The sequence below is a fragment of the Nocardia cyriacigeorgica genome (assembly GCF_005863245.1).
In the GTDB taxonomy this organism is placed as follows: domain Bacteria; phylum Actinomycetota; class Actinomycetes; order Mycobacteriales; family Mycobacteriaceae; genus Nocardia; species Nocardia cyriacigeorgica_C.
This window is the reverse complement of record NZ_VBUT01000009.1, coordinates 114,200-229,542: the sequence shown is the minus strand read 5'-3', so window position 1 is coordinate 229,542 and position 115,343 is coordinate 114,200. Positions and strand designations below refer to the sequence as shown.

75 protein-coding genes and 2 tRNA genes (2 of these 77 running past the window's edge) are annotated in these 115,343 nt (G+C 67.8%); 29 read left to right on the top strand and 48 right to left on the bottom strand.

Annotated elements, in window-relative coordinates; translation table 11 throughout:
* The 3 genes from mfd to FEK34_RS22770 form a co-directional block, all read right to left on the bottom strand.
* Positions 1–1,411 carry the beginning of a transcription-repair coupling factor gene (gene mfd, locus FEK34_RS22780; RefSeq protein WP_138450809.1) on the bottom strand. The gene continues 2,204 nt to the left of window position 1, outside the view, so 1,411 of the gene's 3,615 nt are visible here — the first part of the coding sequence; its start codon is at positions 1,409–1,411; its stop codon lies off the left edge, out of view.
* A gap of 116 nt (positions 1,412–1,527) precedes the next feature.
* A complete protein-coding gene (locus tag FEK34_RS22775) occupies positions 1,528–2,175 on the bottom strand; it encodes a TetR/AcrR family transcriptional regulator (RefSeq protein ID WP_130917783.1) in 648 nt (215 codons plus the stop codon).
* A 182-nt stretch (positions 2,176–2,357) separates the two neighbouring features.
* Entirely contained in the window at positions 2,358–2,972 is a 615-nt protein-coding gene (locus FEK34_RS22770; protein ID WP_085996260.1) for a TetR/AcrR family transcriptional regulator, read from the bottom strand.
* A 269-nt stretch (positions 2,973–3,241) separates the two neighbouring features.
* On the opposite strand from FEK34_RS22770, the gene FEK34_RS22765 reads away from it, so the two are divergent.
* The 5 genes from FEK34_RS22765 (at position 3,242) to FEK34_RS31200 (ending at position 7,147) form a co-directional block, all read left to right on the top strand.
* Positions 3,242–3,312: transfer RNA gene (locus FEK34_RS22765), tRNA-Gln, on the top strand.
* Positions 3,313–3,481: 169 nt separating this feature from the next.
* Complete coding sequence (glmU, locus tag FEK34_RS22760; RefSeq protein WP_138450807.1) at positions 3,482–4,972, top strand: bifunctional UDP-N-acetylglucosamine diphosphorylase/glucosamine-1-phosphate N-acetyltransferase GlmU; 1,491 nt, start codon at positions 3,482–3,484, stop codon at positions 4,970–4,972.
* Positions 4,969–5,949: a ribose-phosphate diphosphokinase gene (locus FEK34_RS22755; protein WP_036539892.1), complete on the top strand. Its 981-nt coding sequence runs from the start codon at positions 4,969–4,971 to the stop codon at positions 5,947–5,949. Before glmU ends, FEK34_RS22755 begins: the two co-directional genes overlap by 4 nt.
* A 101-nt stretch (positions 5,950–6,050) precedes the next feature.
* Positions 6,051–6,311, top strand: coding sequence for a hypothetical protein (locus tag FEK34_RS22750; RefSeq protein ID WP_138450805.1), 261 nt, complete (start codon positions 6,051–6,053; stop codon positions 6,309–6,311).
* 44 nt (positions 6,312–6,355) lie between these two features.
* Complete coding sequence (locus FEK34_RS31200; RefSeq protein ID WP_283206613.1) at positions 6,356–7,147, top strand: hypothetical protein; 792 nt, start codon at positions 6,356–6,358, stop codon at positions 7,145–7,147.
* An 8-nt stretch (positions 7,148–7,155) separates the two neighbouring features.
* Here FEK34_RS31200 and egtD read toward each other — a convergent pair whose 3' ends face one another.
* The 4 genes from egtD to FEK34_RS30960 form a co-directional block, all read right to left on the bottom strand.
* Entirely contained in the window at positions 7,156–8,127 is a 972-nt protein-coding gene (gene egtD / locus FEK34_RS22740) for an L-histidine N(alpha)-methyltransferase (protein WP_138450803.1), read from the bottom strand.
* A gap of 116 nt (positions 8,128–8,243) precedes the next feature.
* Positions 8,244–9,083, bottom strand: coding sequence for an ergothioneine biosynthesis protein EgtC (egtC, locus tag FEK34_RS22735; RefSeq protein ID WP_138450801.1), 840 nt, complete (start codon positions 9,081–9,083; stop codon positions 8,244–8,246).
* A gap of 399 nt (positions 9,084–9,482) precedes the next feature.
* Positions 9,483–10,820: an ergothioneine biosynthesis protein EgtB gene (egtB, locus tag FEK34_RS22730; protein ID WP_432760982.1), complete on the bottom strand. Its 1,338-nt coding sequence runs from the start codon at positions 10,818–10,820 to the stop codon at positions 9,483–9,485.
* A 223-nt stretch (positions 10,821–11,043) separates the two neighbouring features.
* Positions 11,044–12,510, bottom strand: a complete 1,467-nt coding sequence (locus FEK34_RS30960; RefSeq protein ID WP_249359515.1) for a glutamate-cysteine ligase family protein — start codon at positions 12,508–12,510, stop codon at positions 11,044–11,046.
* A 195-nt stretch (positions 12,511–12,705) separates the two neighbouring features.
* Between FEK34_RS30960 and FEK34_RS22720 the strand changes: the two genes are divergently transcribed.
* From FEK34_RS22720 to FEK34_RS22710, 3 genes are all read left to right on the top strand, one after another.
* On the top strand, positions 12,706–13,878 hold the full coding sequence (locus FEK34_RS22720; RefSeq protein WP_138450799.1) for an aminotransferase class V-fold PLP-dependent enzyme: 1,173 nt from the start codon (positions 12,706–12,708) through the stop codon (positions 13,876–13,878).
* A gap of 13 nt (positions 13,879–13,891) precedes the next feature.
* Complete coding sequence (locus FEK34_RS22715) at positions 13,892–14,809, top strand: ribonuclease Z (RefSeq protein ID WP_138450797.1); 918 nt, start codon at positions 13,892–13,894, stop codon at positions 14,807–14,809.
* Between the two features lie 376 nt (positions 14,810–15,185).
* Positions 15,186–16,832, top strand: a complete 1,647-nt coding sequence (locus FEK34_RS22710) for a fatty acyl-AMP ligase (protein WP_138450795.1) — start codon at positions 15,186–15,188, stop codon at positions 16,830–16,832.
* Here the strand turns inward: FEK34_RS22710 and pth are convergent.
* Together pth and FEK34_RS22700 are read right to left on the bottom strand one after the other, a co-directional pair.
* A complete protein-coding gene (gene pth / locus FEK34_RS22705; RefSeq protein ID WP_138450793.1) occupies positions 16,829–17,404 on the bottom strand; it encodes an aminoacyl-tRNA hydrolase in 576 nt (191 codons plus the stop codon). The genes FEK34_RS22710 and pth overlap by 4 nt on opposite strands.
* Before the next feature lie 22 nt (positions 17,405–17,426).
* Positions 17,427–18,032, bottom strand: coding sequence for a 50S ribosomal protein L25/general stress protein Ctc (locus FEK34_RS22700; RefSeq protein WP_138450791.1), 606 nt, complete (start codon positions 18,030–18,032; stop codon positions 17,427–17,429).
* 305 nt (positions 18,033–18,337) lie between these two features.
* Between FEK34_RS22700 and FEK34_RS22695 the strand changes: the two genes are divergently transcribed.
* Positions 18,338–19,984, top strand: coding sequence for a peptide chain release factor 3 (locus tag FEK34_RS22695; RefSeq protein WP_432760981.1), 1,647 nt, complete (start codon positions 18,338–18,340; stop codon positions 19,982–19,984).
* 89 nt (positions 19,985–20,073) lie between these two features.
* On the opposite strand, the gene FEK34_RS22690 is transcribed toward FEK34_RS22695, so the two are convergent.
* Complete coding sequence (locus FEK34_RS22690) at positions 20,074–20,610, bottom strand: nuclear transport factor 2 family protein (protein WP_138450955.1); 537 nt, start codon at positions 20,608–20,610, stop codon at positions 20,074–20,076.
* A gap of 173 nt (positions 20,611–20,783) precedes the next feature.
* Positions 20,784–21,662, bottom strand: coding sequence for an Abi-alpha family protein (locus tag FEK34_RS30955; RefSeq protein ID WP_138450787.1), 879 nt, complete (start codon positions 21,660–21,662; stop codon positions 20,784–20,786).
* A gap of 322 nt (positions 21,663–21,984) precedes the next feature.
* Here FEK34_RS30955 and FEK34_RS22680 point away from each other — a divergent pair, with 322 nt between their 5' ends.
* A complete protein-coding gene (locus tag FEK34_RS22680) occupies positions 21,985–23,259 on the top strand; it encodes a hypothetical protein (RefSeq protein WP_249359502.1) in 1,275 nt (424 codons plus the stop codon).
* Positions 23,250–24,158, top strand: a complete 909-nt coding sequence (locus tag FEK34_RS22675) for an Abi-alpha family protein (protein WP_138450783.1) — start codon at positions 23,250–23,252, stop codon at positions 24,156–24,158. Before FEK34_RS22680 ends, FEK34_RS22675 begins: the two co-directional genes overlap by 10 nt.
* A 127-nt stretch (positions 24,159–24,285) precedes the next feature.
* Here the strand turns inward: FEK34_RS22675 and FEK34_RS22670 are convergent, their stop codons facing one another.
* The 3 genes from FEK34_RS22670 to FEK34_RS22660 form a co-directional block, all read right to left on the bottom strand.
* Complete coding sequence (locus tag FEK34_RS22670) at positions 24,286–26,079, bottom strand: ABC-F family ATP-binding cassette domain-containing protein (RefSeq protein WP_138450781.1); 1,794 nt, start codon at positions 26,077–26,079, stop codon at positions 24,286–24,288.
* Positions 26,080–26,217: 138 nt separating this feature from the next.
* Positions 26,218–27,180: a 4-(cytidine 5'-diphospho)-2-C-methyl-D-erythritol kinase gene (locus FEK34_RS22665; protein ID WP_138450779.1), complete on the bottom strand. Its 963-nt coding sequence runs from the start codon at positions 27,178–27,180 to the stop codon at positions 26,218–26,220.
* 62 nt (positions 27,181–27,242) lie between these two features.
* Positions 27,243–27,995, bottom strand: a complete 753-nt coding sequence (locus tag FEK34_RS22660) for an SDR family oxidoreductase (RefSeq protein WP_138450777.1) — start codon at positions 27,993–27,995, stop codon at positions 27,243–27,245.
* On the opposite strand from FEK34_RS22660, the gene FEK34_RS22655 reads away from it, so the two are divergent.
* The 3 genes from FEK34_RS22655 (at position 27,994) to FEK34_RS22645 (ending at position 29,767) form a co-directional block, all read left to right on the top strand.
* A complete protein-coding gene (locus FEK34_RS22655; protein ID WP_138450774.1) occupies positions 27,994–28,587 on the top strand; it encodes a TetR/AcrR family transcriptional regulator in 594 nt (197 codons plus the stop codon). The two genes, FEK34_RS22660 and FEK34_RS22655, sit on opposite strands and share 2 nt — an antisense overlap.
* A gap of 89 nt (positions 28,588–28,676) precedes the next feature.
* Positions 28,677–28,883, top strand: coding sequence for a heavy-metal-associated domain-containing protein (locus tag FEK34_RS22650; protein ID WP_138450772.1), 207 nt, complete (start codon positions 28,677–28,679; stop codon positions 28,881–28,883).
* Positions 28,883–29,767, top strand: a complete 885-nt coding sequence (locus tag FEK34_RS22645) for a hypothetical protein (protein ID WP_138450770.1) — start codon at positions 28,883–28,885, stop codon at positions 29,765–29,767. The genes FEK34_RS22650 and FEK34_RS22645 overlap by 1 nt, the downstream gene beginning before the upstream one ends.
* Positions 29,768–29,968: 201 nt before the next feature.
* On the opposite strand, the gene rsmA is transcribed toward FEK34_RS22645, so the two are convergent.
* The 4 genes from rsmA to FEK34_RS22625 all read right to left on the bottom strand — a co-directional run bounded on the left by rsmA (position 29,969) and on the right by FEK34_RS22625 (position 34,498).
* Entirely contained in the window at positions 29,969–30,850 is an 882-nt protein-coding gene (gene rsmA / locus FEK34_RS22640) for a 16S rRNA (adenine(1518)-N(6)/adenine(1519)-N(6))-dimethyltransferase RsmA (RefSeq protein ID WP_138450768.1), read from the bottom strand.
* A gap of 225 nt (positions 30,851–31,075) precedes the next feature.
* Positions 31,076–32,227 (bottom strand): alpha/beta fold hydrolase, encoded by a 1,152-nt coding sequence (locus tag FEK34_RS22635; RefSeq protein WP_138450766.1) that lies wholly within the window; start codon positions 32,225–32,227, stop codon positions 31,076–31,078.
* Between the two features lie 158 nt (positions 32,228–32,385).
* Positions 32,386–33,513, bottom strand: a complete 1,128-nt coding sequence (locus FEK34_RS22630) for a resuscitation-promoting factor (protein WP_138450764.1) — start codon at positions 33,511–33,513, stop codon at positions 32,386–32,388.
* A gap of 157 nt (positions 33,514–33,670) precedes the next feature.
* Positions 33,671–34,498 carry a TatD family hydrolase gene (locus FEK34_RS22625; RefSeq protein WP_138450762.1) on the bottom strand — a complete coding sequence of 276 codons (828 nt, stop codon included), beginning with the start codon at positions 34,496–34,498 and terminating at the stop codon, positions 33,671–33,673.
* Positions 34,499–34,590: 92 nt separating this feature from the next.
* Between FEK34_RS22625 and metG the strand changes: the two genes are divergently transcribed.
* Positions 34,591–36,165, top strand: coding sequence for a methionine--tRNA ligase (gene metG / locus FEK34_RS22620; RefSeq protein WP_138450760.1), 1,575 nt, complete (start codon positions 34,591–34,593; stop codon positions 36,163–36,165).
* Positions 36,166–36,190: 25 nt separating this feature from the next.
* Here metG and FEK34_RS22615 read toward each other — a convergent pair whose 3' ends face one another.
* Both FEK34_RS22615 and rsmI read right to left on the bottom strand, forming a co-directional pair.
* Positions 36,191–36,943 (bottom strand): isocitrate lyase/PEP mutase family protein, encoded by a 753-nt coding sequence (locus FEK34_RS22615; protein ID WP_138450758.1) that lies wholly within the window; start codon positions 36,941–36,943, stop codon positions 36,191–36,193.
* 252 nt (positions 36,944–37,195) lie between these two features.
* Entirely contained in the window at positions 37,196–38,038 is an 843-nt protein-coding gene (gene rsmI / locus FEK34_RS22610; protein ID WP_138450756.1) for a 16S rRNA (cytidine(1402)-2'-O)-methyltransferase, read from the bottom strand.
* 276 nt (positions 38,039–38,314) lie between these two features.
* Here rsmI and FEK34_RS22605 point away from each other — a divergent pair, with 276 nt between their 5' ends.
* Complete coding sequence (locus tag FEK34_RS22605) at positions 38,315–39,919, top strand: dolichyl-phosphate-mannose--protein mannosyltransferase (protein WP_432760980.1); 1,605 nt, start codon at positions 38,315–38,317, stop codon at positions 39,917–39,919.
* Between the two features lie 3 nt (positions 39,920–39,922).
* Here the strand turns inward: FEK34_RS22605 and FEK34_RS22600 are convergent, their stop codons facing one another.
* Positions 39,923–40,282 (bottom strand): GntR family transcriptional regulator, encoded by a 360-nt coding sequence (locus FEK34_RS22600; RefSeq protein ID WP_138450755.1) that lies wholly within the window; start codon positions 40,280–40,282, stop codon positions 39,923–39,925.
* A gap of 10 nt (positions 40,283–40,292) precedes the next feature.
* Complete coding sequence (arcA, locus tag FEK34_RS22595; protein ID WP_249359500.1) at positions 40,293–41,600, bottom strand: arginine deiminase; 1,308 nt, start codon at positions 41,598–41,600, stop codon at positions 40,293–40,295.
* A 130-nt stretch (positions 41,601–41,730) separates the two neighbouring features.
* Here arcA and soxR point away from each other — a divergent pair, with 130 nt between their 5' ends.
* Positions 41,731–42,252 (top strand): redox-sensitive transcriptional activator SoxR, encoded by a 522-nt coding sequence (gene soxR / locus FEK34_RS22590; RefSeq protein WP_138450753.1) that lies wholly within the window; start codon positions 41,731–41,733, stop codon positions 42,250–42,252.
* Here soxR and FEK34_RS22585 read toward each other — a convergent pair.
* The 7 genes from FEK34_RS22585 to FEK34_RS22555 form a co-directional block, all read right to left on the bottom strand.
* Positions 42,209–43,093 (bottom strand): SDR family oxidoreductase, encoded by an 885-nt coding sequence (locus tag FEK34_RS22585; protein WP_138450951.1) that lies wholly within the window; start codon positions 43,091–43,093, stop codon positions 42,209–42,211. The genes soxR and FEK34_RS22585 overlap by 44 nt on opposite strands.
* Positions 43,094–43,175: 82 nt before the next feature.
* On the bottom strand, positions 43,176–44,303 hold the full coding sequence (locus FEK34_RS22580; RefSeq protein WP_138450751.1) for a glycosyltransferase: 1,128 nt from the start codon (positions 44,301–44,303) through the stop codon (positions 43,176–43,178).
* Between the two features lie 88 nt (positions 44,304–44,391).
* Positions 44,392–46,227: a putative bifunctional diguanylate cyclase/phosphodiesterase gene (locus FEK34_RS22575; protein WP_171048342.1), complete on the bottom strand. Its 1,836-nt coding sequence runs from the start codon at positions 46,225–46,227 to the stop codon at positions 44,392–44,394.
* 43 nt (positions 46,228–46,270) lie between these two features.
* Positions 46,271–48,430 (bottom strand): Rv1355c family protein, encoded by a 2,160-nt coding sequence (locus tag FEK34_RS22570; RefSeq protein ID WP_171048337.1) that lies wholly within the window; start codon positions 48,428–48,430, stop codon positions 46,271–46,273.
* Positions 48,420–49,193 (bottom strand): hypothetical protein, encoded by a 774-nt coding sequence (locus tag FEK34_RS22565; protein ID WP_138450749.1) that lies wholly within the window; start codon positions 49,191–49,193, stop codon positions 48,420–48,422. Before FEK34_RS22565 ends, FEK34_RS22570 begins: the two co-directional genes overlap by 11 nt.
* A gap of 254 nt (positions 49,194–49,447) precedes the next feature.
* Entirely contained in the window at positions 49,448–49,894 is a 447-nt protein-coding gene (locus FEK34_RS22560) for a GyrI-like domain-containing protein (RefSeq protein ID WP_138450747.1), read from the bottom strand.
* Complete coding sequence (locus tag FEK34_RS22555) at positions 49,891–50,334, bottom strand: GyrI-like domain-containing protein (RefSeq protein ID WP_036539971.1); 444 nt, start codon at positions 50,332–50,334, stop codon at positions 49,891–49,893. Before FEK34_RS22555 ends, FEK34_RS22560 begins: the two co-directional genes overlap by 4 nt.
* A 170-nt stretch (positions 50,335–50,504) precedes the next feature.
* On the opposite strand from FEK34_RS22555, the gene FEK34_RS22550 reads away from it, so the two are divergent.
* The 4 genes from FEK34_RS22550 (at position 50,505) to FEK34_RS22535 (ending at position 53,993) form a co-directional block, all read left to right on the top strand.
* Entirely contained in the window at positions 50,505–51,224 is a 720-nt protein-coding gene (locus FEK34_RS22550) for a uracil-DNA glycosylase (protein WP_138450745.1), read from the top strand.
* 42 nt (positions 51,225–51,266) lie between these two features.
* The gene (locus FEK34_RS22545; RefSeq protein ID WP_138450743.1) at positions 51,267–51,461 is read left to right on the top strand and encodes a hypothetical protein; all 195 of its coding nucleotides are present in this window, start codon (positions 51,267–51,269) and stop codon (positions 51,459–51,461) included.
* A gap of 179 nt (positions 51,462–51,640) precedes the next feature.
* Positions 51,641–52,144: a L,D-transpeptidase gene (locus FEK34_RS22540; protein WP_138450741.1), complete on the top strand. Its 504-nt coding sequence runs from the start codon at positions 51,641–51,643 to the stop codon at positions 52,142–52,144.
* Positions 52,145–52,247: 103 nt separating this feature from the next.
* A complete protein-coding gene (locus FEK34_RS22535) occupies positions 52,248–53,993 on the top strand; it encodes a hypothetical protein (RefSeq protein WP_138450739.1) in 1,746 nt (581 codons plus the stop codon).
* Positions 53,994–54,489: 496 nt separating this feature from the next.
* On the opposite strand, the gene FEK34_RS22530 is transcribed toward FEK34_RS22535, so the two are convergent.
* The gene (locus FEK34_RS22530; RefSeq protein ID WP_138450737.1) at positions 54,490–54,702 is read right to left on the bottom strand and encodes a hypothetical protein; all 213 of its coding nucleotides are present in this window, start codon (positions 54,700–54,702) and stop codon (positions 54,490–54,492) included.
* 1,330 nt (positions 54,703–56,032) lie between these two features.
* Between FEK34_RS22530 and FEK34_RS22525 the strand changes: the two genes are divergently transcribed.
* Genes FEK34_RS22525 through FEK34_RS22515 form a run of 3 tightly spaced genes read left to right on the top strand, consistent with a single transcriptional unit; the run spans position 56,033 to position 95,796 of the window.
* Complete coding sequence (locus FEK34_RS22525) at positions 56,033–87,469, top strand: MFS transporter (RefSeq protein ID WP_138450736.1); 31,437 nt, start codon at positions 56,033–56,035, stop codon at positions 87,467–87,469.
* Complete coding sequence (locus tag FEK34_RS22520; protein ID WP_138450733.1) at positions 87,430–94,365, top strand: GntR family transcriptional regulator; 6,936 nt, start codon at positions 87,430–87,432, stop codon at positions 94,363–94,365. Before FEK34_RS22525 ends, FEK34_RS22520 begins: the two co-directional genes overlap by 40 nt.
* Positions 94,366–94,401: 36 nt before the next feature.
* The gene (locus tag FEK34_RS22515; protein WP_138450731.1) at positions 94,402–95,796 is read left to right on the top strand and encodes a hypothetical protein; all 1,395 of its coding nucleotides are present in this window, start codon (positions 94,402–94,404) and stop codon (positions 95,794–95,796) included.
* A gap of 117 nt (positions 95,797–95,913) precedes the next feature.
* Here the strand turns inward: FEK34_RS22515 and FEK34_RS22510 are convergent, their stop codons facing one another.
* From FEK34_RS22510 to FEK34_RS22500, 3 genes are all read right to left on the bottom strand, one after another.
* Positions 95,914–96,609: a DUF998 domain-containing protein gene (locus FEK34_RS22510; RefSeq protein ID WP_171048336.1), complete on the bottom strand. Its 696-nt coding sequence runs from the start codon at positions 96,607–96,609 to the stop codon at positions 95,914–95,916.
* A gap of 90 nt (positions 96,610–96,699) precedes the next feature.
* Complete coding sequence (locus FEK34_RS22505; RefSeq protein ID WP_249359499.1) at positions 96,700–97,557, bottom strand: helix-turn-helix domain-containing protein; 858 nt, start codon at positions 97,555–97,557, stop codon at positions 96,700–96,702.
* 183 nt (positions 97,558–97,740) lie between these two features.
* On the bottom strand, positions 97,741–98,739 hold the full coding sequence (locus FEK34_RS22500; protein WP_138450728.1) for an AraC family transcriptional regulator: 999 nt from the start codon (positions 98,737–98,739) through the stop codon (positions 97,741–97,743).
* A 142-nt stretch (positions 98,740–98,881) separates the two neighbouring features.
* Between FEK34_RS22500 and FEK34_RS22495 the strand changes: the two genes are divergently transcribed.
* Positions 98,882–99,934: a saccharopine dehydrogenase family protein gene (locus FEK34_RS22495; protein ID WP_138450726.1), complete on the top strand. Its 1,053-nt coding sequence runs from the start codon at positions 98,882–98,884 to the stop codon at positions 99,932–99,934.
* Between the two features lie 647 nt (positions 99,935–100,581).
* Here the strand turns inward: FEK34_RS22495 and FEK34_RS22490 are convergent.
* The 5 genes from FEK34_RS22490 to FEK34_RS22470 form a co-directional block, all read right to left on the bottom strand.
* Positions 100,582–100,657, bottom strand: a tRNA-Ala gene (locus tag FEK34_RS22490).
* Positions 100,658–100,738: 81 nt separating this feature from the next.
* On the bottom strand, positions 100,739–101,854 hold the full coding sequence (gene sepX / locus FEK34_RS22485; protein WP_138450724.1) for a divisome protein SepX/GlpR: 1,116 nt from the start codon (positions 101,852–101,854) through the stop codon (positions 100,739–100,741).
* 258 nt (positions 101,855–102,112) lie between these two features.
* Positions 102,113–102,763 (bottom strand): GNAT family N-acetyltransferase, encoded by a 651-nt coding sequence (locus tag FEK34_RS22480; protein WP_036540101.1) that lies wholly within the window; start codon positions 102,761–102,763, stop codon positions 102,113–102,115.
* 12 nt (positions 102,764–102,775) lie between these two features.
* The gene (glp, locus tag FEK34_RS22475; protein ID WP_138450722.1) at positions 102,776–104,035 is read right to left on the bottom strand and encodes a molybdotransferase-like divisome protein Glp; all 1,260 of its coding nucleotides are present in this window, start codon (positions 104,033–104,035) and stop codon (positions 102,776–102,778) included.
* A gap of 42 nt (positions 104,036–104,077) precedes the next feature.
* A complete protein-coding gene (locus FEK34_RS22470) occupies positions 104,078–105,037 on the bottom strand; it encodes a UTP--glucose-1-phosphate uridylyltransferase (protein ID WP_212748806.1) in 960 nt (319 codons plus the stop codon).
* A 69-nt stretch (positions 105,038–105,106) separates the two neighbouring features.
* Between FEK34_RS22470 and FEK34_RS22465 the strand changes: the two genes are divergently transcribed.
* The 4 genes from FEK34_RS22465 (at position 105,107) to mscL (ending at position 107,434) form a co-directional block, all read left to right on the top strand.
* A complete protein-coding gene (locus FEK34_RS22465) occupies positions 105,107–105,703 on the top strand; it encodes a 5-formyltetrahydrofolate cyclo-ligase (protein WP_138450720.1) in 597 nt (198 codons plus the stop codon).
* Positions 105,704–105,794: 91 nt separating this feature from the next.
* Positions 105,795–106,085, top strand: a complete 291-nt coding sequence (locus FEK34_RS22460; RefSeq protein WP_138450718.1) for an FmdB family zinc ribbon protein — start codon at positions 105,795–105,797, stop codon at positions 106,083–106,085.
* A gap of 91 nt (positions 106,086–106,176) precedes the next feature.
* Positions 106,177–106,887: an SAF domain-containing protein gene (locus tag FEK34_RS22455; RefSeq protein ID WP_249359495.1), complete on the top strand. Its 711-nt coding sequence runs from the start codon at positions 106,177–106,179 to the stop codon at positions 106,885–106,887.
* A gap of 127 nt (positions 106,888–107,014) precedes the next feature.
* A complete protein-coding gene (mscL, locus tag FEK34_RS22450; RefSeq protein ID WP_138450716.1) occupies positions 107,015–107,434 on the top strand; it encodes a large conductance mechanosensitive channel protein MscL in 420 nt (139 codons plus the stop codon).
* Between the two features lie 57 nt (positions 107,435–107,491).
* Here mscL and FEK34_RS22445 read toward each other — a convergent pair whose 3' ends face one another.
* The 10 genes from FEK34_RS22445 to FEK34_RS22400 form a co-directional block, all read right to left on the bottom strand.
* A complete protein-coding gene (locus FEK34_RS22445) occupies positions 107,492–108,160 on the bottom strand; it encodes an MspA family porin (protein WP_138450714.1) in 669 nt (222 codons plus the stop codon).
* A 102-nt stretch (positions 108,161–108,262) separates the two neighbouring features.
* Complete coding sequence (locus tag FEK34_RS22440) at positions 108,263–108,925, bottom strand: MspA family porin (protein WP_036540020.1); 663 nt, start codon at positions 108,923–108,925, stop codon at positions 108,263–108,265.
* Between the two features lie 340 nt (positions 108,926–109,265).
* A complete protein-coding gene (locus FEK34_RS22435; protein ID WP_138450712.1) occupies positions 109,266–109,940 on the bottom strand; it encodes an MspA family porin in 675 nt (224 codons plus the stop codon).
* A gap of 102 nt (positions 109,941–110,042) precedes the next feature.
* A complete protein-coding gene (locus FEK34_RS22430; protein WP_036540020.1) occupies positions 110,043–110,705 on the bottom strand; it encodes an MspA family porin in 663 nt (220 codons plus the stop codon).
* Between the two features lie 340 nt (positions 110,706–111,045).
* Positions 111,046–111,720 (bottom strand): MspA family porin, encoded by a 675-nt coding sequence (locus FEK34_RS22425; protein ID WP_138450710.1) that lies wholly within the window; start codon positions 111,718–111,720, stop codon positions 111,046–111,048.
* Positions 111,721–111,784: 64 nt separating this feature from the next.
* Entirely contained in the window at positions 111,785–112,459 is a 675-nt protein-coding gene (locus tag FEK34_RS22420; protein ID WP_138450708.1) for an MspA family porin, read from the bottom strand.
* Between the two features lie 545 nt (positions 112,460–113,004).
* Positions 113,005–113,193 (bottom strand): hypothetical protein, encoded by a 189-nt coding sequence (locus FEK34_RS22415; protein ID WP_138450706.1) that lies wholly within the window; start codon positions 113,191–113,193, stop codon positions 113,005–113,007.
* Positions 113,190–113,684 (bottom strand): MogA/MoaB family molybdenum cofactor biosynthesis protein, encoded by a 495-nt coding sequence (locus FEK34_RS22410; protein WP_212748808.1) that lies wholly within the window; start codon positions 113,682–113,684, stop codon positions 113,190–113,192. The genes FEK34_RS22415 and FEK34_RS22410 overlap by 4 nt, the downstream gene beginning before the upstream one ends.
* A gap of 59 nt (positions 113,685–113,743) precedes the next feature.
* Complete coding sequence (locus tag FEK34_RS22405; RefSeq protein WP_138450703.1) at positions 113,744–115,012, bottom strand: S1C family serine protease; 1,269 nt, start codon at positions 115,010–115,012, stop codon at positions 113,744–113,746.
* Positions 115,013–115,114: 102 nt separating this feature from the next.
* Positions 115,115–115,343, bottom strand: the 3' portion of a protein-coding gene (locus FEK34_RS22400) for an ATP-binding protein (RefSeq protein ID WP_432760979.1). Its footprint extends 1,322 nt past the window's final position; 229 of the gene's 1,551 nt are visible here — the last part of the coding sequence; its start codon lies off the right edge, out of view — the gene reads right to left on this strand; the stop codon is at positions 115,115–115,117.

Genomic DNA, 115,343 nt, shown 5'->3' with positions numbered 1-115,343 from the left:
CATCATCGAAGATGACGCCGTCGTGCAGCGAACCACACAGCACCCCGACCACGCCGGTCTCCGGTTCCGCACCGCTGTCCAGCGCGGCGGCGGGCACATCGGCGTCGGCGAGCCGTTCGAGCACACGCTGGGCGGTACCGTGCCCGGCCACCACCACGACCGCGCGGCCACCGGTGGTGACGTGCGCGCGCAGCGAGGCGAAGATCGTCGCGACCAGCTCGTCCGAACCCCGCGCGGTGGGCCCTGCCTGCACCGGCAGCACCACTTCGGCGGAATCGCCCGAGGTCAGCGGGCTCAGCGTCCACCACGGCAGATCGTGTTCGGCGGCGCTGTCCTGGATCTGCGGCAGCGAACGGTAGGCCGAGGCGGCCAGGTCGAGGCCGTGCGCGCCCAGCGGGGCGTCACCACCGAAGGAGGCGGCGGTCCACGAGGCTTCGAGGAATTCGGCGCCGGTGCGCATCAGGTCGGCGGCGCGGGTGCGGATCTTCTCCGGATCACACAGCAGCAGATGGGTGCCCTCGGGCAGCTCCTCGGTGAGCAGGCTCAACGCACCCGGGCGCAGCACCGGCAGCAGCGCCTCCATGCCGTCCACCGGGATGCCCTGCGCCAGCTTCTCCAGCATCTCCACCAGGGCGGCGTCGGCGGAATTGGCGCTGGCGACCTCGGCGGCGCGGTCGCGGACCGCCTCGGTGAGCAGCAGCTCCCGGCACGGCGGCGCCACCACGACGTCGATGTTCAGCTCCGGCAGCGAACGCTGATCGGCGACCGAGAACGGGCGCAGTTCGCTGACCTCGTCGCCCCACATCTCCACGCGCACCGGATGATCGGCGGTCGGCGGGAACACATCGAGAATGCCGCCGCGCACGGCGAATTCACCGCGCTTGCCGACCATGTCGACCCGGGTGTAGGCGAATTCGACCAGGCGGGTGAGCAATTCGTCGAAATCGATCTCGGTGCCCACGCGCAGCACGATCGGCTCGATATCACCGAGCCCCGAGGCCATCGGCTGCATCAGCGAACGCACCGTCGTCACCACCACACGCAGCGGCTCCGGGAACACCGGGTCGTCCGGATGCGCCAACCGCCGCAGCACAGCCAGCCGCCGGCCGACGGTGTCCGCGCCGGGCGAGAGCCGCTCATGCGGCAGCGTCTCCCAGGACGGGAACTGCGCGACCGCCTCGCCGAGGATCTCGGTCAGCTCGACGGTCAGATCGTCGGCCTCGCGCCCGGTGGCGGTCACCACCACCACCGGCTTGCTCGCCGCCACCGTCCCCGCCACGAACGCCCGCGCCGCCGCCGGCGCGACCAACTCCACCCGCGACGTGCCGACCAGGTCGGATACGGTCCGCAGCGCGATATCGGCGCCGGCCGCGGCGGCCAGGCCCGCCAGAGGTGGACGTGGGGCAGACATGCTCAACTCCTGAAGCGAACGGGCGAATCGACCGGCTCTGCCATTCTGCCGCTCCTCCGTCGCGGCGTGTTCGCGGCCCCCTGATGGCCCACCTGGCTGCGCGCCAGCGCGCAAAGTTACGGCACGTAGCGGCGGAGGCGGCGGGCGGCGAACTCGCGGAAGTAGGAGAGTTTCTCCGGGGGGACGATCGCCGGGAGCAGGAAGTACCAGGCGCGTTCCATGCGGGTGGCCATCTGGTCGATGGCTTCGGTGCCGACCGCGACGATGTGCACGCCGGTGGTGACGCCCTGCAGCAGCAGGCCGATGGTTTCCGGGTCGAGGTCGGGCAGCAGGTCGCCCTGGGCGATGGCGCGCTCGGCCAGCAGGCGGTAGGTCTCACCCCAGGATTTGGCGATGTTGTCGCCGGCGGCGCCGCGGTAGTCGCCGATCTGGTGGGTGAGCTTGAGCATCGCCCCGACCATCGGATCGTTCATCGACAGATCGGCCACCACGTAGGTGATGCCGATGCAGGCCTCCAGCGCGGGCACCCGGGGATCGAAGAAGCCCTGGCAGGAACTCACCAGTCGCTCGTTGCCCTGGTCGACGACCGCGCGGGCCAGCTCCTCCTTGGAGCCGAAGTGAAAGTACAAGGCGCCCTTGGTCACGTTGGACTGCGCGATGATCTCGCTCAGGCTCGCGTTCGCATAGCCCAAGCGCAGAAAGACATCGGCCGCGCCCGCCAGGACGGAGTCGCGGGTGATCTCCGCGCGCGCTTGCCTAGCCATCAGATCCGCCTGTCATCCCAAAAACCAGCCATCCTGAAGTAGACCGACATCCCGAATTTGACCGACATACCGCCCGAACAGCACCCAAAGGATGGGTGAACCGTACCACCAGCGCGCCGCTCGGCAGACGATTCGAGTATGTGGTGCAAGCTCGTTCGCAATTCACCGGTTAACTCTCCCGGTCAGTTCTCGGTCCCGGCGGGCCACTCCGAACTGAGCTGTGGATCGGCCTCGAGGTGGCGCAGACCGTTCCAGCACAGGTTGACCAGATGCGCCGCGACCACCTCCTTCGAGGGGGTGCGCTCATCGAGCCACCAGGTGGCGGCGGTGGACACCATGCCGACGAGCGCCTGCGCGTACAGGGTGGCCAAGCTGGTGTCGAGATCGCGGCGTTCGAAGTCGCCGGCGAGGATGTGCGCGACCTGGTTCACGGCCTCGTTGAGCAGGCTCGAATAGCGCCCGTCGCCGGTTTGCGGCAGCTGATCGCGGACCAAGATGCGGAACCCGTCGGTCCGCTGCTCGATGTAGGTGAGCAGCGCCAGCGCCACCTGTTCGAGCCGGACCCGCGAGCGATTCTGGGTCAGCGAGGAGGTGATCATGTCCAGCAGCATCGACATCTCACGGTCCACGACGACGGCGTAGAGGCCCTCTTTACCGCCGAAATGTTCGTAGACGACCGGCTTGGAGACCTGCGCGCGCTGGGCGATCTCCTCGATGGAGGTGGCGTCGTAGCCGCGTTCGGCGAACAACGCGCGACCGATCTCGATCAGCTGCTGACGCCGCTGCGTGCCCGTCATCCGGGGGCGCGGCGGCTGGCCGCCGCGGCGGGCCTTGTCGCCGGGTGCGCCGACGCGCGGATTCTCGCCGGTCGTGGGTGTCTCGTGCATTGGCCTCCCTACCTACGCCGGCGAATGGTATGGGACAACTGTTCCAGACAGCTCGCGCGCGGGCGCAGCCGGGCGCGCGAATCACGCCCACGGTTCGACGGATCCGAGGTCGGCATGCGAGTATCGTTGCCGTGCCGAGGCGCACTGGCGGGCGCGTATGTGTCCCGTCGATGCGACAATCCGCCGTAGTGTAATGGCAGCACCTCTGATTTTGGTTCAGATAGTTCAGGTTCGAGTCCTGGCGGCGGAGCACGCGAGCACAGCGGATCGGCTCGCGGGTACGGTGTCCAGCGCACGGGTGCGGTGCCGGCCGTTGGCACAGTGGCCTGCCACGGACACGGTGCCGGCTCACGGGCAGTGTGAGCACTGCGTGGGCCGCAGGTTTGACCAGCACGATGACAGGCAGCCGAGGGAGATTCATGCCACAGCAGACCGCCGTCGTCGTTCTCGCAGCCGGTGCCGGGACACGAATGCGGTCGAAGACCCCCAAAGTTCTGCATTCGCTGGCCGGCCGCAGCATGCTCGCGCACGCGCTGCATGCGGCGAACGAGATCGACCCCGCGTATCTGATCACGGTGGTCGGGCACGACCGGGAGCAGGTCGGCGCCGCGGTCGCGGCGGTGGCCGCCGAACAGGCCCGCGAGATCATTCCGGCGGTGCAGGAGCAGCAGCTCGGCACCGGCCACGCCGTGCAGTGCGGGCTGACCGCGCTGCCGGACGACTTCACCGGTGACGTTCTCGTCACCTCCGCCGATGTACCGCTGCTGGACGGGCACACCCTGTCCGCCCTGCTCGACGAGCACCGCAGCTACGCCGACCGGCCCGCGGTCACCGTCCTGACCTTCGTACCGGACGACCCGAACGGCTACGGCCGGATCGTGCGCGACGCCGACGGCCAGGTCGTGGAGATCGTCGAGCATGCCGACGCCACCCCGGAGCAGGCCCAGATCAACGAGGTCAACTCCGGTGTGTACGCCTTCGACGTGACGGTGCTGCGCACCATGCTCGGGCGGCTGTCCACCGCGAACGCCCAGCACGAGCTCTACCTGACCGATGTGCTGCGGCTGGCGCACGAGGCCGGCCATCCCGTGCAGGGCGCGCGCCTGGTCGATTCGGCCAAGGTCACCGGCGTCAACGACCGGGTGCAGCTGGCCGCGGCCGCGCGCACGCTCAACCGCTACATCCTGGAACGGCATATGCGCGCCGGGGTGACCGTCATCGATCCGGCCACCACCTGGGTCGACGCCGGGGTGCGGATCGGGCGCGATGCGACCCTGCGGCCCGGTGTGCAGCTGCTCGGCAATACCGTCATCGGCGAGGACGCCGAGGTCGGGCCGGATTCCACGCTCACCGATGTGATCGTCGGCGACGGCGCGAAGGTGGTGCGCACGCACGGCGAGGGCGCGGTGATCGGGCCCGCCGCCACCGTCGGACCCTTCAGTTACCTGCGGCCGGGGACCGTGCTCGGCGAGTCCGGCAAACTCGGAGCGTTCGTGGAAACCAAGAACGCCTCCATCGGCGCGCACTCCAAGGTGCCGCATCTGACCTACGTCGGCGACGCCACCATCGGCGAGCACAGCAACATCGGCGCGTCCAGCGTTTTCGTGAACTACGACGGGGTGAACAAGCACCACACCACCGTCGGTTCGCATGTGCGCACGGGCAGCGACACGATGTTCGTCGCGCCGATCACCGTGGGTGACGGCGCCTATTCGGCGGCGGGTACTGTACTGCGCAGAAACGTTCCGCCGGGGGCGCTCGCCGTGTCGGGTGGACCACAGCGCAATATTGAGAACTGGGTGCAGCGGTATCGTCCCGGAACCGCTGCGGCGCGCGCGGCGGCGGAAGCCATCGCGGCAAACGAGATGTCGAGTCAGGCAATCGAGCTAAAGGATGGCAAACAGCAGTGACCGCGTCATGGATCGACAATCAGAAGAACCTGATGCTATTCGCCGGACGTTCGCATCCTGAGCTGGCCGAACAGGTCGCCAAGGAACTCGACGTCCACGTCACGCCCCAGACCGCGCGCGACTTCGCCAACGGTGAGATCTTCGTACGCTTCGAAGAGTCGGTCCGTGGTTCGGACGCCTTCGTGCTGCAGAGCTTCCCCGCGCCGCTCAACGAATGGCTGATGGAACAGCTCATCATGATCGACGCGCTCAAGCGTGGTTCGGCCAAGCGGATCACCGCGATCCTGCCGTTCTACCCGTACGCGCGCCAGGACAAGAAGCACCGCGGCCGCGAGCCCATCTCCGCTCGCCTGGTCGCCGATCTGCTCAAGACCGCGGGCGCGGACCGCATCATCACCGTCGACCTGCACACCGACCAGATCCAGGGCTTCTTCGACGGGCCGGTCGACCACATGCACGCCCAGCTGCAGCTGGCCGAGTACGTGCGGTCCAACTACAGCCTCGAGCACATCACCGTGGTCTCCCCCGACTCCGGCCGCGTGCGTGTCGCCGAGAAGTGGGCCGATTCGCTGGGTGGCTCGCCGCTGGCGTTCATCCACAAGACCCGCGACCCGCTGGTGCCCAACCAGGTCAAGTCCAACCGCGTGGTCGGTGAGGTCGAGGGCCGCACCTGCATCCTGATCGACGACATGATCGACACCGGTGGCACCATCGCCGGCGCGGTCAGCGTGCTGAAGGAAGCCGGCGCCGGTGACGTCGTCATCGCCGCGACCCACGGTGTGCTGAGCTCGCCCGCCGCCGAGCGGCTGGCCGCCTGCGGCGCCAAGGAGGTCGTGGTGACCAACACCCTGCCGATCACCGAGGACAAGAAGTTCCCGCAGCTGACCGTGCTGTCGATCGCGCCGCTGCTGGCCCGCACCATCCGCGAGGTGTTCGAGAACGGCTCGGTGACCGGGCTGTTCAACGGCAACGCCTGAGCTTCGACGCCCGTGACGGGCCCGGACCACACGGTCCGGGCCCGTCATTTTTGTGTCCGGGTTCCCGCGATCGGCGCGCCGATCGGCGCATACTGGCGAACATGGACCGTGACCCGCTGGACGAGGACATGGGCGACGACGAACAGGCGGACGAGATCCGCGCCTACGAGGACGTCATCGAGGATCCGCCCGCCGACCTGCACATCCGCAACCGCCCCGGCGACGACGACGGGCGCCTCGGCATCGAGGAAGAACTCGACCAGCAGTGGACTCCCCGCCGCCGCGCCGCCGAACTCGCCGACGATGACGATCGTCCCGCCGAACTCGCCGCCATGGAGATCGTGGAGGAACCCGACGAGTAGACCTGCTCCACCGCCGTACCCGATCGGACGATGAGGAGAGCCCTATGAGCACGCCGCAGCAACCGCAGGAACCCGGCAGCGGGGATCGGCCGGAGGGGGAACCGCGCGCGACGCCACCGGAGCGGGAACCGGAAGCTCCGGAGCCGTCGAGCGACGCGGGTGAGGTGACCGGGTCCGCGCCCGGCGAGGGGGCGGGCACTCAACCGCCGTCGCTGCACAAGCCGTCCGGCGGCGAGGGCGCTCCGGGCGGTGAGGTGCCCGAGCAGGCGTGGCGGGAGCAACCGCAGGAGAGCGGGCCGGGCCAGGCGTGGAGCGCGCAGCCGGGCGGGGTCGGGTCGGCGTCCGGGCAACCGTCCGGGGATCAGCCCTGGGGAACCGGGGCGCAGCCCTACGGCGAGCAATACCCGTCGGGACAGCAGGGGGAGCACTACCCGCCGGGACAGCAGGGCGGACAGTGGGGCGGCGAGCCAGGCGGGACGTCCGGATATCCCGGATATCCCGGAGGCGCCTATCCGCCCGCGTCCGGTGGTCCCGGTGGTGAGGCCGGCGGCGGGTTCCCGTCGTATCCGCAGCAGTCATTCCAGCCCTACGAGGCCCAGCCGCAGCGGTCGGGCACGCAGGTGTTCTCCATCATCGGGTTCGTCTGCGCGGGCATCTGCCTGCTGTTCTGCCCGATCCTGTTCGGGCCCGCGGGCATCATCCTCGGCATCATCGGCCACAACAAGGGCGAGCCGCTCGGCAAATGGGCCGCGGTCGCCGCGGGTGTGGCGATGGCGATCGGGTTGATCCTCACCTTCGCGTTCTTCAACGCCGACATCGTGCCCGAGCAGAACTGACCGCGAGCTCAGTTACGGGTCGCCAGCACCAGGGTGAAGCGGCTGTCCGGGTCGGTCCAGGCCTTGTCCAGGGTGAAGCCGGCGGCGGACAGTTCGGTATCGAGGCCTTCCAGGCGGAACTTGGCCGAGATCTCGGTGCGCAGCTGCTCGCCGCGGGCGAAGTCGAGCACGAGGTCCAGATCGGCAACGGTCACCCGCATGTCCTCGGTGGCTTCCAGCCGCATCTCGATCCACTCGTTCTCGGCGTCCCAGACGGCGACGTGGCGGAAATCGCCGGGCACGAAGTCGGCCGCGAGCCGGGCATTGAGCACGTGCAGGACGTTGCGGTTGAACTCGGCGGTCACCCCGGCGGCGTCGTCGTAGGCGGGCACCAGGATCGCCGGGTCGATCACCAGGCCCGCGCCGAGGAGCAGGTGTTCGCCGGGTTCGAGGACGTCGTAGATGTCGGTGAGGAATTCGGCGCGTTCGGCGGGCACCAGATTGCCGATGGTGCCGCCGAGGAAGGCGATCATCCGGCGGCCCCCGCGCGGCAGATTGTGCAGGGTATCGGTGAAATCGCTGACCACCCCGTGCACCGCGAGCCCGGGGAACTCGCGCGCGACCTCGGCGGCGGTGGCCCGCAGCGCGGCCGCCGAGACATCCTGGGGCACATAGGTTTTCAGCGGGCCTTCCGCGGTGAGCGCCGAGAGCAGCAGCCGGGTCTTGGCCGCCGATCCCGCGCCGAGCTCGACCAGCACCTCGGCCTGCGCCACGCGGGCGATCTCGCCGACCACGCGTTCGAGCAGGGCGCGTTCGGTGCGAGTCGGGTAGTACTCGGGCAGCTCGGTGATCTGCTCGAACAGTTCGCTGCCGCGGGCGTCGTAGAACCATTTGGGCGGCAGCCACTTCGGCTGGTCGGTGAGCCCGCGCCTGGCATCCGCGCGCAGCGCCGCCGTGAGGTCATCGTCGGTGAGGTGGACTTCCAGCGTCGGTGCGCTCATCGCGGAATCCTTTGCGTGTCGAGGTGAACTCGGTGTCATGTCGTCGACTGCTGTCGCTGGATCTACGAGCATCTCGCGCCGTCTCGGTGGCGCGTCGAGGTCGCCGGACGCGCCGCTCATGGGCTCGCGTTCTCGGCGTCGCGACGATCGAGTGGTTCGATGGTCAACCGGCCCGGTGCGGCGATCACCAGGCTGTGGTCGGGGATGGGGCGCCACCGCGGGTCGGCGTCGTAGGGTTCGGAGGCGACGATCGCGTAGTCGTCGGTGACCAGGGCCGAGAGCGCGTGCTCCCAGGCGGTGGCCCAGATGGTCGAGCCGTCACCGAGCAGGAAGTTCAGCCGGGCGGCCGGTGCGTGGGCGAGCACGGTGGTGAGCAGTAGTCGCAGCGCGTCGGCCGGGCTGGCCACAAGGTCCGGCGGCGCGCCGGGGGTGAGCAATCCGCGCAGCAGCACCCACAGCGCGGCCGAATCGGTGGCGGACTCGGCGTCGAGCAGGTCGGCGGTCTGGAACATCCGACCCGCGCCGGCGCGGGTCGCGGCGCTGTCCAGATCGGCCAGGGTGGCGGTGAGGGCCTTGCGCCAGTTCGGGACGACGCCGTTGTGACTGAAGGCCCAGCCGTCATCGGTGAACGGCGCGCAGGCGGCCCGCTCCACCGGCATGCCCACCGTCGCCGAGCGCACGGCGGCGAGTACAGCCGTGGATTCGATCTGCGGCAGCACCTCCTCCACCGCCGGGTCGGTCCAGATGGGCGCGGCATTGCGGTAGCGGCTGACGCGGGGCTTGCCGGGATGATCGGATGCGCGCCACCACGCGACCCCGAATCCGTCGGCGTTGATCGTGCCGCCACCACGCATGTCTCGTGGCGCCCACGCCTGGGTGCGCAGAGCGTGCACACCACGCGTGAGCAGCTCGCCGACCGGCGTCGGCGGGCCCACATACGCCAGATGCCTACACACCGGCGCCTCCGGGTCGTGCGCTGACCGGAATCGCGCGGCAGCCCTCGACGTGTGCGCGCCGGCCGCCGATCACGGTATAGGCGCGTGCCACGGATCGAGGACCGGGCACAAGCCTGAGACGATCCGGCGCACCCGGTGATCCAGCGTGCGAAGCCGGCCGCCCCAGACGGCCGGGTCGGTGCTCGACCAAGCGCGGCACGCACACACCGCGCGTGAGCGGGGTCCGTGCGCCGATCATGCTGCCTCCCCAGGCTTCAGATCGCGGGCCAGGCGGAAGCCCGCGAAGTTCTGGCGCCGGATCGGGTGATCCCAGTTGCGGGAGGTGCCGCGGCAGGCCACCGGATCGCCCCCGCCCGAACGACTGCGCGTGCCCATCGCGCGAAATCAGATCCCCTCCGATCATGCTGCTTCCCCCGGCTTCAGATCGCGGGCCAGGCGGAAACCGGCGAAAATCTGCCTGCGGATCGGGTGATCCCAGTTGCGGAAGGTGCCGCGGCAGGCCACCGGATCGGTGCCGAACGAGCCGCCGCGGAGCACGCGATAGTCGCCGCCGAAGAAGACCTCCGAATATTCGCGATACGGGAACGCCCGGAAGCCGGGATAGGGCTCGAAACCGGAGGCGGTCCATTCCCAGACATCGCCGATGAGCTGATGGACGCCGGTCGCCGACGCACCCGCGGGGTAGGCGCCGACATCGGCCGGTTCCAGATGACGCTGGCCGAGGTTGGCGTGCGATTCATCGGGTTCGGCCTCACCCCACGGGTAGCGGCGGGACCGGCCGGTAGCCGGGTCGTAGCGGGCGGCCTTCTCCCATTCGGTCTCGGTGGGCAGGCGCTTGCCCGCCCAGCGCGCGTAGGCCTCGGCCTCGAACCAGCAGACGTGCACCACCGGCTGATGCGGCCGCAGGGGCGTCAGCACACCGAATACCCGCCGCCACCACTGTCCGCCGGGATCGCGCTCCCAGAACTGCGGCGCCACCAGACCGGCCTCCAGGCGATGGTCCCAGCCACGCTTGGACCACAGTTCCGGACGGTCGTAGCCTCCGTCGGCGATGAAGGCCAGGTACTGCTCGTTGGTGACCGGTGCGGCATCGATGGCGAACCCGGGCACCGACGCCAGGTGGGCGGGCCGCTCATTGTCGAGGGCCCAGGGGTCGGTGGAGGTGCCCATGGTGAACTGGCCGGCCGGGATGATCAGCTCGCCGGTCACCGCGGCGGTACCGGTGGGCGCCGACGGCGCGGACAGCACCGGCGCGCCTGTCCGCAGCTGGTGGGTGGCCAGCATGGTTTCGTCGTGCTGCTGTTCGTGCTGGGCGATCATGCCGAAGGCGAACCCGCCCTCGACCAGTGGTGTGCCGCGCAAGGTGCTGCCATCCAGCACATCCCACACCTTCTCGCGGACCGTGGCGACGTACTCGCGGGCCTGGCCGGGGTTCAGCAACGGCAGCTTCGGACGGTTGGCGCGCGCGTGTTTGAACGCGTCGTAGAGCTCGTCGATATCGGCGCGCACCGGCTCCCGGCCGCCGACATCACGCACCAGCCACAGCTCTTCTTGATTGCCGACATGGGCCAGGTCCCACACCAGCGGGCTCATCAGGCGCGAATGTTGTGCGACGAGTTCGGCTTCGTCGAGGCAGTCGGTGAGTGCGGCGCTGCGCGCTCGGGCGCGGGTCAGCGTCTCGGCGATACGAGAGCGGAGTAGTTCGGTCTCGGATGTGTCATCGGCGGGCGAGTGGATGGTCACGATGGAACTCCGGGTACTGGTGGGTCGGTGATGGTCAGCGCACGCGGTGTGCGTAGCGGCCAGGGCCGAAGATCGGCCCGGGGTCGGTCGGCGCCGGGTGCACACAAGTGCTCGGCCCTTCGAGCCGGACCTCGGCCGCCGCGCGCCAGGTGAATCGAGGTGCGGGTGCCATGGCGGACCTGCGGCCGACGCCGTCGAGCTCGGACGATCGCCCTGCTCATGAGGCGCTCCCGGCCCCGGCCCTACCCGGCTGCCTGGCACTGCGACAGCGCCGTGCGGCCGCGTGGATCGCCGTTGCCGCTGCCGGCGTCGCGGCATGGGTGGCCGCGGCGTCGAGTAGTTCGACGGCTGCGGCGCGGATCTGGGGATCGGCCAGTCCGCAGCGGGCGGCGTCGAGCCAGCGTCCAGCCGTCGGGCTCGCGATCGCGGTGGCGTCGGCGACCGCGGCCGGGGTGGACATCAGGGCATCGATGACGTCGATCGGGACGGTCCAGCTCTCGTCCGGCTGCGCGTCCAGGTAGCGGACCTCGAGGTGCCCGGACGGCCGTACCGGCGGAAACATGGTGGTCAGGTGGTAATCGAGGTCGCTGCGGTCGGGGCGGCGGCCGATCTCGTCGTCCAGCGCGCCGGACAGCCAGTCGGCGAAGGTGGCGCCCGGCGGGGCGGCCCATGAGCAGTCGGCGTTGCCGCCGCCAGGACCGGTGTGTGAACCGTGCGCGACATCGCCGCCGACCGGCGCTGCCTCGCCTGCTGCCCGGTCACTGTTGGCCGGCGCACCGGCGGCTGCCGCGGGCCTGCGATCCCACGCACCGTCACTCGACGACGAACCGCCCGGCCTGGTCGATCCGGACCCAGGTTCGCAGGACCGCACGCACAGCAGCGGCGCGTCCAGCGCCCAGCGCGCGTAGCCGGCGATCGGGTCGGCCCAGTCCTCGACCGGTGGGCGGGTGCGGGAATGGTCGAGCCGGAGCCAGGTGCGCATCCGCTGCGAGGCCCACTCCCCCGCGGGCGCGCCGCGTAGCTCCGGTGAACAGGCGAAGGCGGCCAGCAGTGCGGGGCCGATGGTGTACAGCGCGGTCCAGCGCGAGGCGACCTCGGCGCGATCGGCGCCCGCGTCGACGCTGACCTGCGTGGCCGCGGTATTGCACATCATGAGTTTGCCGAAGGGGCCGAGACCGGCGAGGTAGCGCTCCATGGCCTGATAGCGGGGCAGCCGCAGTACCCGGCGGGCGCGACGCTCGGCGTCCGCTGCCGCGGAAACCATGCCGACGCACTGGGTTTCGAGGAGCTTGCGCAGCATCTCGGTGTCGGCGCGCAGCTGCTCGGTGAGCTGGGCGGCGGTGGCATACGGTGCGCTGGAGAGTTCGATCTGACCGCCGGGTTCGATGGTGACCCGGCTGCCGCCCGGTAGCGCGAGTGCGGGCGAATCGGGGGCGATGGACCGTGGCGCGTACGGTCCGAGGGCATCGGCGAGGACGTCGAGTGGCGGACGCGGGGCGGCCGTCGGGCCTGACGCCGGACACTCACCGTGGGTGGTGAGCCATTCGAGTTCGGCGCCGATCAATCCGGGTGGCCCGAGTTTGAAACAGACGCCGCCGATGTAGGCCTCCGCGGCCGCGCGAGACGACAGCTCCCGGTCGGCGGTTACCTGCCCCGCCTGCCTGCGCCCGAGGGTGACCGCCATGCTCGACCTCCAGGTGGTTCCGGTGCGCGGTGGATATGCGGCGCGTGGATCGTCGGGATATTCGGTGCTGCGATATGGCGTGGGATTCGGCGTGTGGGTGGTTCCGGCGTCGTCGTCGGTGGATTCCAGGGTAGCGACGGACACCGACAAGTACCGGGCAAGCGTTCGGTGCACCGAGCGGATATCGTCGTCGGCATGCTGAATGAGCAGCGGATACGCGAGGACACCCCCGGTGTCGGACACGGTCTGGTCTTCCTCGACAGCGCGGGATCATCGCTGCCGCCCCGGGTGGTCACCGAGACCGTCATCGCCCATCTGCGCCGTGAGGCCGAGGTCGGCGGCTACCGCGCGGCCAATGAGCGCCTCGACGATTTGGCGGCGGTCAAGCAGTCGATCGCCACGCTCATCAACGCCACCCCCGCGAGCATCGCGCTCAGCGACAGCGCCACCCGGTCCTGGGCCGATTTCTTCTACTCGGTCCCGCTCGGGCCCGGCGACCGCATCCTCATCTCCGGTTCCGACTACGCCAGCAATGCCATCGCCGCCCTTCAGCGGGCCCGTGCGAGCGGCGCCACGGTCGAGCACATTCCCAGCGACCCCACCGGTCAGCTCGACCTGGACGCCTTCGCCGCGCTGGTCGACGACCGGGTGAAGCTGGTGTCGCTGCTGCACGCCCCCACCAACGGTGGACTGGTCAATCCGGCCGCCGAGGCCACCCGGATCGCGCACCAGGCCGGTGCGCTGGTACTGCTCGACGCCTGCCAGTCCGCCGGGCAGATCCCGCTCGACGTCGCCGAACTCGGCGTCGATGCCCTCTCGGCCACCGGCCGCAAATGGCTGCGCGGCCCACGCGGCACCGGATTCCTGTACGTGCGTCCAGAATTGGCCTCGGCCATGGAGCCGGCCCGGCTGGATCTGCACAGCGCGGAATGGACCGCCCCCGACGACTACCGACTGGCCCCGGACGCGAGCCGGTTCGAATTCTGGGAACACGACGTGGCCGCCCGGCTCGGCCTCGGCGCCGCCGTCGACTACCTGCTCGCATTGGGACCGGACGAGGTCTACGCCGCGATCGCCGCCCGCGCGGAGTACCTGCGCAAGGGACTGGCCGAGCTCGCCGGTGTCACCGTGCGCGATCTGGGCATCCGCCACAGCGGCATCGTGTCGTTCACCGTCGACGCGGTCGCGCCGATCGAGGTGCGCGATCGGCTGGCCGCCCAGGACATCACCGTCACCGTCAGCCATCGCAGCTCCACGCTGCTGGACATGTCGGGGCGCGCGCTCGACGCGGTGGTCCGCGCATCGCCGCACTGTTTCGTCGGCTTCGAGGAACTGGACCGGTTCCTCGCCGCGGTAGCGGAACTCTGACGGGCCCGCGGCGATGTCGCAGCGCGAGCTGATCGTCCTCGGTACCGCCAGCCAGGTGCCGACCAAACAGCGCAACCACAACGGCTATCTGCTGCGCTGGGGCGCCGAGGGGATCCTGTTCGACCCGGGCGAGGGCACCCAGCGGCAGATGATCCACGCCGGTGTGTCGGTCACCGATCTGACCCGGATCGCCGTCACCCATTTCCACGGCGACCACTGTCTCGGACTGGCGGGCGTGGTGCAGCGGATCAATCTGGACCAGGTGCCGCATCCGATCGACGCCTACTACCCCGCCTCGGGTGAGCAGTACTTCGATCGGCTGTGCGAGGCCAGCGTCTATTACCGCACCGTCGAGTTGAACCGGCATCCGATCACCGACCCGGGCCCGCTGGACGCACCGGGCGCGCCGTTCCATCTCACCGCGGCCCGCCTGTCCCATCCGGTGGAGGCCTTCGGCTACCGGATCACCGAACCCGACGGCCACCGCATCCGGCCGGAGCGGCTGGAAGCGATCGGCCTGCACGGCCCCGCGGTGGGCCGCTTGCAGCGCGACGGCCGCATCGACTGGCACGGCCGCACCGTCACCCTCGACGAGATGAGCACTCGCCGTCCCGGACAGAGTTTCGCGTTCATCATGGACACCCGTTTGTGCCCGGCTGTATACGAACTCGCCGCCGGGGTGGACATGCTGGTCATCGAGGCGACGTTCCTGGACGCCGACGCGCACCTGGCCGAGGAGCACGGCCACCTCACCGCCGGCCAAGCGGCGCGGGTGGCTGCCGAGGCGGGCGTGCGCACCCTGGTGCTGACCCATTTCTCCCAGCGCTACCGCACCCTGGACGAACACTTCGCCGAGGCGGCAAAGGAATTCAGCGGCCCGATCGTCGTCGCCGCCGACCTCACCCGCATCCCGCTGCCGCCGCGGCGCTGAGATCACCGATCGCGCGTCAGTCGCATACCGGAACGACGCCAAGGGAATTCACGCAACACATCCCGTGCCGCCGACTCCTGCGGCGTGTTCGGTGCGCGCCACGCCGAGGCGGCGCGCGCCCGGCCCGCGGCAGCCCGGGCTACTATCCCTGAGCCGGTCGGCGGCGATGCCGCGCGACGGGCGCAGGCGGTGCGGCGGGGTTCGGGCACGCGGGTCAGGGGCGGCCATCGGACGACGTGCGGACGCGTCCGCCATTTCATGCGTGAATGTGGCGCTGACCAGCGCGCACACGGAGGGGGTTAACGCGGGGCTCGAACAGCGGGATAGTTGAGGCAGGTCGGTCGGCGGCCCCTGTGGCCGGTGAGGAGCGGGTGCGTTGAGCAGGTTCACCGAGGAGATGTACGCGACGGCGCGCGAGACCGCGCGCGGGCTGGTGACCGGGGAACCGGATGCACCACTGCGGCAGACATGGGGTGAGATCCATCGGATCGCGCGGCGCATGGCGGGCGGTCTGGCCGCGGCGGGCATCGGGCACGGCGACGCGGTCGGGGTGCTGGCCGGGATGCCGGTCGATATCGCGCCCGCCTGTCAGGGTGTGTGGATGCGCGGCGGCTCGATCACCATGCTGCATCAGCCGACCCCGCGCACCGATCTCGCGGTGTGGGCGCGCGATACCGAAACCGTGCTCGGCATGATCGAGGCGCGGGCGGTGATCCTGGGCGCACCGTTCGAGGCGGCCGAGCCGCTGCTGCGCGAACGCGGCATCGCCGTGGTGCTGGTCGACCAATTACGCGAGGGCCCGGACACCGATCCGGTGCCCACCGATGAAGCCGATATCGCGTTGCAGCAACTGACTTCGGGTTCCACCGGCTCACCCAAGGCCGTGCGGATCACCCACGAGAACTTCTTCGTCAACGCGCACGCGATGTTCAACCGGGTGAAGTTCCAGCTCGACAATGATGTGATGGTCAGCTGGCTGCCGCTGTTCCACGATATGGGCATGGTCGGATTCCTCAGCGTCCCGATGCAATTCGGCGCCGAGGTGGTGTGTGTGACCCCGATGGACTTCCTCCAGCGGCCGATCCTGTGGGCCGAGCTGATCGACAAATATCGCGGCACCGTCACCGCGGCACCGAATTTCGCCTACTCGCTGCTGGCTCGCCGGCTCGACCAGGCCGAGGGCTCGAACCTGGATCTGAGCTGCGTGCGCTATATGTGGAACGGCGCCGAGCCGGTCGATCCGGACACTATGGAGAAACTCGCCGCGGCCGGACAACGCTTCGGGCTCAACCCGATGGCGCTCACCCCGGTCTACGGCATGGCCGAGACCACGCTCGCGGTCTCCATCCCCGATCCCGGGCACGGCCAGGTGCTCGATGTGGTCGACGCCGATCTGCTCGAAGCCCTCGGCAAGGCGGTTCCGGTCCATGACCAGCACTCGCACCACGGCAATATCCGCCGGTTGCCGACGTTGGGCTACCTGGTCGACGATCTGGAGGGCCGCATCGTCGACGACGAACGCCAGCCCTTGCCCACCCGTTCGGTGGGCGTGATCGAATTGCGCGGTCCCGCCGTCACTTCCGGCTATGTGACCGTCGAAGGTTTCCGGCCGGCCCAGGACGCCGACGGCTGGCTCGACACCGGTGATATCGGCTACTTCACCGAAGAAGGGCTGATCGTGGTGTGCGGCCGGATCAAGGACGTCATCATCATGGCCGGGCGCAATATCTTCCCCACCGATATCGAACGGGCGGCGATGCGTGTCAAGGGCGTGCGGCCCGGCAATGCGGTGGCCGTGCGGTTGGACGCGGGCCAGAAGCGGGAGAGCTTCGCGGTGGTGGTGGAAAGCAACGACCACCACAATCCGGACGAGGTCAAACGGATCGAGCGCGAGATCGTGCACGCGGTGTTCTCCGAGGTGGGCGTGCGACCACGCACGGTCGCGGTGCTCGGCCCCGGCGCCCTGCCGAAGACGTCATCGGGCAAGCTGCGCCGTGCCGCCACCGCGGTGCATCTGCACTAATGCAGCTGGTTCTGCGCGGTCTCCAACCCGACCCGCAGCAATAGCTCCACGGCGTCGGCGGCCTGCTCGACGAGCACCGGCACTTCCTTGCGCTCGGGCGCGGAGAACGGTTTGAGCACGTAGTCGGCCGGGTCCTGCCTGCCGGGCGGGCGGCCGATGCCGATGCGGGTACGCAGATAGTCCTTGGTGGTCAGCGCCTGCGACACCGAGCGCAGGCCGTTGTGCCCGCCTTCGCCGCCGCCGCGCTTGAGCCTGATCGCGCCGAAGGGCAGATCGAGTTCGTCGTGCACGACGATCACCTCGGTCGCCGGGACCGAGAAGAAGCGGGCCAGTGCGGCGACCGGGCGGCCGGACAGGTTCATGAACGAGCGCGGCTTGGCGATCAGCACCTGGCGTCCGTCCAAGCGCGCGGTCAGCAGATCTGCGCCGGATTTCTTGTGCACACTGAAACGGTCGCCGACGCGCTCGGCGAGCACGTCGGCGACCAGAAAGCCCACATTGTGCCTGGTGCGCTCGTATTCGGGCCCGGGGTTACCGAGCCCGACGACGAGCGCGGGCGTGGAGTCGGTCATCGAGACAACCGATGCGCGAGTCTTATTCGGCGCTCTCGCCCTCGGCCTCGGCTTCGCCCTCACCCTCGGTCTCGGCAGCGGCGGCCGGCGCGGCGATGACGTTGACGATCAGCGTGTCCGGGTCGACGGCCAGGCCGACGCCCTCGGGCAGCTGCAGGTCGGAGGCGTTGATCTGGGTGCCGGCCTCGACGTCCTCGACCGAGACCTCGATGGTCTCGGGGATGTTCATCGCGTCGGCCTCGATGGAGACGGTGGTGGCGTCCTGGGTGACCAGGGTGCCGGGGGCGGCGTCACCGACGATGGTGATGGTGACGTCGGCGGTGACCTTCTCGCCCTTCTTGATGACGAGCAGGTCGGCGTGCTCGATGTAGCGGCGGATCGGGTGCACGACGACCGACTTGGTCAGCGCCAGCTGCTTCTTGCCGTCGATGACGAGGTTGAGCACCGCGTTGGTGCCGTGCTCACGCAGGATCGCCGCGAACGCCTTGGCGTTGAGCGCCAGGTGCTGGGGATCGGACTGGTGGCCGTACAGGACGGCGGGGACGTTGCCGTCACGACGGGTGCGGCGGGCCGCGCCCTTGCCGAACTCGGTGCGGACTGCGGCTTCGAGAAGGTTGGCGTCGGACATGACCTGATCTACTCCTACGGCTCTTCCGGGCTGGTCAACGGTGGTGCCAGGGAACGTGGGAGCCCTGGCTCGGTTGGTCTGCTCGTCGGGCGAAGACAACAACGAGGACGGCCGGAAGCCGAGCCGCGTCGATCACGGTGTCGCAAAAAGTCTGCGGTCACCCTCGCCGAGACAACCTGAATACCATAGCGCAATGGCGGCGGCGACCTGGAATCGGGTGGTCAGCGCCGCGATGACTCGGGTTCGTTTCGGTCCAGTACCCTGGACCGGTTGCCATATTCTCCTATTCCCCCGAAAGGTTGCCGCTGTTGACCGCCTCCACTGACGGCGCTGTCTCGTCCGGTTCACGCGGGCTGCCCGCCGAGGTGTCGAGGCGGCGGACCTTCGCCGTCATCTCCCATCCGGACGCCGGTAAGTCGACGCTCACCGAGGCGCTGGCGCTGCACGCCAAGATGATCTCCGAGGCGGGCGCCATCCACGGTAAGGCGGGGCGCAAGTCCACGGTGTCGGACTGGATGGAGATGGAGAAGGCGCGTGGCATCTCGGTCAGTTCGACCGCGTTGCAGTTCAACTATCGCGCCGCGGGCTCCGATATCGACAATGTGATCAACCTGGTCGACACCCCCGGCCACTCGGATTTCTCCGAGGACACCTATCGCGTGCTCACCGCCGTGGACGCCGCGGTCATGCTGATCGACGCCGCCAAGGGCCTGGAGCCGCAGACGCTGAAGCTGTTCCAGGTCTGCCGCCACCGCGGTATTCCGGTCATCACCGTCATCAACAAATGGGACCGGCCGGGCCGCGCGCCGCTGGAGCTGCTCGACGAGATCGACGAGCGGATCGGCCTGACCCCGACCCCGCTGTTCCTTCCGGTCGGCATCGCCGGCGACTTCCGTGGCCTGCTGCGGCGCGGCAAGGACGGCGAGGCGGTCGAATACATCCACTTCACCCGCACCGCCGGCGGCGCGACCATCGCGCCGGAGGAATCGCTGACCCCGGAGCAGGCGCAGGCCCGCGAAGGTGAGGCGTGGGAGACCGCGGCCGAGGAGAGCGAACTGCTCTCGGCCACCGGTCAGGACCACGATCAGGAACTGTTCCTGGCGGGGCAGACCTCACCGGTCATCTACGCCTCGGCGATGCTGAACTTCGGGGTGCGCCAGCTGCTGGAGACGCTGGTCGCGCTGGCTCCGGCGCCGGCCGGGCGCCGCGACGTCGACGGCGGCGTGCGGGAGACCACCGATCCGTTCAGCGCGGTGGTGTTCAAGGTGCAGGCGGGGATGGATACCGCGCACCGGGACCGGCTGGCGTTCATGCGGATCGTGTCGGGCGAGTTCGAGCGCGGCATGGTCGTGACGCACGCGCAGACCGGGCGGCCGTTCGCGACCAAGTACGCGCTGACGGTGTTCGGACGCGAGCGCGCGACCGTCGACACCGCCTATCCCGGCGATGTGGTCGGCCTGGTGAACGCGACGGCGTTGGCACCCGGACACACCTTGTTCGTCGACAAGAAGGTGGAGTTCCCGCCGATCCCGTCCTTCGCGCCGGAGCATTTCGCGGTGCTGCGGGCCCAGAGCGCCGGCAAGTACAAGCAGTTCCGCAAGGCCATCGACCAGCTCGACTCCGAAGGTGTCGTGCAGGTGCTGCGCAACGACGCGCGCGGTGACGCCTCCCCCGTGCTCGCGGCGGTCGGGCCGATGCAGTTCGAGGTGGTCACCGCCCGGATGCAGGCCGAATACAACGTCGAGACGCAGATGGATCATCTGCCCTACACGCTGGCCCGGCGCACCGACGCCGCCTCCGCCGAGGAACTCGGCCGCCAGCGCGGGGTCGAGGTGTTCACCCGCAGCGACGGCGTGCTGCTCGCGCTGTTCAGCGATAAATGGCGGTTGCAGTACATCGAGAAGGAGCATCCGGGGCTGACCCTGGAACCGCTCGTCGCCACTGCCGACTGAGCCGGACGGCTCGGCCCTGAGCCGGACGGCTCGGCCCTGAGCCGGGCGGGTCACCGTGTCGGAGCTGGTCAACCGTGCGCCGGGACGGTTCAGCCCGCCTCCGGCTCGCGTTCCACCGATTCGAGCCCGGAATCCCTGGCGATCAGTCCCCACCGGCTCGAGGTCAGGCGCAGGCTGGGCAGATCGCTGAGCGAGAGCACTACTTCATAGGTGCGTTCGTAGCCGGTGTGCGAGATCCGCCAGCGGCCGTCGTCGCAGCGGATATAGCGGTCGGAGTAGAACGCCGCGCCGCGCAGCAGCATGTTGTGCTCGGGAATGAGCACCGTATCGGCCAGGTACCAGGTGCCGGTGGCGGTGTCGCCGTCGATATCGATCTCGGGATGATCGCAGCGGTGTTCGGTGATGACGTGCGGCCCGAGCGTATTGCGCATGAACGCGATGAACGCCTCGCGGGACTCGAATTGCAGGTACTCGCTGTAGGTGGCCGTCGCCTCGGCGACCATGGTGTCGGCGAATTCGTCCCACTGCTTGGTGTCCAGCGTGCGCAGATAGCGGTATTTCAAACGGCAGATCTCGGACACGTCGTCGCGCGCACCGCTCTCGGGTACCGGAATCGACCCCGGCATCCGTCCGAACAGAACCCGGCCGACCGGTTCCCGCTCTGCGCCCGACTCGGAGTCCCTACGCTCCTCGTCCTGGTCCATACCTCAACGATCCCACCCGGAACCGGGCATACCGAACAATTAACGAGATCTGTATCAGATCGCTATCACCCAGCGAATACGCGGCGGCGGTTCGATCAGCTACCGATGGTGAAGCAGGTGCGGCAGAAATCCTCGCCGAATTCGGTCAGTCGAAGGCTCTTGCGCACGATCTTGGGCGCGCGGCCCGCCTTCTTCAGCGCCGCCTCCACCACCGGCTGCACCTCGAGCACCATGTAGCGGCTCAGCACCACCGGATCGTCGGAGGTCAGCGTCAGGCCGAGCCGGTTGAGGTTGATCAGATACGAACGGGCCCGGTCCGGGTAGCGCACGCCGGCCTGTTCGGGCACCGAGGTCAGATCACCGGACACCAGCTCCGAGCCGATTCCCAGCGGGCGATTGGTGCGCACGTCGACCGAGGGCTGCGGGCCGTTGAGCGCCATGAAACGCAGGATGCGCGCCTCGTCGGGGGCCAGTTCGTCGAGAATGCGGTCGTAGGCGGGGTGCACCTCTTCGGTGAAATACACATCGGCCGACCGGGCCAGCAGCGCGTCACCGCGCCTGCGCAGCTCCTCGACGGTGGCCGAGCGCAGATACGAACCGACCCCGATGGCCTGCTGACCGGCGCCGCTCTGCGGACTCGGCACATAGCTGACGATCTCGCGCACCGACCCCTCGGTGACCCCGAGCGCACTGCGCGCGATCGAGCGCAGCGCGTTCCCTGTGCGCTCGGCGATCTCGGCGGAGGACTCGCCGTCGAGCGCGGCCTGGGTGATCTCGCGGGTCATCTCATAGGAGGTCTCTACCGCCCACTGGCCGCCTCGCACCACCGTGCCCGCCGCCAGCCCCGCGGCCCGGAACACCCCGCGGATCAGCCGCGCCTCATTGCTGATCTGCCGCTGTTCGACATCCGAGCTGCGTTCCACAGCACGGGAACCGGCCCGGGCCACGTCCTGTCCGGTCCTTTCGTCTGCCACGTCTACTCCGATGTATCGCCAGGTGAACGATTCCGCTCACAGATTATTGCCCACCAGTCACGATCAGATGTGGTGGTGGTCATTGTCCCCACCCCCGCGTAGAACCACGACATCACAGGAGGGCACTGTGGTAAACGTCTCAGACACTACCTGTGGTGCGTGGCACTCGCGCTTGGAGTCGGAGCCGCACGTCACATAGGGTCCTGCTGCCGACGGGGTGCTAATTTGAGGTGCCGGTGAGGCGGCGATCACCGGGTATCGGCAGGAGGGTGTCGTGTTAGAGAGTGTGTTCGGGGTTCACCCGACGATCCTCCTCGAGCTTGTGACCATTCCCCTTTTCACTGGCGTCATCGGCTACATCACCAACTGGACCGGTGTCCTGATGTTGTTCCGGCCGATCGCATTCCACGGGATTCACGTTCCGGGCCTGCGCGCGCTGTATCCATTCCTGCCCAAGCGAATTCAGGTGCTGCCGCTACTCAGCTACGACGGCCGCATGGGCTGGCAGGGAATCGTGCCCTCGCGCGCGGACAAAATGGCCAGCATCGCCGTGGACAAAGGTTTGTCGAAGCTCGGCAGCGTCGCCGATTTCTATCGCGAACTCGAACCCGATGCGCTCGCCGAACATCTGGCCAGCATCGCCGACGATCAGATCCGCGATATCGTCGAGGAAATCCTGCGCCGCGAACATCCCCAGCTCTGGTACAACCTGCCCAGCCAGGTGCGCGAGATGGTGCACGACCGGGTCCGCGCCCAACTGCCCGACATTCTGCGCCAGCTCACCGTGGAACTCGGCGAGAACATCGATCAGTTGCTCGACGTCAAGCAAATGGTCATCCGCTATTTCCAGGCCCGTCCACAATTGCTCAACCAGCTGTTCCAGGTGCTCGGTGCCAAGGAACTGCGATTCATGCAGAATTTCGGCTTCTACTTCGGCGCCCCGATGGGCGCGGTCCTCGTCGCGGTGCTGCACCTGACCGGATGGCCGACGCTCGCGGTGCTGCCGATCGGCGGCGTGATCATCGGCTGGGTGGTGAACTGGGTCGGCATCAACATGATCTTCGCCCCCGCGGAGCCGAAATGGTGGTGCCCGTGGCGTCAAGGGCTACTGATCAAACGGCAGCCCGAAATCACCGCCGGTTACGCCGAATTGGTGTCCGGTCAGGTGGTGACGGTGGCCAATATCGGTGACGAGCTGCTGAACGGCCCGCGCTCGGACCGCACCATGCAGATGCTCGAGGACACTCTGCGCCCGGCCGCCGACCGCGCGCTCGGCCCGGCCCGCAGCGCGGTCAAGTTCGTGCTCGGCAGCCGCGAGTACGACGCCCTGCAATCGACGATCACCAGCGAGGCCATGGCCATCGCCCCGATCGCCTTCGCCGACCCGGACTTCAACATCCGGCAGGGCAAGCAGATCAACGACTACATCGCCAAACAAATGTCGGTGCTCTCGCCCAACGACTTCGTGGAAATGCTGCGATCGGCCATCAAACAGGACGAATGGTTGCTTTTCGTCCATGGCGGTGTGCTCGGGCTCTTCGCCGGTTACGCTCACATTCTGGTCTTCGGAACGGGAGTGGCGACTACATGGATGTAACCGGCTCAGCGGCATCGGCGGCGTCCTCGGATTCCGGCGGTGCCGACGAGCCGGTCACCGCATCCACCGAGGTCGCGCACCTGTTCGAGTACGGAACAGAGGCCAAGCTGCCTGCCGTGCGGGCCAACCCCCTTCGCCGTCCGATCGTCACCGTGCGCACGGCCAGCGGGGTGGTGCGGGTGGCGTTGTCGACCGTCGCGGGCGCCGCGGGCTGGGGCGTCGGCACCGTTCTCGACGTGACCGGGACGGTGGTCCGGCGCAGCGCCGCCGGGGTGCCGCCCGCCGAGATCCGCGCCGAAGCCGAGGCCGAGGTGCGGGCCGCGCTGCGGCGCGCGCTCGGACTTTCCGAGACAGAACAACCCCGGCGCTCGCCCAGTGCGCCCACCCTGCGTGAACAGGGCGCCGCGCTGTTGCGGCTGTCGGCCAGCACCCACGCCGGCGACGAGGGGCATCCCGCGTTCGCGAATATCCTCGCCGAGATCACTCCCGACGAGGCCCGCATCCTGCGCTACTTGCGCACCGACGGTCCACAGCCGTCCATCGAGGTGCACGGCGGCCGGCTGAGCCGCCTCGGCGCCGAACGGCTCGGGCTGCGCCAGGAATCGGGTCTCACCCTGCTCGGCGAGCACGCCGGGCTGCGATTCCCCAACCGCATCCAGCACTATCTGACCAACCTGCGCAGACTCGGCCTGATCGAACTCGCCAAGGAACCGGTCGACAACCCGAACCGCTACCAGCTGCTCGAGGCGCAATCACCGGTGCGGGAACTGCTCAAGCGCTCGGGCTTCGGCACCAAGGTGTCCTACCGCAGCATCATCCTCACCGGGTTCGGCACGGAGTTCGTGCAGACCTGCCTGCCAGTGGTGCTGCACGAGGGGCCGGCGGCCGAGACGAGCTGACGCAGCCGCCATGAGCCGCGCCGGATAGATACTTTTCGCCCACCTCGGAGCGACAATGTCCGGGCCTTGTCGCTCCGAGGTGGGCGAGAATCCACTGTGTCCGGCGCCGTACGCCGGCACCGACGGCTCAGGCGTCGTCGGCCAATTCCAGCCAGCGCTCCTCGGCCGACTCCTTGTCCGCGAGGACTTGTTTCAGCTCCGCACCCAGAGTGACCAGCTTGTCCGGGTCGGTGGCAGCGTCGGCCAGTGCGGCGTGCAGCTTCTGCTCGCGCTCGGCGAGCTTGTCGATGGTGCGTTCCAGCTTGGCCAGCTCCTTACGCGCGGCGCGGTAGGCGGCCGAATCGGTGACGGGGGCACTCGCACCCGTGGACGCGGGCTTCGCCGCGCTCGCGCGACCCTGCTGAGCTTCGCGCCGGGTCAGGTACTCCTCGATCCCGCCGGGCAGGTTGGTGAGTTTGCCGTCACCGAACAGCGCCCAGGTGGAATCACAGATGCGCTCGATCAGGTACCGGTCGTGGCTGATCACCACCAGCGTTCCGGCCCAGTTGTCGAGCAGGTCCTCCAGCTGTTGGAGGGTGTCGATGTCGAGGTCGTTGGTCGGCTCGTCGAGCAGCAGCACGTTCGGTTCCGACATCAGGATCCGGGTCAGTTGCAGCCTGCGGCGCTCACCACCGGACAGATCGCCGACCGGAGTGCGCTGCCGTGCCGGGGTGAAACCGAGCCGCTCGGCCAGCTGACCGGCCGATATCTCCTTGTCGCCGAGCATGATCCGCATGGCGATCTGCTGCACGGCTTCCAGCACCCGCATATCGGTCGGCAGGTCGTCGAGTTCCTGCCGCAGCCAGCCGATCTGCACGGTCTGGCCCTGAATCCGCTTGCCCGCGGCGAGTTCCGCGTCACCGGCGAGGGCGCGCAGCAGGGTGGTCTTGCCGGAGCCGTTCACGCCGACCAGACCGACCCGTTCGCCCGGCGCGAGCCGCCAGGTCAGATCGCGGACCAGTTCGCGTCCGTCGGGGGTGGTGAGGGTGGTGTCCTCGAGTTCGATGACGACGCGGCCCAGCCGTTTACGGGCGAAAGCGCTCAGCGACACACTGTCGCGCGGCGGCGGCACATCGGCGATCAGCGCCTCGGCCGCCTCCACCCGGTAGCGCGGCTTGGAGGTGCGGGCCTGCGGGCCGCGCCGCAGCCAGGCCAGCTCCTTGCGGGCGAGATTGCGCCGGCGCGCTTCGGTGGCGTCGGCCTGCCTGGCGCGTTCGGCGCGGGCGAAGATCCAGTCGCCGTAGCCGCCCTCGTAGCTTTCCACCTTGCCGCCGACGACCTCCCAGGTCTGGGTGGCGACGGTGTCGAGGAACCAGCGATCGTGGGTGACCACGACCAGGGCGCTGCGGCGGGCCAGCAGATGGTCGGCCAGCCAGCGCACGCCCTCCACGTCGAGGTGGTTGGTGGGTTCATCGAGCACCAGCAGATCCAGGTCGCGCACCAGCGCGGCGGCCAACGCGACGCGGCGGCGTTCCCCACCGGAGAGGTTGGTGACCGAGGTGTCGAGGCCGAGCCCGGCGATGCCGATGCCCTCCATCACCGAACGGATGCGCGGGTTGGCGGCCCATTCGTGTTCGGCGACCGAATCGGTCATGGCGTCGTCGGCCAACCCGGCCAGCACCACCGAGCCGACGGTGGCGCCCTCGGGCAGTACACCGCGCTGGGTGACCACGGCCATGCGCAATCCACCGACCCGGCTGACGCGGCCGCTGTCGGGTTCCTCGATGCCGGTCAGCACCTCGAGCAGGGTGGTTTTGCCGCCGCCGTTGAGGCCGACGACGCCGATGCGCTCGCCCGCGTGCACGCCGAGGGAGACGTCATCGAGCAGCGGTTTGATACCGAAGCTCTTGCTGACCTGTTCGAGGTTGATCAGGTTGGACATGAAACCTTTCCGTGCCTTACCGGGCGTTGTGGGATCCACCCCCGTGGAGGCCGGTCGACTCGCCTGCCCTCGAGCAAGGGTACCGAGTGGGCTTCGCCCGCCACCGGCCGGCAATCGGCTGCTCTGTCACGTGGCGGATCAGCCGATTTTGCCGCCTTCGCGCCTCGGCTGCGGATGCGGCCCCTCGCCGCCCACCACCCGCGCGCCGGGGACCGGGCCGGTCGCCGTGCGCACGCTGCGGCTCACTCCGGCACCGGCCAGTTCGGCGGCCACCGCGACGGCGGACTCTTCCGATTCGCACAGGAACGCGCACGTGGGTCCGGAACCGGAAACCAGCCCGGCCAGCGCGCCCGCGCTCACCCCGGCGCGCAGGGTCCGGCGCAGCTCGGGTTTCAACGACACCGCCGCCGCCTGGAGGTCGTTGCCGAGCAGCGGGGCGAGCTGTCGCGGATCGCCGGACGCCAAGGCCTGCATGAGTTCCTGCGGCGGGCCCAGCCGGGGCGGTTCGCCGATTTCACGCAGTCGATCCAGCTCGTGGTAGACCGCCGGGGTGGACAGCCCGCCCTTGGCGAGCGCGATCACCCAGTGGAAGGTGTTGCGCGACAACACCGGCAGCAGCCGCTCACCGCGTCCGGTGCCGAGCGCGGTCCCGCCGTGCAGCGAGAACGGGACGTCGCTGCCGAGTTCGGCGGCCACCGCGGTGAGCTCCTCGCGGGACAGGCCCAGATCCCACAGTTCGTTCAACCCGACCAGGGTGGCGGCGGCATCGGCACTGCCACCGGCCATTCCGCCCGCCACCGGGATGCCCTTGCTGATCGAGATCTCCACCAGCGGCGCCCGCCCGGCCAGATGGGCCAGCCGCACGGCCGCCTTCCACACCAGATTGGTGCGGTCGGTGGGCACCTCGCCCGCGCCCTCGCCGGTGACCCGCACCGTCAGCGAGGCCGAGGGCGCGATTTCCAGATCGTCACTGAGCGACAGCGCCTGGAACACGGTGGTGAGATCGTGGTATCCGTCCGGGCGCAGGTCACCGACTCCGAGATGGAGGTTCACCTTCGACGGCGCACGCACGGTGACGGGGCTCGGCACAACGGACAGCACGAGGCCCAAGCGTAACGGGTCGCTCCGACAGGCGCGCGCGTCGAAGGCCGGGCGGGCAGCGCCTAGAGCAGTGCGCCTCCGGTGGCGTCGATCCACTGACCGGTCACCCACCGCGAATCGCCGGAGGCCAGGAATCCGACGACATCGGCCACGTCGGCGGCCTGCCCGACTCGGCGCAGCGGCGACATCTGCGCGACCTGTTCCTGCGCCGCGGCATCGTGCAGCCAGCCGGCGTTCATATCGGTGTCGATGACGCCCGGCGCCACCGCGTTCACGGTGATGCCTCGTGGACCGAGGTGTTTGGCCAGGTTGGCGGTGAACGCATCGATGGCTGCCTTGGTCATGGTGTAGGCGATGAGCTGCGGCATCGCGGCGCCATGGGTGAGGCCGGTGGAGACGTTGACGATGCGGCCGCCGTCGCGCAGGCGGTCGAGGCCGTGTTTGACGATGAAGAACGGCGCCTTCGTATTCACCGCGAACACCCGGTCGAAGGAAGCTTCGTCGGTGGCCTCGATGGGTTCCCGGATGCCGTCGATGCCCGCGTTGTTGACGATGATGTCGACACCATCGGCGTGGGCGTCGAAAGCGGCCCACAGCTGTTGCGCGTCGCCTGGTACGCCGAGTTCGGCCTGGATCGCGAACGCCGATCCGCCCGCGGCCTCGATCGCGCCCACGACCTGTTTGGCGGCCTGCTCATTTCCGTTGTAGTGCACCGCGACCCGTGCCCCGTCGCGGCCGAGCCGTTCGGCGATCGCCCGCCCGATCCCGCGGCTACCTCCGGTGACCATTGCCGTCTTCCCTGTCAGCGCACCCATGCCACCGAGAGGACGCCCCCGCTCCTTCGATCGCGATGCCGCGCTGGAAAAGGCGATGCTGCTGTTCTGGTCGCGCGGTTACGAGGCCACCTCCATCAGCGATCTGACGGAGGCCATGGGGATCGGCGCGCCGAGCCTGTACGCGGCGTTCGGCGACAAGGCGACGTTGTTCGCCGAGGTGGTACGCACTTTCGGCGAGCGATACGGCGGGTTCAGCGCCGCCGCTCTGGCCGAGGAGCCCACCGCGGCCGACATGGTGACCCGGATTCTGCGCGAGGCGGCATATGAGTACACCCGTGAGGGCTGCCCACACGGCTGCCTGGTGACCAGCGCGGGGATCAACACCACCAGCGAGGAGGTCGCCGGAATGCTGCGCGATATCCGCAACGGCAATATCCGCGCCTTCGCCGCACGCATCCAGGACGATATCGATGCGGGCCTGCTACCGGCCGACGCGAACGCCAACGCACTGGCCCGCTACGTCGGCGCGGTGATGTTCGGAATGTCGCAGTCGGCCATGGACGGTGCGACCAGGGCGGAATTGATCGAGGTGGCCGAGATCGCCGCGCGCAACTGGGTCCGCGCCACCTGACCACTTGCGCTTGATACCCCTTGGGGGTATGTTCGTGGCGTCGGGGATACCCCCAGACCGTATTATGGATCGCGAGCGAAGGAGTGGACATGGCCACCAGCACTTACACCGTCACCGGGATGACCTGCGGGCACTGCGTGAGCTCGGTGAAGACCGAGATCGGCAAGATCGACGGCGTCACCAGCGTGGACGTCGATCTGGCCTCCGGCCGCGTCTCCGTCGACAGCACGGCGCCGCTGGCCGACGCCGACGTCGCCGCCGCGGTCGACGAGGCCGGTTACGCGATCGCGAGCTGATGTCGGATCGCCGCAAGCTCGCCGCGGTCGGCGGTGCGCTACTGCTGCTGTTCGGCGTCGCGCTCGGTATCGGCGCCCTCGTGGGCGACCGGACCGAGCCGGCGCCGGACCGGCAGGCCGCCGCGCCCGCCGACCACGCGCTCGGCCTCACCGACACCGCCTCCGGTTACACGCTGTCCGAGATCAGCGCGCCGGAGGCGGCGGGCCAGGCGGGTACCCTGCGGTTCCACATCAGCGGACCCGACGGCGCACCGGTCACCGAATTCACCACCCAGCACGACAAGAAGCTGCATCTGATCGTGGTGCGTTCCGACACCACCGAATACCGGCACGCCCACCCCGAGATGGCTGCCGACGGCACCTGGTCGATCGACTGGACCTGGGACGCTCCCGGCACCTACCGGGTCTTCGCCGACTTCGTGCCCACCGCGGGCGACAGCACCGGCCTGGTGCTCAGCCGGACCGTGCCGGTCGCGGGAACCGTGCAGCTGCAACCGCTTCCGCCGCCGTCGACCACCACGACCGTCGACGGCTACACCGTCACGCGCACCGGTGAACTGACCACCGCCGGTGGCGAACTCCGTTTCGACGTCACCCGCGACGGTGTCCCGGTCACCGATCTCGACCCGTACCTCGGCGCCTACGCCCATCTGGTCGCGCTGCGCACCGAGGACCTCGCCTACTTGCACGTGCATCCGCAGGGCGAGGTCGGCGCCTCACCACCCGGGCCGCGGGTGAGCTTCCACGCGCAGGCGCCGAGCGCAGGCGCCTACCGGTTGTACCTGGACTTCTCGCACGGCGGATCGGTGCATACCGCCGAATTCACGGTGGAAGTTCTCAGTACGGCACCGGCAACTGGTGATCACAGCGGAGGTCATCGCTGATCCACCCGGCGGGGTGGTCCAACCCCAAATCCCGCGCACTCTGTCCGCGCCGCTGCTGTCACGTTCGCGCCCATCATTGCGAGCACGACCGGTCCCGGTAGCCCGTCCGCAGGCCGCGCCGACACGAGTCGCTGACCGGGAGCCCACAGCGACGGCCACTCCCGGCGCGCCGTCCGTCCGATGATCGCGCAGGCTCGGCAATCAGCCCTGCGCCGCCAACCGGACGAATGCCGCGGTATCCAGCGTCTCGCCACGGGCAGTCGGGTCGATACCGGCGGCGATGAGCCTGCGTTCGGCTTCGGCCGGCGAGCCGGCCCAGCCGGACAGCGCCGCCCGCAACGTCTTCCGGCGTTGCGCGAACGCCGCGTCCACCACGGCGAACACCTTCGCGCGATGGTCGGCGTCCATCGGCCACGGCGGTTCGGCGAAGCGGTCGATGCGCACCAGCCCCGATTCCACCTGCGGCACCGGCCAGAACACCTGACGCCCCACCGCGCCCGCGCGGCGCACCGTGCCGAAGAAGCCGGCCTTCACACTCGGCACGCCGTAGATTCGTCCGCCCGGGGTCGCCGACAACCGATCGGCAACCTCGGCCTGCACCATCACCAGCGAGGTGGTGATGCTCGGCAGTTCGGCGAGCAGATGCAGCAGCACCGGCACGGCCACGTTGTACGGGAGGTTCGCCACCAGCGCGGTCGGCGCGGCGGGCAGGTCGGCGGCCCGCACCCGCAGGGCATCGGCCTCGACGACGGTGAGATTCGCGCTCAATTCCGGCGCGCGATCGGAGACGGTGACCGGAAGGTGTTTCGCCAGCACCGGATCGATCTCGACCGCCACCACCGAATCGACCACATCGAGCAGCGCCAACGTCAGCGAACCGAGGCCCGGCCCGACCTCGAGCACCGTGTCGTCACGCCCGACGCCCGCCGCCGCGACGATCCGCCGCACCGTATTCGCGTCGTGCACGAAGTTCTGCCCGAGCTGCTTGGTCGGTCGCACGCCGAGCCGTTCGGCCAGCGCCCGCACTTCGGCGGGACCGAGCAGCGCGGCACTCCCGCGTGCGGAGATTTCGGCATCGGACACCCGATGAACCTACCAACTCCCGGGCCCCGCCCTGCTCACACGGGCCGCGCCCGGCGGGAGCGCCGCCCACACGTTCGACCACCCCGGCCGGCTTACCTACCGGCCCAGCTCACTGTCTGCCCGGCCGACTCCAGGGGCCTGCTCCCGGGTCACCGGCCGTGACCGGCCTGGTCACAGGGCCAACCCGGCCCACATGGCCAGGCCTCCACGGCCACCGCCCGATGACTAGGACTTCATCCCCGCGAGGAACGCATCGATCGCCGCCCACATCCGTTCGTCGACCTGGCCGTGCTCGCCGGTTCCGATGACGGTCCGGAAATCGACCCCGTTCGCGGCCAACTGGGCGATCAGCGCACCGTGCAGCGGCGAGGGCACCACCGTGTCGGTCGCGTTGGCCAGCACCAGGATCGGCGCGTCGTAGCCGCGCACCGGCACCGCCATGTACTCGGTCAGCGCGGTACGCATCGGCTCCTCGGCCAGCGGACGGGCCAGCAGGTCGCCGATGGTCAGCCCGTCGACCCGCTCGATGATCCGGTCCAGGCACATGTCGCCGACCTCGTCGAGCAGCGATCGGCCCAGCGGGGAGAGGTACCCGTCGACGGCGATATCGGGCCGGGCCTCGCGCAGTCCGGCGAGGATGCTCACGATGAAGCTCAATCCGTCGTCCACCAGCGGCAGCGGCGGGACATCCGGCCCGGCCAGTGGCAGCAGCTTCTCCACATCGGATTCCGGGTCGACGGCGATGGTGCCGCGGAAGTCCAGCTCCGGCGCGTAGGTGGACTGGAGGTGTCCCGTGCCGAGCGCCGCTTGCCCGCCCTGCGAGATGCCGAACGCCGCCCAGGTGGACGACAGTTCGGGATGGGTGGCGCGGGCCGCGCGGATCATGTCGATGGTGGCGGTGGCCTCGGTGCGCAGTTCGAGGTAGGGGTGCGGACCGGTGTCGAAAGTGCCGAGACCGAGGTAGTCGGGCGCCACCACCGCGAAGCCCTGTGAGACCAGCCGCCGTAGCAGCAGATCTTGACGGCCCTGCATTCCGGGGAACGGCGCGGTCTCCGGCGTCGACATGCCACCGCAGCCCATGCCGAGCCCGCTGGTGCCGTGGTCATAGGCGATGATCGGCCAGCCGCCGGGCGGGGGCGTGCCCTCCGGAATCAGCAAAGCGCCGCTGGCCGGGCGCGGGGTACCGTCCGAGCCGCTCATCCAGTATTCGATGACCGAACCGCCGCTGACCCCGTGCCAGCCTTCGGGCTGCGCGGTCACCGAGATCACCGAGCCGGGCGGCTCTGCCGAGGCCGGGCCCTGCGCGGTGGCGAGCACGGCGGCGGCCGACACGGCGACGGCGAGCATCGACCGCCCGGCCACGTGCAGCAGATTCATCGAACTACTCCTCTGCCCCGACCCACATGTCACAAATCTGGACGAGTGTACGACGGCGCAAGAGCTTTCGATGAACGGCGAGCTCGGCGGTCCGGCCCCGGATATGCCGCGAGCGCCACTATGTCGTCGGAAGTGGCGCTCGCGATATCCGGACCCGGCTAGCTCAGGCCCAGACGACTGGTGCAGGACGGCCAGGCGCCCCAGCCCTGCTTGGCGCGGGTCACCTCGGCGATGGCGATCTGCTCTTCGCGGGTGGCGAGGTCGGCGCGGGGCGCGTACTTGAGCCCGCCCTGGCGCTCCCAGGTGCTCTGGTCGAACTGGATGCCGCCGTAGTAGCCGTTGCCGGTGTTGATCTTCCAGTTGCCGCCGGCCTCGCATTTGGCCAGCGCGTCCCAGATGTCGCCGTTGCGTACCGGCGGCACCTCGGTGCCGGGCTTGGCGCCCTTGCGGATGGTGCGCGGCTGGGCGGGCACCTTGACGTCCGAAGCGATCTCCCGGCGCGCCACCTCGGCGCCGTTGACCATGGTCACCTCGAAGGTGACGTCGTGCACGCCGGGCGCCCCGGGGTTCTCCACCACCGTGCGGCTCATGTTCATGGTGGGGTCTTCGATGATGTTCTCCGGCGGCGCGAGCGGCAGCGTCTCGGTGCGGGTCTCGAGCTGCTTGCGGGTCACCGTGATGCGCATGTCGTCGGTGAGCCGGGTGTCGGCGGACGGTTCGACGACGTCGTGCTCGCGCAGCGGGGCGCCCGCGAGGGCGAGCAGCTCACCCACAGTGGGTGCGGCCAGTCGCATCTGCTTCGGTCCCGCGGTGCCGTCGACCACCGAGACGGTGCGCGGGGTGGCCACGGTGAGCGCGGCGCCGTCCAGCGGCAGCTGCTGGCTGCGGCCGCGGTGGACGAAGGCGTCGGCGTCGATGCCCCATTCCTCCAATGCCGCGCCGGCGGTGCGGCCGGTGGTCCAGACGCGTTCGGTGTGGCCGTCGAGGGTCAGCTCGATTTCCCGGCCCCGGTCGAGGGTGATGGTGGCGCCATCGGATATGGCGGCATCGGGCGCGGGCGTCACCTTGTCCCGGTCACCGATCCGGTAGCCGGCGTCCTTCAGCACTCCGCGCACATCACGCGACATCGAAATCTGCGTCGATTTCGCGCCGTCGACGACGACGGTGACGGTTTTGCGGTTCAGGATCGCCATAACGGCGCCGACGATCAAAATCATCAGCAGCGCCGCGATCGCCGCGTACAACAGCGGCGACCGGGACGAGTTGATCCTCGCTAAAGGGGACATGGTCACAGGACGATAACGAAGACGTCCCCCAGGAACAACAGCGCGCCGTGGAGCAGCACTTTTTCACATTACGATCAGATATAGACTGTGCAGGTAGATCACAAACCTTTACCGGTAAGTGATCTGGGACACATTTTTATTCGAGCTGCGAAAAACGTCAGAATCGGTACACCCGGCGCGCATTCGCGGTGCTGATTTCCGCTAATTCGGCGGGATCCTGACCACGCACTTCGGCGAGCGCCCGCATCGTGTACGGCAGGCAGTACGGCTCGTTCGGCGCGCCACGGAACGGATGCGGCGTCAGATACGGCGCGTCGGTCTCCACCAGCACCAGCTCGTCGGGCACCACCTTGGCGGCCTCGCGCAGCTCGTGCGCGTTCTTGAAGCTGACCGTCCCGGAGAAGCTGAGCAGGTACCCCTCCGCGACGCAAGCCAGCGCCATATTCGTGTCCGAGGAGAAGCAGTGGAAGATCACCGTGTCCGGCGCGCCCTCGTCCAGCAGCACGGTGAGCAGATCGTGGTCGGCTTCCCGATTGTGGATCATCAGCGGTTTGCCGGTGCGTTTGGCCAGGTCGATATGCCAGCGGAAGCCTTCGATCTGGGTCTCGATATCGGCGCAGCCGTCGAGTTTGCCCGGCCAGTAGTAGTCGAGGCCGGTTTCGCCGATGGCGACCACGCGCGGATCGGCGGCCAGCCGCTCGAGTTCGGTCTTGGCGGCGTCGTCGAGGGCGTTGGCGCGGGTCGGGTGCAGTGCGACCGCGGCGTAGACCCGCTCGTCCCAGTGCGCGGCCCGCACCGCCCACTGCGCGGCGGCCAGATCGTCGGCCACGGTCACCACCTGCCCGACGCCCACCGCGGCGGCGCGGTCGACCACGACCTTCACCGACTCGGCATCGCTCGCGCCGCACGCATCCAGATGGGTGTGCGCGTCGACCAGCGGAGCCAGCGGCTCGGGCGCTTCGGGAGCGGGTCGCTTGGCGCTCATCGGAGCGCACCGCCACTCGCGGCGACCCGGCGATGTGCTGAGGGGATATTCACGCGGAGGTCAGATGGCACGCGCATTACAGTAGACACACCATGAGCAGCGAGCGCAGCGAGCGAACAGAGGCACCAGCCTTCTACATCACCACGGCCATCGCGTACCCCAACGGTGCGCCGCATATCGGGCACGCCTACGAGTACATCTCGTCGGACGCCATCGCCCGGTTCAAGCGCCTGGACGGCTACGACGTGTTCTTCATGACCGGCACCGACGAGCACGGCCAGAAGATGCAGCAGGCCGCGACCGCCGAGGGCATCCCGGTGGAGGAGCTCGCCGCGCGCAACTCGGATGTGTTCGAGCAGCTGCACAAGGCCCTCGACATCTCCTTCGACCGGTTCATCCGCACCACCGACGCCGACCACGAGACGGCCAGCGTCGCGATCTGGGAGCGGATGCTCGCCGCGGGCGATATCTACCTGGACAACTACTCCGGCTGGTATTCGGTGCGCGACGAGGCGTTCTACGCCGAGGAGGAGACCACGCTGCTCGAGGACGGCAGCCGCATCTCCACCGAAACCAAGACGCCGGTGGAGTGGACCGAGGAGTCCAACTTCTTCTTCCGGCTGTCGAAGTATCAGGACAAGCTGCTCGAGCTGTACGAGACGCATCCGGAGTTCATCGCGCCTGCCACTCGCCGCAACGAGATCGTCAGCTACGTCAAGGCGGGGCTGAAGGATCTGTCGATCTCGCGCACCACCTTCGACTGGGGTATCCCGGTGCCCGGTCATCCCGATCACGTGATGTACGTGTGGGTCGACGCGCTCACCAACTACCTGACCGGCGTCGGCTTCCCCGACACCGAATCGGCGGCGTTCCAACGGTTCTGGCCCGCCGACGTGCACATCATCGGTAAGGACATCACCCGTTTCCACGCGGTGTACTGGCCGGCGTTCCTGATGTCGGCGGGTGTGCAGTTGCCCAAACGCGTGTTCGTGCACGGGTTCCTGTACAACAAGGGCGAGAAGATGTCGAAGTCGGTCGGCAATGTGATCGACCCGCTGGCGCTGATCGACACCTACGGCCTGGACGCGCTGCGCTTCTTCCTGCTGCGCGAGATCTCCTACGGCCAGGACGGCAGCTACAGCCACGAGGCGATCGTCAGCCGGATCAATGCCGACCTGGCCAACGAGTTCGGCAATCTGGTGCAGCGCAGCCTGACCATGGTCGCCAAGAACTGCGACGCCATGGTGCCGACGCCGGGTGAGTTCACCGACGAGGATCGCGCCCTGCTCGACCGCGCCAACGGCCTGCTGGAGCGCTGCCGCGCCGAATTCGATGCCCAGCAGCTGCATCTGGCGCTGGAGGCGATCTGGCTGACCCTCGGCGAGACCAACCGCTACTTCTCCGCGCAGGCGCCGTGGGCGCTGCGCAAGTCCGGCACCGACGAAGATCTGGCCCGGATGGCGACGGTGCTGTACGTGACTCTCGAGGTGGTGCGCATCGTCGCCATCCTGGTGCAGCCGGTGATGCCGGGTTCGGCGGCCAAGATCCTGGATCTGCTCGCGGTGCAGAACCGGACCTTCGCCGATATCGCGACGCCGCTGGTGCCCGGGGTGGCGCTGCCCGCGCCGGAGCCGGTGTACCCGCGCTACGTCGAGCCGAAGGACTGAACGGTCGAGCCGGAGGGCTGAATGCTCAGGCCCAGCGCGCGAGCAGCCGGTTGGCTTCGGCGGCCAGCGCGTATTGCAGGTAGGGGCCGAAGCTGATCCGGGCCACGCCCTGATCGGCCAGCAGCACCTTGTCCGCTTCGGCGGGCAGGCCGATCGCGTTGACCGGCAGCGGGAGTTCGCTGGTCAGCCGGCGCATGTCGGCGTCGGGGTGGCGCCCGACGGGGTAGAGCACGTCGGCGCCCGCGTCGGCCGCCAGGCGCAGCCGTTCGATCGCGCGGTCCATGCGGTCGGCGTCGTCGCCGTCCTTGCGCAGGAACAGGTCGGTGCGCGCGTTGACGACCACGTGCACCCCGGCCGCGTCGGCGAACTGGCGCAGCCCGCGCACGAAATCGGCGTGCTCCTCCGCGCCGCGCAACCGTCCGCCCTCGCTGTGCACGGTGTCTTCGATATTGAGCCCGACCGCGCCCGCGCCGAGCAGCCCTTCGATCAGCTGTGCCGGTTCGAGCCCGTACCCCGATTCGATATCCACCGACACCGGCACCTCGACGGCACCGGTCACCTGCCGCACCCGCGCCAGCAGCTCGTCGAAACTCATCCCTTCGCCGTCGGCGCGGCCCACCGAATCCGCGACCGGATGGCTGCCCATCGTCAACGCCGCGAACCCGGCCTCGACCGCGAGGTTCGCCGACCAGGCATCCCATACCGTCGGCAGCACCGCCGGATCACCGGGTCGATGCAGTGCGAGTAGTTCCTTGGCCTTGTGCTCGAGAGAGGTCATGGGTCGATCATGGTGGGGCCGCGGGCATTGTGCACGCGCACGCGATGCGGCCCAGGTCGCGCCGCGCGCCGGGTCGGCCTGCCCGGTGATCGACTCCGTTCCCTCCTGCCAACCGGCGTCCGCACCAGCGACGCCGCGAGCACCGGGGCGGATGTGACTTCGGCCGATCGCGTGCCCTGCGGATTCCGCGGCTCAGTCGCGGCGGACGGTGGCTGCTCGGCTCTCGGGGCGACCGGTGGCACCTGCGGCCGCTCAGGCGCCGGTATCGCGGCGCGCGGCCAGCACCGCGTCGTAGAGCTCCTTACGGGAAACACCGGTGGTGGAGGCGATCTCGGCGCACGCCTCTTTCAGGCGCACGCCCTCTTCGACACGCGCCTCGACCTCCGCGACCAGGTCGGCCGGTTCGGCGGTGCTGGGCTGCGCGCCCTCGATGACGACGGTGATCTCCCCGCGCGCACCGTCCACGGCCCACGCCGCGAGTTCGGCGAGGGTGCCGCGCACGACCTCCTCGTAGGTCTTGGTCAGCTCGCGGCAGACGGCGGCGCGGCGGCCGGGCCCGAGGACCTCGACCGCGTCGGCCAGGCAGTCGGCGAGCCGATGCGGCGCCTCGAAGAACACGCAGGCACGGGGTTCGGCGATCAGCGTGCGCAACCATTCGCGGCGCTGACCGGATTTGCGCGGCGGGAAGCCGTCGAAACAGAACCGCTCGACCGGCAGGCCGGACAGGGCCAGCGCGGTGGTGACCGCCGAGGGGCCGGGCAGGCAGGTGACGGGTAGCTCGTGTTCGACGCAGGCGGCGACCATGCGGTATCCGGGGTCGCTCACCGACGGCATGCCCGCATCGGTGACCAGTAGGACGGTCTTGCCGGATTCGATCTCCTCCAGCAGTGCGGGGATGCGCGCGGTCTCCACGTGGTCGTAGAAGCTGACCACCCGCCCGCCGATCTCGATGCCGAGCGCCTTGGCCAGCGATCGGGTGCGGCGGGTGTCCTCGGCGGCGACGACGTCGGCGGTGGCGAGGGCGTCGCGCAGCCGCTGGGACGCGTCACCGATATCGCCCATCGGCGTCGCCGCCAGCACCAGCCTGCCGGTCACCGTTGCCCCGCCTGGACTGCCCGACTCGTCTCTACCCGCACCCTGGCAGCGTACGGGCAGGTGTGCCGCACCCCTGAATTCGGCGGCCCGCGCCGACTCGCACACGAGCGGCCGAGGCTGACACCGCCGACACGGTCGCGGGGCGCAGTCCTCGGCCGAGACCGGCAACAGTATTCAGCGGCAGAAGTAAGGGACCGCCCCGATACCACCGCCGGGACCGCGCCACGTCCAGCCCACAAATACAGGGCACAAGACCGCACAGCATACGATCGGGTCGTGACCCAGGTGACCGACCAGCGCTCCGTCGCGCCCTCTCGGCCGATACGTTCCTGGTCGAGCCCCGCGCCGCTGCGCCCCTCCCCCGATTTCGGGCCGCTCGACACCGCCCGCGGCTGGCTGGTGACGGCGTTCCTCACCGCGCTGGCGGCGGTGACCCGGTTCACCATGCTCAACTACCCGACCGACGGTGGCACCCCGGTCTTCGACGAGAAGCACTACGCGCCGCAGGCGTATCAGATCCTGAAGGGCGGCGGCGTCGAGGACAATCCCGCCTACGGCCTGGTGGTGCATCCGCCGGTCGGCAAACAGCTGATCGCCTTCGGTGAGGCGCTGTTCGGTTACAACGGCTGGGGTTGGCGCTTTTCGGCCGCGCTGGCCGGCACGGTGCTGGTGCTGCTGGTGATCCGCATCGTGCGGCGGATGGCGCGTTCGACCATGATCGGCGCGATCGCCGGGCTGCTGTTGATCGCCGACGGCGTCACCTTCGTGTCCTCGCGCATCGGCATGCTCGACATCTTCCTCGCGCTGTTCGCGACGGCCGCGTTCGGTTGCCTGATCGTCGACCGCGATCAGGTACGCGAACGCATAGCGCGAGCCGACGCCGAGGGCCGCATCGGCGCCAGTCCGTTCGGGCCGCGGCTCGGGGTGCGTTGGTGGCGTTTCGGCGCCGGCGTGCTGCTCGGCCTCGCCTGCGGCACCAAATGGTCCGGGCTGTATTTCATCGCCGCGTTCGGGCTGCTCAGCGTGTGTTTCGACCTCGCTGCGCGGCGCGCTTACCGGGTGCGCAGGCCCTGGGCCGGTACCGCGTTGCGCGATGTCGGGCCCGCGCTCTACGCGCTGGTGCTGGTCCCGATCGGGGTGTATCTCGCGACCTACTGGGCATGGTTCGCCAGTGAGACCGGGTTCAGCCGGTGGGCCGTCGGCAACGAAGTGGGCAGAGGCGGTGCGTTCTCCTTCGTCCCCGACGCGCTGCGCTCGCTGTGGTACTACGGCGCCAAAGTGCTGGAGTTCCATGAGGAACTGACCAACTCGGCGGGCAACCATCACCCGTGGGAGTCCAAGCCGTGGACCTGGCCGATGGGGCTGCGGCCGATGCTCTACTACTACGCCGACTCCGGTGTCACGGGCTGCGGGCAGAACCAGTGCGTGAAGGCCGTGATGCTGGTCGGCACGCCCGCCCTCTGGTGGATCGCGTTCCCGGTGCTGGCATGGGCGCTGTGGCGCACCATCGTGCGGCGCGACTGGCGCTACGCCGCGGTGCTCACCGGATACGCCGCGGGCCTGCTGCCGTGGTTCATCACGCTGGACCGGCAGATGTATTTCTTCTACGCCGTGGTGCTCGCACCGTTCCTGGTGATGGCGGTGGCGCTGGTGCTCGGCGACATACTCGGGCCCGCGCGCCGGGTTCCGGTGCCGCGCGGACCCACCGGCGTCTTCGTGACCGCGCCACCGACGGAGCGCTACCGGCTCGGGCTGCTCATCGTGAGCCTGTACCTGGGCCTGGTGATCGCGAACTTCATCTGGCTGTGGCCGATCCTGACGGCCATGCCCATCACGCCGGGCAATTGGCAGGACCACCTGTGGTTGCCCAGTTGGCGCTGACAGTCAGCTCTCCAAGGCGGCCTTGACGTAGCACAGTGCCGCCTCGTCATCCAGACCGAGCCTGCGCACCGCGGCGACGTATTCGGTGGCGGCCCGGCCGGCCTGGTCGCGGGTGGGATCGCCGGACGAGGCGATGAACGAGCCCAGCCTGCCACGCGTTTCGAGCACGCCGTCGGCTTCCAGTTCGCGGTAGGCGCGGGCGACGGTGTTCGGGGCGAGCCCGAGCCGGGCGGCCAGCGCGCGCACCGTGGGGATCTTGGTACCCGCGGTCAATGTGCCCGCGCGTACCTGCGCCACGATGCCGAGCCGCAACTGTTCGTAGGGTGGCACGGCGGATTCGTGCGACACGGTGATTTCGAGCATGGCCCCCAGCTCACACGTCATCCCGGGACAGCGGGCACGACAGGCAGCGCGGACCGCCACGGCCGGAACCCAATTCGGATCCCGGGATGGGCAGCACCTCGATGCCGGCGTCCAGCAGCCGGGCGTTGGTCATTTCGTTGCGTTCGTATGCGATCACGACACCCGGCCGCACGGCGAGGGTGTTGTTGCCGTCGTCCCACTGTTCCCGTTCGGCGGTGACGCCGTCCAGTCCGGTGTCGATCACCCGCAGCTTCCCGATGCCCATGGCGTCGGCGGCCGCCGGCAGGAACGGGTCGGGCCCGCGCATGGTGACGGCGCCGCCGTGGTCGTAGTCGTCGCCGCGCTGGATGGTGAACGCGGACAGCGTTTCCCGCACCGCCGAGTACATGACCACCGCGTCGGTGTCGACCATGGTGCACACGGTGTCCAGGTGCATGGTGGCACGGTTCTGCGCGATGGGCACGACCAGCACGGTGTGGGCGAGGTTGTCGTCGAAGAGGCTGCGCGCCAACGCTTCCGCCCCGGCCGGCGAGGTGCGTTCGCCGACGCCGACGGCGAGCACGCCGGGCGAGAGCAGCAGCACGTCACCGCCTTCGATGGGCGCGGTATGGGATTCGTAGGCCCGGCGCACCCCGAGGAAACGCGGATGGAAGGCGTAGACCAGGTCGGTCAGCGAGGTCTCGCGCATCCTGGCGGGCAGGGCCAGCGCGGTGATCGCCACGCGCGGGCCGACCCAGAACGAAGAGTCGCGGGTGAACAGCAGATTCGGCAGCGGATCGATGACGAAATCGCCGCCGTGATGCATCCGCCGCACCAGCGAGGTGTGGTCGGGCCCGAACGGCAGTTCGTCGAAGGTCATGCCCGCCATCAAGATCTCGGCCAGCTCCCTGGCCGGGACGCCGCGCAGGTAGGCGGCGAGTTCGTCGGCCAGGGTGTGGCCGAGCCTGCGGGCGTCGACGGCGGCGGAGATGCCTTGGATACGCGCGGCACCACTGACGGCGAGGGTTTCGGCCAGCAGGTCGGCCAGCAGCAACACCTCCACCCCGCGATCGCGCAGTACCCCGGCGAAGGTGTCGTGTTCCTGCTGGGCACGTTCGACCCATGGGATGCCGTCGAAGAGCAGTTGATCGTTGTTGCGCGGGGTGAGCCTGCGCAGCTCGTTACCCGGCCGGTGCAACAGCACCGTGCGCAGGGTGCCGACTTCGGAGGTCACGGCCAGGCGTGGCGCGGGCGCGGGTTCGGTGCCGGGGTCGGTGTCCCATCCGTCACCGGGAATCGGGCCGCTGCCGGGGTTCGCCGGTACCGCATCTGTTCCCATGTTCCGACCGTAGTTCGCCGCGGCCCGGAGAGCACGGAATTGATGCGCGGTGTTTGCGGCGGGTGTGTGGCGATTCGCACCCGCGCACCGGAGAACCTGAAGTAGGGTTGAGGTAAAGGAGGAGTGCCGAATGACGACAGCAGATTGGCGAGCCAAGGAGCTGACCCCCGGTCAGCTGTCCGAGCGTAGCGGAGTAGCGGTCTCCGCGTTGCACTTCTACGAACGCGAGGGGCTCATCTCGAGCCGCCGCACCAGCGGCAACCAGCGCCGCTACACCAGGGAAACGCTGCGCCGGGTCGCTTTCATCCGGATCTCGCAGCGGGTCGGGATCCCGTTGAGCGAGATCCGCGACGCCCTCGACCGGCTGCCGGAGGGCCGCACCCCCACCCGGCGCGACTGGGAGACGCTGTCCACCACCTGGCGGGCCGACCTCGACGAACGCATCACCCAGCTGGTGCGCCTGCGCGACAACCTCACCGGCTGCATCGGCTGCGGCTGTCTGTCACTGGGCAGCTGCAAGATCGTCAACGAGTTCGATCACCTCGGTGACGAGGGTCCGGGCGCGCGCGTGCTCGACGTGCACCTCAACTGCCCGGACGGCGTCGACGCTAGCGGGAATCCGATGTGCGCAGAGAACTCCGCAGCCTGCTGAACTGCACATTGGCCACCCGCATCAGCAGCTCGTACGGGAAGGCGAATTTGCGCTTCCACCAGTAGCCGAAGCGGATGTCGAACGAGGTGTAGACGATGAACCGGTTGCGTTCGATACCGCGCAGGATCGCGCCGGCCACCTTCTCCGGTGAGACGGCGTGGCTGGTGAACCGGGTGACCAGCTTGCGGACCCGCGGATCCTCCTTGTCCACGCCGACCAGTTCGAAGCTCTGCACCAGCGGGGTGTTCACCGCGCCGGGCGCGACCAGATGCACCGAGATACCGTGCTGGGCCAGCTCGAAGCGCAACACCTCCGACAGCCCGCGCAGGCCGTACTTGCTCGCGCTGTAGGCGGCATGCCAGGGCAGCGCGAGCAGCCCCGCCGCCGACGAGACGTTGACCAGCGCACCGCCACGTCCGGCCCGCACCATTTCCGGCACGAACGTCTCGATCACATGGATCGGCCCCATCAGGTTGACGTCGACCATCCGCTGCCAATGCCGATGCTCGAGGGTGTCGACGGTCCCCCACACCGACGTGCCCGCGACATTCATCACCACGTCGACGCTGCCGAACCGGGAATGCACATCGGCACCGAAGGCGGCGACAGCCTCGTGATCGGTGATATCGAGCGGAGTCGCGACCAGCACCTTGCCGCCGTCGCGTTCGATATCGGCGACCGTGGCGGCCAAACCGTCCGCATCGATATCGGTGAGCACCAACTCGGCGCCCTGCGCGGCGGCGGCCAGTGCGGTGGCCCGTCCGATCCCGCTCGCGGCACCCGTGATCAGGGTCTTCGCCCCCTCGACCGTCGTCCTGCGGCGTGCCAGTACCCGACCCATCGATCCCACTTCCGATCCGTTCGTCCATCAGTGAATGTCAGCCGGACACTACCGATCGGGACGAGGTTCGGGAACGGTTCGCTCATCCACCGAACACGGCGAGCATGCCAGCGACCGCCGCGGGCCAGGTGAACTGCTCGGCCCGGCGGCGGGCGGCGGCGCGACGACCGGCCGGCGGCAGGGCCAGCACCTCGGTGACGGCGTCGGCGAATGCCGACGGATCGTCGGCGGCGACGGCGCCGCATTCGGCGGTGACGATGTCGGCCAGCGCCGAGGACCGGCTCGCTACCACCGGCGTGCCCGCGGCCAGCGCCTCCAGCGCGGCGAGGCCGAACGTTTCGTGTGGGCCCGGTGCGAGCGAAACATCCGCCGTCGCCAGCAGTTTCGCCACCATCGCGCGATCGGTGATGAAGCCGGTGAAGTGCACGGCGGGCCGCCCACCCGGCAGCGGCGGCAAGGCCCGCGCGCGCCGGTGCAGAGCGTCGCGGCGCGGCCCGTCGCCCGCCACGACCAACCTGGCCTCGACCCCCGACTGGCGCAGCTCGGCGACCGCTTCGATGCTGCGGTCGACCCGCTTCTCCACCGAAAGCCTGCCGCAGTGCACCAGCAGCGGATGGCCGGGCACACCGAGATCGGCGCGCAGGCCGCGATCGGCGCGGCGCGGACTGAACAGGTCGAGATCCACGCCCAGCGGCACCAGCTCGACGTTCGGCGCGCCGATCCGCTCGAATTCCGCGCGCGCGAAATCCGTTGTGCACACCACCCTGTCGTATTGGGCGGCGGTGCGCCGGTTCGCCACATCCGCGCAGCGGCGGGCCAGCGCCCGCGGCATGATCTGACCGAGCAACCGGTCCAGCCGTTCATGGGAGATCATCACGCTGGCGACATCGCGGCGACGCGACCAGTGGCCGAAGCCACGCAATGTCAGCCGGTCCGAGACTTCCAGCACGTCCGGGCGCAGCCCGCCGAGCACATCGGCCACCCGGCGCGGGTCGGCCGCCCGGTAACCGCCCGTCCCCGGAATCGCCAGCGCGGGCAAGGTGATCCGCACGACGCCCGTCGGCAGCAGTTCCTCACCGCGGCGCGCACCGGGCACGATCAGCACCACCTCGTGCCCGGCCGCCACATAGCCTTCGCCGAGATGATGCAGCGCGGTGCGCAACCCACCCGACCGCGGGCCGTAGAAATTCGCCAGCTGCACGATGCGCACGCGCCGATGGTGACGCGCACCGGGTTACCGCCGGAACCGTCGCGCCGAACGGCGCGTGAACAGGCGGGAAAGAACCCGCCAACCGAGCTCAGCGCGTGGTCAGGTTCCGGTCGACGCGCGGCAGATCCAGGTTCAGCGGGATCCGCCCGGCGGCCAGATGCTGCTCGACCTCCTCGGCGGGCATCGGCCGCGCGATCAGGAAACCCTGCGCCCGGTAGCAGCCGAGCCCCACCAGGGTGCGGGCCGCGACCGGCGTCTCCACGCCCTCGCCCACCACGCCGAGCCCGAACGAGCCCGCCAATCCGATGATCGACTTCACGATCGCCAGATCGTCGGTGCTGGCGCCGAGGCGCTGCACGAATCCTCGGTCGATCTTCACCGCGTCCACCGGCAACGCCTTCAGATGCGACAGCGAGCTGTAGCCGGTGCCGAAATCGTCGATGGCGATCTGCACGCCCATCCGCTTGAGCCCACGCAGCGTGACCTGGGTGCGGGCCAGGTCCTGCACCACCACATGCTCGGTGATCTCCAGGCACACCGAGCTGCCGTCGATGCCGAACATGCGCAGGATGTCCTCGATGCGTTCCACGAAATCCAGGCTCACCAGCTGCACCGGGGAGACGTTGATCCGCATCACCACATTCGAGGCCAGCCCCTGCCTGCGCCATTCGGCGAACTGGGCGCATGCCGAGCGGATCACCCAGCGACCCAGCTCACCGGCCAGATTGGTGGCTTCGGCGACGGTGACGAACGCACCGGGAGGCAGCAACCCCCTGGTCGGATGCAGCCAGCGCACCAGCGCCTCCATGGCCACGATCCGGCCGGTGCGCAGATCCACCTCGGGCTGGTAGTGCAGGATCAGCGAACCGTCGCTCACCGCGCCGCGCAGGTTCAGCTCCACGTCGTCCTGGAGTTCGAATTGCGCGCGCATGGCGTCGGTGAAGATCGCGACGCCGTTGCCGCCGCCGGATTTCGCCGAGAGCAGGGCGTGGTCGGCGCGGCGCAGTACGTCGGCGACCGTGGTCTCGCCCGGGATACCGACCGCGACGCCGATGCTCGCGGCGCGGCTCACCGACTCGCCGCCGACGGTGACGCGGCGGCCGATGAGTTGCTGGATGCGGCCCGCCTCGTGTTCGGCGGCGACGGCATCCATCGGCTTGGCCGGCACGATGACGAATTCGTCGCCGCCGAGCCGGGCGATCATGTCGTTGGGGTCGAGGTTTTCCCGCAGCCGGGTGGACAGGCTGCGGATGAAGTTGTCGCCGGCGGTGTGGCCGAGGAAATCGTTGAGCGCCTTGAGCCGGTCCAGGTCGAGGAAGAACGCCGCGACCGGGCCCGGGCTGCCCTCGCTGAGCCGCTGCTCCATGTGTTCGAGCAGGGCGCGGCGGTTGGCCAGCCCGGTCAGATCATCGTGCAGCGCGATGTAGCGCAACCGCTCCTCGGCCACCACCCGGGCCTGCAACTGCGCGAACAGGGTCGCGATCGCCTTGAGCACATTGAGCTCGCGGGTGCTCCACTCCCGGTCGCCGACCTTGATGAAGCCGAGCAGACCGGTGGACTGGCCGCGCGAGACCAGCGGCACCGCCGCCGAGGTGACATTGGGCAGCCCGGAGGCGCGCTGAATGGTCTCCTGGTAGTCGGCGTCGGAGCCGGTGACCAGGAACGGTTCGGTGGCGTGTTCGAGCGCGCGGAACACCGAATCGGCCTGGTCGAAATACACCACCCGCAGCGGGTCCGGATCGGGCACGTTCGCCCGGTGCGGCCATTCGGCCACCAGCACCGTCGCCCTGCGTTCGGTATCGGTATGCCGGACGTAGCTGAAATCGACGTCGAAGTATTCGACCAGCGTGGCAAGGACCTTTTCGGTCGCCGACACCATCGTCGTGGCGTCGACACCCATGAGCTCCGCGGCGACCTCCGTCACCAACGAGTCGAGCGTCCGCCGAGGCACTTTGTCTCCGATCGCGCTAACTGCGGGTGTCCGCGCCAGGCACCGGTCGCCGCCTGCTGCGCACACCGGCCGCGGCCGCGTAGCTCAGGCGAAGAACCAACGCCATGGTCTCATGTTCCGGCACTCCCAGTAGGTCCAGGAAACAGCCTTGAAGTGACGCTAGTGTATCCGCGTACGCGGGAGAAATCGCGTTCGCGTCGCGCTCACGTCGCGAATACAGAAACACCGGCGACATCGGTTGCACCGCCAGACCGCTGCGCTGAGCCTGAATCCAGACCCGTTCCACGGCCCCGCCCGCGCGCACATATCCGGCCAATGACCTCTCATCCGCGCCCGGCGGGTCGGTGAAAGTGACCGCCACGAGCGCCGAACTCGAGCGCACCCGATCGCGGGCGTAATCGCCCAGCGCGGCCCCCGCCGACCAGCGGTGCAGTTGCGCCATCACATCGGCGCGTCGGCCGATCTGCATGGCCGCACGTTCGTCGGGTGCCAGTTCCAGCGTGCGCACATCGATACCGGTCTCGATGTCCTCGGACGACCAGCGCAGTTCGGCGAACAGCTGCTCGTGCAGCAGCGGGGTGAGGTAGCGGATGCGGTCGGATTCGGCCAGCAGGTCCGCCGCGCGTTCGAGGCCGTCGCGGTCGGTGACCAGGCGCAGGGTGGCGCCTTCGGCGGCGGCCGCGGCGGACAGCCCGGCGAGCACGTCGGCGGGGATCGGCGCGCCGGTGCCGAGCCTGCGGTTGGTCTCGCGGGTCAGCGTCAGCGGATAGTCGGCGGCGGGCGCGTCGGCCGGTGTGCCGGTGCGGCGCAGGATCGCGGTGATCGGTGCGGCGCCCGGGTCGGTCGATTCGACGATGTCGCAGGCGCCGAGCATGCCGTGCGCGGCCGCGGCGACCCGCGCGTTGTACAGCGCGGCGCCGAGCGCGACCGCGCTGCCGCGGTAGCCGACGTCCATGGCGGTGGTGGCCGAGGGGTCCAGCGCGAGACGGATCTCGTCGTCGCCGGCGTGCAGCGTCCACGGCTGGACATTGCCTCCGGACGGGGCGCGCTGGGCGCAGGCCAGGATGCGCTGAACCGGATCGGCGGGTTCGGGTTCGGCACCGCCGGACTCGGCGTCCCAGTCCAGGTCGTCGGGCGGTGAGGGCTCGGCGAGCCCGTCCAGATCGCCTTCGAGATCGACCCTGGTGCGTCCCGACGGCAGTTTCCGGCCGAGCCCGATCCGGCGGATGGCCGTGGTGACGCTCGCGCCGCCGAGCATCACGTCACCGGCCAGTTGCGGCCAGCTGCTCAGGGTTTCGCCGACCTCGACCATGCTGGCCGCCATCCGCGACGACAGCTCGGCCGGCCCCATCAGCGCGACGACGTAGGGCGCCTTGTCGCGGGTGGACAGCCCCTTCAGGTCGCCGGCGGCGACCCCGCCGAGCAGTCCGTGGAAGGGCAGCCGTTCCGGCTCCAGGTCGTAGCGTTCGACGTCGAGCAGGCCGCGATCGCTGGTCTCCATCACCACCGGAATCCGGTGCCTGCGTGCGGCCTCGCGGACGACGAGCTTGATATCGAGCGAATCACACTCCTCCACCACCACCGCGAGCCCCGAAACGAATTCCTCCACCGAGTCCTCGTCGACGCCGCCCCGATAGACCTCGATCGGCAGATACGGATCGAGTTCGGCAATCCTTCGGGCGGTGACCACGGCCTTGTTCGCCCCGATATCGAACAGGCTCGCTGGCACGCGATTGAGATTGGACAGCTCGAGCACGTCGAAATCGGCCAGCCGCAGCGATCCGCAGATACCTTCCAGCGCAATCGTGTACGCCACCGCATGCCCGACACTCTGGCCGACGACGCCGATCGATAGCTCGCGCAATCTGCGCTGTTCATCGCGGGTGAGCTTATTGCGATTGCGATCCAGGCGAATGGCGCGGAAAGTCTGCGGGCCGGGTAATCCGAGTACCCGCCCCCGCCACGGATAGTAGATCCAGCGATCCGATTCCGGGCCTTCCACCCGTTCGGGCGGATCGGTGAGTCCGGCGAACTCGCGGTCCAGCAAATCGCGCAGATCGCTGAATTCGATATCGCTGCGCGCGCGCAGTTCGGCCAGCACCCGAGCGTCGCCCGAGTGCTGCGGATCCAGTATCAACGGCCGATACTCCACCCCCCGGTCACCCTCACCGGCCATACCCGAACCGACTCTCCGATCTGCGTCCGGGGCCGCGGCGCACCCGCTCGAGCGCGCCATCGGCCACTCCCATATCTCGCAGTTCATCGCACATCAGCAGATACTGCAACCGATCGGCGAACATCCGGTACATCCGGCTGTCCCACCAGATCGGCACCGTCTGATAGCGATCGTCGGGGTAGGGCACGGGCGGGATCAGATCGGCGGCGACACCGCCGCTGCCGCGATGGCGACCGGTGGTGAAGGAGGCCACGGTGGCGAAACCGTATCGAACGCCGAGGATGCGCGGGGTGTGCGCGATACAGCGCGAGATCGCGGCGCCGAGTTCCCTGCGACCCGGCACGTCCCGTGCCACCCAGGCGCCACGGGACTCCACCACGCCGCGCGGTATCCGCCGGGCAACCATGGTTCGCAGCTCGTGCTCGCCGGGGCGGCCGGCCCACGGGGCCAGCGATCCGACGTCGGAGGTACGCAGGTACGGCCCCTGCGCGCGGACCCCGGCCACGACCGCACCGTTGCGGTCGGTCGCGGCGAAGAACAGCGTGGTGGATCGGCCATCGGCCACCGCGTCGTATTCGAGGGCGGACTCGACCCGGAAGTGCCGGTAAACATCCAGCGCACCCTGCAGGTATCGGTCCCACAGTTGGGGGTCGGCGTCCGGGGTGGTCGCGGTGAAGTCGCATCCGGAGACGATGTCGTGAAATCGCAACGCGGGGACGCTACAAGTTTCAACCAGGTCGACGGCGATCGTTTCGACAGCCATGACGTTCCTACTCTGTTGCTGCGTGCGCGCACACAGTGATCGAACCCATCAGACAGACTCACCCGGCGCCCCGAACGCGGAGTGAGTACGTCATGGGCAGTATGGGTCATCGGGACCAGAATTGACTAGATATCTGGTTAATCTTCCGAAAACCAATTTTTCGTTCGGAAAAAGCCGCAGGTCAGGCCGCTCACGTCCGGATACCGAGATAGAAACGAGACCGGTTGGTACGTGTCTAGCAAACCGGCGGCAAGCTACACCAGAATGGAGATGAACAGCTCCACCGAATGCAGGCCGTGCCAGATCTCGATCTCTTCACGGTAGGCCCGCGTGATCTCGGCCGATGCGGTCGCGTCGTCGACCTGGGCCCACACATCCTCGACGGGATCGTGGTAGTCGCCGTTGGGCACGAACCGGGCGTAGACCCCCTTGGGGACGCGCACCAGCACATCACCGACGTGGGCGGCCTCGGGTGCCGGATACTCGAAACCGACCAGGGCGTTGTAGGTCTCGGTGGGATCGGGCACATACACGGTGAACATCGGACCCCCGGCCGCCGCGCTGCCCGCCGCCCGATCGCGCAGCCGGTCCTTGAGGAACTCGATCAGCTCGCTGTTGCTCACCTTGAAACTCGGCCGCACCCGCGGCACCACGAGCCCGCCGTAGATCGCCTCGCTGCGGACGACGATGGAGTAGCTCATCGCGGATCGACCGCCAGGTAGAGATCGATCTTGTACGCGTGCGGATAACACTCGAAATCGCCGGTGAAGGTGCGTTTGATCTGCTTGTGTTCCTCGGCGTAGGCGATCTGGGTCCACAGGCCGGTCATGATCTGCGGGAACTCACCCATCGAAGAGAAGCGCGCGTAGGTGCCGCGCGGCAGCCGCGCCACCAGATGGCCGCGGGTGACCTGGTCGAACGACGAGCACTGATAGCCGACGATCTGGGTGTTGTAGGTGCCGAGCTCCGCGGAGTAATCGGTATAGGCGCTGGCCAGCGGACCGCCCAGATCGTGGTGCAGCACCGCGGCCCACGCCGCTTCCAGATCCTGGTCCCGCAGTTCCCGCAGCGCACGCTTGGGGCTGCGCACCGGAAGCCCGGCAACCCACGTCTCGTCCCGCTCGACGATTTCAAACTGCATGGAAAGACTCTTTCGAGATGAATCCACCGGGCATAGTCCGCATCCGGTCGGCCAGGACCGTCATGCTACCAATCGTGGTCGCCGGTGCCGGTCACAAGATCGTTTCACGCCGGTCCGCTTCAACTGGACAAACGCACAGGAAACCCCCTGGCGTGTGATCGAATTGGCTCGTGTGCCGGAGCATCGCCGAGCTCGACGAAACCCTGACGCACTGCCGGGCCTGCCCGCGCCTGGTGGCGTGGCGCGAACTGGTGGCCAGGGAGAAGCGGGCCGCGTTCCGGGACCAGACCTACTGGGGCCGCCCGGTGCCCGGATTCGGCCCCGCCGACGCGCGCATGCTGATCGTCGGTCTCGCGCCCGCCGCGCACGGCGCCAACCGGACCGGTCGCATGTTCACCGGCGACCGCAGCGGCGAGGTGCTCTACGCGGCCATGTACGGCGTCGGACTGGCCAATCAGCCCACCGCCGTCAGCCGCGACGACGGGCTACGGCTGCACGGCGTGCGGATCGCCTCACCGGTGCGTTGCGCTCCCCCGGCCAACAAGCCGACTCCCGAAGAACGCGACCGCTGCCGGCACTGGCTCGACACCGAGCTGCGGCTGCTGGCACCGACGTTGCGCTCGGTCATGGTGCTCGGCGCATTCGGCTGGCAGGCCCTGCTCCCGGTGCTCGCCGACGCCGGCTGGCGGATTCCGCGTCCGCGACCCAAGTTCGGCCACGGCGCCCACGTCGAACTCGCACCCATCGACCCCGCGCGCGAGCCGCTGCACCTGTTCGGCTGCTATCACGTCAGCCAGCAGAACACCTTCACCGGCAGGCTGACCCCCGCCATGATCGAAGACATGCTCGTGCGGGCCGCGACCGCCGCCGGGTTACCCGCGGGGCGGTAACGTCGACTTCTATCAGAACGAACCCGAAGACCGCGGAGACCCATGCCGGACGACCCCATCGCAGTCCTCGAGCGCTGGCACGATTCCGGGGCCATCTGGCGCGTCACCGCCCGCCGGCCCGATTCGGTCACCATCACCTTCTACCCCTGCACCGGCGACGAGGAACTCGACCACCTCACCTCCTCCGACCCGGACCTGCTGCGTTACCTCGCCGACCGCGACAGCAGCGAGGACTGATCTGCGGCGCGCCCGACCGCAGGTAACGGACTCATCCCAGTCGCGCGCCATCGTTGACCCGGTGCGACCACTCGGCCATGATCACCACTACCTCGGTGGTCCCAGGCTTGTGCAGACGAGATGGCCCGGGCGTCCTGACTCGCGCAGGCCGGCCGGCAGGGTTAGAGAGGTTCGGACAATTGATTCGCAGTAACCGTTTCCGCAGCTGGTCGGCTCGTTTCGGAGTACTTCTCGGCGCCGTGTCCGCAGGCATGCTGTTCGCGGCCCCCGCCCAGACCGAACCCCTGTTCCCCGGCGGACCGGACGTCCCAGGCGTCCCGGCGATCATCCCGACCTCCGCGCCCTGCGCTCCGGAAGCCCGCGCCTGTCTGCGGTTGAGCACCAACGAGGCCTGGCTGATCGACAATGGCCGCGTCGTCTTCGGCCCCACCCCCATCTCGCACGGCATGCCCGGCTACGAAACCCCGCCCGGCGTGTTCGACGTCGACTTCAAGCGCCCCTTCCACTGGAGCACCATGCATCACGCCCCGATGCGCTGGGCGGTGTTCTTCAACAACGACATCGCCTTCCACGTCGGCCCGGTCGAGCACACCTCGCACGGCTGCGTGCGGATGACCGAGGCGGGCGCCCACCGGTTCTTCGAATACCTGAACGTCGGCGACCGGGTCGACGTCGTCCGCTGACTCTTCCCACGACCGGTAAGAAAGCTCGTCGGTAACCCCCTCGTGTTCGGGCACAATGCTCCTCGCGGATCGAAGTGCACGTTCATGAGGGGGTTCATCGCGTATGAGCCAGCCGCTACGGATAGACCCGGCACGGGTCGACACGCTGATCCCGCAACTGAACGCATTGGCCCGGTCCGCGCGCGAGCAGTTCACCACCCTGAAAACCGGTCTGGCCGGGCACGGCAGGCCGTGGGGCAGCGACGAGGCCGGAAAGACCTTCGCCGAAGGCTACGAGCCGCGCGCCGAGAAGAGCCTCGAGGCGCTGGAGAACCTGGCCGCGCGGCTGGCCGAGGCGAGTCGTCAGATCAGGGACGCGACCAACCAGCTGTATGACACCGACCTGTCCGGCGCTCGCGAGATTCAGGCGGCCGATCCGGGATACCTCGACTGGAGCGGTTTTCCGCAGGGGCCTGGTGTCAGTGCACCTCAGGCATCGGGCTGGGGGCCGAACGTCCCGGGGGCTTCGGAGCTGCCGGGCATGTCGCCCGATGGCACAGCCGATGCCGGGGACGGTGGGGGCACCGATGTCAACAGGACGGCCGATTCGACCGCACCGAGCGATGTTTCCGCAGACCAGCCAGTGGATTACGCATCCGATGGGCCCGATTTCTCCCCGGGTGCCGCCGATCCGGCATCGAGTCCGCAGGTGTCTCCGGGATCTGGCGACTCCCCCTATCCGGGCCGCTCCGACAGGCAGGCCGACGGGCCGGGGTCGTCGATCAGGCCCGAGGCCACTCCCGGTGCGACGCCCTCGCAGCTCCGCGGTCCTCAGCAGAACGAAACACCCGCGCCGCCTTGGGCGCCGGCGCCGGCGCCGGGCAGCAGTTCCCCTGCCGGTCCCGCCGCACCCGCTGCCGGGACGAACGGCGCCGTCAAACCAACGGATTCCGGGGGACGGCCCGCGGGCGGCCGTACGGCCGAAACCCCGTGGACGCGTCCGCAGACCGGAACGCCGTGGGGTCCCGGCGCGCCCCGCTCGCGTCCACCGGGTGCCGGGCCGGTCATGCCCGGGCAGGCCATCCCGCCGCGCCGTCCGGGCCGCGAACCCGTTCCCGCGACGCCCACCCGGGGCAAGCCGGATAAGAAGCGCTCGCCGAAAAAGCGTCCGGAACAGCCGGTTTCCGGGCCGGCGACGACCACCGATGCCGCCGCGCTGGCCGCCGCCCAGGCCCTCGCCGCCCGCCACGACCTGCAGCTCACCGGATTCGACAATTCCGGTATCGCCGAGCACACCGTGCTCGAACTCGCCGCCGCCGTAGACGACACCCTCGCCAAATACCCGTTCCTGCGCCTCGGTGGGATCGAGATCACCGCACTCGCCGGTGGCGCGGTCGCCGCCGTGCACTGGGACAGAGCCGATGACGGTCCGTGGATCTCGATCGACCGCAAGCTCGCCGCGAATCCGGACAAGTTCGACGGTGCGGTCAAAGCCGCACTGCGCGCGGGCCGCATCCCGCAAGGGTCGGACCAGCGGCCGATCTACGCGACCATGGTGCATGCCATCGGCCGGGTCCTCGTCGCCGCGGCGGGACCGCGCGCACAGCAGCTGGCGCAGCGGTCGCTGATCACCGAATACCGGCGGATCAGCGGGCCGTGGGACGGCGTCACGCTGGCCGGTGTGGTCGCCGGTTATCGCGGCTGGCGGGCCGAGCTGGGCTCGAATGGGTTCCGGCGCAACCAGTTCCATCCGCAGACCGCGATGGAGACTGCCTTCACCGAGGTCGAGTTGCGTGGTGCCGACGCATCCGGCCCGGCGAAAGCGCTGCACCGGCTGGTCGTCGAGCTGGCCCGAGGTCGTCCGGGCTGATGGTGGATATTCCGTCGTGGTTTCCCGACTGGCTGGTCGAGCTGGTGCTCGGCCACATTCCCGAGGGAAACCCGGCCGACATGCGCGCCGCCGCCGATCTGTGGTGGGCATCCTCGGAATCGGCGACCGCACTCGCCCTCGACTTCGACGAGATCGGCCGGCTCGGCTCCGAGATCGGCATCTGGGGCGATTACGGCGACGAAGTGCGCAAATGGTACCGCCAATGCGCCGAAGACAGCCGGGAGCTGGGCCGGGACCACGCTGATCGCGCCAAGCAGTTGGAGGAGGGCGCGACTCAGATCGAGTTCCAGCAGTACGTGATCATCGGGATCGCCGCCATCCTGCTGGCGCAGATCATCTTCGACCTGACCCGGCCGCATCCGGCCACCGTGGTGGTGATGATGCAGCGGCGGCTCGCGGCCCGCGAAGCCATGGCGCTGTCGCTGCGCAACCTGGTGTCGATGCTGCGACTGCTGAACGCGCGATTCGCGGTCGCCTATCCGCGACTGTCGATGATCACCAAGGGCGCGGCGATCGGCGCGCTGGCCGGTGGCGGGTCGCATGCGGGCGCGATGGGCGTGCAGATGGCCCAGGGCAATCGGGAATCGATGCTGTGGAAGGAGGTCGGCATCGCGGCCGCGGCCGGCGGCGCCGGTGGGGTGGTCGGTGCCGGGCTGGGCAGCGTCATCGCCCCCGCGGTGTCGCGCATCGGCGCGAATTCGGCGTCGAAGGCCGCCCGGGTCGGTGGTCAGGTCCTCGGCATCGTGTCGGCGGGCGCGATCGGCGGTCTGGCCGGTGGCGCGGCCGGCGCCTGGGTGGCCTCGGAGTTGTCGGGGCGCGAACTTACCAACAAAGACCTGGCCTCGATGATGTGGACCGGTATGGGCTCCGGCATCGCGGGCTCCATCGGCGCCTCCATCCGTGCCGCACGGACCCCGCCGCCGGGTGCGTCGACCGCTACCGCACCCTCGCCCGACCGTCCGGCCCCTGGCCCGCCGCGGTTCAGCGAACCTCCGCCGCGGCTGCGGTCGTCGGTGACCGGATCCGATGGTCAGGCGCCCCGGCCGCGTGACCTGTCGCCGGTAGGCCAGATCCGTGAACTCGGGCGCGAACTCGCGGGGCGGATGCGAGCGGAGGACCTCCCTGCCGGGCCGCAGCGCGACCTCGTGGCCGAGTTCATCAACAGCCAGGACGGCGCTTCGCGCTCCTTCCGCGAGGTGAGTGTCGGTGAATTCCAGCAGCGGGCCGATGCGCATTACCGGCAGCAGCTCGCGGAGATGGGTATCGGGCCCGCGCCGCGAACCGGCGATGGGGCACCGGGACCCAACATCGCACCGGATTCGCCCGGTGCAGGTGGGCAGGGGCGGCCGGAATCGTCCGGCGGACAAGGCCGTTCCGCACCGGACTCGGGGGGTTCGGGTGGCCAGAGCTCCGGGCGTCCGGTTCCGGCGCCGCACGGTGGTTCCGGGTCGGGGCCTGGGCAGTCGGTCGGTGTGCGGGAAGCGGTGCCGCCGGTGCGCACTACGTCGACGGTGTCCGGGGGCGGGGACGCGGGTGGCCCGAACACCGGTGCGGGGAACGGTCCGACGGCGCAGGCCGGGGGCACCGGTGCCGAGTCGTCGCAGCCGGTTCGTGGTGCGGGTGGGCCGGACGCCACCGGGCGCGTTTCCGGACCGGCCGATGTCACCGCGCCACCGGCCTCACCCCTCTCCGGCGACCCAGGCCAGGTGCGCGCGGTACCGGACGCGGGAGGCGGCGAGAGCGGGCGGACCATTGCCGATGGTCCGGCGGCGCCGGAGCCGAGGCCGGCGCCGGACGTTGTCGCACCCGAGCCGAGTCCGGCACCCGACGTCGCCGCACCTGAGTCGAATTCGGCACCAGATGTGTCAGTAGCACAGGGTGATTCGGGTTCTCCGGACGCTGCCCGCACCAACGACAGCGCGCCCTCGCCGCCGCCGAACCCGGGCGACTCCACCTTCGTACCGGCCCACGAGACGAACAAGGGCCTGCGCAATTGCGCACCCGAAGTCGCGTCCTACATGAAGCAGACAACCGGATACGACGGTATCGACACCACGCTGATCGACAATCAACAGGCGGCCATGCAAGGCGTCGCGCTCGAGGTGTACGCCCAAGCCCACAACGGCCATTGGCAGAGCTTCGAATCACCGCAGGCTCTCGTCGATTTCGTCGCCAACAACAATGTGAAGGTCGCAGGCGGCCTGCAATTCAAAGACGGAGCCGGCGCGCACGCCGCGGCATTCAGCCGAAACAGCCTCGGCCGCGTGGAAATTCACGAACAGGTCGGCAATATCCGCCGCCGCACCTCCGGCGACCTGGTGGTCGAGTGGACGGTGGACGCGCACGGCAAGCAGCTCGGCCCCGATCGGGTCCGCATCGAGGACAACGCGGTCGAGAACTGGATCCGGGAAGTCACCCCGCACGTCGAGGAAACCGTCGGCGTCGTCTTCGAACAATCCGGCCCCGACGGCACGTGGCGCCCGAAACTCGAACTGGCACCGGGCGAGACGCCGCAAGCCCATCCGTCGATGGATCCGCTGGGCTACCGCTCGCCGGGTGGAGCGGACCTGCTCGAACGCGGGGCGCCGGCACCGGACGTCATCCCCGAGGCCGCGCCGGTGAATCGGGAACAATTCGAGGCGGCGTTCTTGCGCGATCTCGAGCGGCTGGGTGTGACGGTCGACGAACCGGATCCCGTCGCGATCAGCGACGACGGCGACGTGGGGCCAGCGGTTACTCCCGAACCACGGCCCACCGGTGACAGCGAGACCCTGGTGACCGCGGATGGCGAGGTGCAAGCGGACAGCACACCGGCCGGCCGCGACGCCGGCGAGACCGCAAGCAACTCGGCGCGGCCGGAGGTCATTGCCGAATCGCCTACTCCGAGCCCCCGCCCGACGACCGTCGAGCCCGACACCACCACCACACAGCAGGCGCCCGACGCCACCGTCACCCCACTCCGGGAAACAGCAGGCCCGACAGCTTCCAAGCCCCCGGCCGAAGCGACGAGTCCGGCGACAACCGCCAACAACAGTCGGCCCACGACGGCCGAGCCGGTCACCACAACCAACGAACAGGTACCCGGCACCACCCGGCTCGGGGAATCAGCCGGCCCGACAGCTTCCAAGCCACCGGCGGGAGAGACGGGTCCGGCGACAACCGGCGACACGAAGCCGGACCCGCGGCCACCTTCGGCGGATCCCGCACAGCAGATACCCGGCGGTACCTTCTCCCCTGCCCGCGATACCGCCGGCCTGACGGCGCCCGATCTCACGGAACCGACGCCCCGCGACGTCGGCGTCGCCTCGGCGCCCGAACCCACCGCGACGACATCCGGCGCTCCCGCACAGCCGGTTCCACCGAAACTCACCCCAGAAGCCATGTCCTCGGCCGCCATTGGTGCGGCTCCGGACGCCGTTCGACACGCGCCTGCCGACAACGTGTCCGGGGTCGTCCCGGAATCCATCCCGCCGGACGGCGCACGCGAGGCGACAGCCACCTCGGATCGGGCGTCCGCCCCGCCTCTTCCGGCGCCCCCGGTGGCATCTGCTGCGGCCGCCACGCCCTCCACCAGCCAACCCATGGGTCATACTCCGGTCGCGCCGCCGCCTCAACCGGCTCCCGGTGTGGAATCGCGCCCGCCCACTGCCTCCCACCCGACGACGCCGATCGCCGGCGCATCCACGCAAACCCCGGCGAATACATCGGCCCCCACCGCCGGCTGGACCTCGAGCAATCCGGATGACCTCCCGGAGGAGCCCGAAGAGTTCACTCCGGTCATGCCGAGCACCGTCGAGTTCCCGCTCGGCACCGACCTCACAACCCCGCGCCTTCCCGGCTTTCCGCTGGGTGACCCGCCCGACGAGTACACGATGCCGCCGCCGGCCATCTACACGAACCCGGCCATCCCCCTCCCTCCGGAGGAGGACACGCGCAACAGGACGCCCATCGTCCCCAGGGTGCCGTCCAGCGGCTCGCTCGATTCGTGGTCCAATCGCCCGCGTTTCACGCCGGATGACCAGGAAGAACACGACCCGACCAGCCCACTGACGCCGGAAGCACCGGTGGGGCCGGAAATCACCCCTCTTCCGCGCCTGTCGGCCGCGCAGTCGACCTCACTGGATGCCAGTCCGACATCGGTTCCTTTGTCGGCGGATCTGGGGCGGAAGTACCCCACCGACGCGGACGAGTCGGCTCCCGGCGCACCGGCGCGCCCCGGCGGTCGCCCCGGACTCAACCCGGACAGTCTCGAATACCTGGAGGACTTCGGCGTCCCGACGACCCAGGGCGGTGTCCCCAGCTCGGCGCTCGCCCCGCCCCCTCCGCCGCGGACCGAAACCCGCCGGCCTGTCCTCTCCACCCCCGGCACCCGCCACAACATCCGCGGCACCAACCCCTTTCCATTCACCTCGCCGTGGGAGGAGCCGTGGTGGGACGAGGTCGATCGCGTCGAATATGTAAGAGATCTGGCGGCGGCCATCGCCGAGCACAACGCGGAATTGGACGAGATCGCGGACAACCCCGATGAACCGACCGTCGACAACACCCTGCACCGCTTCGCCGAATCCGGCCAAGAGTATCGGCGGCTCGCCGAGCAGCAAATCCTGAAGCGCCCCAGGGGAAACCGGAACGCAGCGGCCGAAGAGCTGGACGACTTCATCACCGGTATGAAGTCACGGCACGACCGTGACGTCCTGACGAACAAAAACCTGTTCGAACGTATCGAAAATCTCTATGTCCAGCGTGACGACCTGGATATCCCTCCCCGCACAAAGGATTATCTCGAGCGTCTCTACCAAGATTTCCGCCACGCCGGCGCCCGCCTGCCCTTCGACAAACGCTCCGAATTGGCCTCCGTCGATGCGAAACTCGCCGTCCTCGTCGACGATTACCAGAACAACATCGTCCAAGCCATCGCCGACGCGGCCCGCAACGGTGTGGCGGGCCTGGACCCCCGGCAAGCTGCTCGAGCCGCCGACCAAGCGTCCGAGCTCATCGACTACATCATGCATCTGCCGACCCGGCCGAGCGCCGGCCAGCAATCCGCCTGGTCGTTCGCCCTGGAGGACGGGCCGAGGCAACTGCTCGACGAGGTCGCGAAGCGTCTCGCCGCAGGCGGCAGGTACAGCAACACCGCCATCCTCCCCAAGCTGTTCGAGCTGCTGACGACCCGAGCCGCCCTCGCAGGCGAATCCCACGACCCCAACCACACCCCCGCCTACGCCCCCCTCACCCCCGAACACCGCTTCGCCCTCCTGGCCCGCCTGCTCCTGCCCACCGACCACAAATCGCGCCAGGCACCCGCGCTTCCCCCCGGCGAAACACCAGCCGCAACCACCCCACCATCGCGCAGCCGACCCGCCCACCCCGCAACCTCACCCGTCCTGGACACCGCCCGCACCCCCGACAGCGACCTGAGCGCCCGCCCCCACACCCCCTTCTCGAAGGGCGTACCCGTCGAGGGCCCCATGGCCTTCCACACCCCACCCGGCGGCGACGAGGGCGCGGGACGGCACAACAGCGAATCCGCTGGTCCCGACAATGTCTCGGGAACCATCGTCGCTCGCAATATCGACGACGGCAGCAACGGCATCTCGCCCGAGGGCAAGCTCAGGGGCTTGGTCACCGACATTCGGGTGGAAATGACACCGGCCACCGCGGACGAAGCATCCGGCGCGGCGAGCCCCGCGCCAGCCGTCGAGTTGCAGGCGATCGAGTCCTCCCACCTGAGCCATCCGGCCATGTGGCGAGAACTCGGGAGGCCGCCGTCGATCGGTGTCGAGATCGGCGGTGACACCGTGCATCTCACGGTGCTGTATCGGCGTTTCGACTCCGGGGCGGTGGAAGCGACGACAATCTACGCGCTACCGGCACAAGATCCCGCCTGGCTCGAAGCGCTTCGGGGCTCTGTCGACGCGGCGCTGAAGTCTCGCTTCCCGGGCTCCACCATCGACCTGAAGGAGTTCTACGAAGCGGACCCCACGAGAAATACCGAACGTCAACTCATTGCGCCTCCGGCCGAACAGGCAACGGTAGTCACCGTGTCATCGACTGCCGAACGGGCGGCCTCCGGTCTCGACGATGGACCTTCCGCTCCCCCAGCGGCGGTCGAGGTGCAACACGTCGTCCGTGCCGACGGCACCGCCCCCGGACAAATCGGGGAAGAAGGCGAACGCGTCGCCCCTGTCCCACCCACCCGCCGATGGGCGGCACAGACAGTGCGCGACAGTTTCAGCTGGTTCGACAGATTCGACGACGCACGAGTCGGCCTCGACGAGTACGTCGCCAATTCCCTACGCCACACCAACGGCGAGGTCCTGCTCACCATCACCGAACGCCACGAAGACGGTCAGCGCGTTCTCCGATTCACCGTCTCCGACGACAGCACCTACGTCCCCGAGCCCGGCGACCTCATGGACTTCGAAGCGACCCGCGGCCGCGGACTGGCCATGACCGCCATCCTGGCCGACGATACCGGCGTCACCGTCCACGACCGCGGTAAGCACATGTGGTTCGAATTCCACGCACCGCTCGAGAGCACCGAATCATCGCCTGCCATCGATACTCCCCGATCTGGAGCCAGCGCTACGACGGTCGTACCGACGGAGGCGCAGACGGAGGGCGTGAGCGAACCGGCCGAAGCGACAGGACCCGCCGCGCCCCCCACCCAGCCGAAGGTACCGACCTCGCCGGCGGACGTCCTCGACATTCCGCAGCGCCGAGCCGACAGCCGATCCCACCACCCCGGGGTGATGGATCCACCCGGCCGCTTCGACCCCGGGATGGTGACCGCATACAACCCGACCGGCAGCGGTGACGATCACGCCCCCGATTCGGAGCCGTCACCGACCGAGCCGAACGCCAACGACCCAGCGGTCGCCGCAATGCGCCAACTCCTCGGCCCCCTCGCGACGCGATTCGCGTTCGCCCCCGGCGCGCGCAGCTTCGACTTCCTCGACTACGGCATGCTGCGCACCGACATCGAGGCGTTCGCCGAGCAGTTCGCCGAGCTTCGTCCCACCTTCGACAGCATCGGCGGCGCCGACTGGCACCAGCAGGTCATGGACTTCCTGCGGGTGAAGGCCGAGGAAGCTCCGATCACCCGCTACGTCAACAGGTACGGCGCCGGCGACCACGCAGACCTCACCCGGCTTCTCGAAGGGATCTCCGGCGAAGTCGACAGTTCGGGCACCCTCGTCCTGCGGGTCGTGAGCTCCGACCGCACACCGAGCGGCGCCGAGATGTTCGACGATCTGTGGCAGGCCATCGGCCAGGACGTGCGCAGCATCCGAGCGGTGTGGAAAAACGACGACGGCCAGGATTCCAACCTCGTCTCGTTCAACGCGGGCATCGCTGCGGGCCTCACACCGGAAGATGCCGCACGAACCACCACCTGGACCGGAAAGATGGCGACCCGCCGCGGATTCACCGAGGTCGAGGTCCTGTCGTTGGCGGGACCGCACGCACAGCACGCGCACGCGGTCATCTCATTCACGCAACCCCAGGCCTCGACGCCCGGTGTCATCGACCCGTCGCATGTGCCTCAGGCCCCGTCGGATGTTCTGGACGCACCCAGGCATCGCACGGACAGCGGCACGAAGCACCCCGGCGTGATGGATCCACCCTCCTCCGGCCCCGGCCAGGTCACCGCCTTCAACCCCACGGGCGACCGCAGCAGTCACGCCCACAAGACCTCCGTCGACCCGGTGGTGGCGGGTCTGTTGGAGGTCTTGGATGAGCAGCGAATCCGCTCCGCACGCAATGGGATATCCCTCGAGTTCGCGCGCAGCGGCATCATTCCGAGTAGCACCGATGCGGCACATCGACGACTCACCGAGGTCCGTGAGCTGCTCGACGAGTTTCTGTACCACCTCAGGCGCCCTGCCGACGCCGACCCGCATCGTTTCCGGCTGCTGTCACATCTGTTCCACGCGGTCGAGGCGCGACACCCGGCCGCCGGGGCCGAACGTCAGGCGATCGAGCATCGCATCGACCAGCTACACGGAAACCTGCGGATCACATCCGGCTCGGCCCAGCCGGCGACGGCACTGTTCTATTCCAAGAAAGGCTCGACTGATTGGGCCGCCAGACTGCAATACGGGCGCGAGGTCTGGGATGAGATCGCGCCGCAGCTGACCGATGAAGAAATCGAAACGCTCCGGCCGTACACCGGCGACTCCTCGAGAAACGAATCCGTCCGAGCGCTGGAGAGTGCCCTGCGGGGAGAACGCGAATTCACCCCGGAAATGGCTCGGACGGTCGAAGTCCTCCAGCACGCACTCGCGCGTCGACCATCGCCGGAGCCGATGACGGTGAGTATCGGCCTCTCCTCCGCTGAGCTGGACATGTCCGAGAGCCCAACTGGCCGTATCCTCCATGTGCCCGAGTTCAAAGTGGCGATAATGGGCGTGCTCCCGCCGGTGCTGGGATCGGGAATCGAGGTCACGCTGACCCTTTCCCCTGATACCCCGATGTTCCCGCTGTTCGTCTTGCCCTCTGCTCCGGCGATCCTTCCGCATCTGTTGCTGACGAATGGACTGTGGATCCGGGTCGACAAAACGCAGGACCTCGGCGACCGACAGTGGAGACTGGAAGCGACGCAAGTACCGGGTCAAGGAACTCCGGTCAGCCGCGAGCCCACCGCCCTCTCACCGCCGACCGTGATAGTTCCGGCGCTGCCACCAGAACTGCGGCAGTCCGCGCCGGCCGAGGCTGATCCAGGAGCCTTACCCAGCCCCCGGACCGGGAACCCGTGGGCGGTGGTGGACGTGAACCCGGCTTCGGCGCCGACCACAATTTCACGAGCATTTCCGCATTCCCTCGATGCCTCCCATCAAGAGCTGCTCGATTGGGCCGCACATCTTTCCAGCGCAGAAAGACTGCAGCTCATCGGCGACCTGACAGCCGAGATATCAACGCAGATCGATTCATTCCAGCGTGGCGAGCAGCCGCCTGTCCTCCTGACGGTCGGCACGGCGCGTTTGCTGAATTCGGTGCTGTGGGAACAGATCCACCATTTCGAGGCGGCAACATATTCCGGGGAGATCAGCGACTACCCAACGCTTTTCCGGGTTGCACAGGATCTGACAGACCGCATCCCAGAAGCCGAGGCCTTGCATTCGGCAGCAAATGTACTGTTCAGCATCGCAGGGGCGCTTCCGCTCGGTCCATCGATGAAACCCGAGCGGCTTGCGACGCCGATCGCAGAGTTGAGTTTCCTCGATTCCATCCCGATGCATCTCGGGCGCACCGTCGAGTCCATGACGAAGGCCGCACGCTCCACGCCACGGCCGAGCCGATTTCCGCATCCGCCGAACACGTCACCTACGTCGGCGCACAGCAAATCACTCATCAAGGCTCTCGACCAGATCCACAGACTCGACCGACATTTCGATATGAGAACGTCCGAGGGAACCGACTGGACGATGTACCTCGACCAGTACCTCGTCTCCAAGTCGGCGAACGGCTTCGACCCGGACGTCGGCCGGGCCATCAGGGCCCTCGGATGGGTGCAGGACGGAGCCGAGGATGTGGTCGAAAGATCTGCACTGCCCGACCTCCTCACGCTGGCGACGTACTACCTGACCCGAACCTTGCAGCACGATGTCGCCTTCGACCTGTCGCGACGACTGGATCGCGCGTTCGCGGCAGCCGCGCATCGCGCCCCGCACCTGCCATCGTTGAACGACGCGGCGCAAACAATCCATAGGCTGTACAGAGATATCGCCGGCCTCTCCAACAAGCCGGAGAAGTTCACCTATCCACTGTCCATGCGGAACTTCGCCGACGCGTCTCTCATGCAGAACAAGCGGTTCCACGCAGCCCTCGAGCAAGTTGTCGCCGATCTCCAGCGCACGGTATCCGCCGCTGGCACCGAGCCGAGTCCTGCTCCGGCGCCGGTCGACACCGCATCTCCCGATGAACCCTCGACTCCGCCCGCACATTCCGCTAAAGCGGAGGGCCCGATGGCGGGCGTCAGCGATATCGGTGTGGGGGCCGAACGGGGTGGTCGCTCCAACAATGAGGACGCCTTCGACCTCCTGACTGTGAACCTGGAGGGCGAGGAACCAATTCACCTCGCCGTTGTCGCCGACGGTGCCGGCGGTTCCGCACGGGGCGGGCAGGCGGCGCTGGCCGCCGTGCGTGCGGCCATCGCCGCCATGTCGGAAGCGTCGACCCAGCTCGCCTCGACCGGAGAGTTCGACCCCATTCGCGTGGTGCGACGCGGAATGTCGGCCGCCCGCACCGCCGTGGGAAACCTGGCCGAAACTCCGGGCCAGGCGAATTCCCCTGACTCCACTATCGCGCTGACGGTGCTGCAAGGCGGCAACCTCGCCTTCGACTGGGCCGGGGACACCCGGGTGTACTGGTTGCCGATGGATGGCGGCCCGCCGGCCAAGCTCAGCGTCGACGACACGATCGTGCCGAAGCTGATCGCCGACGGCGTTCCCGAAGGCGAAGCGATCAAGCATTCATTCGCCGGGCAGACCAGCCGGTCACTGGGTAGACCGCTGCTCGAGGGCGCATTGTCTCACGCCAAGAAGATCACCTTGCAGGGCAAGGGCTACCTCTTCCTCGCCACTGACGGCGTCTGGCAGGGCGCGTACCAGCCGGAGGCACTCGCTGCCATCGTCCGGCAGGCGCACGAACAGTCACCTGGCGATCACATGGGCGTCGCCGCCGCCGTCAACGACCACGCCCACACCACCGGGGAAACAGACAACACGACCAACGTCGTCGTCTGGGTCGACGCCACCACGCCATCACCCGAACGGGCGCCCGCCGACCCTCGGCAGGGATTCATGCGCACCGACGCGGACTCTCCCCAGCGAGGCCTTGGCGGCGGCAAACAAAGCCCGGGCCCAACCGTGTCCTTCCACGACACCGTAGATCCCTTCGCGCGCGAACCTCGCACCCGCAAACGCCACCTGGAGGTCCCCGGCGCACTCGGACTCGACCCATCCGTACTGAACCACCATCACCCCGGAGGACGGGAATGGGGCGATCCAGCCCTCGACCACCACCCATCCGCCGCCGACCCACGCATCGCTTCCCAGGCGAATCCGCCTTCGACAGCCCCAGCGCAGGCCGAACCGACAGAGCCGGTGCAGGCCGAACCGACAGAGCCGGTGCAGCCTCAGGTCCCCGCACCCTCCGACCCGGCCCTTCGCAGTGTCATCGCAGGCATCCAGCGCGCTCTGACCTGGTTCGAAGAGGACAACGCTCTGATGTCCCCGCTGTCCGAGGAGAACAAGGCGCACCGCCGACAAGAGATGTACCTGTTGCGGGCGATGGCGGCGAACGCGGCGGCGGGCGGAATCGTCGCAGAACTTCTGAGTCCGCATTCGCCGCCTGGCGGAAAGGCGTCGTCACACCCTGTCTTTCGCCTGATCCAGGCCGTGCATCACCGCGCACTTTCCGGTCTGGAACCCGACGTGGCGCGATGGCACACCGTCATGGACGGGCAACCGGCGCACACCGATGCCGATCTGCAAACGATGGCGCAGGACTATCTTCAGGCAATCCTCGACAATGCTTCGGATTTGGCGCCGTTCCTGCTGCGCGGCACTCAGATCAACGATCCGGCTCGAGGACGATTGTTGTTGCCGGTGGAGATCCTCGCGGCCAGCGCTACCGGGCTGCCGTTGCGGGTGTTATCGATCGGCGCTTGCGGAATGCTGGATGCGCGAGCTCACCTGTATCGATACAGCTTCGCGGGTACCGAATACGGTAACCCCGACGCCGCGACCGTCATCGATGACCGCTGGTCGGCCCAGCCCGATCAGGTAGACCGGATTCGCGACCTGCTCAACGTACGGCCGCAAGTGATCGAAGTCGCCGGCGCCGACCTCGATCCATTACAGGCCGACAATGTCGAGGATCAGCGCCGCCTCGCCGCGGGCTTTGTCGGCACAGACAACGATGCCGTGCGCCGAATCCAGACCTCGTTCATCGACGCTCAGCGCGCCGGCGATATGCCGATCGACCAGGAAAGCGCTCTCACCTGGCTGCCCCGCCGGCTCGCCCAGGACAGAACCGGCAGCGCCACCATCGTCTGGGATTCGATGCTGCGCAGGTATCTGACGCCCGAGCAGAACGCCGAACTCGACACGGACATCGCGCAGGCGGGTGCCGCCGCCACAGCACAGGATCCGCTGATCTACGCAAAATACGAAATCATCGACGGTGCAGAGGCATTGACCGTCCGGATGTACACCGGATCGGACACCCGCGAGTTCGTGCTGCCCACCCAGCTGCCGAATCGTTCGCCGGGCATCGACATCGGCGACTTCTTCACCGCCGCGGGCCTGTTGCCGGCCGAGGATGACGGCTGGGTCGACATAGGCGGTGAGGAGCCCCTCGAGCTCGACCTGCCGCCGATTTCCGATCGCTCATGGGAACTTCCGGGGTCAGACGGTCCGGTCGGACCTCCACGCGACCCGGCCGCCGCACTGCCCGCCGTCTCACGGCGTCAACTTCGTCCAGGCGAGCTCGACCGATACGCAACGTCTGTCGAGGCACTCCCTGACCTGCCCGAAGACCATGTCCGCGTTGTCCACATCACCAGGAACCCCGGGGCTATCCCGGGCATCATCGACAACGGCTTCCGCTATGTGGACCAGGGAGCGCTCCAAGGCACAGCGCGGTTGTTCGGTCCCGGCCAGCCGATTCGCTTCGACGCGCACGGTGACCCGCGTTTCACCGGGCCGGGCTCGACAGCGATCGTGCTGGATGTTCCCGTCGGCGAAATCCGGTTACACACAGATGTTTCGAGAGCGCCGGGTTACGTTCCCGCCGATCACCTGGTCGGTGTCATCGACGCCGGCGTGCTGGACAGCCAGACCGGACTGCCACCCGCCAGTGGCGTACATCCAGAGCCGACCCGCCATGCGCTGGACCAACGCGCACCGGAAGTTCCACGTTCGCCGGCAGAGGTCCTCGATGTCCCCCAGCGACGAGCCGATGCGCGACAGCACCACCCCGGCGTCATGGATCCCCCGGGAGGTTTCGATCCCGGCCGTGTCACCGCGTACAACCCCGACGGGGACGATCATGACCACGCGCTCGAACCGGAGCCGAAGCCTCTCCCTGCCCCGCCGGCCGCTGAGCCAGAGGCGAGCACGACCCCGCAGCCGCAGCTATCGGCAGAGCCGGCGTCCGGACCGCAGGAGCCCGCGCCGCCGGTAAACGCGCCAGATGCTGGTGAGTCCTCAACTCCGGCATCAACTTCCAGCGCCGAGCCGCCTGCGGCCGACACACGGCCCACCTCGCTGCCGGAGCTGATTCGCGCCGACCGAAATGTCGGTATTCGCCTCGGCTCCGAGATGCTCAATACCACCGGCGCCGCGGTGGCGGGAGCGACACTGAACCTCTGGTTGATGGAGGAGGCGGGGCCCGGCGTGGCGGGTGCGGTCACCGCAATCACCGGCATCCCGAGATTTGTGCTGTCACCGATCTCGGGGTACCTGGGCGATCGCTACCCGAAAAAGATCATGTGGTTCAGTGCGCTCGGTGGAGCCGGCACGGCAGCCGCCGCAACGATCGCTCTTGCCAGCGGCACGCCCTACACCGTTCCCATACTCATCGGATCAACGTTCCTAGAAGTAGGATTTTCCAACCTCTATGCCAGCAGTTCGGCCAAGGTTCTCAACGTCATGGCCGACAATGCGCAAGACGGGCTGACTCGCTTCTACACGCTCAGCGCGCACGGGCCTTCGGTACTCTCACGACTGCTCGCGCCGACGGTGGTAGCCGTCGGCCCGTGGTTGGCGCCCCTTTTCAATCTCGGGACGAACATCGTCAATGCGGCGACGATGTCAGGGATCCCAGATATCCCGACCGGAACGGACGAGAAGCACTCCGGCAGCACGGGCCAGAAAGACTCCTTCGTCAGCAATCTGCGTGGCTCGATGACCGATGCCTTTCACACGATTTACGATCACTCATTGATGCGAAGCATCAATAATGCACACGGCCTCTATTACCTACTTTTCGGTGCGCAGGGTATCCAATTCACATCGACAATTGTCAACTCCGGCTTGTCACCCGAAATGCAGGGACTCGTCGGTGTCCTTGTCCCCACCGGAACGATTGCCGGTTCATTCATACCAACACAGTGGCTCAATAGAGCTCGAATAAAATCGCTGATCGTCGCCAGAACAACCGCTATGGCGGGGACAGCCGGTGTGGTGGCGAGTACCTCCGACCCGTGGATCGCTTCGGCAGCGTTCAGCATTGGCTGGGCAGTCAGCGGCGCCACCGGGCAACGCGTCAACACCTACACACGACGGAAGACACCGGATCGGGTATTCGGAACGGCCCAAGCCGTCCGCACCATGACGATGAGTGCGGCAACCGGGCTAGGCGCCTTTGCCGGGGGGAAGGCCCTCGAACTCATGGGACAGGGACCGGCGGCGACAACCATCGCGGCTGGAACGGGCGCGATCGCGGCCTGGTCGATCCTGAAGCGACGGTTCGGAAGCGATAAAGCGCGCACGGTCCTCGACTGCTTCGACCAAGTCTCCGAGGTCACCAAAGCAATCGGCCTCCTGCACGGTACGGCACCCAAACGAGGCCACAAAAACCCGAAACACCTCGCCGAAATCTTCGCCACCCAATTCATCGAACTTCCCCTCGACACCGGCCCCGAAGCTGCCGTCGCAGCCCAACTCGAATACCTCGCCGACCCCGAAAACCGCGCCCACCTCGCCAACCCCAACAACCCCACCAACCCCGACAGCCCCCTGGACAGCATCGTATTCCTCGTCGACTACGGCAAATGGAGGCGAATGCACCTCGCCTTCGCCACCAACATCGGCAACAAAGCCGTCCTCGTCTTCGACACCAACATCAAACGCCCCAAAGGCGTCCTCACCGACGACCCCGACGACCCCGACCACATCCACATCCCCCGTGCCCGCATCCGCACCCCCGAACACGCCCGCACACCCGACGCCACTCACGAAGAATACGAACTGCCCTACCCCGACGACATCGTCGCGATCCACATCGCCGAACTCACCCGCGACGAACAGTTCAACCTCACCAACCGCCACCCTCACCAACCCGACGCACCCCCACCACGTAACGGCAAAATCAAAGGCCCACCCACGGCTTCCGACGACGATGATCCGGCGGAAGCCGTCAGCGCGTTGTCCACCAGCGAATACCGGGCCCCGACAGATGATCCCGCGACCCGTGACTCCCCCGAACACGGCGACCACCCACAGAAACGAGACGCCCCCACCGACGGCGACCACCCCCAGACCCGAGATGCTCCCACGCAAGATGAACCGGCGACCGCAATGGAAGTACCGGACCCGATCGCCTCCCCCGAGCAGCTCGCCCTCACGCCAGAACATACGACAGCCTTGGCGGAAGCGGTTGCGGCACGGAACGAGACGGTCGCGGAGCTGACCGATCAGGTTCGGGAACTGGAGAACCTGCTCGAAACGGTTGCCGACAACCGAGGTGCGATCGACGTGGCGGCGCTGATCGGCATACGCGACGAGCTGAACCTCTTCTTGGACGAACGGCTCGCGGCGTACGCGCAGACTCCTGAAGGCCAACGCGATTCGTCCATCGCCACACTGCGTGAACTCACCGCGCGGCCGCGACTGAACGCGGACCAGATACGAGCGCTCGCCGAGATAGTGCCTGGGGTCGAGCGCGGCAAGTTCGCCGCGATTCGTCCCCGTGCCACCGATCGCTATGTCGCCGCGCTGCAAGCGGCGGGCCGGGAACGGCTCGCCGGCCTGGAGTCGGAAGCCCGCTATTCGTCGCTTTTCCACAGCAGTGCCGTCGATGCCTTGCGGCGCGCAGCCCAGGATCAGGGCGATTCCTTGGCAAGGAATCTGCGGGTCGCACGGTTGGCGCCCAAGGTGCCCGACCTGATAGCCGCTATCGACGGCGTGCGCTCCGAGGCAGGACCCACCCGTGAACGCCTTGCGACCGCGTGGCGCGCAATTCCGGCGGAGACCATAGATCCTTTGTTATCGGTCCTCATTCGCGGCATACGTGATCGCGTCGAGGTCGTCGATGATGTCGCGGGCGGAGTGCACCGCCGGAATATCGGCGGGCTCGTCGACGAAGCCGTGGCGAACACCGAAAAGGTCGTCGTTCGCAACTATGCCGAGACTTCTGTGCGCGGATTCGTCTTCGGGGATGAAGAGGCCGCCCATATCGCTGGGTTCGCCGAGGCCTCGGCACGCTTACGCGGAGCCATAGGCCGTCCCGTTCCCACGGTTGACCTGCTCGCCGGAGCCGTCGAAGCAATGGCTGGGCGGCGCGCGGACTTCGTGCGCTTCGTCGACCGGGCCGACACGCTCTACCTGCACTTCACACCGAACATCCGCGCGATCGCTGCGGATGGGATGCTCCGTTCCGGGGCACACGAGGACGTGATCAACACGACGGCCGACCATTCGGCCGGTGTTCACTTCGTAAAGCCGGGCACCTGGACCGGCACCGAAACATTCGAGGAATACGTCGGCTACGCCGGAACCCGGTACACCCTCGGCGACAAGACGCGACTTCCAGATCCGCTCGGCGCCATCGTCGTGCTGCCCCTTGGTGCGATCGTCGCCGCCACACCCCTGCGCAACGAAGTCAAGACAACCGACCCGATCGGCGGGCACCTGGCCAGCGATGCCACGTTCCGTCCTGCCGACGGCGAGGCCCGCTACACGTATTCGCTCGACGACGCCTACATTATCCCTTGCTACAGCGATGCGCAGGTGGACTGGGAGCATTTCCGCACGGTCGATCCGGTCACCGGGGAGCAGCACTACGCGACAGCCGCCGAACCGATCCGAGACGCGTTCCGCCGCGCCGGCTACCGCGAAGACTGGATCGACCAGCACATCATCGACCTACCGGATCCGATCGTCGCAGACGCGACGACCCTCGAGTTCGCAGCGACCCTCGACCGAACGCGTGAGCTGATCCGGCAGGCGCAGGAGGAGATCGGTCGGCGCCTCGCATCCGACGGCACATACTCCGATCGGTTTGTCGCTCCGCTGACCACCGAACACGGCAGGCAGTTCGAAACCCTCGACTTTCATGGAACGACGCCCTCCGGCGGGCACGCAGTCGCGAATCAGGCCGTCGAACGTCTTATCGTGACCGATCGGCACTCAGAGACAAGCACTGCGCCCGAGGCGCGGGCGCGGGTCAATCGTGAAATCAAGGGAGCCGAACCCGAACCCGCACGTTATCCGAGCCCCGCACCGATGTCGAGCCCGTCCGAGATACTCGACATTCCGGAACGCAAGAACGTCGAGGGTTGGACCGGCAGCCCGATCGCGAGGCCGTCGGGCCGTCCCAATCCCTCGGTATGGTTTGCCGCCGAACCTCACCGGCCAGGTGTGTTTGGTGAGCTGCCGGCATCTGCCGATCGAAACACCACTGGCAGCAACGGTTTCACCGATAGCGGCGACAATTCCGGTGCCTCCGCACAGAGCGCCGACGCGACATTCGAGTACCGCCCATTGATGTCCGACGAGGAATTCGCGCAGCTGCCGACCGAACAGAAGCACGAAGTCGCGTTGGCGGAACTGTCCGGAACAGCTGTCATGCTCGACAGCCGCGACCAAGCCATCGACTATGCCCGCAGGCACTTTCAGATCGACTTCCCGGAGACCGTCCGAGAATCGCTCGCCTGGATCAAGGGCGCGGTATCGGCCAGCCCGCTCGGTTACGACGCCGCCAATACCTATCTGACAACACCTGACGATCAGCGTTCACCGACCGACGATGCGGCCCCACATGTTCAGCGCGTCGACGCCACCATGGACGAGCATCGGTCCGATCACGACATATTCGTGAACATCCCATTGATTTCGGACGGAGTCACCGGTCTCTCATGGAATCCCGGCTACAGCGGTGCCGAAATCGGCCACCACCCGTCGCCGCGCTTCGATTTCGTCGATGTCGGGATCTTCTTGGCTCCCAGTGGTAATCGCCGACTGTGGGTCGAGAACGTTACCGGCATACCCGAAGCCGTCCTCGGTCGCGGTTTCGCCAGGCAGACCACCAGAGTCGTCGAAGACGGCGACCAGATCTTCGAGTACGGCTATCTCTTGCCAGACGCCGGCGATGCTACCTCTCGCCCAGAGCTTTCGACGGGACCAGGCTCACCCACTCTTCCTGGCGCGCCCGCAGGTGATGGCACCGGACAGACGCTGCCCGCCTCAGGTGAAGACGCTCCCATGCCACGGCAGCAGCACACACCCCGTGACGAGGACCCCGGCCCAGAATTCAACCCGCTCACCCCACAACGTCATCGGCTCGTCGGCCGTGACGCGCCGCCTCGCCACAACAGCATGGCCACCCGCATGGTGGGTCCGGACGGCCTCGATCCCGCTGTCGTCTATCACCACCCCCCTGGCAGCGACCCCAACACGCCGTCTGACGACCGATCCGGTCAGGCGCCCGGACCGCGGGCGTCGGAAGGCACTCCGCAACCGAAGGCGTTGTGGCTGTATGCCAACGACGACCTCTTCGCGCGTATTCGGGAAGCGGTCGACGCCGCTGCCCCGTCGTGGCTCGACGAGCGGCGCGACGAGGTTTCGGCGACGCTGGCTATCGTCGCCGACGATGCCCTGAGCTGGACCAACCAGACGTATATCAGCGCGTCCTTCCAGCCACTGCCCGGTGACGGCATGCGAGTGGTTGTCGCGAACGAGGGGTACAGCAAGTTGTCGCCCGATGTCGCGCGCGCCCTCGACAGCATGGCCAGTGTCTGGCACGCCGAGATACCGCAGCATCGGCGCCGCGTCGTTGCCGATTTCCAGCGCATCGATGATGTCGTCGGCCATACACGCGACACCGCGGACTGGGAGGCGCGTTTCGCACCGTACTTCTTCCAGGTCGACGAGGATGTCCACTACCGGCAGATGGACATCCTCCGGAGTCGGGCGGCAGTGGGTGACGCCGGGGCCATGGTGCGGGACTTCATGCGCGAGCACGGTTTTGGCACCGACAACGAGATCGGGCAGCTCGCCGGGTTGGCGGAGGCGATCGTGGAGATGTCGGTCGACTCATGGCACCGGGGTAGAGCCTTCTCGGTGCAGATATCGCGGTCGGGCGTGCTGTCGCTGACGATTATCGAAGACCGTGGACTCGGGACCGCGCCGAGCACTCACTATGAGATCGTCTACCGTCCCTCGACCTCCCCGGGCACCGAACTGAGCATCGCCGGCCCCACTTCTGTCGAAACATCAGCCGCGGCCCAGCACGCAACGAACGATCTCCCCGCGCAAGCGCACGACCCGTTCGACGGACCCGACGGAACTGTCCGCGCAGCCCACCGATTCCCAGCCGGAATCGATGCGGAACAAGCCTATGGCCGGACACTCGAGCTGATCGACCAAGTGTTCGCCGATGTCCCCGCCGCGGCCGTGCGCGCGGACGCCCGCCAGGCCGCAGCCATGCTCACCCTCGAACTCGTCCACCACCTCGTGATCGTCCCAGGTGGGGAGGCCACGCTCACCGGCCAAATCACCGTCGGCCACCATGGCCTGGAGCTCCACGTGACGGTGGCCGATCGGACCGATGCCACGCGCGACGAATCCGCATGGCAGGTACAGAACTTGATCGGCCCCGACCAGGCGATCAGGGTTGGCACCGAACCCCACAACGGAGGCACGATCACCTGGGCGAAACTCGACCTGCGACACGAGGCGCGCAACAGCGACTTCGACACGGTCGCCGACGAACAAGTCCACGCCCACGGGAAGGCACGGCCGACTGCCCAGGATCGTTCGGTCTCCGAGGCAAAGCAGATCACGAACGCAGTATCGACCGGTGACGGACAACGGCAACATGCCCCGAGCCCCGAGGCCCTGGATGCGCGGCAGGCACTCGCACACGTGGTCGGTGTCGAACCCGAGACGAATCCTCTGATCAACTCGGTCGACGATCCCGAAAACTATGGGATGGTGCGCTGGGATCTGCTCGAGTCCGAGCACCTGCTGCCCGCTATGCGAACCGCGGTCGCGGAATTCCTCGCGGAGATCGGCGAGATCTCGAACGACCGAGAACCTGCGAGTATCGCCAACACGCTGGATCGCTTCGCCGCTGCGGGAAAGCTGCTCGATCGCGTCGTCAACGCAGTCCACGTCATCGCCGGCAATCTGAAAGATCCCGAACGGTTCCCCGGGATCGAGGAGATCATTCCGCAGATCTCGGCGATGGAGTCCGGTCTTCGCAGAGAGATCTTCACCAACAAATCATTCTTCCAACGGGTGAAGACACTGTATGAGCAGCATCAGCGTGGTGCACTGGATCTCGATTCTGCCACCGCAGAGCATCTGGAACGCCTCTATCGTGATTTCCGTCGCACCGGCATCGACCTTCCGCCCGGAAAACAGGAGCTGCTCAGGGAAATCGACAAACGAATCGCCGAACGGATCAATGAGTACGACAGTAACGTATCGGCGGCTACCCAAGCGGCGGCCCTGCACGTCACCAAACTCGACAGCCTCTCCGGCATGTCGCAGTCGCAGATCGACACAGCGAAATCCGCGGCCGAAGCGCGGGGCCTCCCCGGGTACGTCATCGAACTCACCCCCGCCGCATCCGGAAATTTTCAACCACTGCTCGCGACGCTGGACGACCGAACGCTACGCGAGCGGCTGGAGCGCGCGGCGACCGAAATCGGCCGGAGCGCCGCACATGACAACACTGGCATTGCTGTCGAGGTGGTACTGCTACGCGCCGCACGCGCCAACCTGCTGGGCTATCCCGATCACGCCGCGTTCGCCACTGAAGACGAGCCCGTCAGTCCGGAACAATGGTTTGCGCTGTTGGACAGGCTCCTCCCGCCGATAGCAGCCGCGGCGAATAAGGAATCGGCAGAAGGTGCCGAGTTGCTCGGCCTGGAGAAGCTGGAATCGTGGGATGCGCCCTACGCTCGCCGCCTGGCGCTTGCCGGCGCCGACTCCGAGATAGCGCAAATGAACAATAAGGCACAGGATTACCTCATCCTGGATCAGGTACTCGAGGACGGATTCTTCTCCTTCGCGAAGGAATTCTTCGGCCTGACTTTCACCGAACGCCCTGATATCCCCACGTTCCACCCGGATGTCCGCTCCTATGAGGTCACCGATGAAGGAGGGAATAAACTCGGACTGATTCTGCACGACCCGTTCACCAGGCCAGGCAAGCGCGGCGGAGCGTGGACACAGGGAATCATCAACAAGTTCGTGCCGACCGGGCAACTCCCCGTATGCGTCGTCACCACGAACTTCGTCAAACCGGAACCCGGCGAACCGGAAAAACTGATCCCGGACAATGTCGTCACCGTGTTCCACGAGTTCGGGCACGGCGTGAACATCACTGTCGGTGACGGCGTGCGAGAGCTGCTCGGCAGCCACAAACCACGCAGTTGGGCCGAGTTCCCGGCCCAGGTGATGGAAATGTTCTGGTCGCGTCCCGAGGTCATCAGCAAGTACGCCAGGCATTACGAAACCGGCGAGCCGATGCCGCCGGACATGATCGATGCGCTGCTGGCCTCCAAGCAATCTCGCAGGGGACTGGGCACTGCCCGCAACTTCGCCTACACGCTTCTTGATCTGCTGTGGCACAAGGGCACACTGGACGGCATCCCGTCAGCGGCGACGGCGCTGCGGGCGCTGGTCAGTAGTCCCGAGGACATCCCGGCAGGAACGGACATCGCCAGACTGGCCCGCGATCTCGTGAACATCCCGCCAGGGACGGACCTGCAGGCATTGGTCCGCGATCTCGAGGACGCCGAACTGGCACGGTGGGGGCTCGATCTGCCGTACATTCTCGACAGCCATCCGCTGCAACATTTCGGCCACATCATCGGCTCGTCATACGGCGGTGTCATGTACGCGTACCCCGTCGCCGAGATACTTACCAAGATCGTCGCCCAAATGACCGGGGAGCGCATCGAGCAGGACGGATTCACCCGCACTGTCGGCGACTGGATGCGCGAAGCGATCTTCCGGCCCGAAGAAATCGGCCTGCGCCCGATCATCAAGGGGTATCTGGGCGACGATCCGAACGTCGGCCCGTACCTCGAATCGCGCGGTATCACCGCTGATCGTCCCGCCGGCGGCGGCGCACCCGCGACGTCCTCGACGCCTGGCCCCGAGGTCGGCTATCGCCCCGATGCCGACTTCAATCCGTTCGCCCCCGAACGTCACAGGCTGATCGGCACACCCGGTCGCCTGTCGGGCGCCGATGGCCGAGACCCGGCCGTCTTCAACCGCTTCAACGAGTTTCCCGAACCTCCGTCACAGTCCACCACCGCCGAATCCCGCTCACCTTTGACCAAACTCGAGCTCACGGAACTACGGCTGGCGGCGAAGGACATGTCCGCCGTTGAGATCGGAGAGACGCTGGGCCTGAATCCGCGGACGGTTCGGTCGCACTTGGCCCGAATTCAGGGCAAACTCGGCGCCGCCGATACCGCGGCTGCGGTTGTGGTGGCCGTGCGCAGCGGCACGCTCACGCTCGCGGAACTCGATGTCACTGCGAGCCCCCGGCAGGACTACTCGCTCTCCCCCCGCGAATTCGAAGTACTCGTACAGTTCGCGCAGGGCAAGACGACACCCGAGATCGCGGCGAATTTGTCCCTGGCGGAAGACACCGTCAACGGGCACGCACAACGCATCGGGGAGAAGCTCGGCTCAGCGACCCGAGCCGGGTCGGTCGCAGCGGCGCTACGCGCCGGGCAGCTCTCCCGGGCGGACCTGGCACCTCTCAACGATGCACCGGCCGTCGTGCCGTTGACCGCACGCGAGGTCGATGTTCTCGCCTTGACCGCAGACGGCAAATCGAACACGGAGATTGCCACCGAACTCGGACTCACGACTCGGACCGTCGATACCTACGCATCCCGCGCGAACCTGAAACTCGGCGCCGGCACTCGTGCGGGCGCAGTGGCGGTCGGGATACTGACGGGACTGATTCCGGGCACGCCGCAACACGCCGCCAACGAACCCGATCAACCCGCCAGCCGTCCCCAGCTGACACCCCGCGAACACCAACTGATCGAGCTGATCGCGGAAGGGCGAACGAACGCCGAGATCGCCTCTGCTGTCGGTCTCACTCCCGCGACCGTCAAAACCTATATCGCCGACATCAACCAGAAGTTGGGAACTCGGCACCGGCCTGCTCTGGTCATCGCAGCGATGGCTGCGGGATACCTGCCTGCCGTATCAGCGTCCGACGAGGCCGTCGCTCCTGAAGCGGAAACGGATCGGCCGACCTTGACCGTTCCCGCTGCCGAACCCGGTCGCCCCATCGAGAAACACCGCTTCCTCGAGTGGTATCGAGGACGCCTGGCCGACGATTCCGCCTCGCCCAAGCAGGGGCTCGAGCAGTATCTGCAGATGCATCGTCTGACCACAGACCAGGTCAACCGATGGCTCCGGAGTGCGCAGTTGAGCTCGGACCACTCCGTAGCGCAACAGATCGGGACATTCCCGAAGCCGATAGCGAATGAACCCACCACAACCTGGCTCTCCGCGGTTCAGCGATATCTGGGTGTGGGGTCTGCTGCGATGGACGCTCTGCTCGACGCTCCGACGGGTACCTGGGACTCCGCATCGAGCGGCGCACATGCACTGGAGACGGCTCAGGTTCGCGCACTCCTTCGCCGCGTCCCTACCGCGCGTGAGGCCTACCCTGATGTTGCGGTTCATTTCCCGGATCTATTGACTGCCGGGGGCGGACACCGCTTTCCGGAAGGTCACGCCCACATCGGCGAATTCATCAAGCATCGCCGGGAAGCAGAGGGACTCAGCAGGAAAGAGCTGGGCGAGCAGGTCGGAAGATCGGCGACGGTGATCAGGCACTGGGAAACCGGTTACGCCACGCCATCGAGAGAAGCGATCGGTGGCATGTCGCGGCTGCTGCTACACGAGGGGGTGACGACCGATGAACTGGCCGAGAACTTCTCGCATATCCGCAGGGAGACACTGATATTTCCGAGTCCGGCAGTCGCTGCATCGTTCGGCGAGTATCTTTCCCACTTCCGGCGGGTGAACAATCTCCACAAGGCCGACGCGGCCGGTGTGCTCGGACTGGCGCCGGTGTCGATAGCTTCCCATGAGAACGGGGAGGCATCGGCTCCCGACGATCTGGCCCTGCTGGCTGTCTACGACCATGTGCTCCACCGGGCAGGCCCATGGAACGAGCTCGCCATCGCCTGGGGAAACAGTTACCGCATGGATCCCCGCGGGGAGAAGCTGCCGGATCCGGACAGCTACAACAGTATCGGTGACTGGGTCAAGGCAATCCGTCTGTACCACAGGCTGCCACAGCCCGAGTTCGCCCATCGGTTCGAACGCACGCAAGCATCGGTCTCCCATCTCGAGATCGGCCGCAACCGTCCACGGGTGGAGTTCCTGCGGAACATTCGTGATTCTTTCGATATTCCCAACGAGACCGTGGTATCCGCGCTCCAGCGCTTCTACACCCGATCCGGGCAGCCGGCGGACCCGGCGACCGATACGTTGTTCTGGGAACTGATCGCCACCCGTCCCGGTTCCGACCAAGAGCGGACGATCAGAAATCACATCGTCGAGTCGCATGTGTGGATTGCGGAATCCCTTGCACGTCGATGGGCAGCCACGTCTGAGCAGCGAGAGGATCTCCAGCAGCGTGCTGTAGAAGCAATATTGATCGCCACCAGGAACTTCGTTCCGCCAGGCGAGTTCGGAGCGGCGGCATGGGTCGCGGCACGCAACGCTGTACGAAAAGCCCATTTCGAAAGGCGCTTTCCGAATGTCGACAACACGACGCGGAAGCTGCTCATCACCGTCGAGACCTACCGCAACCGCCATTTCCAGGAAACCGGCACAACGCCGAGCGAGGCAGAAATCGGGGCTGCACTCGGCCTCGATCCGGCCGAAATCACGCAAGCCCTGGTGCTGATCAGCCAGCAGACCGTCGCCTTGGATGAACCCCTCGGGACCTCGCCCGACGGCCCGACCCGCGACGTCGCGGCCCCATCCACTCCCACCGGCACCGGAGCCGACTTCCCGGAACCGCTCAAAGCGGTGGTGCGGGCCGCCCTGGCCGACTTGTCCGAACCCGAGCTTGCAGAGGATCTAGTATTTCTGCACTTCATCGAAGGCCTCTCGCTCGCGCAGGTGAGCAGCCTCCTACGGATCAGCTCGGAGAAAGCCAGCGAGCTCAGCGCGCTCGCCGGAGAACGGCTCAGAGCTGCATTCAATGAAAGAGTCCAGGAATCATCACCGGAGCCTGGGCCGGACAATCCTGAGCGCACAAGCTCAGGAGGTACGGCGCGCACTCCAGGGCCTTCTGTTTCTTTCTACGCCGACATCAATCCCCTCGCGCCCGAGCGCCATTACCGCAACCGGCGCGTGCCGGGCGCGCTCGGCCTCGATCCCGCCGTCCTCAACCACACCCACCCCGACGCCGACGGTCAGCAGTGGGGAAGCCCGCTGCTCGACTACCACCCGCCGCAAGCGGGCACTCGGTCTCCCATCGAGAGGTTCCGCGCCGCGCTACTCGCCACATTGGATGCGGCCGCGATCCCGGACCCGGACCAGACACTGGCCGCGACCACCGCGGAGCAGATGGTTGAGGCCATCCGATCGCTTACCCCCCGGGAACGCAGCGCGTTGCGGATACTGCGCTCGGGGCAATTCATCCCGCTCGCCGCACGCGAGACGATCCGCGACGAAGGAATGCGCGCGGCGAGCCAGCTGGTCGATGTCCTCACCGATGCGCAGATCGAGGCCGATCCTCGGCGAGCGGCCATCGCCGCGGCGAATGTCCGGCAGCTACAGGACGCCATTGCGCGGCTGGGAACCCAACAGCGGCAGATCGTCGTCGGGCTGCTCGAACGAGGAGAGTCTCCCGCCGTTGTTGCGCAGCGGCTGGGGCTGTCCGAGCCCACCATCGAATTCATGGTCACGGGCGCGGTGCGCCGAATGGCCGGGTATCTGGTGGAATCGGTTGCCGCAACCGGTGAACGTGTCCCCCTGTCCGCGCAGAGCCCGGTCGAGCCCGGTCCGGCTCCGACCACCAAGGAGACCGCGTTCCAGCGCGGGCAGCGCCTGGCAAGGGAAGAGCATGAGGCGAGTATCCGTGCAGTCCCCGAGCCGAGGGCCGATCAACTGGGCAACGTCCTGCGCCGGTTGGAGGAGCTCTTCCCGACCAGGCGGCAGGGCAGCGATGAAGCAGGACCGGACGATCCGCCACCGCGCACCTCGCCTACCTCCGGCGCACCGAGTCCCACCCGGCACCCGTGGAACACCCCAGACCATCCGGGGGTCATGAAACCACCGGGCGGCTTCGACCCGGGGAGGGTCACCGCGTTCAATCCCACGAGCGACGGGACCGACCATGCCCACCGACGGCCTCAGTCTGGGAGACCGGCGACCGGCACACCGCCGGCCGCAAGCCCGGTTGCGGCATCCGATGACGCGCTGCACGGCAGTTCCCCGAATCGCGATGCGCTGGAAGCGCGCAAGGCGCTCGCGGATGCGGTCGGCGCCGAGCCCGAGGAGGTAACTCACGGCCGCGTTCGGGAAGCCCTGCGCACCGTCACGATGGAACTGCTGCTGTTCGACGACGCCGACTGGACACGTGCGCTGGCTACCGGCGATCTCCTCGGGGTCCGCGGGTGGTTCGGGGACTTGGTCGCGCTGCATCACACGATCGCCGAATCCACCGTGCGCGGAAACCATCCGGGCACAGTGGCGGATCGGGCACGGGAGGTCCAAGCACTCGACCGCGAGCTGGCCACAATGCTCGGCCTGTACGAACTGCGGCGCGAACCGGTGGCCGACGGGGGTGGCGATGCACTGGGTGAGCTTCGGGCGATCCACGAAAAGACCGGGCAGACCACGCAATTCGATCAATTTCTCGAGGCCCTCGAAGGTTTCCTCGCCGTCGACCCTGCCCAGTTCGTCGTCCGGACCGACCCGGGCCTGCCGGTGGACCTGTCCCGCGTCGACCGCAGCCGCCCTGTCACCCAGAAAACCATTGCCGCGCTGACCGGAAAGTCGCAGAGCACCGTCTCGCTGGCCGTGCGCGGGCTCCCCGGCCCGAGCGCCGCGGATGCCGACTTGATCCGCCGGGTCGCTCGTGAACTCGACTACCCGATCTCCGAGCCCCGCGACGCGCAGGTCACCGATGACGCCGCAGCAACCACGACCTTCGACCGCCAGCAGCCCTGGCTGGGCTTCCATCATCCGGAAGACCGCCCGCACGAGGGGTGGACCGGACCGGCAGCCGCGGGCTCCGATCCCCCACCGAGCGAACCGGTGCATCCGTCGTCCGCGGACGACACGACGTCACCGATGCTCTCCGACCAGAATCCAGCCGAACTGAGGACCCTGGGCAAGGCCACGATCAGCGTCATCGACATCGGGCAGCACGTCGACGCCGAACAGGCAAAACGACAAGCATTCACGCTGGTCGAGGACATGTTCGCGGACGCGAATGTCTGGTACGACGACCGCAGTGAGATCCTGCTGCTGCTCGTCGGCGAGCTGGCGAGCAATATCGCCGCCCACCCGCACGCCGAGGGTGTCGTGGTGGCGACGATGTTGTGGACGGCCGACGAAGTCGAAGCGGTGCGGCTCGATGCGCGCGTGCGCGGCGCGGGCGGCACGCAGTTGAACCTCGCCCCCACGTATGCCGACGACTACGGGATCGAGTACGAACCGGACGGATACACCGCGTGGGTGGTGTACGGCAACGGCTCCGACCGGTCGAATGAGCTCATCGCTGCCCTGTCCGATCGGACATCCCGACAGGCCGAGCCGGGCGCTGAGCCAGAGATCATCCCACCTGCCGAGGTGCACCCCGAGATCGCGAATACCGTGCAGAGCGCTATCGATCGTCTGTCGGCGGCCCTTGGCCCGGTGCCCGACGGCTTCGAGCTGGCGGTGATCGACGCCGGACCCGCGCATCTCACAGTCGAGGCGGCGGTGCCGGGGGACGGTACGGTCCCGCTACCTCCGAATCGCAACGACACGACCGATCAGTTGCCGGCGGACGAGCACGAAGCGCCGTCAGAGCCGCCGGTCGCGTCGGTGCGATTGCCCGCGGACGATCCAGAACTGCCCACCGCCGTACGGGAAACGATTGACGGCGTCGCATCCGACTGGCCGGAAGAGCTCAGGTCGGCGGTCGCCCGGACGACCACTGCGGTCGTGGCGCACGCAGGACCGGACGTCCTGGTCCGGGTGCGGGCCACAGCACAAGACGCCACAAACCTGCGAGTGACCGTCGCACACGCCACCCGCCGAGACATCCCGCCCGAACTCATTCGGATGCTGGAGCTCGAAACCACCGGATGGACAGCGGATGTGACTCCTGACGTCCGTCATGTCGACCTACTTTTCCGCCGGATCGACGATGCGCTGATCATCGAACCTCGCGACTCGGCGGCGGCAACAGCCGCAGGCCCGGCGCAATCGGTTGCTATGGACATCACACCGCGCGGTCGGCCGGCCAACGAGGCCCGCAATCTGGTCCGTGACCTGCTGGCCGGCAACGCCGGATATCGCGACGTCGCCGAGGCGATGAATCACGCCGAGCAGCTGGTCCGGGAGGTGATGAAGACGTGGCGGGAGGGCACTCGCTTCACCGCGAGCCTCGCGCCGTCCGGATTGCTGACCATGGAGATCGTCCGCGAGAACCCTGGCATCGGCACGGTGCGGTACAACCAGGTGACCTTCCGGCCCGCAGACACCGCGGAACCCGATCTGAGCATTGCCGGGCGAGAGATCGACGAGCCGGTGCTCACCGCTGTCGTCAGACATGCGCACGCCGCCATGGCGCGCCACCACTGGACCGATGCCGATCAGCTCGCGGCCGTGCAGACGATGGTGTCGCGGAAGCTTTCGGCCTTCGCCGAGCGAGCCGTCAGCGGACCGTGGCGGTTGATGGTGACGGTGTCGGGGCAGCCAGGCACCAAGGTCCTCGCCGTGACAGCGAAGCACCCGCGCGAACGCGAGGCGATACCGGTGCTCGAGCTGTTCCAGCGCACCGCGAACTGGGCGCCGGATTCGCCTGCGGCGCTGGCGTTCTACCGCAATGGATGGCTCGCCGAATCGCATTGGTCGGTCGGCAATGATCCGATGGCGAACGCCAGCGACCTGTTCGACGGCACCGATGTCCTCGCCCGAGCCGAGCATCGGTTCACCGCGGGCGACGATCCAGTGGAGGTGCTCGCCCAACCTGCCGCGCTCGTCGACCGAGTCCTCGACGTCATCCCGAACGAACTCATCCGTGCCGACGCGCGCATGGCGGCCACGTCGCTGGCCCTCGGCCTGACCGAGCGCCTGGTCGCCGACCCCGGTGGTGAGGCCCTGCTCACCGGCATGGTGACTATGGGTATGCACGGCTTGGAATTCCGGGTGGCCGTGGCCGATCGCTACCCGGACACCAGCGGTGGACAGGTGCACCACCGCCTGGCAGCACGTTCGGGCAGCGAGTCCTGGATTGGCGGCACGATCACCTGGGCCGCACTGGATTTGCGTCCTGAGGTGGCCGGAGATGTGCTCCCGGAAGCAGACACCGGCACCGTTTATGCGCCCGGCGCCGACGCGCCCGACGTTGTCGGCAACATCGCAAGGGTCCTCGGTGAAGACCTGCCGGATCGGCAAGACGACGCGGCGATCCCCACACCGGCAATCCGCCCCGTCGCCGACCTGCTCGCCGACATCGCCGAGATCGTCCGCGAACCCGGAAACGACGGCCCGGCGCCCACATCCGCCCCTCCCACCGACGCCGATAGCGATGACGCAGGCACCACTACATTCGACCGCCAGCAGCCCTGGCTGGGTTTCCATCATCCGCCAGAAAACCAGCACGCGGGATGGACCGGCGCGCAGGACGGCTCCGTGCCACAGCCGAAAACACTGTGGCTGTCTGTCTCCGACGCGGTCTACACGAGGATCCGATCAGCTCTCGACAGCGCCGCACCGGCCTGGACGGAAGATCGACGCGACCTGGTAGCGGCCACGTTGAAGGTGGTTGCCCACGAGGCGTTGCTGGCCACCACCGACGTCAATATCAAAGCCTTCATGCAGCCGTTGCCGGATGACGGCCTGCGCGTGGAGATCATGCATACCGGCGACAACAGGCTGGCACCGGAGGTGGCGCGGGCCCTCGACGAACGCGCCAGTGTGTGGCGGGCGGAGATGCCGCGTGAGCGTCGTCGCATCGTCGCGGAATTCCAGCGCACCGACGATGTGTATCCGCGCACGCGGGAACGCGCGCGTTGGGAGGCACGTTTCACACCGTATCTCCACACGGTCGACGAAGATGCCCACTATCGACAGTTCGACATCGATCAGAGCACCGACCCGGTGAGCGCGGCGGGTCAACTCGTGCGCGACTTCATGCATGAGCATGACCAGGGCACCGAACGGGACGTCAGGGATCTCGCGGCACTGGCCGAATCGATCGTGCGGATGACCGTCGACGCCTGGCGTTCGGGCAGGGCGTTCTCGGTGCAGATCTCCCGGTCGGGTGTGCTGTCGCTGACGATCTTGTACGACCGTGGCGTCGGCTATGCGCCGGGCATCGAATACGAAATCGTCTACCGCCCTACCACCCGGCCGAGTACCGAGGTGAGCGTCGTTCCCCCGGCTCCGGCCGAACCCGCGGGAGCCCACCGGCAGACCGAGGACGCGTACCCCGCGAAGTCCGGTCCGTACGAGGGACCCGATGCCTATGTGCGTGCGGTCCATCGGTTCCCCGCCGGTACCGATGCAGATCACGCCTACGGTCGGGTGCTCGAACTCGTCGACCGGGCGTTCGCCGATATCGCCCCCGAAGCCGTGCGCGCCGATGCCCGCCCGGCCGCGGCCCTGCTCGCTCTGGAGCTCGTGCACAATCTCGTGGTCGCGCCGGGCGGCGAAGCGCTGCTGACCGGGCAGGTCGCGCTCGGCAGGCACGGGCTGGAATTCCATGTGACGGTGGCCGACCGGCAACCTGCCGATTCCGCTGCGGACAACGGGTGGCGCGTGCAGGATCTCATCGTCGCGGGACGTGCCCTCCGGGCGGGAGTAGAACCGCGTGACAGCGGCAAGATCACATGGGCAGCAATGGATCTGCGTCCAGGTACAGGCGGCCATGACTTCCCCGCCGGCCACGACAGTACTGCGAATCCGGCCACCGGCCACGACGACAGCGCGAATCCGGCCACCGCAACCGCACCGCCGCAGGCCTCATCAGCTGCGGCAACCCCCCACTCGCCGCCGACACCGTGGAGTCCGCAGCAACCCGCCGCAACGCCGTCTCCCTGGCGGCGAACAGCGAATGAAGCGGGGAATGACACAGCTAGAACACCGGCATCCGCCGGGAAAGGCGCCATGCCGCCGGATAAAGCCGACATCGCCGCGGCTTTGGGAATCGATGATCGCCGTGCCCGCGCATACACAGACTCGACTGTCCACGGCTATCGCCGAAACCCTTGGGTGGTAAATCGTTTCGGTCCCGGCGACGCGGGCGCGAACGAATCTCCGGAGCCGGTACCCGGCCACCGGGCCGGACCACCCGCATCGGACGAGCAGGGCATTCGGATCGGGAAGATCGAAGTACACCCGCGAGCAGCGGAATTCGATGAGATACCGGTAGACCCAGAGATGTACATTCCCGGGATCGCGGATGTGCTCGAATTCCAGACGGTGCATTTCGACTGGCAGGGCAACGTTCGCGACCCGGATTTGGCACCGTATACCACTGGGCCGGAGGGAGACTACTTCTTCATCACCCGCGAGGAGATCCGCACCTCGCCCGCGCCGGCGAGGCATCCGATGCTCTACAGCTCGTACCGAGAGCCCGGCCACCTTCCGATCATTCTCGGTCATTGGAGCATGGCGGGTGGCAGGGAGTTGGCCGTAACCTTCGCCAGCAACTTGTTAAGCACCGGGCAGGCCATGGTGAAGAACAGCGCCTACGGACGGTACCTACTGGCCCACCACTGCGACTTGTCCACGGTACGGATCTCCGACGAGACCGAAGGCGCGCTCTGGCGCAAGCAGAAACCCGTCGGCATCCCGACCGTCGCGGAGCTGATCGCGCGCGGCGGCCGGGCGACCCGGCCGACGGAATTCGGCACCGAAGGGATGTTCCGCGGCGGCGTAGACGATTTCTGGGTCGATGTCGAGAGTATCGAAACAGCTCCGAATCAGTTGACGATCACCTTCTCGGTGAACATGGTGCTCGGCGAATCCGAGAACATCACCCTGGTTCTCACTCACAGTGCCGACGCCGACACCGCCACCTACACCCGCGACATCCGGCCCGGCAACAATCCCCGGCCCGTCGACATCGCCATCGAAAAGTTCCACGACATCGCGGTCGCGCCATTGCTGGCCTCATCGCAAGCGCATTACTCGGAGCACGAAGTCGCCGACGCGGGCCGTCCCGAGACCCGGATGTGGGGGCAGCCGACCGTCCGGCCAGCAGAGCTCGATCAGGCGCGTGCAGGGTTGGCCGACATGCTCGGCATCGAGCCGGCGTTGCTGGCCGAACGTCATCCGCTACTGCGAGCACTGCAGCTGATCGGGAACGGGTGGGACGAGCAGATTCGGCACGCAAACGCCGCAGGGATCCGAGCGGAAGAGATACCTCATTGGGTCGGCCGGCAGATCACCGCCGACCTCGAGCTTCAGTCCACGGACCCCTACTCGGAGGAGTATCGCCTGGCGCTGCTCGCTCGCCAGTCGGTCAGCGACGAGTTGCCCACTCTGTTCGGGCTGCCGAGAAACGCCGCGTGGCCGACGACCGCCCCTGCCGATCAACCGCTGGCGGGGCTTCGTTCACTGACCGGCCGGGTGCCCGGAATCGACCGATTGCTCACCGCCGTCGAAGAGTTCCTCGATATGGACGCCCGGGTCGATCTGGTCGAGCAGCAGGCCCACACCACGCAGGATGTCGCGGACGCGTTCGCTTACCGGCACGAGTCCATCGCTGTGAGCGGCCTGGATGTCCTCGACCCGAGCCAGGCGTTCGTCTTCGCGCAGACATTGCACGAGCTGGCCACCCGCCATCCGACCGAGCTGACCGGGGTTGCCATCACGTCGGATCCCGGTGTCGGCGAGACCACGATCTCTGCCTCCGCCAAGGTTGAAAACGATGCGGTCTCGGCACGCGGTATCGAACTGATACTCGACCCGGAGAACGCCAGAGAAATGTCGCGCGAAACCATCCGCGCCGCAGTAATGCACATGTACGCGCGCTCGCTCATCCAGGCCGGACGGTGGCGAGCGGAGGTTCACGCCGCCCGAGAACTGCAGAACACACGACAAGAATCCGACACCGGAAATCGCACACCGGACGCACGGGCCACACTCGTCGAGTCTTTCGAAAAGGTCGAAACCGGCGATCCGAGCGCGACGGCCGAAAACCGGATGCTGCATCGCACGATGATCGATTTGGCGAATGAATGGGAAGGAAAACCGAGGAGGCCGTCGGCCGGACGATGACCGACGCCGAGCAGCGCATCCAAGAGGAGAGGAGAGCCTACCTCCGCGAGTCGGAGCAGGAGCTCGGCCTGGACCTGTCCCGTTTCGACATGAAAGACGTGACCCTGCAACGAATCCGGGAGGTAACCGACGAATACCGATACCACCGTGCACAGTTCGGAGATTTCGGCGTCGTCGATATGGGCGCGGAACCCTACTGGAATGATGATCGCCTCGGCGAGACGGAACAAGCTCCGGACGGCATATCTATAACGTACAGCGAGCGCTACACGATAAACGGGGAGCTCACCCGTTCCTTCGTGGAAGATATGGTTGATCGAGGCCACTTCAGCGGCCCCCGCGACAAGCCAGTGCGGATCGTGACCCATGAGCTCGGCCACGCCATGCAAATGTATGCGCACGGGTACGACGACAGGCCGGAAGCAGCCTTCATCCAGGCAGACGCCGACTGGTCGATGGTGATGCGAGACTTTGCCCGAAGATACTTCGAGAACTACGCACCGGGCCACCTTCAGGACTTTCTGAATCAGTTGGATGCTCGCGCGGCCGAGGAGACGTCGACCGAAGAATATCAGTCCAGGGACGCAGAGGAGATCGCACAGATATTCGTCGAAAACTACTTCGACCACGATCTCGCCGAGCATCGCACTGCGTTCCTCTCCTATCTGAACGAATTGGTGAGCGAGTTCAGCGGATACAGCTTTCACGATTATCTGGACGAAAAGAACCTCGCCAACCTCAATCCGCTGGAAGCCTTCCCCGAGGCACATACCGCGAGCCGATGGCATATGGCGAGCGAGGGACAGGAGATCATGGCCGCCTACCTCGCGAGACGGGTAGCGGCCAAGAACGCTCGCCTGGGTGGCACGACCGCCGGCGCCACCGGGGATGCAGCGGGACCCGGAACGGGCACGGTGTCTGCCGAGCTCGCCGCGGCGCTGGGCCATGCACCGGCCGCGCCAGGCGAACGCGCGGCACAATCTCCTGAGCTCCCCCCTCCCACGCCCCTGGTTGACGAGGACGACCAGGGAATTCCGTTCGCACCCATCGAAGTAGCCCCGCACGCCACCGGAGCCCCGCCGCTCCCGGGGACGGATGCTTCGGTTGCGGGCGAGCCGCGGCCCCAGCGGCAGGACACCATCGTCGCAGGCCTGGTGCCGCAGGGGGTGCATACCGCAGAGATCGTAGGCGGCAATGCTCCCGTCTCGCCGGTAGCGGCCGTGCGCCGCAGCGCCGACGAGGCGTTACGGAGTCTCGGCCTTGCAAGCGGCCCCATATCGACAGGGCCTGCCGGCCGGCCACTGTGGCCGGACGGGGTGGTCGGCGGGGTGACGCAGAACGATGCCTACAGCGCCGCCGCCGTAGCCGATGCACGCGACTTCCGATCGATCGGACTGCATGCCGAGCACAATGAACGGCTGCCCGCGGACACGCTCGCCGAGATCTCCGTTCCAGCCGAGCGCCGTTGGTTGCAGCGAAAAGGCCATCGCGATGAGGTGTGGTGGGATCGGGTGTTGCTGGCGGCCAAGGAAAGCGCCAGGCGCGCATGGTTTCCGCTGACCGGGCGCTGGCCACACCTCCAGCATGTTCAGGTGGTGTTCGATCTGGACAGCCCCGGCGCCTTCCACGCACACATGCCCGCCGACACGTCCATCGACTCGGGCCCACCTGTCACGGAGATCTCCGGCCGCTTCACTGTCGGTGACGGACTGATCGTCGCCGCGGCCACCGTGCCCCGCCAACGGGAAGGCCGGGCAGCCGCAGCCGAAACCACGGTGCCCATCGGGACCATGGGCGTCCCGGACCCCGATGTCCCGCTCGACGGTCGAGGTCGTTCGCCCTGGGACCGGGGACCAGCGCCCCGGCGCGGGCAGCGTGCTGTCGAGCGGCTCGCGGAATTCGACCATGACGGCGGCGGTGGACCGAAACCACCCCAACTCCTCCACGTGCCCGACCAAGCGCAGGGGACGCCGGCCGATATGGCGAACGAACTCCTCCGGCTGCACAACCTACGGATCGAAGGGTTCGAGCTACTCACGCAGGCGCAGTCCATGGCACTCGCATGGACAATGGACAAGCTGCTCGGCCGCTATCCGGTCTCCTTCCGCGAGGCCGATGTCGTCCTCAGCAAAAACGAGCGACGCGTCCGGGTCGAAGTGAAACCCGACATCAAGGGCCGAGAAGTGCCGTCGGCACGAATGAAGATCACGTTGCCGGATCTCGAGGGCGAAGACCCCGACGGATTCATCTACTCGATGATGAACGCCGTAGTAGATGGCTTTGCGGAGGTGCTGCTGCTTGCCGGACGATGGCGAGCCGTCGCACAAGCGACTTCCACCCTGCTGCGCGCATACCGAGAACGACACGGTGATCACACCGACGACGGCTTCACCGAATGGTTGAAGGAACAGTTCGGTCCCGGCATGCTGGACGACAACGGCCACCTCTATGCCGGCACCGCGGTGAAGCACTCGTTCATCAATATCCACCGAGCGGCGACGACAAGTGCGACGCCACGTATCAGCGAGGCGCATCATGTACTTCACGATCTGCTCGTCGATACCGCGCGTACCTGGGATTTCAGCATCGACGCCGCGCTGCGGCCTCCGGCCACACCGGAGGAAGAAGCGGAGCATCGGCATCGCGTGCAGAAGATCAGTGAGGCGGAATCAAGGTTCGGAATCGAGTTCGTCGGATTCGACATGGTCGACCTCGACGCCGATTTCCTCGATGATGTGATCGCCGAAATCCAGCACCATGTCGACGAATTCGGAAGCGTCACCGGGCTGGCCCGCATATCGGTTATCCCTATCGCCAACCCGTTCACCCACGGAAACACCGCGCGTCGACGAAGTGGCGCGAGCGAGATGCGGCTCAGCGAACAATGGGCACTCAATCGGACCGAAGCCCGCAAATTCATCAACGCGGCCACCACCAACCGGTTCTTCTCCCGTATTCACGACGAGCCCGTTCGCACCACCGTGGCGCATGAGCTCGGCCACGTCCTGCAATTCTTCATCCAGGAGGTTTTCGACGCACCGCCCGGCGCTTGGAAGGCTGCGCTGGAGCGCGTCTGGGAAGCGCTGACACCACAGCTGGTCGCACTGTTCGCAGGCGACGGCACTGCCAACGAGCCGGACGCCGCGATTCTCGCCGCACTTCGACTCGCCCTGAGCGGGTACAGTTTGCGCCCGGACGGCCGAATCAACGTGCCGGAGGCCATGGCAGAGGCACGAACCGCGCACCGGTTCTTCGGCGCAGACGCCGAGGAGGCACAGCGCATCATCAGCGCCCACATCGAGCAACTCGTGCACGCGCGAATCGCGCAGGACCCGTCGACACGCCTCGAGACCGACAGCGGCTCGCCGTCTGGACCTCGACACGTCCCAGGCGTACCCACCACGCCGACCGGCCGGCCCCTGCGCGGCGCGAGCGTGGAGCCTCGGGCCACCGACATCGATCACCACGCCGATGACTGGCGGAGCCTGCGCCATCAGCAACGAGAGCAATTCCGCGGATTCGGTACAGTCCACGCCGACGGCGGAGGTGCAGCCAGAGGCGGACAGGACCCGCCCTCTCCCGTCACCGGGCCCCGCCCATTGCGTGATCGGTTCGGCAACCAGGTCTTCGAACGGGTCAGGGGTGCTGTCGGCAAGCTGGTGGAGCGCGGTGTCATCGAGCTCGACCCAGCCCAGCAGCGGCAGTTGGCAGAGGAAATCGCCGACGCGAGTTTCAGCGTCGCCGCACGCGAGCTGCGTGGTACCCGTGCTGAACACATCGGCCGGGAGCTCGCCATTATCGTCGGGCGTACCACCGAGGACTACGTCCAGCTCGAGAAGATTCGCCGTCGCGTGCTCGACGCGCTCCTGGAACATCATCGCGACGGAAAGTACGGGCAAGCATTTCGATCACTCCCCCGAGACATGCTCCGGGAGCGCCTCCACAACCTTGCCCAGGCGCATCCAGCACAGTATCGCAGTCTCTTACACCCGACCGGAGAGCTCGCGACTCTGCACCTGTTCCGAGCCTCGATAAACCTCACGCAGATACCGGAACGCCTCATTATCGAGGAGTCGATGCGGGCAACGTTCGAACTCACCGCGCGGGAGTTGTCCGCCGCCATCTCGACTGCCCTGGGAGCAGATGATCTCCCCGTCTGGGGCCGTCGATACGGCTGGCGGAACCTCCTGACTATCGGGGTACGCCGAGTGATTCACGAGGGACTGTTCGCCGACGGAAGGCGTCTACCAGCTAGCGGGAGGCTCGCCCGACACCTGAGCATCGCGCCTGGCACCGTGGAGCGGGTCTACTCCACGCTGGTCCGCGAAGGCTACTTGATGTCGAACGCGCCCTTCGGCCCGTTGGTCACCAGCAGTGACAACTGGCCAGACCCGCCGGGTCGACTCGAAATCCCGGCGACCACCCCAACTGTCGGCGAGGCGACCACACCCACTGGGCTTCCCGACTCTCCTCCACCGATCCAGACGTCGCCGCCATCGCAGGTAGCGTCTATTTCTCCCACAGAGCTGGTCAGGGCTTTGTCTGGCACGACGGCATCGGACGCACTCGCACAGCAGGCGGCACAAAGTAACTGGCGCCAAGCCCTCACCGCCGGTTTGCGCCGCGCCCTTCACGCGCGCGAGCTCACTCCAGGTCAGCTCTTCACACCAGCCCCCGAACTCGCCGCCCACCTCGGCATCTCGAAAGACACCGTCGCCCGCGCCTACCGCCAACTCGCCGAAGAAGGCTACCTCGAACTCACCAACCGCGGTGCCACCGTGACCAACGAGCAGAGTTGGCCGAAATCGCCCGATTCGCTTGCTCCCGCCCCGGCAATGACGCCGGCGAAGATGGTGGCGACGATCGAGGTCACCACACCGGGGTCTTCCCTCGAACAGCAGGCAGCACAACACAACTGGCATGAGGCCCTCGCGACCGGCCTGCGCCGCACCCTCCACGCGGGCGAGCTCACCCTTGGACAGCTACTCACACCTGCACCCAAACTCGCCGCCCACCTCGGCATCTCGAAAGACACCGTCGCCCGCGCCTACCGCCAACTCGCCGAAGAAGGCTACCTCGAACTCACCAACCGCGGTGCGACCGTGACCAACGAGGAGAACTGGCCTACAGTTACCGGCGCGCTCACGCCCAACCCGTCACTCACTCCGGCGGAAGTTGTCGCCGCGCTCTCCGGTGACGCCTCTCCGGAGCGCCTGATCGATAAAGCTGCCCAGACCACATGGCACATCACCCTCACATCAGGGCTGCGCCGGGCAGTCGACACCGGCAGGCTCGTCGGCGGCCAGAAACTCCCAGCGGCCAAGGCGCTCGCTTCGTACCTGCGTGTCTCCGGGACCGTCGTTTCGAATGTGTACCGCGCGCTCGTGCGAGAGGGCTACCTGATATCCGTATTCGGGCACAGCACCACAGTCGCGAATCTGGGGAACCCGCCAAACAGTGTGGTGACGCCGGACGTCGCTCGTGCGCGGCGAGACACGCTGCGAGACTATGTACGTGCGGGACAAATCGAATCGACTGCCACCAGCCATGCCGCGCACGAGGACGAGCAGCCACGGACTCCCCCGGAGCCGGCCCGCGACCAGCGCCTGCTCGAGCTCGACGCCGACGAGGTCTATCTTCTTTCCCTGATCGCCGACGGGCGCTCATTGTCGGAGGCCGGCAGCCAGATCGGCGCTTCGGTGAGTACCGTGCGCCGGCGCCTCGCTGCCATCGAAGAGAAGCTCGGAACACACAGCACGATCGAGTCGGTCGTGCGGGTGTGGAACCAGGGAACGCTGCGTCTCGGCGACGGTACGACGGAATCGGCTCCGCGCAACTACCTCGAGTTCGCTGATGACGAAGTCGAGATCCTCGGCTTGCTCGCCCGCGGCCTGTCGAACTCGGCGGTTGCCGCGCGTCTGCGGATAGACCGCACTGTCCTGCAAGATCGGCTGGCTCGTCTCTTCGACAAGCTCGGCGTCCACGGGCGGATTCCAGCGGTGCTGGCGGCGCTGGACCGAAGGATAATCCGCATCGAGCCGACCGATACCACGCCGGGAAAAGTCCTACCGCCGTCGAGCAGCACATCTACTACCGCGGAATCAGTCGCTCATGCCCCTTCTGGGTTGGTGGTGACCGCGCGGCCAGAGCTGCCCGATGTGGCGGCGCCACACCCATCGAGGCGGGGTTCACAACTTCCCATCCTCGGCAAGGATCTTTCGACCGGACGCGATATCGAGATCGACCCGAACGATGTGCGTACGCTGACCTTGCGCAACGAATACGGGCACGACGATGTCGTGTTTCTGCCGTCGAGCCACGACCGTGACGACGGGTTCGCGCACTGGGCCGGCCGACCCCATCGCGACCTCGAACACATCTACACGATGTACCAGCGGCCCGGCGGTCCGCCGTTCAGGTACACCATCGCGTCGCCCGAGCCCGCTGTGTGGCAACGGGAACTACATGCGACCGGCAAAGCTCCGTTCATCGTGATCACGCACGCCATCGCCGACGTCTACTTGCTCCAAATTCGCGTCGGTGATGCGTGGCAGGACGTGTTCGTCGGAGGTGTGGAGTACGGCCGTCTGCTCACCAATAATGCTCAGTTCATGAATCTGCTCGCCCAGGACGAGTACCGTCCGCTCATCATCGGATCGTGTAGCCCGGCGCAGAACGGGAACTCGACCGCTCAGTTCACCGCCGAGTACCTGATCAACGATGCCGAGATGGATCGGAATATCCACCTCGCCAAGTCGTTGCTCGGCTTCAGCAGCGACGGCGATTCCGCGCGGCTGGCGGTAGAAGCGATGATCACCCCCAACGGTGCTCATCTGCCCTTGTTCGAATCCTGGTGGGGATCACCATGGGCGCACGAGTACCGGCCCGAACGCTAGCTCCACACAACCGAAATCCATCATGAGGAATACTGAATGACCGAGCAACACAACGGCCTCACCGCCGAGCACCCGCTCTCCCGTGCGTTGACGACACTCGGTCCCGCAGGTTGGCATCGCCTGGATGCCGAATTCGCCGTGACGGTGCGCGGCGATATCGCCCACCTCGTCTATTCCGTCGGCGAGCAGCGGGTGGCGGTGCAGCCGCCGGAGCAGGTTCTCGCGCTCGTGCGGCAGTTGCGGACGGCGGCAACAGAATCCGAACACGGTCCGTGGTGGCGGCTGCTGCTGACGCTCGCTGATGCCGGTTCGGTGACCGTCGACTACGACTACGGCGCCGACCCGTTCCCGCCGGAGCAGATGTTCGAACCGGAGGCCTATCGCGCCGATCTGGTCGCCTATCCGCGCGAGAACGTCCCGGTGTGGTTGGCGGCCTATATGTTGCACGCCGATCGTCAGCAGCGGACGCCGCAGCAAGCGGCCGAGCAGGCGCGCAACGATCGCGCCGCACAAGTGTGGGCGGTGCTCGCGGACAACGAGTTTCCGCCGTTTCCGGTGATGTGGGCGCGGTGGGCGACGTTGAGCGCGGCGTTCGTCGCGGCGGGATCGGCGTGGGGGCCGCGCATGCTGCCGTGGACCGGGGTGTTCGAAGGGTCGGCGCGGGGCGGGTCGACGCTGCATGTGCTTCCGGGGGGACGTGCCGTCCTGTCGGGTGGGGTGTGGAACGCTCCGGCGCTCGACGCGGCCTACAACGGTGACGCGCCGCTGCCCCGGTTGTATGCCGGTGCCCCGGAGTGGGTGGCGAATCCGGTGTTGAACGCGCGGGCGTCGTCGGGGCTGCTGTCGTTCTGCTATTGGTGGGAGGGCGGGCGCTGGTATCGCGGCGAGTCACCGTCGGCGGAGCAGTGCGCCACCGCCGTGCCCGGGATGTGGACGGCCGATATCGTCGCGCGGATCGTCGCGGGCCTGGTCGACGACGCTCCCGGCAAGGAGCTCCTCGACCACGCGGAGACCCTGGTAGCCGCCGCCGAAGCCGGTGTCGTGGCCCGCGAAACCCTCACCGCCGTCTTCGACGACACCCGCTTCGACATCGACGGCGCGCTCTACCAACTCGGCCTCGCCGGCGTCGTCTCGACCCTGCCCGACCAACTTCCGGAAGCCGCCGCCATCGCCCGCGTCCGCGACCACATCGTCACCAACGGCCTCGATACCACCGGATACCCGCTGTCCGAGCTGACCGCCCACCGCCTCAGCATGGGCTGGATGGTGTACGTGCCCGCACCCGAGGGCGAGATATCGATCGGTCGCGCGATTTTCTATGTCGCCGACGACGGTGTGCTGGAACAGTCGTCGTCCTCGATCGCGCCCGGTTCCTACATCGCCGGCTTCGAACAGCGGTTCACCGATCGGCATCGGCCGCTGGTGCGGTAGTCGCCCGCTGTCGAGTACCCGGCGAAAACCACCGGTGGGCGAGCGCTCTGTGTGAGCGCTCGCCTCGCGGCGACCTCGGTTGGCGGCCAGAGGCCTGGGATCTGACCGAACCTGCAATCAGACCGGCATGCGCGGGACGGACCCCCGCAGCAGGCGGATCGCCAGCAGAACCACCCACATTCCGGCTACGACGATCCCGATCCGTTCGACGAGCCCCGCTGGTCCGCCCTCGGCCAATTTGGCGATGAGGGCGAATACGACATACGAGATGGGTACCAGCAGGCCGGTAGCGACCGAATACCAGTACCAGCCCCGGTTTCCGAGTTGGCCGCGCCGCGCCAGCACGAAGCAAGCCGCAGGCAGCGACGTGAACTGGACCAGGCCGAGGAGGGAGTGAACAGCGCCGTGAACCGTGAGCACTTCCGGCTCACCGGGCGGGTAGCCGAGCGACGGATCAGGAAGGATGGGCCCGATGGCGAAGAAGGTGAAGCCATAGATGCCGAGCAGGATGGGACCCCAGGTGGACCCGCGTCCGGTACGGATCACCCGCCTCGCCCCGACGGCGAAAGCGAGCAGGAGCATTCCGGTGACGACGTAGTTGGTGATCTGCATCCACCCGCCGGGGCCCAATTCGAGGTTGCTGTCGGGTACGACCCACGGGTTGTAGTCGGGTCGTATGGCCCCGAGCACGTGGATGACGACAATATTGAGCAGCGGTCCGATGACGCCGCCCGCCAGCAGCAGTTTCGTCGCCGCTGACAGGTCTCCGGTGCTGTGTTCTCGTGGCTTCGCATGGCCGAGGGTGTCGGTCACGGCACGTGTCCTCTCGTCGATCAGTGGGTGCGCTCGAGGTGCGTCCGGCTCGCCGGCCGCATCCGAGGAACACCACTATCGACCGATCGGTCATCCCGGAGATTGGAAAAATGTTCCCCAGGCCCGGTACCGCTGCCGCGCGATGGGCGGCAGGTCGCCCGTGTGCAGGGCTCCCGGTGTCCGGTCCGCGAAGATCGCCATGTCCCGGCACAGATGTGCCTGATCGGTGTACCCGCACACCGCCGCGACGTCGGCGGCGGGCCTGCCGGCCAGCAAACCGGCGACCGCGCGCCGGAACCGCACCAGCATCGCCGCCCGCTTGGGTGTCGAGCCGATCTGCGATTCGAACTTCGCCCACAACCGTTTACGGCTCCATCCGAGCGATTCGGCCAGCTCGCCGACCTTCACCTGACCACCGGAGCCGAGTATGCGATGCCAGGCGGCGATCACTTCGGGATCCGGTGTCCGCGTCGGCCTGTCGCGATCGGCGAGAAACGATGTCGTCAGCGCGAACCGTTCCTCCCAGGTCCCGGCGTCCGCGAGTTGCTCCCGCAGCCGCCGCACCCCCGACCCCCACAACTCATCCACCGGAACCACACCACGGCCCAGATCGGTTGCCGCGGTTCCCAACAGCGAGTGCGCCCGAATCGGCGACATGCGAACCTCCACGCACTCGGGCTGCGCGCTTCGAATACGCATGGACGCCATGGGAAGGCCGACGACGAGCCCGCCCACCGTCTGCTGCCCCTCGGCATCGTCCACCGTCAGCCCACCCCCGCCGAACTCGATCACCACAGCAACCGCCGTCGTCGCCGCAACCCGCAAGTCCAGCCCGACCCCACCCACATCGCGGTACCCGATGACCGCGGCCCCCGACGGCGCGGCAGCCGCCGGCCCCGCAAAATCCCAACCCCCACCAGACCCACCGGCGATGTTCGGTATTCCCACCCGTTCAGGCTACGGACGCCCGTCGCCGCCGCTGTCCCCATCCGGTACGTCGTTGCTACTCACTCGACGGTCTGGGTTCGGCTCCATCGTTGTCCGGTCCGAGTGAACTTTTCCGAAGGAGCGGCTGCCGACTGTGGTCTGCGAAAAGTTGGTGTGGCTTTCCTGGGTGTCGGGTGTTCGGGTCTAGCTTTCGGATTCGACGGCGGGTGTGACTGCACGAGTCGCAGAGCCGGTCGATCGTCCTCCTGCGTTCCGATCTGGTGGTTGAACTGGCCGGTTCTTTCTTCGGTATCGACCTGGTGGCTGGCCGAATTCGTTTTTGAACGCGTGGGCGAACGCGAATTCGGATGCATAGCCGGCGTCTCGGGCGATGACGGTCAGCGGCGTGTCGGTGTCGCGCAGTTGCCGGGCCGCGAGGGTCATGCGCCACCAGGTGAGGTAGGCAATGGGTGGCCGGCCGATGAGGTCGGTGAACCGGCGGGCGAGGCCGGCGCGCGAAGTCCCGGCGTGCGCGGCGAGTGCGGCGACGGTCCAGCCGTGTCCGGGCGAGCCGTGGATCGCCGAGAGCGCTGCGGCAACGGCTGGGTCGTGTAGCGCGGCCGACCATCCGGTGCCGGCTTGGCGGTCGAGCCAGCGGCGCAGGATGTGTAGCAGTAGCACATCCAGCAGCGAGCGGAGCATGGCATCGTGTCCGGGCCGATCGGCGGCGAGTTCGCTGTCGAGGAGGTCGATGATCGCCCCGACCGTGGTGTGGCGAGTTTCCGGGGCGGGCAGGTGGATGACCTCGGGCAGATCGGCGAGCATCGGGTGTGAACGGCTTCGGTCGAGCAGGTAGGCACCGCACAGCAGCACGGTCTCCGGTCGCGGTTCGGGTGCGGTGCCGGGTCGGGACGGCCGCGGGTTCACCCGGCGCAGCGAGGTCGCGGCAGGACGTAGCGGCGTGGCCGGATCGTCTGCCAGCCCGTGGGTGCATCCTCCCGGGAGCAGGACAATGTCGCCCGGCCGCAGCGCGATCGGGTCGGCCGCGGGTGGCAGGAACCAGCAGGTGCCTGCCAGAACCACATGGAATCCTGCGGCGTCGAAAGCGGGAAACTGCCAGCCGAACGGCGCATGGTGGCTGACCCGGCCGGAATGGGGCTCGCCGATCCGCATCGCGGCCACCACGTCAGAAAGAGGATCCACACCGTCAAACTATCGAATCACGATTCGATCGAGACAGATTCGTATAGATCTTGGACTCTGACGCATTGAGCGTCGCGGAGGGCTGGCTTTAGGTTCGAATTGCTGCTGATCTGCAGCGGATTCATAAGCCACAGGAGTTGACATGCTCGTCACCGTCTACGGTGCCAACGGCTATCAGGGCAAGCTCACCCTTGCCGAGTTGTCCCGCCATGATGTGGAGGTCCGGCTCGTCGGTCGAGATCGGACGCGGCTGGAATCTGCAGCCGCCGAGGTCGGAATTCCCGACGCCGATCGCCGGGTGGCCGGTCTCGACGACCGCGCCGCTCTCGTTGCTGCTTTGGCGGGTAGCGACGTCGTCATCAACTGTGCGGGACCGTTCACCACCTCCGGCGCGGTGATGGTCGATGCGGCGATCGCCGCCGGCGCCCACTATGTCGACACCGCGGGCGAGCAACTGTATGTGAAGGGCGTTTTCGATTCCTTCGGCGGCGACGCCGAGCGTGCGGGTGTCACGGTAGTGCCGGCAGTTAACGACGGTTGCCTGCCGGGCGACCTGCTCGCGCACCTGATCGCCGAGCGGACCGGGCCGCTGGCGGAGATCACTGTCAGCCACTTCATCACCGGCGCTGCCGGTCTCTCACGCGGATCGCTGCGCTCGGCGTTGGCGACGATGGACACGATGCGGTCAGGCGGGCTGACCTATGACGACGGTGCCTGGCGCAGCGGCGTTCCGGCCCGGCGCGACAGAATCACATTGCCCGACGGCGAGTCCGTCGCGATGGCGCCGCTGCCGACGTGCGAGGTGGTCACCATCCCCCGGCACGTGCAGGTCGACCATGTCGAAAGCCTGCTGGAGGCAACCTTGAAGGCCGGCCTCGAAACACCCATCACGCCGGAATTGATCGCCGGGCTTCCCGCAGGCCCGACCGAGCACGACCGCGCCGAGCAGCAATTCACCTACCTGCTCGACGCCGTGGACCACCAGGGTCAGCAGACACGGGGAGTCATCCGAGGCCGAGACACCTACGGAACCACCGCTGTCGCCGCAGTCGAAGCAGCCCGGCGATTGGCAGCAGGCAAGGCCGCCGCCGGAGTACGCACCCCTGCGCAAGCATTCGATCCCGCCGGCTTCCTCCAAACCCTCTCCGGCCATGACCTCAGCTGGACCATCGAGGCGACCCCGACAGTGAAGTGACACAGATGTCACGTCTGTCAGCCGAACTCGAACTGTCGGCGGCGGCGTGGGCTGGGTGTGCAGTAGGCGTTCGCTGACCGGCCACGGCCGCGGCCGGCTCTGCCGGCGTGGTTCGGTTCGTTCCGGCCAAAGGTCAGGCTCGACTCGCGTCCCCACCCGCCGGACGGGCAGGGCTGAGTCGCCAGCGGACCAAGAAAGCCATGTATCGCCGATCGGCATAGCCGTGCAGGAATCGGTATAGCCGTCAGGACGGTCGAACGCGACCGTCCTGGGGCGAAGCCCGTTGAGCACAGCGCAGTACACGCGTAAGCGAAGCTAGACGGGTCCTGGGGAAACCCGCGAACGACACACGACCGGGACAGGCTCACCAGGGACGGGGCCGGGGCGAAACCAGCGACGGCACACAACCCGGGACGGCCAAACAAGTAGGGAGGTCCCGGCGAAGCCCGCCAACGACACACGCCCCCGGACGGGCAAACCAGAGGGAGACCTGAGCCAAAGCCCACGAACGGCACACCATCCAGGACGGGCAAACCTGAAAGGGGGTCCGGGGGCGAAGCCCTCCGGGTGGGGTTTGGGGGCTTCGCCCCCAAGAAACACGCGGAACCAAAAAACGGCGCATGCTTTCCATAAGCATGCGCCGCCTTTGGTGGAGCTAAGGGGAATCGAACCCCTGACCTTCTCGATGCGAACGAGACGCGCTACCAACTGCGCTATAGCCCCGTGCGGTTCCTGGCGGGAACCGCGCTGTGACACTGTAGCAGGAGGCGGGCGCCGATTCCGAATCGGGCCCGCCACCTGCGGTTATTCGCCCGCGGCGCGGCGCATGTCGCCGCCGGCGGCGCGGTTGCGGACGGCGCGGGCGGCGGTGGCGTCGAAGGCTTCGAGGTGTTCGAAGGCGGGGTCTTCGTCGTCGGGTTCGAGGAGTTCGGAGCGACGGCGCAGGGCGCGGGCGGTGTCGCGGTCCATGCCGCGGCGGGCGGGGCGGGTGGCCTGCTCGGCGCGTTCGGCTTCGGGGCGCTGGGTGCGTGCGAGCCTGGCGCTGCGGCGGCGGCGGATCTCTTCTTCCATCCTGACCTGCTTGCGCAGGTAGGCCAGGTAGGTGACGAGGACGGCCGTGGCCAGGCCGCAACCCCACCAGAAGACGGGTGCGATCGCGATCGCCAGCCCACCGCACAGCAGGGTGGTGAGGACCAGCCCGAGGACGGCTCGCTGCCGGAAGGTGTAGCGGGCGGCGCGGGCGATGGCGTCGGCTTCCGGGTCGAAGCCGCCGCGGCCGCGCCGAGTGGGGATGAAGTCGGTGTCTTCGGTGTCGTGGTCGTCGGCGACGGCGGGCAACGCCGGTCGGGCGGGCGGGATCCGGGCGGAGACCGGGTCGCGCGAGGAGTCCTCGGCATCGAAGGAGGCGTCGGCGTCGTGGTCGCCGCGGTCGCCCTCGTCTCGGTCGTCGTAGTCGTCGGCCTCCGCTTCGGCATCGACGGGGTCGGCCGGTTCGGTGTCGTCGATGTCCGCGTCCTCGGCCGCGTCCATCTCGTCGAGTTCCGTCTCAGCCACCGCCCGGCGGGTCGCCTCGGCGGTCGTGACCCGGGCGGCGCCGGTGTCGGTGACGTCGCCCGGCGTGTTGTGTTCGTCGTCAGCCTCGGTGACGGGCTCGTCGGCCGAAGTCGTCATCCGATCCTCCGCATCATCGCTGTGGGGACGCTTTCTCTGCACTCGTCTCGGCCGCCAATCGGGGTCGCTGTCGTGCCCGGCGGCTGGTCCGGACCTGGTGCGCCGCTTCGAACCTCCGCGATGCAGCACCCGGGTGGCGAGTGCCGTGTCGGTGGTCTGCCGGATCCGGGGATGCCGGTCGGCGAGTATCGGAAACAGGACGAAGACCCAGAGTACGACCAGGCCGATCCACAAGATCGAATTCGGCATCGCCGTCAGCACCTCCGTCCCCGCCTGATCCAGTTCCGACCCACGCCCCGCGTCCCCGTCGCGGTGACTGTTCCGGCTGCCGCACAGGCGCTGCGGCATGGTCGCCGGGCGGGTCGCAGGCTCCCTGCCGATGGCGCAGGGCGCACCACCGACGTCCGTAGGTTAATTCCGGGTAGGGGTATGGTCCGGCAGGCGCGCCGTGCACATCCGCCACACCCGTCACATTTCCACCATTGCGGCCCGTCGTCGGGCCCGCGGTCACAGCAGCGTCAACCGGCCTTCCCGAGCGAGCCGGTCCACCACTGTCCCGGCCACCTCTTCGACGGTCAGGCCGACGAGTAGATGATCGCGCCACGCCCCATCGACATCCAGATAGCGGCGTAGCAGGCCTTCCTCACGGAACCCGACGTTGCGCAGCACCGCCTGGCTCGCCAGATTCTCCGGCCGCACGGTCGCCTCGACCCGGTGCAATCCGACCGGCCCGAAACAGTGATCGAGCCCTAGCGCCAGCGCCGCCGTCGCCACACCCTGTCCGCCCAGATCCTTGGCCACCCAATAGCCGATCCATGCCGACCGCAAGGCCCCGCGCACGATATTGCCGACGGTCAACTGGCCACTGAACGCGCCGTCGACCTCGATGACGAGCGGGATCATCGCCCCTCGCCGCGCCTCGGCCTTCAGGCTCGACCACAGCGACGGCCAGTTCGAGGCGTGATTGCGCGCTTCCCAAGCACCTCGGCCGGTGGGCTCCCACGGTTCCAGATGCTGCTGATCGCGCAACCGGATCCGGCTCCAGGCGGCGGCATCGCGCAGCCGCACCGGCCGCAACGCCACCTGCCCGGCCGCGACCCGCACCGGGCCCAGATGTGCGGGCCACCCAGGGTGCTGGGTGGCCCGGAAAACGTTCATGGTCTCCACGTTTCAGCCGCGCTGCGAAAGAAATGCGACCTGGACCTCGTCGCCGGTCCGGATCTCGGTGTCGTCCGGATCGACGACAATCAGGCTGTTGGCCTCGGCCAGCGTCGCCAGCAGATGCGAGGACGGTCCCGCCCCCGACCCCAGCGGTTGCACCAGGTATTCGCCGGTGGCCTCGTCACGCATCAGCTGGGCACGCAGGTAACCCTTGCGCCCCGCCATCGATTGAATCGGAGTGATCGTGCGGGCGTGCACGATTCGCCGCATCGGCTGACGTCGCCCGAGCGCGATCCGGATCAGCGGGCGCACCATCACCTCGAACACCACAAGCGCGCCGACGGGATTGGACGGCAGCAGAAACGTCGGCACCTCGTCGCGGCCGAGCCGCCCGAAGCCCTGCACGGAGCCGGGATGCATGGCGACCCTGGCGATCTCGAGTTCGCCGAGCCCCTCCAACGCCTCGCGCACCTGCTCCGACGCCCAGCCGCCGACCGCGCCCGCGATCACCACGACCTCCGAACGCACCAGCTGGCCTTCGACCACATCGCGCAGCCGGCGCGGGTCGGCGTCGACGATGCCGACCCGGTTGACGTCGGCGCCCGCATCACGCGCGGCCGCGGCCAGCGCATAGGAATTCACGTCGTAGACCTGGCCGGGACCCGGCGTGCGGTCGATGTCGATGAGTTCGGCGCCCACCGAGATGACCGACAGCCGCGGCCGCGGATGCACCAGCACCTTGTCCTGGCCGACCGCGGCGAGCAGACCGACCTGCGCCGCGCCGATAATGGTGCCCGCTCGCACGGCGACGTCGCCGGGCTGCACGTCATCGCCGATGCGGCGCACGTAGTCGCCGGAGCGCACGGGTTCGTAGACCTTGATCCGGGCGCGGCCGCCATCGGTGAAGTCGATCGGCAGCACCGCATCGGCCAGCGTCGGCAGTGGTGCGCCGGTGTCGACGCGCACGGTCTGACGCGGCTGCAACCGGATCGGCTGGCGCGAACCCGCGACGACCTCGCCGACCACCGGCAGCGTGAGATCGACGAGTTCGCCTTCCTCGTCACGGATTTCGGCGCCGGCCGACGCGACGTCGACGCTGCGCACCGCGTAGCCGTCGATGGCGGCCTGGTCGAAACCGGGCAGCGGCCGTTCGGTGACGACGTCCTCGGCGCACAGCAGGCCCTGGGCCTCGGATATCGCGACCCGGACCGGCCGGGGCGCGACCGCCGCCGCGGTCACCTTGATCTGCTGATCCTCAACCGAGCGCATCCAGCCCTTCCCGATCTCCCTCGCCCCTCGGACGATCTGTTCCTACGCCGTCACCTGCGGATCCCAGTCGGGGCCCAGCCGATGCTGCAGCCATTCCCGCAGTGCCGGACCGTATTCCTCCCGCTCCAGCGCGAAATCCACTGCAGCACGAAGATAGCCGCCCGGGTTGCCCAGATCGTGGCGCGACCCACGGTGAACCACAGCGTGGACCGGATGCCCCTCGGCGATCAGCAGCGCGATGGCGTCCGTCACCTGCAGTTCGCCGCCGGTGCCCGGCTCGATCCGGCGCAGCGCGTCGAAGATCTGCCGGTCGAGCAGGTACCGTCCGGCCGCGGCGAAGGTGGACGGCGCGTCGGCGAGATCGGGCTTTTCCACCATGCCCTTGATCCGCAGCACATCCGGCTCCTCGACACCGGAGGCCACCTCGACATCGAGAATGCCGTAGGCACTGACCTGATCCTTCGGCACATCGAACGCGCACAGCACCGAACCGCCGAATTCGCGCCGCACCCGGCTCATCACTTCGAGCACACCGCACGGCAGCACCAGATCGTCGGGCAGCAGCACCGCGATCGAATCCTCGTCGGCGTCGAGGACGTTTTCGGCCTGCGCGATCGCGTGGCCGAGCCCGAGCGGCTCGTCCTGCACCACCGAGGTGACATCGAGCAGCCCCGGCGCCTTGCGCACCTTCTCCAGCAGCTGGAACTTGCCCCGCTCGGCAAGGGTGCTCTCCAGCACCAGATCCTCGACGAAATGCGCGACCACGCCGTCTTTACCCGGCGAGGTGACGATGACCAGCCGGTCGGCGCCGGATTCGGCGGCCTCGGCGGCCACCAGTTCGATACCGGGGGTATCGACGACCGGCAGCAACTCCTTGGGCACCGTCTTGGTCGCGGGCAGGAACCGGGTCCCGAGCCCCGCCGCGGGCACGACCGCAGTACGGAAGCACGACTCCATCGCCGCGCCCGTCGTCGTGCCGGGCTCGCCTGCCTTCGCTGTCATATGCACACCTTATCCGTGTAATACGTCGTCCAAGCCTGCTTCGCGGCGGCCTGGCGCCCGCATGAGCCTATGGTGATCACCGTGAAGATGCCCGGTGAGCGCGACAAACATGCCTGGCGGTTGGAGATTCTCGCGCAGCGGGCCGCGGTGTCCGACGCCGACCGGGCAGACGAGGCGTCCGCGCTGGCAGCGACGGCCGGGCAAATCGAGGTCGGCGAATGGGTGTGCGCGTATGTCCCGGTGCGGGGCGAGCCGGGCTCGCAGACCATGCTGGAGGCGCTGCGGGCAGCGGGCGCGCGAGTGTTGCTGCCGGTGACGGGCCCGCCGGGGCCTCTGGACTGGGCCGAGTACACCGGCGCGGCGAGTTTGCGCGCCGCCCGCTATGGGCTGCTGGAGCCGAGCGGACCGCCGTTGGGCACTGCCGCGGTGGCCCGCGCGAGTGTGATTCTCGTCCCTGCGCTGGCGGTCGATCTGCGTGGTGTCCGGCTCGGGCGCGGCGCCGGCTACTACGACCGGACACTGGCGGCGGCCGACCCGGCTGCCCGCCTCGTGGCCGTGATTCGTGACGCTGAGCTGGTAGAACGGCTGCCCGAGGAGCCACACGATCTGCGGATGGGCTGGGCGTTGACGCCGCGCGGCGGGCTGCGCAGGTTGTCCGGCGACTGATGACGCGCCCGTCCGGGAATGAAATCCCGGGTGGCACTGTTGGCACTGTCGGCTGTAGAGTGCTAGATCGACGAACCCTGCGGAGGATCCTGTGCCAACTTATTCATACGCGTGCACCCAGTGTGATAACCGCTTCGACATCGTTCAGTCCTTCACCGATGAGGCGCTGAGCGTCTGCTCGGAGTGCTCGGGCAAGCTGCGCAAGCTGTTCAACTCCGTCGGCATCGTGTTCAAGGGCAGCGGTTTCTACCGCACCGACAGCCGCGGTGGCGCGTCCACCGCCAGCGAGCCCGCCAAGTCCGACAGCGGCTCCTCCTCCAGCTCCGACTCCAGCTCGTCGGCCGCCCCCGCGGCCGCGGCGAGCACCGCAGCCGCGAGCTGACGCGATTCGCGGGTTATCCACAGCCCGCGAGTTGTCCACAACCCGTCGTTCACCAGGCCCCGGTCGGCGATCCACGCCATACGCTCGGCGCATGATCCGAATGTTCGCCGGCCGCCGCCGACTCGGCCCGCCACGCTTCGGCGACGGTCCGCTCGGCCGCGGCGAGACGCTGCGGGAAGCATTCTGGAATCGGCCACCATGGGCCGACGGGCTGCTCGCCAGGCGGGCACTCGCCGCCGTTCTCGCCGGTGCGGCAGTCGTCCTGCTGCTGCGCGGTGATCCCGATGCCGACCGCGCGAGCGTGGTCGTCGCGGCCCGCGATCTACCACCCGGCCATCTGCTCACCCCGGCGGATCTGCGCATTGCCGACCGGGAATCCGGCGCACTACCCGGCGGTGCGGTTCGCGATCCGGCCCCGCTGATCGGCGCCACCGTGACCGGCGCCATGAGCACCGGGGAGATCCTGACCGACCTGCGGGTGATCGGCCCGCGGCTGGCCGCCGTCGCCGGTGGCGCACCGGATGCCAGGATCGTTCCGCTGCGACTGGCCGATACCGCCGTCGCCGACATCCTGCGCGCAGGAGACCGCGTCGACGTCATCGCGGCCGACGAATCCGACCGTGCCACGCGCCCCGCACGCACCCTGGCCACCGACGCCGCCGTCGTCCTGATCTCCGGCTCCCCCGGGGCCTCGCCGGCCCGATCGGCGGATCGGGTCGTCCTGGTGGCGATGGGTGCCGAGAACGCGGCCGCCGTGGCCGCGGCATCGCTGAGTACCGCCCTGACCGTCGTCTTCCATTGAGATCGATCACGTCCGATGGCCGAGTGCCACTGTTCGCCGGGCATTAGCCAGCGAGGTCCATTAGCATCCGGGAAGACCGGCACCCGGCCGCGGACCGTCGGTTCCGCACACCGAAGGAGATGGGGCATTGCTCAAGGGGTTCAAGGATTTCGTGCTTCGCGGAAACGTCGTCGACCTGGCCGTTGCGGTCGTCATGGGTACGGCCTTCGTCGCGATCGTCACGGCGTTCACCAATGGGATCATCAATCCGCTGCTCGCGGTTTTCGGCAGTCCGAATGAACTCGGGCTCGGTTTCCGGTTGGTTGCCGACAATCCCTCGACCTTCATCGAGGTCGGTCCGATCATCACCGCGTGCATCAACTTCCTGATGATCGCGGCGGTCCTGTACTTCGTCTTGGTGATGCCGTCCACGCATGTGAAGAAGCGCTTCGCGAAGGAAGAAAAAGAGGAAGTGCTCAGCGACAACGACCTGCTGATCCAGATCCGCGATCTGCTGGCCGAGGGTCAGAAGACCGGCGGCGGACGCCACGAGTACTCCGACTCCTGACGGCGAAAGGGCCTGTCGCCGAATGCGACAGGCCCTTTCGTCCGGTACCGGTAGAGATCAGCCGATGCTGAACGGCTGACCCCACAGGGTCACCACCGACATCACGTTCTCGGTCTCGACCTTGACCTTCACGAACGCCCGCGCCTGCGCGTAACCGGCGCAGCCGCTCAGGCCGATGGTCTCGTCGGCCCAGGTGACGCTGCCGCTCTTGCCCTTGAACTTGTTGCGCTTCTCGTGCGACTCGTTGCCGAAGTCGTCGGCTTCTTCGATGTCGAGCACGTAGAAGGACTTGGCCTGGCCGGGGCCGAGCGACAGCTCGCCGCCGCTCTCGGCGCCGACACCGAAGGACTCACCGTCCCAGGTGCCCTCACCGGAGACGCCGCCCTCGACGCCGCCACCACCGATGTTCACCTGGCAGCCCACCACGTAACCGGGGTAGATCTTGCCGCCCTTGGCACCCGAGCCGGACAGCTCGACCTGCGCGCTGGCCGACACCCACGCGTTGCGGTGCACCGGGGTGGAACCCATCGACGGGTTGATGTTGGCCGACTCGCCGACCAGGCGGACCGTCACCACGGTGCCGTCGGACAGGGTGCGGACGATTTCGCCGCCGGGCAGCGGCACGAAGGTGTCGGCGTTGGCCGCACCGGTGGAGAACAGGCCCATCGCGACGGCCGCGGCGGCACCCGCACCGGCCGCACGCACGATGCTCTTACGGTTGATCATTGTGTAATGCCCCTCTGGGGTTGATTCGCTTCAGCGAGAGATTGATTGGCGGATTCGAGACACATCGGTTCATTCCGGCCGAGCGGCCGGGCAGACCCGGAATCAGCCGATGCTGAACGGCTGGCCGTAGAGGGTGGTCTTCGAGTAGTGGTCGCCGATGATCTCGACCACGGTGTAGGCGCGGGCCTGCGCGTAACCGGCGCAGCCCTGGATCTCCATCTCGACGTCCTGGTACTCGACGGAGTAGACACCCGGCTTGGTGATGTCCTTGTACTCGATCTGGACGAACTTGACCTCGCCCGGGCCCAGCTCGAGGCCCACCGAGCCACCGACGGAGGCGCCGTCGAGGTCGACGCTGCCGGAGACGCCGGCCGAGATGGCCTCGTCGCCGATGCTGACCTGGCAGCCCACGATGTAGCCGGTGTTCAGCTGCGAGGTGCCGTGGGTGGAGGAGTTGTTGGTGCCGGGAGCGCCGGTCGGACCGTTGTTCGGACCCACTTCACCCTCGGGGGTGGCGGTGACATCGGCGCTCGCGATACCGGAGACCCACACGGTGCGACCGGCACCGTTGGCCGCCAGCGACGGCGAGACCAGCGCGCTCTCGTGGGTGCGCTTGATGGTGACGCCGGGGCCGATCTTCTCACCGTCCGGCAGTGGCACGAAGGCGTCCGCGTTGGCGGCACCGGCCGAGAACAGTCCCATGGCCACGGCGGCGACGGCGCCGACGCCCATCGCGCGCGTGACGTTGGTGCGGTTCTTGCTCATACTTCCCCTCATCAGGTTTTCAGCGACAACCCCGTTCGCACGGGGATGGCCTACAGCAGGCTCAGATGAGCGTGCTCGAAAGCGCTGACCGCCAGATGAACCCGAATCGGCACAGGGAATGAACAGTCGGGTACGGCATTTCGTCCGCGGCATGGCAGCAAGATGAGGCGAAGGTAGCCGAGAGGTTACGCAGATCGGCCGAATCCGCCGCGACGGCGACGAATTCGCCGGTCGCGGGCCGAAAACAGCAGAACGCGGGCCTGTCACGATTGTGACAGACCCGCGTTCATTTCGCTGGTCGCGTTTGCTCAGGCCGTTGGCGGGCCCGAGCGGGAGCCGATCAGCCCAGGCTGAACGGCTGACCCCACAGGGTCACCACCGACATGACATTGTCGGTTTCGACCTTGACCTTGACGAAGGCCCGCGCCTGCGCGTAGCCGGCGCAGCCGGTCAGTCCGATGGTCTCATCGGCCCAGGTGACCGAGCCGCTGGTGCCCTTGAACTTGTTGCGGGTCTGGTGCGACTCGCTACCGAAGTCGTCGGCCTCTTCGAGGTCGAGGACGTAGAAGGACTGGGCCTGGCCCGGGCCGAGCGACAGCTCGGCGCCGCTGTTGGCACCACCCGTCGGCGCCACTTCCTCGCCGCTCCAGTCGACACCGCCTTCAGCGCCACCCTCGACGCCGCCACCACCGATGTTCACCTGGCAGCCCACCACGTAACCGGGGTAGATCTTGCCGCCCTTGGCACCCGAGCCGGACAGCTCGACCTGCGCGCTGGCCGACACCCAGGCATTGCGGTGCACCGGGGTGGAGCCGAGGGAGGGGTTGATGTTGGCCGACTCGCCGACCAGGCGGACCGTCACCACGGTGCCGTCGGACAGGGTGCGGACGATTTCGCCGCCGGGCAGCGGCACGAAGGTGTCGGCGTTGGCCGCACCGGTGGAGAACAGGCCCATCGCGACGGCCGCGGCGGCACCCGCACCGGCCGCACGCACGATGCTCTTACGGTTGATCATTGTGTAATGCCCCTCTGGGGTTGATTCGCTTCAGCGAGAGATTGATTGGCGGATTCGAGACACATCGGTTCATTCCGGCCGAGCGGCCGGGCAGACCCGGAATCAGCCGATGCTGAACGGCTGGCCGTAGAGGGTGGTCTTCGAGTAGTGGTCGCCGATGATCTCGACCACGGTGTAGGCGCGGGCCTGCGCGTAACCGGCGCAGCCCTGGATCTCCATCTCGACGTCCTGGTACTCGACGGAGTAGACACCCGGCTTGGTGATGTCCTTGTACTCGATCTGGACGAACTTGACCTCGCCCGGGCCCAGCTCGAGGCCCACCGAGCCACCGACGGAGGCGCCGTCGAGGTCGACGCTGCCGGAGACGCCGGCCGAGATGGCCTCGTCGCCGATGCTGACCTGGCAGCCCACGATGTAGCCGGTGTTCAGCTGCGAGGTGCCGTGGGTGGAGGAGTTGTTGGTGCCGGGAGCGCCGGTCGGACCGTTGTTCGGACCCACTTCACCCTCGGGGGTGGCGGTGACATCGGCGCTCGCGATACCGGAGACCCACACGGTGCGACCGGCACCGTTGGCCGCCAGCGACGGCGAGACCAGCGCGCTCTCGTGGGTGCGCTTGATGGTGACGCCGGGGCCGATCTTCTCACCGTCCGGCAGTGGCACGAAGGCGTCCGCGTTGGCGGCACCGGCCGAGAACAGTCCCATGGCCACGGCGGCGACGGCGCCGACGCCCATCGCGCGCGTGACGTTGGTGCGGTTCTTGCTCATACTTCCCCTCATCAGGTTTTCAGCGACAACCCCGTTCGCACGGGGATGGCCTACAGCAGGCTCAGATGAGCGTGCTCGAAAGCGCTGACCGCCAGATGAACCCGAATCGGCACAGGGAATGAACAGTCGGGTACGGCATTTCGTCCGCGGCATGGCAGCAAGATGAGGCGAAGGTAGCCGAGAGGTTACGCAGATCGGCCGAATCCGCCGCGACGGCGACGAATTCGCCGGTCGCGGGCCGAAAACAGCAGAACGCGGGCCTGTCACGATTGTGACAGACCCGCGTTCATTTCGCTGGTCGCGTTTGCTCAGGCCGTTGGCGGGCCCGAGCGGGAGCCGATCAGCCCAGGCTGAACGGCTGACCCCACAGGGTCACCACCGACATGACATTGTCGGTTTCGACCTTGACCTTGACGAAGGCCCGCGCCTGCGCGTAGCCGGCGCAGCCGGTCAGTCCGATGGTCTCATCGGCCCAGGTGACCGAGCCGCTGGTGCCCTTGAACTTGTTGCGGGTCTGGTGCGACTCGCTACCGAAGTCGTCGGCCTCTTCGAGGTCGAGGACGTAGAAGGACTGGGCCTGGCCCGGGCCGAGCGACAGCTCGGCGCCGCTGTTGGCACCACCCGTCGGCGCCACTTCCTCGCCGCTCCAGTCGACACCGCCTTCAGCGCCACCCTCGACGCCGCCACCACCGATGTTCACCTGGCAGCCCACCACGTAACCGGGGTAGATCTTGCCGCCCTTGGCACCCGAGCCGGACAGCTCGACCTGCGCGCTGGCCGACACCCAGGCATTGCGGTGCACCGGGGTGGAGCCGAGGGAGGGGTTGATGTTGGCCGACTCGCCGACCAGGCGGACCGTCACCACGGTGCCGTCGGACAGCGTCTTGACGATTTCGCCGCCGGGCAGCGGCACGAAGGTGTCGGCGTTGGCCGCACCGGTGGAGAACAGGCCCATGGCAACGGTGGCGGCAGCGCCGAGTCCGGCCGCCCGCGCCACGATCTTACGGTTGATCATGTTTGTACCCTTCGAGGGTCGAGTTCGCTCGAGGCGAGAGGTTTGTACGGTCGAATTCGACGACTCAGCCGATGCTGAACGGCTGGCCGTAAAGGGTGGTCTTCGAGTAGTGGTCACCGATGATCTCGACGACCGTGTACGCCCGCGCCTGCGCGTAACCCGCGCAGCCCTGGATCTCCATCTCGACGTCCTGGTACTCGACCGAGTAGTGACCCGGCTTCAGAATGTCCTTGTACTCGATCTGGACGAACTTCACCTCGCCCGGACCCAGTTCCAGGCCGACCGAACCGCCGACCGAGGCACCATCGAGATCGACGCTGCCGGACACACCGGCGGAGATGGCCTCGTCACCGATGCTCACCTGGCAACCCACGATGTAGCCCGTGTTCAGCTGGGAGGCACCGTGGGTGGAGGAGTTGTTGGTACCCGGCGCGCCGGCGGGGCCGTTGTTCGGGCCCACCTCGCCCTCGGGGGTGACGGTGACGTCCGCGCTCGCGGTGCCCGAAACCCAGACAACGCGACCTGCGCCGTTGGCCGCCATGGACGGCGAAATCAACGCATGCTCATGGGTGCGCTTGATGGTCACACCCGGACCAACCTTCTCGCCGTCCGGCAACGGCACGAAGGTATCCGCGTTCGCGGCCCCGGTCGAAAGCAGACCCAGGGCCACGGCGGCTGCGGCGCCGACGCCCGCGACACGGGCTCCGCGGCGCAAACCGTTGGTGCGGTTCTCGCTCATACTTCCCCTCATCAATTTTCTCGAACAGACCAGCCTCGACCGTCGAGGCTGGATAAGGTCCTCACAGGCCCAGCTCAGTGTGTCGCCTATTTGTTGCCGTTGTGTAACTCGCCGTTATTTCAACGCAAAGCTCGACTAGCGCCGGACCGCACCCTGCTCCGCGCGGTCTGCACATTCGTGCAGGCCACTGGACTGCGAAGAGGGTTGCGATGGCCCGAGGCGAGATTAACCGGCGGTAACGGAACGGACAACGAAAGTATTCGTCAAGACATGAGTGATCTGTATCACATAGCCAAAATGCTTATATCGCTTGACGTGCATAAATGCAGGACTCGAGTTCCGGTGAAGTAGCCGAATTGGCCCGGAAGGCGCAGCAGTGCCGTCGGCGAATACGGGACGAGAACGTATTCCGCATGAGATCGGAACCCCAAAGAGCTTGAATCTTGAACGCTCGAGAAAGCTACGCGTCAGTAGATACGTAGCAGGGCAGTAGATAGCGGGTGAGGCATCGTCGCCAGAGAGGTAGCTGGGACGCGCGGAAGAACTCAGCCGTGATGCGGCGGAACCTGCGACCGCAACCAGTCGTCGGTGCTCGACGGCGTGTCGCGCTCGTCGCCGCGTTCGTCACCGGTGGTCTCCGGGAGCACCTCACCGAAGATGCGCGCCAGACGCGCGGCGTCCCCCGGCCGGCGGACCGGACGGGGGACGTCGCTGCGATCGTCGGCAGAGCTCATTCGTCCAATCCGGACAGTTCACCGATCACCCGGCTGGCGAGCGGACCCAGCGTCGCCATGCCGTCGCGGATGGCCGAACGGCTACCGGGCAGGTTCACCACCAGGGTGCTGCCGGAGATACCGGCCAGACCACGCGAGAGACCGGCATCGAGGGAACCGGCGACCCGGCCCGAGGACCGCAGGGCCTCGCTGATGCCCGGCAGCTCACGATCGAGCACCTGGGAGGTGGCCTCCGGAGTGACATCGCGCGGCGACATACCCGTGCCGCCGACCGAGATGACCAGGTCGACGCCGCCGATCACCGCGGTGTTGAGCGCGTTGCGGATCTCCACCTCATCGGCCTGCACCGTCACCGACGCGTCGACGAGGAAGCCCGCTTCGGTCAGCAATTCGGTGACCAGCGGGCCCAGCGAATCCACACCACCGTGCGCGGTGCGGTCGTCGACGACCACGACCAGTGCGCGTCCTGCCACGGAACCATCGATGTCCATGGTGCTCACCGTAGCGTCACCGCCGAGCATCGGCTCCCATCCCCCGTGCAGCACCTGCATCACCGCGCTCCCCCGGTCGACACCGCGTCGAGGGTCACCTCGACCGTCTTGGCGTTTCCGCCCTGTTCATCGGTATATGTCACGCTCACCTTGTCTCCTGGTCGGCTGGAACGGACGGCGGCGACCAAGGCGTCGCCGGAGTCGATGGTGCGATCGTTCATCTTGGTGATCACCACTCCGGCCGGGATCCCCGCCTTGGCGGCGGGCCCGTCGGGGGTCACCTCGAGCACCCGTGCCCCGCGCACGGTGTCGTTACGCGGCACCGTGATGCCGATCTGGGCATAGGTGGCGCGGCCGGTTTCGATCAGTTCTTCGGCTACGCGGCGGGCCTGATCGACCGGGATGGCGAAACCGAGCCCGATCGAGCCGCTCTGCTGGCCGCCGAGATCGGAGCCGCCGAGCGTGGCGATAGCGGTATTGATGCCGATCAGCTTGCCGTTGGCGTCGACCAGCGCACCGCCGGAATTGCCGGGGTTGATCGCGGCATCGGTCTGGATGGCGTCGATGACGGGGTTGGGCGTCGACGGGTCGGCGCTCGGCTCGCCGGAGGTGGACACCGGCCGGTTCAGCGCCGAGACGATGCCGGTGGTGACGGTGCCCGCGAGACCGAGCGGTGAGCCGATCGCGATGACGGGCTGGCCGACCTGGAGGCCGGCCGAGCTGCCGAGCTCGATCGGGGTCAGGCCGGTCTTGCCCTCGACCTTGATGACGGCGAGATCGGAGACCGGGTCGGCGCCGACCATGGTCGCGGACGCGGTGCTGCCGTCGGCGAAGGAGACCTCCATCTTCGCGCCGGGGCCGCCACCCGCGGCGACGTGGTTGTTGGTCAGGATCAGTCCGTCGGAGGACAGGATGACCCCCGAGCCCTCCCCCTGAGCGCGATTGCTGGCGACTTTGATCATGACCACACTCGGCAGCACCCGCTGGGCCACCGCCTGGGTGGAGCCTGCCGGCGCCGTGGAGGCGTTATCGATATTCGGTTTCGGGGCGTCCAGGGCGTTGGTGACGGTGGTGCCGCCGCCGTCGTTGCCCGCCACCAGGGCGCCGACCGCGCCACCGACGCCGCCGCTGACCAGCGCCAGCGCCACCGCACCCGCGACCAGGCCGGTCCGGACCGGACGCTTGGGGGCGGGCTGAGGCCCGGGAACGGAGGCCTGGCCGTACGGAAGGCCCGGGTTACCCTGCGGGCCGGGCGCCGAGTGGTAACCCGGCGGCGGCACGGCACCGGGCTGCGGGCCGTGCGGTCGATCGGTGAAATCCTCGGTCATGGTTACTCGTTTCTTTCTCACGTCGTGCCATCCAGCGTGACGCCGACTGCTGAGAGCGGACTGAGACCGTGCTTGAAGTTCGCTACGGATCGAGCGGCTCGGCTACCGATCCGCCTCGTCCTCGGCGGCCGCTGCGGGCGCGCCCGCCTCACCGGGCAGCACGATGCGGATCAGCGCGCCGCCACGTTCGGACGTATCGATCGTGATCGTGCCGCCGTGTTTTGTCACGACCTGTTTCACAATCGCGAGGCCGAGGCCCGAGCCAGGCATCGACCGCGAGGCGGTGGTCCGGTAGAACCGCTCGAACACCAGCTCACGTTCGGCCGGCGGG

Excerpts from the sequence above, each read along its gene's own strand:
- FEK34_RS22775 (WP_130917783.1), bottom strand. The coding sequence starts at position 2,175 with ATGGCTAGGCAAGCGCGCGCGGAGATCACCCGCGACTCCGTCCTGGCG.
- FEK34_RS22770 (WP_085996260.1), bottom strand. The coding sequence starts at position 2,972 with ATGACGGGCACGCAGCGGCGTCAGCAGCTGATCGAGATCGGTCGCGCG.
- glmU (WP_138450807.1), top strand. The coding sequence starts at position 3,482 with ATGCCACAGCAGACCGCCGTCGTCGTTCTCGCAGCCGGTGCCGGGACA.
- FEK34_RS22750 (WP_138450805.1), top strand. The coding sequence starts at position 6,051 with ATGGACCGTGACCCGCTGGACGAGGACATGGGCGACGACGAACAGGCG.
- FEK34_RS31200 (WP_283206613.1), top strand. The coding sequence starts at position 6,356 with ATGAGCACGCCGCAGCAACCGCAGGAACCCGGCAGCGGGGATCGGCCG.
- egtD (WP_138450803.1), bottom strand. The coding sequence starts at position 8,127 with ATGAGCGCACCGACGCTGGAAGTCCACCTCACCGACGATGACCTCACG.
- FEK34_RS30960 (WP_249359515.1), bottom strand. The coding sequence starts at position 12,510 with ATGGCGGTCACCCTCGGGCGCAGGCAGGCGGGGCAGGTAACCGCCGAC.
- FEK34_RS22720 (WP_138450799.1), top strand. The coding sequence starts at position 12,706 with ATGCTGAATGAGCAGCGGATACGCGAGGACACCCCCGGTGTCGGACAC.
- FEK34_RS22715 (WP_138450797.1), top strand. The coding sequence starts at position 13,892 with ATGTCGCAGCGCGAGCTGATCGTCCTCGGTACCGCCAGCCAGGTGCCG.
- pth (WP_138450793.1), bottom strand. The coding sequence starts at position 17,404 with ATGACCGACTCCACGCCCGCGCTCGTCGTCGGGCTCGGTAACCCCGGG.
- FEK34_RS22700 (WP_138450791.1), bottom strand. The coding sequence starts at position 18,032 with ATGTCCGACGCCAACCTTCTCGAAGCCGCAGTCCGCACCGAGTTCGGC.
- FEK34_RS22690 (WP_138450955.1), bottom strand. The coding sequence starts at position 20,610 with ATGCCGGGGTCGATTCCGGTACCCGAGAGCGGTGCGCGCGACGACGTG.
- FEK34_RS22675 (WP_138450783.1), top strand. The coding sequence starts at position 23,250 with ATGGATGTAACCGGCTCAGCGGCATCGGCGGCGTCCTCGGATTCCGGC.
- FEK34_RS22670 (WP_138450781.1), bottom strand. The coding sequence starts at position 26,079 with ATGTCCAACCTGATCAACCTCGAACAGGTCAGCAAGAGCTTCGGTATC.
- FEK34_RS22655 (WP_138450774.1), top strand. The coding sequence starts at position 27,994 with ATGCCACCGAGAGGACGCCCCCGCTCCTTCGATCGCGATGCCGCGCTG.
- FEK34_RS22660 (WP_138450777.1), bottom strand. The coding sequence starts at position 27,995 with ATGGGTGCGCTGACAGGGAAGACGGCAATGGTCACCGGAGGTAGCCGC.
- FEK34_RS22650 (WP_138450772.1), top strand. The coding sequence starts at position 28,677 with ATGGCCACCAGCACTTACACCGTCACCGGGATGACCTGCGGGCACTGC.
- FEK34_RS22645 (WP_138450770.1), top strand. The coding sequence starts at position 28,883 with ATGTCGGATCGCCGCAAGCTCGCCGCGGTCGGCGGTGCGCTACTGCTG.
- FEK34_RS22635 (WP_138450766.1), bottom strand. The coding sequence starts at position 32,227 with ATGAATCTGCTGCACGTGGCCGGGCGGTCGATGCTCGCCGTCGCCGTG.
- FEK34_RS22630 (WP_138450764.1), bottom strand. The coding sequence starts at position 33,513 with ATGTCCCCTTTAGCGAGGATCAACTCGTCCCGGTCGCCGCTGTTGTAC.
- FEK34_RS22625 (WP_138450762.1), bottom strand. The coding sequence starts at position 34,498 with ATGAGCGCCAAGCGACCCGCTCCCGAAGCGCCCGAGCCGCTGGCTCCG.
- metG (WP_138450760.1), top strand. The coding sequence starts at position 34,591 with ATGAGCAGCGAGCGCAGCGAGCGAACAGAGGCACCAGCCTTCTACATC.
- FEK34_RS22615 (WP_138450758.1), bottom strand. The coding sequence starts at position 36,943 with ATGACCTCTCTCGAGCACAAGGCCAAGGAACTACTCGCACTGCATCGA.
- FEK34_RS22600 (WP_138450755.1), bottom strand. The coding sequence starts at position 40,282 with ATGCTCGAAATCACCGTGTCGCACGAATCCGCCGTGCCACCCTACGAA.
- arcA (WP_249359500.1), bottom strand. The coding sequence starts at position 41,600 with ATGGGAACAGATGCGGTACCGGCGAACCCCGGCAGCGGCCCGATTCCC.
- soxR (WP_138450753.1), top strand. The coding sequence starts at position 41,731 with ATGACGACAGCAGATTGGCGAGCCAAGGAGCTGACCCCCGGTCAGCTG.
- FEK34_RS22585 (WP_138450951.1), bottom strand. The coding sequence starts at position 43,093 with ATGGGTCGGGTACTGGCACGCCGCAGGACGACGGTCGAGGGGGCGAAG.
- FEK34_RS22570 (WP_171048337.1), bottom strand. The coding sequence starts at position 48,430 with ATGGCCGGTGAGGGTGACCGGGGGGTGGAGTATCGGCCGTTGATACTG.
- FEK34_RS22565 (WP_138450749.1), bottom strand. The coding sequence starts at position 49,193 with ATGGCTGTCGAAACGATCGCCGTCGACCTGGTTGAAACTTGTAGCGTC.
- FEK34_RS22560 (WP_138450747.1), bottom strand. The coding sequence starts at position 49,894 with ATGAGCTACTCCATCGTCGTCCGCAGCGAGGCGATCTACGGCGGGCTC.
- FEK34_RS22555 (WP_036539971.1), bottom strand. The coding sequence starts at position 50,334 with ATGCAGTTTGAAATCGTCGAGCGGGACGAGACGTGGGTTGCCGGGCTT.
- FEK34_RS22545 (WP_138450743.1), top strand. The coding sequence starts at position 51,267 with ATGCCGGACGACCCCATCGCAGTCCTCGAGCGCTGGCACGATTCCGGG.
- FEK34_RS22535 (WP_138450739.1), top strand. The coding sequence starts at position 52,248 with ATGAGCCAGCCGCTACGGATAGACCCGGCACGGGTCGACACGCTGATC.
- FEK34_RS22530 (WP_138450737.1), bottom strand. The coding sequence starts at position 54,702 with ATGCGCGACACCGCGGGGGCGATGACGCTGCCCAGCCCGGCACCGACC.
- FEK34_RS22525 (WP_138450736.1), top strand. The coding sequence starts at position 56,033 with ATGAAGCAGACAACCGGATACGACGGTATCGACACCACGCTGATCGAC.
- FEK34_RS22520 (WP_138450733.1), top strand. The coding sequence starts at position 87,430 with ATGGGAAGGAAAACCGAGGAGGCCGTCGGCCGGACGATGACCGACGCC.
- FEK34_RS22515 (WP_138450731.1), top strand. The coding sequence starts at position 94,402 with ATGACCGAGCAACACAACGGCCTCACCGCCGAGCACCCGCTCTCCCGT.
- FEK34_RS22495 (WP_138450726.1), top strand. The coding sequence starts at position 98,882 with ATGCTCGTCACCGTCTACGGTGCCAACGGCTATCAGGGCAAGCTCACC.
- sepX (WP_138450724.1), bottom strand. The coding sequence starts at position 101,854 with ATGCCGAATTCGATCTTGTGGATCGGCCTGGTCGTACTCTGGGTCTTC.
- FEK34_RS22480 (WP_036540101.1), bottom strand. The coding sequence starts at position 102,763 with ATGAACGTTTTCCGGGCCACCCAGCACCCTGGGTGGCCCGCACATCTG.
- glp (WP_138450722.1), bottom strand. The coding sequence starts at position 104,035 with ATGCGCTCGGTTGAGGATCAGCAGATCAAGGTGACCGCGGCGGCGGTC.
- FEK34_RS22470 (WP_212748806.1), bottom strand. The coding sequence starts at position 105,037 with ATGACAGCGAAGGCAGGCGAGCCCGGCACGACGACGGGCGCGGCGATG.
- FEK34_RS22465 (WP_138450720.1), top strand. The coding sequence starts at position 105,107 with ATGGTGATCACCGTGAAGATGCCCGGTGAGCGCGACAAACATGCCTGG.
- FEK34_RS22455 (WP_249359495.1), top strand. The coding sequence starts at position 106,177 with ATGATCCGAATGTTCGCCGGCCGCCGCCGACTCGGCCCGCCACGCTTC.
- FEK34_RS22445 (WP_138450714.1), bottom strand. The coding sequence starts at position 108,160 with ATGATCAACCGTAAGAGCATCGTGCGTGCGGCCGGTGCGGGTGCCGCC.
- FEK34_RS22440 (WP_036540020.1), bottom strand. The coding sequence starts at position 108,925 with ATGAGCAAGAACCGCACCAACGTCACGCGCGCGATGGGCGTCGGCGCC.
- FEK34_RS22435 (WP_138450712.1), bottom strand. The coding sequence starts at position 109,940 with ATGATCAACCGTAAGAGCATCGTGCGTGCGGCCGGTGCGGGTGCCGCC.
- FEK34_RS22430 (WP_036540020.1), bottom strand. The coding sequence starts at position 110,705 with ATGAGCAAGAACCGCACCAACGTCACGCGCGCGATGGGCGTCGGCGCC.
- FEK34_RS22425 (WP_138450710.1), bottom strand. The coding sequence starts at position 111,720 with ATGATCAACCGTAAGATCGTGGCGCGGGCGGCCGGACTCGGCGCTGCC.
- FEK34_RS22420 (WP_138450708.1), bottom strand. The coding sequence starts at position 112,459 with ATGAGCGAGAACCGCACCAACGGTTTGCGCCGCGGAGCCCGTGTCGCG.
- FEK34_RS22415 (WP_138450706.1), bottom strand. The coding sequence starts at position 113,193 with ATGAGCTCTGCCGACGATCGCAGCGACGTCCCCCGTCCGGTCCGCCGG.
- FEK34_RS22410 (WP_212748808.1), bottom strand. The coding sequence starts at position 113,684 with ATGGACATCGATGGTTCCGTGGCAGGACGCGCACTGGTCGTGGTCGTC.
- FEK34_RS22405 (WP_138450703.1), bottom strand. The coding sequence starts at position 115,012 with ATGACCGAGGATTTCACCGATCGACCGCACGGCCCGCAGCCCGGTGCC.